At 67.8% G+C, this 113106-nt stretch carries 101 protein-coding genes, 1 tRNA gene, 3 rRNA genes and 3 riboswitches (2 of these 108 only partly in view); of the genes, 26 read left to right on the forward strand and 79 right to left on the reverse strand.

Annotated elements, in window-relative coordinates; all coding sequences use genetic code 11:
* The 7 genes from E7Y32_RS02180 to E7Y32_RS02205 all read right to left on the reverse strand — a co-directional run.
* Positions 1 to 738: the 5' portion of a molybdopterin molybdotransferase MoeA gene (locus E7Y32_RS02180; protein ID WP_146335641.1), read on the reverse strand. Its footprint begins 675 nt before the window's first position; only the first 738 of its 1413 coding nucleotides appear in the window; its start codon is at positions 736 to 738; its stop codon lies off the left edge, out of view.
* On the reverse strand, positions 735 to 1022 hold the full coding sequence (locus E7Y32_RS16320; RefSeq protein ID WP_222433453.1) for a DUF6457 domain-containing protein: 288 nt from the start codon (positions 1020 to 1022) through the stop codon (positions 735 to 737). The genes E7Y32_RS02180 and E7Y32_RS16320 overlap by 4 nt, the downstream gene beginning before the upstream one ends.
* Positions 1006 to 1707: a molybdenum cofactor guanylyltransferase gene (locus E7Y32_RS02185; protein WP_222433454.1), complete on the reverse strand. Its 702-nt coding sequence runs from the start codon at positions 1705 to 1707 to the stop codon at positions 1006 to 1008. Before E7Y32_RS02185 ends, E7Y32_RS16320 begins: the two co-directional genes overlap by 17 nt.
* Before the next feature lie 49 nt (positions 1708 to 1756).
* Complete coding sequence (locus tag E7Y32_RS02190; RefSeq protein ID WP_146335642.1) at positions 1757 to 2257, reverse strand: HNH endonuclease; 501 nt, start codon at positions 2255 to 2257, stop codon at positions 1757 to 1759.
* 302 nt (positions 2258 to 2559) lie between these two features.
* Positions 2560 to 3300, reverse strand: a complete 741-nt coding sequence (locus E7Y32_RS02195) for an NlpC/P60 family protein (protein ID WP_146335643.1) — start codon at positions 3298 to 3300, stop codon at positions 2560 to 2562.
* A gap of 264 nt (positions 3301 to 3564) precedes the next feature.
* Positions 3565 to 3758: riboswitch (cyclic di-AMP (ydaO/yuaA leader) on the reverse strand.
* A 112-nt stretch (positions 3759 to 3870) separates the two neighbouring features.
* Positions 3871 to 4689, reverse strand: coding sequence for a M23 family metallopeptidase (locus tag E7Y32_RS02200; protein ID WP_146335644.1), 819 nt, complete (start codon positions 4687 to 4689; stop codon positions 3871 to 3873).
* A 4-nt stretch (positions 4690 to 4693) separates the two neighbouring features.
* A riboswitch (cyclic di-AMP (ydaO/yuaA leader) is annotated at positions 4694 to 4936 on the reverse strand.
* Between the two features lie 119 nt (positions 4937 to 5055).
* Positions 5056 to 5751: a metal-dependent transcriptional regulator gene (locus E7Y32_RS02205; protein ID WP_146335646.1), complete on the reverse strand. Its 696-nt coding sequence runs from the start codon at positions 5749 to 5751 to the stop codon at positions 5056 to 5058.
* A 299-nt stretch (positions 5752 to 6050) separates the two neighbouring features.
* On the opposite strand from E7Y32_RS02205, the gene serC reads away from it, so the two are divergent.
* Positions 6051 to 7181: a phosphoserine transaminase gene (serC, locus tag E7Y32_RS02210; protein ID WP_146335647.1), complete on the forward strand. Its 1131-nt coding sequence runs from the start codon at positions 6051 to 6053 to the stop codon at positions 7179 to 7181.
* A gap of 30 nt (positions 7182 to 7211) precedes the next feature.
* On the opposite strand, the gene E7Y32_RS02215 is transcribed toward serC, so the two are convergent.
* From E7Y32_RS02215 to E7Y32_RS02225, 3 genes are read right to left on the reverse strand one after another with little or no spacing between them, the layout of a single operon-like run.
* Positions 7212 to 8504 carry an MFS transporter gene (locus tag E7Y32_RS02215; RefSeq protein WP_146335649.1) on the reverse strand — a complete coding sequence of 431 codons (1293 nt, stop codon included), beginning with the start codon at positions 8502 to 8504 and terminating at the stop codon, positions 7212 to 7214.
* A gap of 42 nt (positions 8505 to 8546) precedes the next feature.
* Entirely contained in the window at positions 8547 to 9152 is a 606-nt protein-coding gene (locus E7Y32_RS02220) for a DUF3027 domain-containing protein (protein WP_146335650.1), read from the reverse strand.
* Between the two features lie 9 nt (positions 9153 to 9161).
* The gene (locus E7Y32_RS02225) at positions 9162 to 9545 is read right to left on the reverse strand and encodes a cold-shock protein (RefSeq protein ID WP_138770163.1); all 384 of its coding nucleotides are present in this window, start codon (positions 9543 to 9545) and stop codon (positions 9162 to 9164) included.
* Between the two features lie 178 nt (positions 9546 to 9723).
* Between E7Y32_RS02225 and E7Y32_RS02230 the strand changes: the two genes are divergently transcribed.
* Genes E7Y32_RS02230 through E7Y32_RS02240 form a run of 3 tightly spaced genes read left to right on the forward strand, consistent with a single transcriptional unit; the run spans position 9724 to position 14106 of the window.
* Positions 9724 to 9957: a hypothetical protein gene (locus E7Y32_RS02230; RefSeq protein WP_146335654.1), complete on the forward strand. Its 234-nt coding sequence runs from the start codon at positions 9724 to 9726 to the stop codon at positions 9955 to 9957.
* Positions 9958 to 9967: 10 nt separating this feature from the next.
* Positions 9968 to 12457, forward strand: coding sequence for a helicase-associated domain-containing protein (locus E7Y32_RS02235; protein WP_146335656.1), 2490 nt, complete (start codon positions 9968 to 9970; stop codon positions 12455 to 12457).
* Positions 12454 to 14106, forward strand: a complete 1653-nt coding sequence (locus E7Y32_RS02240) for a DNA repair helicase XPB (RefSeq protein ID WP_146335658.1) — start codon at positions 12454 to 12456, stop codon at positions 14104 to 14106. Before E7Y32_RS02235 ends, E7Y32_RS02240 begins: the two co-directional genes overlap by 4 nt.
* Here the strand turns inward: E7Y32_RS02240 and E7Y32_RS02245 are convergent.
* The gene (locus tag E7Y32_RS02245; protein WP_146335660.1) at positions 14099 to 14971 is read right to left on the reverse strand and encodes an FHA domain-containing protein; all 873 of its coding nucleotides are present in this window, start codon (positions 14969 to 14971) and stop codon (positions 14099 to 14101) included. The genes E7Y32_RS02240 and E7Y32_RS02245 overlap by 8 nt on opposite strands.
* Before the next feature lies 1 nt (position 14972).
* Complete coding sequence (locus E7Y32_RS02250) at positions 14973 to 15239, reverse strand: hypothetical protein (RefSeq protein WP_146335661.1); 267 nt, start codon at positions 15237 to 15239, stop codon at positions 14973 to 14975.
* A 183-nt stretch (positions 15240 to 15422) separates the two neighbouring features.
* Here E7Y32_RS02250 and E7Y32_RS02255 point away from each other — a divergent pair, with 183 nt between their 5' ends.
* The 3 genes from E7Y32_RS02255 (at position 15423) to E7Y32_RS02265 (ending at position 18147) form a co-directional block, all read left to right on the forward strand.
* Positions 15423 to 16133 (forward strand): response regulator transcription factor, encoded by a 711-nt coding sequence (locus E7Y32_RS02255; RefSeq protein ID WP_138770167.1) that lies wholly within the window; start codon positions 15423 to 15425, stop codon positions 16131 to 16133.
* 2 nt (positions 16134 to 16135) lie between these two features.
* Positions 16136 to 17689: a HAMP domain-containing sensor histidine kinase gene (locus E7Y32_RS02260; protein ID WP_186467028.1), complete on the forward strand. Its 1554-nt coding sequence runs from the start codon at positions 16136 to 16138 to the stop codon at positions 17687 to 17689.
* Between the two features lie 170 nt (positions 17690 to 17859).
* Positions 17860 to 18147, forward strand: coding sequence for a WXG100 family type VII secretion target (locus tag E7Y32_RS02265; protein WP_146335663.1), 288 nt, complete (start codon positions 17860 to 17862; stop codon positions 18145 to 18147).
* 110 nt (positions 18148 to 18257) lie between these two features.
* Here the strand turns inward: E7Y32_RS02265 and E7Y32_RS02270 are convergent, their stop codons facing one another.
* From E7Y32_RS02270 to E7Y32_RS02295, 6 genes are all read right to left on the reverse strand, one after another.
* A complete protein-coding gene (locus E7Y32_RS02270; protein ID WP_146335665.1) occupies positions 18258 to 19307 on the reverse strand; it encodes a ribonuclease HI family protein in 1050 nt (349 codons plus the stop codon).
* A 369-nt stretch (positions 19308 to 19676) separates the two neighbouring features.
* Entirely contained in the window at positions 19677 to 21314 is a 1638-nt protein-coding gene (groL, locus tag E7Y32_RS02275; RefSeq protein ID WP_146335667.1) for a chaperonin GroEL, read from the reverse strand.
* Positions 21315 to 21610: 296 nt separating this feature from the next.
* Positions 21611 to 22939, reverse strand: coding sequence for an ABC transporter substrate-binding protein (locus E7Y32_RS02280; protein ID WP_395940434.1), 1329 nt, complete (start codon positions 22937 to 22939; stop codon positions 21611 to 21613).
* Positions 22939 to 23142, reverse strand: a complete 204-nt coding sequence (locus E7Y32_RS02285; RefSeq protein WP_146338142.1) for a cold-shock protein — start codon at positions 23140 to 23142, stop codon at positions 22939 to 22941. Before E7Y32_RS02285 ends, E7Y32_RS02280 begins: the two co-directional genes overlap by 1 nt.
* A gap of 164 nt (positions 23143 to 23306) precedes the next feature.
* A complete protein-coding gene (locus tag E7Y32_RS02290; protein WP_146335669.1) occupies positions 23307 to 23927 on the reverse strand; it encodes a LytR C-terminal domain-containing protein in 621 nt (206 codons plus the stop codon).
* Between the two features lie 91 nt (positions 23928 to 24018).
* The gene (locus E7Y32_RS02295; RefSeq protein WP_395940435.1) at positions 24019 to 24336 is read right to left on the reverse strand and encodes a DUF3263 domain-containing protein; all 318 of its coding nucleotides are present in this window, start codon (positions 24334 to 24336) and stop codon (positions 24019 to 24021) included.
* A 182-nt stretch (positions 24337 to 24518) separates the two neighbouring features.
* Here E7Y32_RS02295 and E7Y32_RS02300 point away from each other — a divergent pair, with 182 nt between their 5' ends.
* Both E7Y32_RS02300 and E7Y32_RS02305 read left to right on the forward strand, forming a co-directional pair.
* Positions 24519 to 25223 (forward strand): uracil-DNA glycosylase, encoded by a 705-nt coding sequence (locus tag E7Y32_RS02300; RefSeq protein ID WP_146338146.1) that lies wholly within the window; start codon positions 24519 to 24521, stop codon positions 25221 to 25223.
* 25 nt (positions 25224 to 25248) lie between these two features.
* Entirely contained in the window at positions 25249 to 26088 is an 840-nt protein-coding gene (locus tag E7Y32_RS02305) for a siderophore-interacting protein (RefSeq protein ID WP_146335671.1), read from the forward strand.
* Between the two features lie 10 nt (positions 26089 to 26098).
* Here the strand turns inward: E7Y32_RS02305 and E7Y32_RS02310 are convergent, their stop codons facing one another.
* Entirely contained in the window at positions 26099 to 27595 is a 1497-nt protein-coding gene (locus E7Y32_RS02310; protein ID WP_146335673.1) for a threonine/serine exporter ThrE family protein, read from the reverse strand.
* 30 nt (positions 27596 to 27625) lie between these two features.
* Positions 27626 to 28699 (reverse strand): peptidoglycan bridge formation glycyltransferase FemA/FemB family protein, encoded by a 1074-nt coding sequence (locus E7Y32_RS02315; protein ID WP_146335675.1) that lies wholly within the window; start codon positions 28697 to 28699, stop codon positions 27626 to 27628.
* 136 nt (positions 28700 to 28835) lie between these two features.
* Here E7Y32_RS02315 and E7Y32_RS02320 point away from each other — a divergent pair, with 136 nt between their 5' ends.
* On the forward strand, positions 28836 to 29348 hold the full coding sequence (locus E7Y32_RS02320; RefSeq protein ID WP_146335676.1) for a TspO/MBR family protein: 513 nt from the start codon (positions 28836 to 28838) through the stop codon (positions 29346 to 29348).
* Between the two features lie 4 nt (positions 29349 to 29352).
* Here the strand turns inward: E7Y32_RS02320 and E7Y32_RS02325 are convergent, their stop codons facing one another.
* The 5 genes from E7Y32_RS02325 to gcvP all read right to left on the reverse strand — a co-directional run bounded on the left by E7Y32_RS02325 (position 29353) and on the right by gcvP (position 37352).
* The gene (locus tag E7Y32_RS02325) at positions 29353 to 30765 is read right to left on the reverse strand and encodes an L-serine ammonia-lyase (protein WP_146335678.1); all 1413 of its coding nucleotides are present in this window, start codon (positions 30763 to 30765) and stop codon (positions 29353 to 29355) included.
* Positions 30766 to 31165: 400 nt separating this feature from the next.
* A complete protein-coding gene (gene glyA / locus E7Y32_RS02330) occupies positions 31166 to 32497 on the reverse strand; it encodes a serine hydroxymethyltransferase (RefSeq protein ID WP_315897980.1) in 1332 nt (443 codons plus the stop codon).
* Positions 32494 to 32877: a glycine cleavage system protein GcvH gene (gene gcvH / locus E7Y32_RS02335; RefSeq protein ID WP_146335680.1), complete on the reverse strand. Its 384-nt coding sequence runs from the start codon at positions 32875 to 32877 to the stop codon at positions 32494 to 32496. The genes glyA and gcvH overlap by 4 nt, the downstream gene beginning before the upstream one ends.
* A 470-nt stretch (positions 32878 to 33347) precedes the next feature.
* Positions 33348 to 34481 carry a glycine cleavage system aminomethyltransferase GcvT gene (gene gcvT, locus E7Y32_RS02340; protein WP_146335682.1) on the reverse strand — a complete coding sequence of 378 codons (1134 nt, stop codon included), beginning with the start codon at positions 34479 to 34481 and terminating at the stop codon, positions 33348 to 33350.
* 9 nt (positions 34482 to 34490) lie between these two features.
* Complete coding sequence (gcvP, locus tag E7Y32_RS02345) at positions 34491 to 37352, reverse strand: aminomethyl-transferring glycine dehydrogenase (protein WP_146335684.1); 2862 nt, start codon at positions 37350 to 37352, stop codon at positions 34491 to 34493.
* A 167-nt stretch (positions 37353 to 37519) separates the two neighbouring features.
* Positions 37520 to 37618, reverse strand: a riboswitch (glycine riboswitch).
* Positions 37619 to 37773: 155 nt separating this feature from the next.
* On the opposite strand from gcvP, the gene E7Y32_RS02350 reads away from it, so the two are divergent.
* Positions 37774 to 38652, forward strand: coding sequence for an aldo/keto reductase (locus E7Y32_RS02350; protein ID WP_146335685.1), 879 nt, complete (start codon positions 37774 to 37776; stop codon positions 38650 to 38652).
* 62 nt (positions 38653 to 38714) lie between these two features.
* On the opposite strand, the gene E7Y32_RS02355 is transcribed toward E7Y32_RS02350, so the two are convergent.
* On the reverse strand, positions 38715 to 39773 hold the full coding sequence (locus E7Y32_RS02355; RefSeq protein WP_146335687.1) for an RNase H family protein: 1059 nt from the start codon (positions 39771 to 39773) through the stop codon (positions 38715 to 38717).
* A gap of 86 nt (positions 39774 to 39859) precedes the next feature.
* On the reverse strand, positions 39860 to 40399 hold the full coding sequence (locus tag E7Y32_RS02360; RefSeq protein WP_146335688.1) for a helix-turn-helix domain-containing protein: 540 nt from the start codon (positions 40397 to 40399) through the stop codon (positions 39860 to 39862).
* Between the two features lie 68 nt (positions 40400 to 40467).
* On the opposite strand from E7Y32_RS02360, the gene E7Y32_RS02365 reads away from it, so the two are divergent.
* Positions 40468 to 42039 carry an MFS transporter gene (locus E7Y32_RS02365; RefSeq protein WP_146335691.1) on the forward strand — a complete coding sequence of 524 codons (1572 nt, stop codon included), beginning with the start codon at positions 40468 to 40470 and terminating at the stop codon, positions 42037 to 42039.
* An 89-nt stretch (positions 42040 to 42128) separates the two neighbouring features.
* On the opposite strand, the gene E7Y32_RS02370 is transcribed toward E7Y32_RS02365, so the two are convergent.
* Together E7Y32_RS02370 and E7Y32_RS02375 are read right to left on the reverse strand one after the other, a co-directional pair.
* Positions 42129 to 42611: a Dps family protein gene (locus tag E7Y32_RS02370; RefSeq protein WP_146335693.1), complete on the reverse strand. Its 483-nt coding sequence runs from the start codon at positions 42609 to 42611 to the stop codon at positions 42129 to 42131.
* A gap of 136 nt (positions 42612 to 42747) precedes the next feature.
* Positions 42748 to 43566, reverse strand: a complete 819-nt coding sequence (locus tag E7Y32_RS02375) for a sigma-70 family RNA polymerase sigma factor (RefSeq protein ID WP_146335695.1) — start codon at positions 43564 to 43566, stop codon at positions 42748 to 42750.
* A 225-nt stretch (positions 43567 to 43791) separates the two neighbouring features.
* Here E7Y32_RS02375 and flgN point away from each other — a divergent pair, with 225 nt between their 5' ends.
* Complete coding sequence (flgN, locus tag E7Y32_RS02380) at positions 43792 to 44307, forward strand: flagellar export chaperone FlgN (protein WP_146335697.1); 516 nt, start codon at positions 43792 to 43794, stop codon at positions 44305 to 44307.
* A gap of 6 nt (positions 44308 to 44313) precedes the next feature.
* On the opposite strand, the gene E7Y32_RS02385 is transcribed toward flgN, so the two are convergent.
* The 13 genes from E7Y32_RS02385 to E7Y32_RS02445 are packed head-to-tail and all read right to left on the reverse strand — an operon-like array spanning position 44314 to position 55008.
* Positions 44314 to 44574, reverse strand: a complete 261-nt coding sequence (locus tag E7Y32_RS02385) for a carbon storage regulator (protein ID WP_146335699.1) — start codon at positions 44572 to 44574, stop codon at positions 44314 to 44316.
* A gap of 9 nt (positions 44575 to 44583) precedes the next feature.
* Positions 44584 to 45744: a hypothetical protein gene (locus E7Y32_RS02390; RefSeq protein WP_146335701.1), complete on the reverse strand. Its 1161-nt coding sequence runs from the start codon at positions 45742 to 45744 to the stop codon at positions 44584 to 44586.
* Positions 45722 to 47770, reverse strand: a complete 2049-nt coding sequence (locus tag E7Y32_RS02395) for a flagellar biosynthesis protein FlhA (RefSeq protein WP_146335703.1) — start codon at positions 47768 to 47770, stop codon at positions 45722 to 45724. Before E7Y32_RS02395 ends, E7Y32_RS02390 begins: the two co-directional genes overlap by 23 nt.
* Before the next feature lie 49 nt (positions 47771 to 47819).
* Positions 47820 to 48902 (reverse strand): flagellar biosynthesis protein FlhB, encoded by a 1083-nt coding sequence (locus E7Y32_RS02400; protein ID WP_146335704.1) that lies wholly within the window; start codon positions 48900 to 48902, stop codon positions 47820 to 47822.
* On the reverse strand, positions 48902 to 49660 hold the full coding sequence (locus tag E7Y32_RS02405; RefSeq protein ID WP_146335706.1) for a flagellar biosynthetic protein FliR: 759 nt from the start codon (positions 49658 to 49660) through the stop codon (positions 48902 to 48904). Before E7Y32_RS02405 ends, E7Y32_RS02400 begins: the two co-directional genes overlap by 1 nt.
* A 1-nt stretch (position 49661) precedes the next feature.
* On the reverse strand, positions 49662 to 49937 hold the full coding sequence (gene fliQ, locus E7Y32_RS02410; RefSeq protein ID WP_138770193.1) for a flagellar biosynthesis protein FliQ: 276 nt from the start codon (positions 49935 to 49937) through the stop codon (positions 49662 to 49664).
* Positions 49934 to 50764, reverse strand: coding sequence for a flagellar type III secretion system pore protein FliP (gene fliP, locus E7Y32_RS02415; RefSeq protein ID WP_146335708.1), 831 nt, complete (start codon positions 50762 to 50764; stop codon positions 49934 to 49936). Before fliP ends, fliQ begins: the two co-directional genes overlap by 4 nt.
* On the reverse strand, positions 50761 to 51402 hold the full coding sequence (fliO, locus tag E7Y32_RS02420) for a flagellar biosynthetic protein FliO (protein WP_146335710.1): 642 nt from the start codon (positions 51400 to 51402) through the stop codon (positions 50761 to 50763). Before fliO ends, fliP begins: the two co-directional genes overlap by 4 nt.
* Positions 51403 to 52131 (reverse strand): flagellar motor switch protein FliN, encoded by a 729-nt coding sequence (gene fliN, locus E7Y32_RS02425; RefSeq protein WP_146335712.1) that lies wholly within the window; start codon positions 52129 to 52131, stop codon positions 51403 to 51405. It lies immediately after the preceding gene.
* Positions 52128 to 53024: a flagellar motor switch protein FliM gene (locus E7Y32_RS02430; RefSeq protein WP_261382516.1), complete on the reverse strand. Its 897-nt coding sequence runs from the start codon at positions 53022 to 53024 to the stop codon at positions 52128 to 52130. The genes fliN and E7Y32_RS02430 overlap by 4 nt, the downstream gene beginning before the upstream one ends.
* Before the next feature lie 47 nt (positions 53025 to 53071).
* Positions 53072 to 53899: a flagellar motor protein MotB gene (locus E7Y32_RS02435; RefSeq protein WP_146335714.1), complete on the reverse strand. Its 828-nt coding sequence runs from the start codon at positions 53897 to 53899 to the stop codon at positions 53072 to 53074.
* Complete coding sequence (locus E7Y32_RS02440; protein ID WP_146335716.1) at positions 53896 to 54717, reverse strand: motility protein A; 822 nt, start codon at positions 54715 to 54717, stop codon at positions 53896 to 53898. Before E7Y32_RS02440 ends, E7Y32_RS02435 begins: the two co-directional genes overlap by 4 nt.
* 3 nt (positions 54718 to 54720) lie before the next feature.
* Entirely contained in the window at positions 54721 to 55008 is a 288-nt protein-coding gene (locus tag E7Y32_RS02445) for a flagellar FlbD family protein (protein WP_146335718.1), read from the reverse strand.
* 334 nt (positions 55009 to 55342) lie between these two features.
* Between E7Y32_RS02445 and E7Y32_RS02450 the strand changes: the two genes are divergently transcribed.
* A complete protein-coding gene (locus E7Y32_RS02450) occupies positions 55343 to 56503 on the forward strand; it encodes a cytochrome P450 (protein ID WP_146335720.1) in 1161 nt (386 codons plus the stop codon).
* 51 nt (positions 56504 to 56554) lie between these two features.
* Here E7Y32_RS02450 and E7Y32_RS02455 read toward each other — a convergent pair whose 3' ends face one another.
* The 16 genes from E7Y32_RS02455 to E7Y32_RS02530 form a co-directional block, all read right to left on the reverse strand.
* Positions 56555 to 57727 carry a flagellar hook protein FlgE gene (locus tag E7Y32_RS02455; protein ID WP_146335722.1) on the reverse strand — a complete coding sequence of 391 codons (1173 nt, stop codon included), beginning with the start codon at positions 57725 to 57727 and terminating at the stop codon, positions 56555 to 56557.
* 30 nt (positions 57728 to 57757) lie between these two features.
* Positions 57758 to 58192 (reverse strand): flagellar hook assembly protein FlgD, encoded by a 435-nt coding sequence (locus E7Y32_RS02460; RefSeq protein WP_146335724.1) that lies wholly within the window; start codon positions 58190 to 58192, stop codon positions 57758 to 57760.
* A gap of 17 nt (positions 58193 to 58209) precedes the next feature.
* Positions 58210 to 59049: a flagellar hook-length control protein FliK gene (locus E7Y32_RS16235; protein WP_186467029.1), complete on the reverse strand. Its 840-nt coding sequence runs from the start codon at positions 59047 to 59049 to the stop codon at positions 58210 to 58212.
* Between the two features lie 680 nt (positions 59050 to 59729).
* On the reverse strand, positions 59730 to 60428 hold the full coding sequence (locus E7Y32_RS02470; protein WP_146335728.1) for a C40 family peptidase: 699 nt from the start codon (positions 60426 to 60428) through the stop codon (positions 59730 to 59732).
* Entirely contained in the window at positions 60425 to 60859 is a 435-nt protein-coding gene (locus E7Y32_RS02475) for a flagellar FliJ family protein (protein ID WP_146335730.1), read from the reverse strand. The genes E7Y32_RS02470 and E7Y32_RS02475 overlap by 4 nt, the downstream gene beginning before the upstream one ends.
* Positions 60856 to 62184 (reverse strand): FliI/YscN family ATPase, encoded by a 1329-nt coding sequence (locus E7Y32_RS02480; RefSeq protein ID WP_146335732.1) that lies wholly within the window; start codon positions 62182 to 62184, stop codon positions 60856 to 60858. The genes E7Y32_RS02475 and E7Y32_RS02480 overlap by 4 nt, the downstream gene beginning before the upstream one ends.
* Complete coding sequence (locus tag E7Y32_RS02485; protein WP_146335734.1) at positions 62181 to 62834, reverse strand: FliH/SctL family protein; 654 nt, start codon at positions 62832 to 62834, stop codon at positions 62181 to 62183. Before E7Y32_RS02485 ends, E7Y32_RS02480 begins: the two co-directional genes overlap by 4 nt.
* Entirely contained in the window at positions 62824 to 63840 is a 1017-nt protein-coding gene (fliG, locus tag E7Y32_RS02490; RefSeq protein ID WP_146335736.1) for a flagellar motor switch protein FliG, read from the reverse strand. The genes E7Y32_RS02485 and fliG overlap by 11 nt, the downstream gene beginning before the upstream one ends.
* Positions 63837 to 65447, reverse strand: a complete 1611-nt coding sequence (fliF, locus tag E7Y32_RS02495; RefSeq protein WP_146335737.1) for a flagellar basal-body MS-ring/collar protein FliF — start codon at positions 65445 to 65447, stop codon at positions 63837 to 63839. The genes fliG and fliF overlap by 4 nt, the downstream gene beginning before the upstream one ends.
* Entirely contained in the window at positions 65447 to 65752 is a 306-nt protein-coding gene (gene fliE, locus E7Y32_RS02500; protein ID WP_146335739.1) for a flagellar hook-basal body complex protein FliE, read from the reverse strand. Before fliE ends, fliF begins: the two co-directional genes overlap by 1 nt.
* Positions 65752 to 66144, reverse strand: a complete 393-nt coding sequence (locus E7Y32_RS02505) for a flagellar basal body rod protein FlgC (protein WP_146335740.1) — start codon at positions 66142 to 66144, stop codon at positions 65752 to 65754. The genes fliE and E7Y32_RS02505 overlap by 1 nt, the downstream gene beginning before the upstream one ends.
* Positions 66144 to 66485, reverse strand: coding sequence for a flagellar basal body protein (locus E7Y32_RS02510; RefSeq protein ID WP_146335741.1), 342 nt, complete (start codon positions 66483 to 66485; stop codon positions 66144 to 66146). The genes E7Y32_RS02505 and E7Y32_RS02510 overlap by 1 nt, the downstream gene beginning before the upstream one ends.
* A gap of 154 nt (positions 66486 to 66639) precedes the next feature.
* Positions 66640 to 67041 carry a hypothetical protein gene (locus E7Y32_RS02515; RefSeq protein WP_146335742.1) on the reverse strand — a complete coding sequence of 134 codons (402 nt, stop codon included), beginning with the start codon at positions 67039 to 67041 and terminating at the stop codon, positions 66640 to 66642.
* The gene (gene fliS, locus E7Y32_RS02520) at positions 67028 to 67561 is read right to left on the reverse strand and encodes a flagellar export chaperone FliS (protein WP_146335743.1); all 534 of its coding nucleotides are present in this window, start codon (positions 67559 to 67561) and stop codon (positions 67028 to 67030) included. Before fliS ends, E7Y32_RS02515 begins: the two co-directional genes overlap by 14 nt.
* Positions 67561 to 68889: a flagellar filament capping protein FliD gene (gene fliD / locus E7Y32_RS02525; protein WP_146335744.1), complete on the reverse strand. Its 1329-nt coding sequence runs from the start codon at positions 68887 to 68889 to the stop codon at positions 67561 to 67563. The genes fliS and fliD overlap by 1 nt, the downstream gene beginning before the upstream one ends.
* Positions 68890 to 69077: 188 nt before the next feature.
* Positions 69078 to 69914 (reverse strand): flagellin, encoded by an 837-nt coding sequence (locus E7Y32_RS02530; RefSeq protein ID WP_146335745.1) that lies wholly within the window; start codon positions 69912 to 69914, stop codon positions 69078 to 69080.
* A 295-nt stretch (positions 69915 to 70209) separates the two neighbouring features.
* On the opposite strand from E7Y32_RS02530, the gene E7Y32_RS02535 reads away from it, so the two are divergent.
* From E7Y32_RS02535 to fliW, 4 genes are read left to right on the forward strand one after another with little or no spacing between them, the layout of a single operon-like run.
* On the forward strand, positions 70210 to 70695 hold the full coding sequence (locus E7Y32_RS02535) for a flagellar protein FlgN (protein WP_146335746.1): 486 nt from the start codon (positions 70210 to 70212) through the stop codon (positions 70693 to 70695).
* A gap of 10 nt (positions 70696 to 70705) precedes the next feature.
* Positions 70706 to 72115: a flagellar hook-associated protein FlgK gene (gene flgK, locus E7Y32_RS02540; RefSeq protein WP_146335747.1), complete on the forward strand. Its 1410-nt coding sequence runs from the start codon at positions 70706 to 70708 to the stop codon at positions 72113 to 72115.
* Positions 72116 to 72117: 2 nt separating this feature from the next.
* Positions 72118 to 73041 carry a flagellar hook-associated protein FlgL gene (flgL, locus tag E7Y32_RS02545; RefSeq protein WP_146335748.1) on the forward strand — a complete coding sequence of 308 codons (924 nt, stop codon included), beginning with the start codon at positions 72118 to 72120 and terminating at the stop codon, positions 73039 to 73041.
* Positions 73038 to 73427, forward strand: a complete 390-nt coding sequence (fliW, locus tag E7Y32_RS02550) for a flagellar assembly protein FliW (protein WP_146335749.1) — start codon at positions 73038 to 73040, stop codon at positions 73425 to 73427. The genes flgL and fliW overlap by 4 nt, the downstream gene beginning before the upstream one ends.
* Positions 73428 to 73462: 35 nt before the next feature.
* Here the strand turns inward: fliW and E7Y32_RS02555 are convergent, their stop codons facing one another.
* From E7Y32_RS02555 to E7Y32_RS02565, 3 genes are all read right to left on the reverse strand, one after another.
* The gene (locus tag E7Y32_RS02555) at positions 73463 to 74020 is read right to left on the reverse strand and encodes a hypothetical protein (protein ID WP_146335750.1); all 558 of its coding nucleotides are present in this window, start codon (positions 74018 to 74020) and stop codon (positions 73463 to 73465) included.
* 251 nt (positions 74021 to 74271) lie between these two features.
* A complete protein-coding gene (locus E7Y32_RS02560; RefSeq protein ID WP_056424304.1) occupies positions 74272 to 74574 on the reverse strand; it encodes a DUF4193 domain-containing protein in 303 nt (100 codons plus the stop codon).
* 223 nt (positions 74575 to 74797) lie between these two features.
* Positions 74798 to 75286: a GyrI-like domain-containing protein gene (locus E7Y32_RS02565; RefSeq protein WP_146335751.1), complete on the reverse strand. Its 489-nt coding sequence runs from the start codon at positions 75284 to 75286 to the stop codon at positions 74798 to 74800.
* A 305-nt stretch (positions 75287 to 75591) separates the two neighbouring features.
* Here E7Y32_RS02565 and E7Y32_RS02570 point away from each other — a divergent pair, with 305 nt between their 5' ends.
* Positions 75592 to 76332 carry an SDR family NAD(P)-dependent oxidoreductase gene (locus E7Y32_RS02570; RefSeq protein ID WP_146335752.1) on the forward strand — a complete coding sequence of 247 codons (741 nt, stop codon included), beginning with the start codon at positions 75592 to 75594 and terminating at the stop codon, positions 76330 to 76332.
* Positions 76333 to 76416: 84 nt separating this feature from the next.
* Here E7Y32_RS02570 and E7Y32_RS02575 read toward each other — a convergent pair.
* Positions 76417 to 76493: transfer RNA gene (locus E7Y32_RS02575), tRNA-Thr, on the reverse strand.
* Between the two features lie 161 nt (positions 76494 to 76654).
* Positions 76655 to 77545: a DsbA family protein gene (locus E7Y32_RS02580; protein WP_146335753.1), complete on the reverse strand. Its 891-nt coding sequence runs from the start codon at positions 77543 to 77545 to the stop codon at positions 76655 to 76657.
* Between the two features lie 180 nt (positions 77546 to 77725).
* Here E7Y32_RS02580 and E7Y32_RS02585 point away from each other — a divergent pair, with 180 nt between their 5' ends.
* Complete coding sequence (locus E7Y32_RS02585; protein WP_146335754.1) at positions 77726 to 79255, forward strand: trehalose-6-phosphate synthase; 1530 nt, start codon at positions 77726 to 77728, stop codon at positions 79253 to 79255.
* A complete protein-coding gene (otsB, locus tag E7Y32_RS02590; RefSeq protein WP_146335755.1) occupies positions 79245 to 80057 on the forward strand; it encodes a trehalose-phosphatase in 813 nt (270 codons plus the stop codon). Before E7Y32_RS02585 ends, otsB begins: the two co-directional genes overlap by 11 nt.
* 71 nt (positions 80058 to 80128) lie before the next feature.
* On the opposite strand, the gene E7Y32_RS02595 is transcribed toward otsB, so the two are convergent.
* Entirely contained in the window at positions 80129 to 80530 is a 402-nt protein-coding gene (locus tag E7Y32_RS02595; protein WP_146335756.1) for a VOC family protein, read from the reverse strand.
* Positions 80531 to 80785: 255 nt separating this feature from the next.
* Here E7Y32_RS02595 and E7Y32_RS02600 point away from each other — a divergent pair, with 255 nt between their 5' ends.
* Both E7Y32_RS02600 and E7Y32_RS02605 read left to right on the forward strand, forming a co-directional pair.
* On the forward strand, positions 80786 to 81868 hold the full coding sequence (locus E7Y32_RS02600) for an ABC transporter ATP-binding protein (protein ID WP_146335757.1): 1083 nt from the start codon (positions 80786 to 80788) through the stop codon (positions 81866 to 81868).
* A gap of 119 nt (positions 81869 to 81987) precedes the next feature.
* Positions 81988 to 83400: a DUF4032 domain-containing protein gene (locus tag E7Y32_RS02605; protein ID WP_146338152.1), complete on the forward strand. Its 1413-nt coding sequence runs from the start codon at positions 81988 to 81990 to the stop codon at positions 83398 to 83400.
* A gap of 18 nt (positions 83401 to 83418) precedes the next feature.
* Here the strand turns inward: E7Y32_RS02605 and E7Y32_RS02610 are convergent, their stop codons facing one another.
* From E7Y32_RS02610 to E7Y32_RS02630, 5 genes are all read right to left on the reverse strand, one after another.
* The gene (locus tag E7Y32_RS02610) at positions 83419 to 84789 is read right to left on the reverse strand and encodes an FAD-binding oxidoreductase (RefSeq protein ID WP_146335758.1); all 1371 of its coding nucleotides are present in this window, start codon (positions 84787 to 84789) and stop codon (positions 83419 to 83421) included.
* Positions 84790 to 84850: 61 nt separating this feature from the next.
* Entirely contained in the window at positions 84851 to 86752 is a 1902-nt protein-coding gene (locus E7Y32_RS02615) for a glycoside hydrolase family 13 protein (protein WP_146335759.1), read from the reverse strand.
* Positions 86753 to 86754: 2 nt separating this feature from the next.
* The gene (locus E7Y32_RS02620; protein ID WP_146335760.1) at positions 86755 to 87720 is read right to left on the reverse strand and encodes a sugar ABC transporter permease; all 966 of its coding nucleotides are present in this window, start codon (positions 87718 to 87720) and stop codon (positions 86755 to 86757) included.
* Positions 87717 to 89369, reverse strand: coding sequence for an ABC transporter permease subunit (locus E7Y32_RS02625; protein WP_146335761.1), 1653 nt, complete (start codon positions 89367 to 89369; stop codon positions 87717 to 87719). Before E7Y32_RS02625 ends, E7Y32_RS02620 begins: the two co-directional genes overlap by 4 nt.
* A 132-nt stretch (positions 89370 to 89501) precedes the next feature.
* Positions 89502 to 90800, reverse strand: coding sequence for a maltose ABC transporter substrate-binding protein (locus tag E7Y32_RS02630; RefSeq protein ID WP_146335762.1), 1299 nt, complete (start codon positions 90798 to 90800; stop codon positions 89502 to 89504).
* A 325-nt stretch (positions 90801 to 91125) separates the two neighbouring features.
* Between E7Y32_RS02630 and E7Y32_RS02635 the strand changes: the two genes are divergently transcribed.
* Together E7Y32_RS02635 and E7Y32_RS02640 are read left to right on the forward strand one after the other, a co-directional pair.
* Entirely contained in the window at positions 91126 to 92862 is a 1737-nt protein-coding gene (locus E7Y32_RS02635; RefSeq protein ID WP_146335763.1) for a glycoside hydrolase family 13 protein, read from the forward strand.
* 2 nt (positions 92863 to 92864) lie between these two features.
* Complete coding sequence (locus tag E7Y32_RS02640) at positions 92865 to 93896, forward strand: LacI family DNA-binding transcriptional regulator (RefSeq protein ID WP_146335764.1); 1032 nt, start codon at positions 92865 to 92867, stop codon at positions 93894 to 93896.
* Between the two features lie 41 nt (positions 93897 to 93937).
* Here E7Y32_RS02640 and E7Y32_RS02645 read toward each other — a convergent pair whose 3' ends face one another.
* From E7Y32_RS02645 to E7Y32_RS02675, 7 genes are all read right to left on the reverse strand, one after another.
* A complete protein-coding gene (locus E7Y32_RS02645; protein ID WP_146335765.1) occupies positions 93938 to 94429 on the reverse strand; it encodes an SRPBCC domain-containing protein in 492 nt (163 codons plus the stop codon).
* Between the two features lie 379 nt (positions 94430 to 94808).
* Positions 94809 to 94925: ribosomal RNA gene (gene rrf / locus E7Y32_RS02650) — 5S ribosomal RNA — on the reverse strand.
* A gap of 214 nt (positions 94926 to 95139) precedes the next feature.
* Positions 95140 to 98273 (reverse strand): 23S ribosomal RNA (locus tag E7Y32_RS02655).
* A gap of 512 nt (positions 98274 to 98785) precedes the next feature.
* Positions 98786 to 100311: ribosomal RNA gene (locus E7Y32_RS02660) — 16S ribosomal RNA — on the reverse strand.
* The 16S, 23S and 5S rRNA genes sit together here, the layout of an rRNA operon.
* 486 nt (positions 100312 to 100797) lie before the next feature.
* Positions 100798 to 104478 carry a 1,4-alpha-glucan branching enzyme gene (locus tag E7Y32_RS02665; protein ID WP_146335766.1) on the reverse strand — a complete coding sequence of 1227 codons (3681 nt, stop codon included), beginning with the start codon at positions 104476 to 104478 and terminating at the stop codon, positions 100798 to 100800.
* A 1-nt stretch (position 104479) separates the two neighbouring features.
* Entirely contained in the window at positions 104480 to 106276 is a 1797-nt protein-coding gene (treS, locus tag E7Y32_RS02670) for a maltose alpha-D-glucosyltransferase (protein ID WP_146335767.1), read from the reverse strand.
* Between the two features lie 5 nt (positions 106277 to 106281).
* Positions 106282 to 108354, reverse strand: coding sequence for an alpha-1,4-glucan--maltose-1-phosphate maltosyltransferase (locus E7Y32_RS02675; protein WP_315897981.1), 2073 nt, complete (start codon positions 108352 to 108354; stop codon positions 106282 to 106284).
* 141 nt (positions 108355 to 108495) lie between these two features.
* Here E7Y32_RS02675 and glgP point away from each other — a divergent pair, with 141 nt between their 5' ends.
* Complete coding sequence (gene glgP, locus E7Y32_RS02680) at positions 108496 to 111114, forward strand: alpha-glucan family phosphorylase (RefSeq protein WP_186467030.1); 2619 nt, start codon at positions 108496 to 108498, stop codon at positions 111112 to 111114.
* On the opposite strand, the gene E7Y32_RS02685 is transcribed toward glgP, so the two are convergent.
* The 3 genes in view from E7Y32_RS02685 to glgX are tightly spaced (at most 49 nt apart) and all read right to left on the reverse strand, a layout consistent with a single transcriptional unit that may run on beyond the window.
* Positions 111111 to 111467, reverse strand: a complete 357-nt coding sequence (locus E7Y32_RS02685) for a barstar family protein (protein WP_146335769.1) — start codon at positions 111465 to 111467, stop codon at positions 111111 to 111113. The two genes, glgP and E7Y32_RS02685, sit on opposite strands and share 4 nt — an antisense overlap.
* Positions 111468 to 111473: 6 nt before the next feature.
* Positions 111474 to 111929, reverse strand: coding sequence for a ribonuclease domain-containing protein (locus E7Y32_RS02690; RefSeq protein WP_146338156.1), 456 nt, complete (start codon positions 111927 to 111929; stop codon positions 111474 to 111476).
* Positions 111930 to 111978: 49 nt separating this feature from the next.
* Positions 111979 to 113106: the 3' portion of a glycogen debranching protein GlgX gene (gene glgX, locus E7Y32_RS02695; RefSeq protein ID WP_146335770.1), read on the reverse strand. Its footprint extends 984 nt past the window's final position; 1128 of the gene's 2112 nt are visible here — the last part of the coding sequence; its start codon lies off the right edge, out of view — the gene reads right to left on this strand; it ends in the stop codon at positions 111979 to 111981.

Below are 113106 nucleotides of genomic sequence, written 5' to 3' on the forward strand. Positions count from 1 at the left end.
GTCGCCGATCTTGACCTCACCGGCGTAGATCCCGCCGAGCATTTCCACGACGGCGGCCAGTTGCGGCCCGAAGGTGTCCCGTACCTCGCCCGGTTGGGGGACGCCGCTGCTGACGACCTCGGAACCGGTAAAGACAAGCCGGACGACGGGCTTGCCGAGGACCGGCAGCGCGTCGTGTCCGGCGAGGGCCGCCAGGGCCAGGTGGGCGGGGTTGAGTACGGCGCCTGCCTTGATGAGCACCTCGCCGACGGCGGCCTCCTCCGCGGCTTTGCGAATGTGGTCGCCGTTGCGCGGTTCCCCGGGTTTGGCCCCGCCGCCGAGTTTGAGGACCGGCAGCCCGTCTTCGTCCGGGGCGATGACGCCGCTCTCGCTGCGGAGAACGGCCTTTGCGCCCGCCGGGATTAGCCCGCCGGTCGCGATGGGGCTTCCCTGGTGAGGGGCCAGCCGCTGGCCGGGCTCGGCGAGGATCCAGGGCCCGCTGCCGTTGACCGCCCAGCCGTCCATCGCGGAGGAGGCGTAGTGCGGCATGTCGTGCAGCGCCGTCAGATCCTCCGCCAGCGTCCGCCCGAGGGCGTGCCGGAGCGGCACCGGCGCGGCCGGGATGGGGGTGGCGCAGTCGAAGGCCAGCTGCCGTGCCTCCTGCCAGCCGTGCGCAAGGTGCCGGTGCGGAGCCTCGGCCGGGTCGCCGGAGGCGCCGTCCTCGGCGCCGGTACTGCTCGTGGGCGGCTCAGGCGTCATGCCCCGGGTGCCTCGGCGGCGGCGTAGTCCTTCGCGAGTTTCCGGGCCACGCCCATGGCGGCCTGCATGGACACACTGTCCGGCGCCTGCCCGGAGCCGGAAGCCAGTCCGGCAGCGAACCCGGCTATGAAGGTGGTCAGCGGAGCTGCGGGTCGGACGACGGAGTGCGCGGCCACGCCGGCCAGTCCCAGCACTTCGTTAATGTCGATTTCGACGTCTTCGAGTTCCAGGGCCTGGAGCAGTGCCCGGCACCAGTCCTCCAGCGTCTCATCCTGGCTTTTCACCGTTTGCCTCCAAAGTCGAATTCGGCCGCCCGTTGCCGGGCCGGCCTGGACCGGGGTCTGAAACCCCCAGGGCGGAAGCGTCATCCCAGGTGTCCACGTCGTCGGTGGACCCCGGCGGAACCGGAACCGTCCGCAGTTCAAGACTAGCAAGCAGGGCGAAGACGGAGCCCCCCTCGAGCGCGTTGCGCCGGGCCGCGTCGCCGACGGCGCGTTGTAGCGCGGCTGTGCGATAAAGACCGGCGAGGGGCTGGGAGCGTCCATCCCGCGCCACGGCCATGACCCCGTCGCGGCCGCCGCCCGGACCTTCGGCCGGGCCGTCCGCCGCCGCCAGCAGGGCGCCGACGGCGGCGGCCACCCGCGGCATGTCGCAGGCGAGCACCAAGGTGTGGGCCGCGGGTCGGCCGGCAGTACGTTCCCCGGCACCGGCGTCTGCCCCGGCCAGGGCGGCGAGGCCTGCGGCGATGGCGGCGGCGGGTCCGGCAAACGGGGGCTCTTCGCGGCAGCTGAGCACCTGGGGCGGGAGGCCGCCCGTGTCCGGCCCGACCACCACGATCCGGCGGGCTCCGCCGGCCGCCTTGAGGGCCAGCTCCAGCAAGGTGGCGCCGGCTACCGTCAGGCGGGCCTTGGGCACGCCGCCGAGCCGGGAGGACCTGCCCCCGGCGAGGATTACGGCGTCGAATTCCACCCGCCCAGCCTAGCCGCAGCGGCCCGCGCCGGGCGTCAGGACGGGAGGCTCAGTGTGCCTTTTCGGGAAGCAGGAACGGGTCCCAGGCCGGGGTGGGCTTCTCCAATTCCTTGATCTGCCAGATGGTGCCCCTGGGCGGACCGGGGACGAAGCCGAGTTTCCAGCCCATTTCCCCGGGGGTATGGTCCCCTTTGGCGTTGTTGCAGCGCAGGCAGGCGGCGACGAGATTTTCCCATGAATCCGCGCCGCCCCGGGACTTGGGCTGGACGTGGTCAATGGTATGGGCCGCCTTGCCGCAGTAAGCGCAACGGTGGTTGTCGCGGCGCAGCACCCCCCTGCGGCTGACCGCCGTCAGGGTGTTGTAACGGGGCCTGATGTACCGGTTCAGCAGGATCACGGTGGGCCGGCCGAGAATGTCCTGCGGGCCCACCACGGGATCGTCGCCTTCGGCCACCACACTGGCCTTACCTGTCAGCACAAGGACCAGCGCCCGGCGGAAAGTAACTACCGCCAGCGGTTCATATCCAGCATTCAGAACGAGAGTGCGCATCCGCATACCTCTTCACGGCCGCACCCGCCAGGGGCACGAGGGCCGGCTGCCCTGTGCATGGTCGGGCTATGGATCGACACCACAAGAGTAAACACCGCAGGCCCGGTTTACCGAATTTTATTTCGCCGCGCCCCGCGCCGCGCCCCGCGGCCGGGGCGGCCAGCAGGTCCGGCGGCGGAATCCGCCTGCAGGTCGGGGGCGGGGCGGGCGCGGGTGGGCAACCCGCCTGGTACAACGCAAAGGACCCCTGCCGCCTGGCAGGGGTCCTTCACAATGCTTCCGGCGGACACCGGGAGCCAGTCCTAGCCGCCGACGCGGATGAAGACCGGGCCGGAGCCGACGTTGACGCTGTACAGCGCGGTGGTTCCGCCGTTCCAACCGCCGTGGACGGCCATGCCGTTACCGACGTAAACAGCGATGTGGGCCATGCCCATGCCGCCGTTCTGGTAGTAGGCGAGGTCGCCCGGCTGAGCCTCGGCGGCGCTCACGGTGCGGCCCAGGGACAGGTAACCTGCGGGCCAGCCGTGGTAGTTGACGCCCACTGCGGCCAGCGCGTTGGTGGCCAGCATGGTGCAGTCCTGGGAGACACCGATCTGCGCGTAGGCAGCAGCGGCGATCGAAGCGCCCATGCCGCTGACAGCAGCCGGAGCCTTCGTGGCCAGCGAGGCGGTCACCGCGTTGCCGGTGGAAGCAGCAGCTTCCTTGACCTTCACGACGGGCTTGGAAGCCTCGACGGGGGCCGGTGCGGTGGTAACAGCAGGCTTCTCGTAGGAGATCGCGATGCTGGAGGCCGCGGAGATCGTGGCCGGTGCGGTGGACTGCACTTCCAGGGCGGAAGCGGAGGTGGACTCGCGCTGAACGTTGGTCTCGGCAGCGTTGGCTGCGATACCGCTGGTCAGTACCAGGCCGGAGGCTGCAGCGATAACCGCGGCCTGGCGACCCATACCACCGGCGTTGTCGCCGACGGCCTTAGCAATGACAGCCAGCGAGTTGGTCTTGGTGACCTCCGCGCGGTGGCGTGCAATGGTTGCACGAGTAGTCATTCAGTTCTCTCTTTCGTGATCCTTTTGTCCGCGCTCATTTCAGGCGGGACTGAGGACGCTCCGGCATCTTGGGGGTACGCCGGATCGCCCCGAAACGGGTTTCTTTAGCGAAGGGTGTACTGCGAAGACGCGCCAAAAGCGGGAACTGCGTTGTGAGATCCAGTCCGGGCGCCGACAAGGGCAGCGCGGAGCATGGAGTTCAGCGGGCTCAACTGAGCCTCGCCAGCGCGAGAACGCGCAGCATTGTGGCGTGAAGACACGAAAGTAGCCTCTCCCAATGCCTACGAGGTGAGCTGTCGGATTCGGATGGGAGTCACCCGGCCGCGCTGCTTCCTGGGAAGCTTTGCGACTTAACCCCAAGGCCTTCTTGCGAAGACCAAAATTGGTTCCCCCGCCCCTGCCAGACGATGTCATGCGAACGGACCTTGAGCGGTGGCAGAGTTAGGCAATCCACTCAAGAGCGCCAACTTCGGAGAAGTTGGCGTGCTTCATACGGTACAGCAGTTGGGACTCAATGTCACATTCAGATCACGGCGTGTCACAGAAATGCGAGTGATCCCTCGGCTCGGTTTAGAGCCAGCCCAGCGGGTCAACGACTTCCCCGTTGACCATCACCTCGAAGTGGAGGTGGCAGCCGGTGGAGGCGCCGGTGGTGCCGCTCATCGCCACCACATCGCCGCGGGAAACCTGCTGGCCCACGCGGACAGTTGAGGACGACAAGTGGTTGTACGTGGTCTCCAGGCCATTGCCATGGTCGATCACGACCCGGTTGCCGCCCCCGTAGGGGTGCCAGCCGGTAAAGGTTACGGTGCCGCTGGCCGCGGCATGCACGGGCGTGCCGCACTGGGCGGCGTAGTCCTGCCCGCGGTGGAATTCTCCGACGGCGCCCGTAATGGGACTGATCCGGTAGCCGAACGGCGAGGCGGAGACCATCGTGTCCAGCGGGTGCCCGAGGCTGCCGGCGGAGGCCGCACGGGTGATGGTGCTGGCGGACTGGGCGCTGAGCAGCTGCTTGAGCTTGCCGTCCGGGTCGCCCTTGGTGGTGACAGCCGTGCGGTTGAAGTCGATCTGGGCGGCCGAAGCCTTGACCTCGGGCTGTGCCGCGGCGGACACCGAGCCGGTCTTGGCGGCGTCGGTGGCCATCACCGGGCCGGTGGCCGGGACGGTGACGGTCAGGACCAGTCCGGTGGCCGCCAGAGCGATGCCGGCCTTCTGCCCGACGCCGCTGACGGCGGCGAAGTCTGTCATCTGGCGGAAGGCGCTCCGCCGGCCGCGGCGTTCGTCGCGGTGCGCGTCACGGGGGCGCTCGACGGTTACGACGGCGGCCGGGCGCGGCTCCGGAGCGGGACCGGTCGCACGACGGCGGCCCCTGACGGTCTGGGTGGTCAAGTACGGTTCCTCTCTGGATAGCCTGCGAAGTTAGCTGTCGGATTCGGGTCAGAGAGATCAAAGACCCGGTCCGCCGGTGCAAGCATCCAGACACAGGGTCATCCAAGGGCGCCCTCGTGGATTGTTGCTTGCCGCTAGCGGACTTCACCCCAAGGCTGTTGGATCAACAGCCGTTAGTGGTTCCCCCGCCTCTGCCAGAAGGTGACTCGCCGACTGATCCGCTGGCAGAGCTCGGCTTCGGATCAGATAACGCTTTAGTATCAGTGCCAGTTATCAACTATAGGCGATTAAGGCAGGCAGTAATAATTTCGTTATCTAGCCTGTGCACAACTTGGCCCCGGTCCTGAGGACGGCGGTCCGAACAAGTTACCCGAGCGTAACGAAGACGTGGGCCGCGACTTCGGGAGGCAGTTCGAGGGCCCCCTCGATGTCCGGGACCCGGACCGAGATGTACTCCCCCACGCGTTCGAGCGAGACCCGGGCGCCGGGGCGGATTCCGCCCTCGTCGAGCTGGACCAGCAGCTCCGGTTCCACCTGGATGGGCTCGGCCAGGCGGCTCACGGTGATCCGGGAGTCTGCGCCGTAGCCGGCCATGGCGTCGAGGAGGTTGACCACGCCGTCCGCGGCCTCCGCCTGCGGGAGTCCGCCCAGGTCGGCGAGCCCTGGGATCGGATTTCCGTAGGGGGACACGGTCGGGTGGTCCAGCATCTCGAAGATGCGCCGTTCCACCCGCTCACTCATCACGTGCTCCCAGCGGCACGCTTCCTCGTGGACGTAGGCCCAGTCGAGTCCGATCACGTCGGCGAGGAGCCGTTCGGCAAGCCGGTGTTTGCGCATCACCTCGATGGCGCGTTTGCGGCCCGCTTCGGTCAGTTCCAGGTGCCGGTCGCCGGAGACCACCACCAGCCCGTCGCGTTCCATCCGGCCGACGGTCTGGGACACGGTGGGGCCGGAGTGACGGAGCCGTTCGGCGATGCGGGCGCGGAGGGCGACGATGTTCTCTTCTTCAAGTTCCAGGATGGTCCGAAGATACATCTCGGTGGTATCGATCAGATCCGTCATTCAGCTCAGCTCCTCGAGCGCCGTCCTTGCGTCATTCCCACGGTACCGCGTGCGGGACGCGCCCCGGCGAGATCCGCCGTACATCACCGCACAGCCTAGCCTATTTTGAATTACTCCGGATAATCTGCGGACCTCACACCGGGACAGCCGCGCCCGGGCCGTCTCAATGACCGGACTGTGACGGACGATTTTCCTGCCTGCCCGGGACCGTCGGGCAGAATAAGGGCAGGTCCCCGGCCGCAGCCCACGCACGATCCGCCCGGGCCACGCCACGCACCCAGCCGACAATTGGAGCCACTGTGAGCGACACCAGCATCACCATTCCCGCGAACCTGCTGCCCAAGGACGGCCGCTTTGGTGCCGGCCCGTCGAAGGTCCGGCCGGAGCAGATCCAGGCCCTGTCCGCGGCGGCGGAGACGCTGCTGGGCACCTCGCACCGGCAAGCTCCGGTCAAGAACCTTGTGGGGTCGGTCCGGACCGGGCTCAGCGACTTCTTCCGCGCCCCCGAAGGCTATGAGGTCATCCTCGGCGTCGGCGGATCCACGGCGTTCTGGGACATCGCCAGCTTCGGCCTCGTGGAGAACAAGGCACAGCACCTGTCCTTCGGCGAGTTCGGCTCGAAGTTCGCCGCCGCCACCAATAAGGCGCCGTTCCTGGCGGAATCCTCGATCATCACCTCCGAGCCGGGCACGCGCCCCGAGGCCCGGGCCGAGGCCGGCGTCGATGTTTACGCCTGGCCGCAGAACGAGACGTCCACCGGTGTTGCTGCCCCGGTCCGGCGTGTGCCGGGCGCCGACGAAGGCTCCCTGGTCCTGGTCGACGCCACCTCCGCGGCCGGCGGCCTGGACGTGGAGGTGGCCGAGGCGGATGTGTACTACTTCGCCCCGCAGAAGAACTTCGCCTCCGACGGCGGCCTCTGGCTGGGCCTGTTTTCCCCGGCCGCCCTGGAACGGGCCGCCCGGGTCAAGGCCGGCGGCCGCTGGATTCCGGACTTCCTCGATCTCCAGACCGCCATCGACAATTCCCGGCTGAACCAGACCTACAACACCCCGGCCCTGGCCACCCTGGTGACCCTGGATGCGCAGGTGCAGTGGCTCAACGCCAACGGCGGCCTCGACTTCGCCGCCGCGCGGACCGCCGACTCGGCCGGCCGCATCTACCGCTGGGCCGAGGCCTCCCCCTACGCCACGCCGTTTGTGGCCCGGGCCGAGGACCGCTCCAACGTGATCGCCACGATCGACTTCGATGAATCGATTGACGCCTCGGCCGTCGCCAAGGTCCTGCGCGCCAACGGCATCGTGGACACCGAGCCGTACCGCAAGCTGGGGCGCAACCAGCTGCGTATCGCCACCTTCGTGGCGATCGAGCCCGACGACGTATCCGCGCTCTTGGAGTGCATCGACTTCGTCGTCGGCGAACTCAAGCAGTAGCGCCGCCGGCGTCCCCCGGCAAGGGACGCTTCAGCGCTCGACGGCGCCGTCGTCCCGGCTTGCGGCAGGGACGACCCGGAAGTAGCGCAGCCCGCGGGCACGGCGGTTGAAAGCGATCCGCAGCTGCTGCGCCCGGACGACCCAGGCCATGCCGATCACGGCTGCGGCCACCCCCGAGGCGGCCGCAACGCCCATGGACCAGCGTGCCCCGGCCACATTGGCCACCCATCCCACCAGTGGGGCGCCGATGGGGGTGCCGCCCATAAAGATCGCCATGTACAAGGCCATCACCCGCCCGCGCATCACCGGATCCGTGGTTGTCTGGACGTAGCCGTTGGCGCTGGTCATCATGGTGATCGCGAACAGGCCGACCGGCACCAGGGCCACACCGAACCAGAAGTAGTCGGGCGCCAGCGCGGCGAGGCCGGAGGCCAGGCCGAAGGCGCCGGCCGCCCCGAATATCACGCGCATCCGCGGACGGCCCCGCCCGGCCGAGAGTAGTGCGCCGGCGACCGAGCCGATCGCCATGATCGAATTCATCAGGCCGAAGGCCCCGGCATCCAGGCCAAATTCCGTGCCCACCATGGCCGCAATGAAGAGGACGAAGTTCAGTCCCAGGGTTCCCACGATGAACACCGCCACGAGCACCACCACAATGTCCGGCCGGAAGCGCACGTAGCGCAGGCCTTCGCGGATCCTGCCCTTGCCCGCCGGCGCCCGGGGCAGCTGCCGCAATGAGGCTCCGGGGATCTTGGCCAGGCTCAGGAGCAGCGCCAGGAAGGTAACGGTGTTGACCAGGAACACCCAGCCGGGGCCGATGGCCACGGTGAGCACCCCGGCGACGGCCGGCCCGATCATCCGCGCCACGTTGAACGAGGCGCTGTTGAGGGCGACGGCGTTGGGCAGGTAGTCGTCGCGGACCAGCTCCGAGACAAAGGTCTGGCGCACGGGGGCGTCGAGGGCGGAGACGACGCCCAGCAGCAGGGCAAAGATGTAGACGTGCCACAGCTGGGCGGCGCCGGACAGCACCAGGGCGCCGAGCGCCGCGCTCAGGAGGGCCATGGCGGACTGCGTCAGGACGAGCAGCTGCTTGCGGTTGAAGCGGTCGGCCACGAGCCCGGCCACCGGGGCCAGGAAGAGCTGCGGGCCCAGCTGCAGGGCCATGGTGATGCCCATGGCTCCGGCGTCCTGGTCGCTCAGGTGGTCAAAGACCAGCCAGTCCTGCGCGGTGCGCTGCATCCAGGTCCCGATGTTGGAGACCAGGGCGCCGATGAACCAGATCCGGTAGTTCAGGATGTGCAGTGATTTGAAGGTGGACCTCATGTCCAAACCCTCCGCCGCAGTCCCCCGAACGGTGCCAAACCGCTAGTCGGCCTCGACGGCGGAATCGTCCTCCGCCGCCCCGCTTCCGGCGCCGTCCTCGGGCACTGCCGGCGCCTCTGCGGCGTCGTCGTCGGCGGCCGGTTCCGTCGCGGCACCCGAGGCGGGTGCGGCGTCGTCGTCGGCGGCCGGTTCCGTCGCGGCACCCGAGGCGGGTGCGGCGTCGTCGTCCTGCTGCGCGTCCTCGGGGCGGACCCGTTCAGCCCACGGCACCCACTCCGGGGCCAGGATCGAATCCTCGGAGGGCAGCAGGCCCAGTTCGTCCACGGTGACAACCTTGGACCGGGAGTTGCGCGTGAGCACCGCGTACCACTGCCAGCCGCCGTAGCCGGGCAGCTTGGACTCGAAAAGGTGCGTCACCAGGCGGTCGCCCTCGCTCTTGGCGCCCAGGTGCCGGCCGATCTGCTCGGCCGGGGCGATGCTTTCCACGGCGGTCCGTGCGGCGTCCACCGCGGCGGCCAGGAAGGCATCGGGCTTGCCGGTGCGCCAGACGGGGACACCGTACCGCGGCTTGGATCCTGCTTTGGCGCCGGCGGCCTTGGCGGCCGCACCGGCCGTCGCGGCGGCGTTCTGTTCAGGTTCCGGAGTCATCGCGGGCCCTTACGCGTCCAGCTCGTCGGCGACCTTACGAAGCGCGGCGGCAATGGCCTTGGCCTTGTTGCCTTCCGGGTACTTCCCCGCGGACAGCGTTCCGGAGAGGTTGTCCAGCACGCTGACCAGGTCCTGCACCAGCGGCGCGAGGTCCTTGGCGCTGGGCCGCTTGGCTTTGGCAATGGACGGCGTCTTGTCCAGCACGCGCAGGCCCAGGGCCTGGGCGCCCTTGCGGCCGTCGGCCACACCGAACTCCACCCGGGTTCCGGCCTTGAGCTCCGTCACGCCTTCGGGGAGTGCGGACTTGGGCAGGAACACTTCCTGGCCGTCTTCGCCTGCGAGGAAGCCGAAGCCTTTTTCCTTGTCATACCACTTGACCTTGCCGGTGGGCACGTAATCAACCTTCTTCGTTCTACGGGGGACGCGGCCGGCGGTCAGCGCATCCGCATGGATATGCGGGTTCAGGGTGTGACTGCCAGGACCGTGTTGGTCTGTTCCTCCAAGGTTATCCTGCCTTGGCCACTTTGACGGTTTGAGGCGCGGGCGAAGCCGGGCTGTTAGCGTTGCCTCCATGACACCTCAGCGTTTCCGGCGGCCCCTGTTGATCCTGGCCGCCGCCGTTGCCGCGCTCTCGCTAGCCGCCGTCGGAGCGGTGATGGCCATGGCCTTCAACAACGCGGTGGCCCCGGTGTGGGTCACCTCAACCGCCTTGTACGGGCTGCCGCTGGCGTTCCTGCTGATGCTGGTCCTTGTGGTCGACGCCATTGCCGCCCGCCGCCGGACGCCAGGGCACGGCGGAAGGTAACGTTGGACTGATGTCCCTGATCCGCGCGCTCAGCAAGGAACTGCAGGCCCGCAGCGACGACTCGTTGCGGGCCCTGTTCTCCGCGCGGCCGGACCTGATGTCCCCCGCGGTGCCCGACTTTGCCGCCCTCGCCGCCCGGGCCAGCGGCAGGGTCAGTGTGCAGCGGGCGCTGGAACGGTTGAACCGGCCCCAGATGCAGGTGCTGGAGACACTCCACCTGTGCACCAATACGGACACCGGGCACAGCGCGTCTGCCGCGACACTCAAACGGCTGATCAACGGCTCCACCGTGACCGCCTTGGAGCCGCTGCTGCACTCCCTCCAGGAACTCGCCCTCGTGCACCGGGCCGAGCCGCCGCACGGGACAGCCCCGACGGCGGGCCGGCAACGCTACTACCTTCCGGTCGGCAGCCTCAAGGATGTGATCGGCATTTACCCCGCCGGGCTGGGCCGGAGCTACACCGAACTTGTCCGGCTGCAGCCGGCGTTCGCCCAGCGTGTGGTGCAGCTGGTGGACGAACTGCACCGGACCGGCGCGGACATTGCTCCGGCCGCCACCCCGATGGAGGCCGCGCTGTCGCTGCAGCACTGGACCGCCTCGCCCGAGGCCCTGCAAGCCCTGCTCGCCGGCGCCCCGGACCGCACGGCGGCTTTGCTCGCCCGGTTCGGCAACTGGGCCATGGGCGCTGTTCCTCAGGCGCAGAGGCGCGCTTCCGTCCTGAACGAGGGCTCCGACGTCGGGCCGGTCGACTGGCTGTTGGCCCGCGGGCTGCTGGTGCCGCTGGACGCAGCCCACGTGGAATTGCCGCACAGCGTCGGCATGGCGCTGCGCGGCGGCTTTGTGATCGAGCACTTCGCCCTCAGCCCGCCCGTGCCTCGGCTGGGGCAGACCAGTGCGGCGCTGCGCCGCAACGCCGCGCTCGGCGCCATCGCCGAGACGCTGAGGCTGGTCGGCGAACTCCTCCACAGCGTGCAGGAACAGCCGCTCGCCACCCTGCGCAGCGGCGGCGTGGGCGTGAGGGAAATGAAGCGCCTTGCCGACGCACTGCGGATCGGGCTGAACGAAGCCGGCGTGCTGGCGGAACTGTCCGCTCTCTCCGGGCTGCTCCGCCTGGACGTGGACAGCTCCGCCTGGATCCCGGCGCCGCAGCTGGAATGGCCGTCGCTTCCCCGGCAGGAGCAGTGGCTCTGGCTGGTCAACGCCTGGCTTGCCAGCGAACGCGTCCCCTCCCTGGTCGGGCAGCCGGTGAGCGGCGTCGCCACCGCCCAGCCGCACCGCGGCACGGCCGGGACCACCATCAACGCCCTCTCCGCGGAAGCGCAACGCCCGGATGCCCCGGTGGTCCGGAAACGGGTCCTGGAAATCCTGAACGAGCTCACCCTGGAGGCCGTCGCGGCCGACGGCGAGGCCCCGGTGCTCGACGCTGCCGCCGTGCTGGAACGCGCCGACTGGTCGCAGCCGCGGATGGCGCGCCGCTTCAGTTCGCTGATCCGCGGCGTCCTCGCCGAGGCCGAGATGCTGGGACTGATCGGGTCCGGAGCCCTGAGCCAGATCGGGGCGGCAATCGCCGTCGAGCAGCCCGACGCGGCCCTGGCCATCCTGGGCGAGCACCTGCCGGCAGCGCTGAACCACGTGCTGCTGCAGGCGGACCTGACCGCCGTTGCCCCCGGCTACCTGGATCCGGAACTGAGCGAGAAACTCCTGGCCATGGCCGACGCGGAGGGTCAGGGCCCGGCCACCATCTACCGTTTCTCCGTGGCCTCGATCCGGCGTGCCCTCGATGCCGGGCAGGACGCCGCTTCGCTGCTGGACTTCCTGCGCGAGCACTCCGCCACCGCGGTGCCGCAGCCGCTGCAGTACCTGATCGAGGACACCGCCGCGCGCCACGCCCGGCTCCGGGTGGGCCCGGCCGCGAGCTTCATCCAGAGCGAGGATGAGACTGCCCTCCTGGAACTGCTCAATTCCTCCGCTGCCGCCGGCCTGGCCTTGGTCCGGATTGCCCCGACCGTACTGGTCTCCCCGGCTGCGCCCCGGGAAGCCGCCCAGGTGCTGCGCGGCCTGGGCCTGTCCCCCGCACTGGAGGACACCGGTTCCGCCGTCGTCCGGCTGCGCCGCAGCACCGCGCCCACGGCCAGCGCCCGCCCGGTCTACACGGCCCCGCGCACCGCCCCCGCGGACGCCGACGTCGATGCCCAGCTCGCGGTGCTGCGCGAGGGCCGCACCCCGCACAGCGGGCCGGAGGGCAGGGGCTCCGCTGCGCCCGGGGGAGAGGCCGCGACGCAGCTGGGCCTGGAGACCCTGCAGAAGGCGATCCGGCTCAAGCAGCCGGTGGTGATGAACGTAGTGGACAGCCTGGGGAATTCCAGCCGCGAAACCGTTGTTCCGGTAGCAGTAAACGGCGGGCGGGTGCGGGTCTTTGATCCGGCCAAGGAAACGGAACGCGTCCTGTCCATCCACCGGATTATTGATGTTGAAGCCACAGAGGAACTGCTCCAGTGAATGACGGACCGCTGATCGTCCAGAGTGACAAGACCATCCTGCTGGAAGTGGACCACGAACAGGCTACCGAGGCGCGCCACGCGATCGCCGCCTTCGCCGAGCTGGAGCGCGCTCCGGAACATGTCCACAGCTACCGCCTGACGCCGCTGGGGCTCTGGAACGCCCGGGCGGCCGGGCTCGACGCCGAACAGGTGCTCGACACCCTGCTCAAGTACTCCCGCTTCCCGGTGCCGCATTCGCTGTTGATCGACATCGAGGAAACCATGTCCCGGTACGGCCGGCTGCGGCTGGAGAAGGACCCGCAGCACGGCCTCGTCATGCGCACCTCCGACTACCCGGTGCTCGAGGAGGTCAGCCGGGCCAAGAAGATCGCTCCGCTGCTGGGGCCGCGGATCGACGCCGAGACGGTGGTGGTGCATTCCTCCCAGCGCGGCCAGCTCAAGCAGCTACTGCTCAAGATCGGCTGGCCCGCGGAGGACTTCGCCGGCTACGTCGACGGCACGCCGCACCCCATCATGCTCAACGAATCCGGCTGGAAGCTCCGCCCCTACCAGCTGCTGGCGACGGAGAACTTCTGGGCCGGCGGCAGCGGCGTCGTCGTGCTGCCCTGCGGCGCCGGCAAGACCCTGGTGGGCGCTGCCGCGATGGCCACGAGCTCCACCACCACCCTGATCCTGGTGACCAACACGGTGTCCGCGCGGCAGTGGAAGGACGAGCTGCTCAAACGGACCTCCCTCACCGAGGAGGAGATCGGCGAATACTCCGGCTCCGTGAAGGAAGTCCGTCCCGTCACGATCGCCACCTACCAGGTGCTCACCACCAAGCGCGGCGGCCTGTACCCGCACCTCGAGCTGGTGGACGGCAACGACTGGGGCCTGATCATCTACGACGAGGTCCACCTGCTGCCCGCACCGATCTTCCGGATGACCGCTGACCTGCAGGCCCGCCGCCGCCTCGGCCTGACCGCCACCCTGGTCCGCGAGGACGGCCGCGAGGGCGAGGTCTTCAGCCTGATCGGACCCAAACGCTACGACGCCCCCTGGAAGGACATCGAGGCGCAGGGCTACATCGCGCCGGCGGACTGCGTGGAGGTCCGCGTGGATCTGCCCCGTGACGAACGGGTGGCCTACGCCATGGCCGAGGACGCGGACAAGTACCGGCTCTGCGCCACGTCCGAGACCAAGACCGGGATCGTGGAGCGGCTGGTGGCCGAGCACGCCGGCGAACAGCTCCTCGTGATCGGGCAGTACATCGACCAGCTGGACGAGATCGGCGAGCGCCTCAACGCCCCGGTGATCAAAGGCGACACCTCGGTCAAGGAACGCCAGCGGCTCTTCGACGCCTTCCGCGCCGGCGAGGTGCAGACCCTCGTGGTGTCCAAGGTCGCGAACTTCTCCATCGACCTGCCGGAGGCCTCGGTGGCGATCCAGGTCTCCGGGTCCTTCGGCTCCCGCCAGGAGGAGGCGCAGCGGCTGGGCCGGCTGCTGCGGCCCAAGCAGGACGGCCGGGCGGCTCGGTTTTATTCGCTCGTGGCGCGGGACACCCTGGACCAGGACTTCGCGGCCAAGCGCCAGCGTTTCCTCGCCGAGCAGGGCTACGCGTACCGCATTATGGACGCCAAAGACGTGGGCGCCGGCGGTACTAGCTGACGCCGGAGGAGCCGTCGCGCTCCAACAGGCCGGTTCGCGGATCCAGCTGCGGCTTCTGGTAGGCGAATTCGCCGCCGCTGCGGCCGCCAAAGGGCCGGCCGTGGTCGGCAAATTCTTCACGGAAATACGCCAGGCACCACTTCCCCATCTGGATCCGTGCCCCGGTGCGCAGGACCGAACTGTCCGCCGGCCCGAAGCTCCCGGTGACCTCCCCGTGCCGGACCACGACATATTCGTCCCGTTCGTTATGGACGATCTCCGCGTGGATCGGCTCCAGCCCGGCCAGCTGCAGGTCGGCGGAGGGGCCGCTGCCGATGCTCATCCGTTCACCGGTCAGGTTGAACTCGCGCGGCACTTGGCCGTCCCAGGTGGCCGAGTCCTGGACGAAGATCAGACGCGGCCGGCCGCTGCCACGGGTGTGGTGGGTAGTGGTGACGCGGCGCACGATCCGCCGCTTGACGGTGGGGAGCAACGGCAACGGGGTTTCCGGGGGAAGCAGGGTCATCCCGCCCTCCTTCGATCTTCCGCGCCGGGCCCACGGGGCTACGGTGCGGAGGTTGCCGAGCCGGATGTGCGGGGACCGGGTCATCAGCCGCTGCGCCCGGCCGGCGCGGACCGCGCCGAGGGAGGCGATGAGACCCTGCGGCCCCTCGACCAGCACCGTGAGGCCTTGTTCGGCGAGAGTTTTCGCCAGCGGGCGCAGTTGCTGCAGGGACGGCATCCGTTGACCCAGTGCCGGGTCCATGCTGTTCAGCGTCACCTTCACTTCAGTGCCGGCCGCCTGCATCGTCCCGGAAGTTTTCCCGCCGGATGGTTCCATCAGGGAGAACTCCAGGTCGGCGTCGACCCTGAACCGGGGAGCCATGTCAGCGTCTGTTCTCGTCGGACCCCGCAGCGTCGCGGTCACTGGTCGTCACCCGGAGGCTCCCGTTGAGCTTCCAGGTGGCCCGCGGGGCGTCGGGGCCAATGTCGCGGGGCACCTCCACGGTCATGTCGACGAATTCGTAGTTGATCGCCGCGCCCTTGCCCGTCAGGTAGGACCACATTTCTTCCGCAAGGTCTGCCCAGTCCCGGATCGACCGGTTCGCCGCTGAGTCCGCCGTGCCGGACGTTGGGATTGCCGCTTCAGACATCGTTATCTCCGCTGGTAGAGGTGACGCACCCGGCTCGAACCGGACCGTGAGCCAACTCTAATCCGGGAGCCGCCGCGCGGGAATGCTTCGGCCGGAATTGCCTCCCCGCAACCCCCTGAATGGTCACTCAACACACATCTGCCTCTCAGAAAACTCTCAGAGTCTGGGAGCATCATGGGAACCATGAAAAAGAACGGTCCCGAAGCCAAGCTGCTCGTCGTCGATGACGAACCCAACATCCGCGAGCTGCTCTCCACCTCGCTGCGCTTCGCCGGCTTCGAGGTCGTCTCCGCCGGCACCGGGCGCGACGCCCTCGCCGCCGCTGAGCTTCACGCCCCGGACCTCGCCGTCCTGGACGTGATGCTGCCGGACATGGACGGGTTCACCGTCACCCGCCGGCTGCGCGCCTCCGGCAAGCATTTCCCGGTGTTGTTCCTGACCGCCAAGGACGACACCGAGGACAAGGTCACCGGCCTCACCGTCGGCGGCGACGACTACGTCACCAAACCGTTCAGCCTTGACGAGGTGGTTGCACGGATCCGCGCGGTGCTGCGCCGCACGCAGCCTCTCCAGGACGACGACGCCGTCATCCGGGTCGATGACCTGGAGCTCGACGACGACGCCCACGAGGTCCGCCGCGGCGGCACCGTGATCGAGCTGTCCCCCACCGAGTTCAAGCTGCTGCGCTACCTGATGCTCAACCCGAACCGGGTGCTCTCCAAGGCCCAGATCCTGGACCACGTCTGGGAGTACGACTTCAACGGGGATGCCTCGATTGTGGAGTCCTACATCTCCTACCTCCGGCGCAAGGTGGACATCGATCCCGAGGCGCCGGCCCTGATCCAGACCAAACGGGGCGTCGGCTACGTGCTGCGGACGGCCGAGAAGCGCTGACCTTGCTGCACCGTTGGAAGGCAGCGTCGCTGCGGTCGCAGCTGGTCGCGATCATGATGGCCCTGATGCTGGTGGCACTCACGGCCACCGGGGCCGGCACGCTGGCGCTGCTGCACAGCTACCTGCAGGGCCAGGTCGATGACAAGCTCAAGGCCGCCGTCGAGACCGCCCGCCAGCAGCAGTCCTTCAGCCAACTGCAGGACCAGAACCCGAACGTCCCCACCGACTACTCGCTGATGCTCTTCAGCCCGGGCCAGCCCGCCTACGTCTTTGGCGGCAGCAAGGGCTCGCGCCCCTCCATCGGCAGCATCAGCCCCGAGGAGGCGCGCAGCCGCGGCGAGGCGCCGTTCCAGGTCCGCGGCACCGACGGGCGCAACTGGCGGGTCGTGGCGGTCAACGTGCTGGATGGGAACCAGCGTGCGGCCGTCGTGGTGATCGGCCTGCCGCTGTACCCGGTGGATTCGGTGATGGAACACGCCGCGCTGGTGGTGGTGGGCGTCGGGCTGCTGACCCTGGTCCTGGCCTTTTTCATCGCCACCTGGACCGTCACCCGGTCCTTCCGGCCGCTGGCGCGGGTGGAAAAGACCGCCGCGGCGATCGCGGCGGGCGATCTTTCCCGGCGCGTGGAGGTCGAAAATCCTGACACGGAGGTCGGCCGGCTGAGCCGGTCCCTCAACGCCATGCTGGCGCACATCGAGTCGGCCTTCGCCTCGCGGATGGCCTCCGAGGCGAGGATGCGCCGCTTCGCCGCGGACGCCTCCCACGAACTGCGCACCCCGCTGGTCACCATCCGCGGCTTCTCCGAGCTCTACCGGCATGGCGCCCTGGCCACGCCCGAGGATGTGGCCACCGCGATGGGCCGGATCGAGAGCGAAGCCAAGCGAATGGGCGCCATGGTGGAGGACCTGCTGCTGCTGGCCCGGATCGATGAACAGCGCCCGCTGCAGCAGAAGCCCGCCGACCTGCTGCTGCTGGCCCACGACGCCGTGGTTGACACCCAGGCCAGCGACCGCAGCCGGGTGATCTCGCTCCGGGGGCTCGACGGCGGCCCGGGCGCCCCGGCCCCGGTGCTGGGCGACGAAGCGAAACTGCGCCAGGTTATCGGCAACCTCGTGGGCAATGCCCTGCGCTACACGCCGGAAGGCACCCCGATCGAACTGGCGGTAGGGGTGCGGACCGAGGCCGACGGCGGCCGCCGTTCGGTGATTGAGGTCCGCGATCACGGGCCCGGCGTGCCCGACGACGAGGCCGCGAGGATCTTCGAGCGCTTCTACCGCGCGGACACCTCGCGGACGCGGGAGACCGGCGGCAGCGGCCTGGGGCTGGCCATCGTGGCGGCCATTGTGGGATCACACTCGGGCACGGTCCGTGTCCAGCCGACCGAGGGCGGCGGTGCCACCCTCGTGGTTAGCCTCCCGTACCTGGATGAAGCGGCGGGCGCGGCCGGGGCCGCGGAAGACTCGCAGGCGGAGGGCACGGGCGGCTCCCAAGCGGAGGCTGCCCCCGCGGACGCTGCCCCGGCGGGGCCGGATGCCGGCCGCACGGCCCGCGGCTAGCGCTTGTCCACATAGCAGTCTTTCCCGCTGGGGCACGGTCCCGGGGTTGCCTAGGCTCAAAGAGTCCGGAAGATCCGGATGCTTCCACCCCCAGGCAGCCGGGGATCCTGCTCCCCCGCGATCACGTCGGGATGCCCGGCTGCCTACCGGCACGCTCGAAAGGCAAACCCGTGAGCATTATTTCTGTCGACACCGAACTGCTCCAGCTCAAATCCGCCAACGTCCAGGCCACGGTCGAAAGGATCAGTGCCGATGTGCAGTCCATGAAGCATGGGCTGGACGAACTGCAGGCGAGCTGGCGCGGCGCGGCGGCTACCAATTTCCAGGCGCTGATCACCGAGTGGGCGCTGACCCAGGCCAAGGTGGAGGCTTCCCTCGCCTCAATCAACGCCGCGCTCAACTCAGCGGCGGCCAACTACGCGCAGGTCGAGCTCAGCAACGCCCAGCGGTTCGGTTAGCCGAACGTGCGCCGTGGGATCCCGGACGCGTCGGAACCCAACGTTCGAAGGAACGCCGAAGTGAGCGGACGGGCTTCCGGCGAATCCGCCGTCCAGGACCCCGGCTGCTGCTAGGCCTCGGGAGTGCCCTGGTGGAAACGGAGCCGCCACTGGGCGCCGTCGAGGACCCACAGGGAGCTGCGCAGCGCCGTTCCCGTCCGGGTGTGGCTGCGGTAGCTCAGGAGCACGGTGCCCTCGCCGATACGGTCGGCGGAGAGGAGTTCCAGCTCAGCCGGGACGCCGGGATCGTCTTCGAGGGCCATCATCATCTCGTCGCGAGTCCAGAGCCGGCCCGAGCTGCCGATCTCAATGAAGTCCGGGTGCAGCAGCACACCGGTGCGCCCCACATCGGAGCGTGTTTCGGGGAGCAGCAGCTCGCGCTCCAGCGCCTCGACGATCGCCTCCGGGGCCTGTTCCGGGCTGGCCGCGGCCGCGCGGGATTCCGCTTCCAGCTCGCTAAAGAGATCCGGCTCCGCGAACAGGCCGGATTCACCGAACAGGGTGGGTTCACCGAAGAACTCCCGCGCGCTGCCCCGGGCTGCCGTCGGGGCCGGGCGCGTCCCTGCAGCCGCCTTGGCCTGGCCCGCGGGGACAGGCTCCCCGGCACCCGGCGCGGCGGGGTTCTGCTGAGCGGTTTGGGCGGCATCGTCACCGGCCCGGACGAAGCCGGGGCCCCGGCGGGGTGCGATTCCCTGCTGGTAGGCCGTGGCCGCCGCCCGCGCGCGGTCGTCCGCGGCCTCGTTGAGGTCGTGGCCCGCATGGCCGCGGACCCACTCGAAGGTGTACTTGCGTCCGGCAAGCGCCTGGTCGATTTCCTTGAGCAGCTCGACGTTGAGCACGGGTTTGCCGTCGGACTTCCGCCAGCCCTTGCGCTTCCAGCCCGGCATCCACTTAGTCACCGAATTGATGACGTACTGGCTGTCGCACAGGATGTGCAGCTCCTCGCCGGCCAGATGCGCCGTGGCCCGGAAGAGGTCCAGGACAGCCATCAGTTCGCCCTGGTTGTTGGTGCCATGCGGCCAGCCGCCGGCGCGCCAGCAGTCATCGTTTACGTACCAGGCCCAGCCCGCCGGACCGGGATTTCCTAGGGCCGAACCGTCGGCCGCTGCAGTAATCGTCACTTCACTATCCTGCCAGACCCCGGCCCGCCCACGCTCCCTCACCACCGGCGCCACACCATCCAACGCTCCCTCACCACAGCCTTTTGGGGCGAGGGAGCGTCAGCCGGAAACCCGCCACAACCGCGGGAGCGTCAGCCGGAAACCCGCCACAACCGCGGGAGCGTCCGCCGCAAAACCGCCACAACCGGGGGAGCGTCCAGCAGGAAACCGCCACGCCTGCGGGAGCGTCCGCCGGAAACCCGCCACACCTGCGGGAGCGTCCAGTGGGAAGCCGCCACAAGTGCGGGAGGGTGCCTTAACGCCGACGGCGGCCCCACCCGAAGGTGGGACCGCCGTCGTCGTACAGCCGGTGGTGACTGGCGCAGGTGGTTAGAAACCGCCCATACCGCCCATGCCGCCCATGTCGTCGCCGCCGCCCATCGCGGCACCGGCCTTCTCGGGCTTGTCGGCCACAACGGCCTCGGTGGTGAGGAACAGGCCGGCGATGGACGCCGCGTTCTGCAGGGCAGAGCGGGTGACCTTGACCGGGTCGTTGATGCCGGCAGCCAGCAGGTCGACGTACTCGCCGGTCGCGGCGTTCAGGCCGTGGCCTGCGGGCAGGCCGCGGACCTTGTCCACCACGACGCCGGGCTCGAGGCCGGCGTTGAAGGCGATCTGCTTCAGCGGGGCGTCGATGGCAACGCGGACGATGTTCGCGCCCGTTGCCTCGTCGCCGGAGAGCTGCAGGTTCGCAAACGCCTTGGCGCCGGCCTGGATCAGGGCCACGCCACCGCCGGCAACGATGCCCTCTTCGACAGCAGCCTTTGCGTTGCGGACGGCGTCCTCAATGCGGTGCTTGCGTTCCTTGAGCTCAACCTCGGTTGCGGCACCGGCCTTGATGACTGCAACGCCGCCGGCCAGCTTGGCCAGGCGCTCCTGCAGCTTCTCGCGGTCGTAGTCGGAGTCGGAGTTCTCGATCTCGGCGCGGATCTGGGACACACGGCCGGCGATCTGGTCGGCGTCGCCGGCACCTTCGACGATGGTGGTCTCGTCCTTGGTGACAACAACCTTGCGGGCCTTGCCGAGGAGTTCGAGGCCGGCGGTCTCAAGCTTGAGGCCGACTTCCTCGGAGATGACCTGGCCACCGGTGAGGATGGCGATGTCGGCCAGCTGGGCCTTGCGGCGGTCACCGAAGCCCGGAGCCTTGACGGCAACGGACTTGAAGGTGCCGCGGATCTTGTTGACGATCAGGGTGGCCAGGGCCTCGCCCTCGATGTCTTCGGCAATGATCAGCAGCGGCTTGTTGGACTGCATGACCTTTTCGAGGACAGCAACCAGTTCCTTGACGTTGGAGATCTTGGAGTTGACGATCAGGATGTACGGGTCCTCGAGGACCGTTTCCTGGCGCTCGGCGTCGGTGACGAAGTAGGCGGAGATGTAGCCCTTGTCGAAGCGCATGCCCTCGGTGAGCTCCAGCTCGAGGCCGAAGGTGTTCGACTCCTCGACGGTGATGACGCCTTCCTTGCCGACCTTGTCCAGGGCCTCGGCAATCAGGGCGCCAATTTCGTTGTCGCCAGCGGAGATGGACGCGGTGGCGGCGATCTCTTCCTTGGTTTCGATTTCCTTGGCGGAGGCCAGGAGTTCGCGGGTGACCGCCTCGACAGCCTTCTCGATGCCGCGCTTGAGGGACAGCGGGTCAGCGCCGGCCGCGACGTTGCGCAGGCCTTCCTTGACGAGGGCCTGGGCCAGCACGGTGGCGGTGGTGGTACCGTCGCCGGCGACGTCGTCCGTCTTCTTGGCAACTTCCTTGACCAGCTCGGCGCCGATCTTCTCGTACGGGTCGTCCAGTTCGATCTCCTTGGCGATGGAAACTCCATCGTTGGTGATCGTGGGGGCGCCCCACTTCTTTTCGAGGACGACGTTGCGTCCACGCGGGCCGAGGGTGACCTTGACGGCGTCGGCGAGGATGTTCAGGCCCCGCTCAAGACCGCGGCGTGCCTCTTCATCAAATGCAATGATCTTGGCCATAACGGCAGTAGTCCTTTCGGGACAGTCGTTAAGAATGAACCTGGGCCGTGGTGCCCGCGACGGACGATTCCTGCCCGGCAGCCTCTGTATGCCGCCGGACGGGGAATCTCACCCCAGCCAGGTGTTTCTCTCGCCCCCGGTGATCCTGCCGCCTCGTCGCAGCCGGCCGAACCGGGCGTCGTGTTAGCAGTCAATACGCGGGAGTGCTAACTCAATAATTAGCACTCCCCCGGGGAGAGTGCAAGCAGTGCCGGCGTGGAGGACCGCCACCGAGGCAGGCTCTTCGCTGTGAGCGATCAGGAGCCGGTGCTGTGGGCGGTTTCGCTGCCGGTCATCTTGGCGTTGTTGTCCGCTCCGTAGGTGTAGACCATGTAGGCGGCGGCGGTGACGTCGCCGTTGGAGTCGAAGTTGACCGGCCCGGACTGGCCGTTGTAATCGGGGCGCTTGCCGGCGCGGAGTGCGGCCACGCATTCCTGGTAGGACCCGCAGGCCTCGGCCTCCCCGGACTCCCCTCCGGCAGCACCGGCGCTCCCGCCGGAGACGGCGATGAGCCTGGCGGCAATCGAGGTCCCGGCGTCGTCCTCCGCTGCTGCGGCGGCGATGGCGGCGAGGTTGACGGCGTCGTAGGTCTCGGCGGCGAAAGCCATGTCTTTCAGGCCCGGATCGACGGCCACGAGTTCGGCCTGGAAGTGTGCGGAGGGGAACGTGCCGGGGAGGACCCCGCGGGCGCCGTCGAGGGCCTTGGAGCCAAGGCCCGGGCCGTACTGGTTGACGGCACCGTCGCTGAGGACGAGCTTCTTGCCGGCCAGGTCGGCGTTGTTGAGTTCGGCGATGGCGCCCTGGGCGCCGTCCCGGGCCACCAGGACGACGGCGTCCGGGGAGGCAGCCTTGGCGGCCGCGGCCGCCTGCTGAGCGTGGCCGGCCGTGAACTCGGCGTCGACCGCGGTGCCGAGGCCGGCGGCTTTCGCGGCGGCGGAGACGGCGACGGAGACTTCCTTGCCGTAGTTGCCCTCCTCGTGCAGCACGGCGATGGCCTTGGCGCCGCCGTCGCGGGCGAGCTTGACCAGCACGGACGCCTGCGCGATGTCCGCGGCGGCGGTCCGGAAGTAGTAGCCGCCGCTCTTGTATTTGCTGAGCCCCTGTGCGGTGTTCGCCGGGGAAATCAAGGCCACCTTGGCGCGCGAGAGCACGTCGATGGCGTCGGCGGCCCTGCTGGAGTCCGTGGGTCCGATCACGACGTCGGCTTTGGCCGCCACCAGCTTCTTGGCCTGGGCCGCGGTATCCGTGCCGATCGCTTCCGGCAGCAGTTCCACCGGCCGCCCCTTGTGCCCGCCGGCCGCGTTGATTTCCTTGACCGCGAGCTTTGCCGCCGCCAGCTGGGGGGCGTTGAGGAAGCTTTGCTTGCCGGTGTTGTCCAGGATCAGGCCGATCCGCAGGGTGCCGTCCCCGGAGGCGTCCACGGTGTCCGTCCGGGCGTTACCGGTGGGCCCGGCACAGGCGCTGAGCGCCACGGCCGCCGAGAGTCCGGCCGCCGCCAGGCCGGCAGCAGACGCGCGGCGGAACCGCCGGAGGTGCGGCCGGCGGTCGGGACTCTTCGGGGCGGGTGCCGCTGCGGGGAATGCCACTAGGCGGGCCGGACGCTTTCGGCCTGCGGGCCCTTGTCGCCTTCGCCGACTTCCAGCTCCACCCGCTGGCCCTCCGCGAGGGCGCGGTAGCCTTCGCCGTTGATCGCGGACCAGTGCACAAAGACGTCGGTCCCGGAGCTGTCGACGGTGATGAAGCCGTAGCCCTTTTCGGCGTTGAACCACTTGACGGTCCCCAGTGCCATCTTCTCCACACTTTCAGTTAGCTGGCTGACGGCCCACCTCGTTGTGCGCCGCGGTATGCGAAACCAAATCCGCAGATACTCTACCCACAGCCTCCCACCGGCCTGCTGACCGGGGCCGGGGGCCGCGCGGATAGTTATTCAGGCGTAACCGACGCGGGCCGGACTTACTTGAAGCCGGGGCCCAGGACGACGACGAGGGGCATCTTGAATTCGGCCGAATCGACGAGCGTTGCGATCCCCAGGAGCGAGCCCAGTGCTTCGGCGTTGGCTTTCTGGGCCGGGCCGTTGTAGAAGACCACCGAGGTCTGCTGCCGGGCGCCGCCCCAGTTGCCGAGCGGGCCGAGGACCCACCCCGCCGAGGTGACAGTGGTGCCGACGCGGCCGGCCAGGCCCGCCGTCGCAGTTCCGTTGTAGATGGCCACCGGCTGCGTTTTGTCCACGGCCGCGCTCGGTGTGGCTGAGGCGGACGGCGTCGAGCCTGCGGGGGCGAGGCTGCCGGTCGGCTCGGAACTGGCGGAGGGGGTGGCGGCGGCCGTGGTGGGGGCCGGCGACGCAGCGGCGTTGTTGCTGGCCTGGTCCGCGGTCATGGCTGACCCGCCAGCGGGACCGAAGCCCAGCTTGGGCAGCAGGAGGAAGGCGACGAGGCCGATTGCGAGGGCCGCGGCGCCAAAGGAGAGGATGGGACCCAATCGGCGGGAGCGGGGTGCGGAAACTGTCCGGTGGACGCCTTGGCGTGTGGAGGTCTCCGGGACCCGATCAAATTCATCCCGAGCGTACTTGGTCATGGTAAAACGACGTCCTTGCTGATTTCTGGCTGATGGCCCGCCGTCGGAATCCTCGCGGATTTGCGCGCCTCCGGCTGGATTTCCCGCGGTTTTACGCGTCTGAGCCGAGGCGGCGGGCGGTGCGGGCACGTTGTCGTGACGTACGTAGTCTACGCAATCTCTTGACCAGCATGGGATCGTGGGCCAGCGCCGCCTCGGTATCGATCAGGGCGTTGAGGATCTGGTAGTAGTGCGTGGCCGAGAGGTCAAAAAGCTCCCGGATGGCCTGTTCCTTGGCGCCGGCGTACTTCCACCACTGCCGCTCCAGGGCGAGCATCTGCTGGTCCCGGCTGCTCAGCGGCGAGTCGGCGGCGGCCGGCGATGGCTGGATGTCCTCCGCCGGCAGGTACTCGGGTGCTGCTTGGGCCACGACGCGCTCCCTGGCTGGTTCCGATAGTTGTCCCCCACATGCTACGGCCGAATAACAGCCTTGTCATTTATCGGGCGGGTCGCGGAAGGTCCTGCGAGAATGTGACCGTGCCCAACTCGCCGCATCCTGATGCCCTCTTCGACCTCGAGCCAGAGACTGCCGGGACGGCGGCCTTCGCAGACATGGCGCGGCAGCCGCTGGACGAGCTGATGGCGCCGGATTGGGCGGCCGCGCTGGCCCCGGTCGAGGGGCAGCTGCGGGAGGTCCTGGAGTTCCTCGCCGCCGAGGTGGCCGGCGGCCACGAGGTGCTCCCGGCGCCGTCGAACCTGCTGCGCGCCTTCCGCCAGCCGCTCGCCGGCGTCCGGGTGCTGATCGTGGGCCAGGACCCGTACCCCACGCCGGGCCACGCCGTCGGGCTGTCTTTCGCCGTGGACGGCGCCACGCGTCCGGTCCCGCGCAGCCTGGCCAACATCTACAAGGAGCTCGACGCCGACCTTGGGCTGCCGCCGCGGGTCCACGGAGACCTGGGCCGCTGGTCGGAGCAGGGTGTGCTGCTGCTCAACAGGGTCCTCAGCGTCCGGGCCGGCGCCGCCGGGTCGCACCGCGGCAAGGGCTGGGAAGCCGTCACGGCCGCGGCCATCACGGCCCTCACACTGCGCCGCGGCGACGACGGCGCCCCGTTTCCGCTGGTCGCGGTCCTCTGGGGCAAGGATGCTGCGGGCGTGCGGCCGTTACTCGGCTCCGCCGCCGTGATCGCCAGCGCACATCCCAGTCCCCTCTCGGCCTCCCGCGGGTTCTTCGGCTCCCGGCCCTTCAGCCGGGTAAATGAGCTGCTCACCGCCCAAGGGGACGGCACGGTGGACTGGGAACTGCCGCCGCTGCCGTGAGCAGATCTTGGCTAGGCTTAGCCGCATGACTTCGCTCCCCGCCGCCACCAGCGCCAACCGGAACTCCCGGCCCCAGACCAGCCTCGCGGTCCTGCGGCGCGAGCAACTCTCGCCGCATATGGTCCGGATTGTTGCCGGAGGCCCCGGCTTCGCCGACTACGTCAACAACAGCTACGTGGACCGGTACGTCAAGATTGCGTTCCCGCAGCCCGGGATTGACTATCCGCAGCCGCTGGACCTCTGGGCCATCCGGGAATCCCATCCGCGCGAACAGTGGCCGCACACCCGGACCTACACGGTCCGCTGGGTTGACGCGGCCGCGGCCGAGCTCGCGATCGACTTCGTGATCCACGGCGACGAAGGCCTCGCCGGGCCGTGGGCCGCGGCCGCCCAGGCCGGCGACACGCTCGTCTTTACCGGGCCGGGTGGCGGCTACAACCCGGATCCGGCGGCCGATTGGTACCTCTTTGCGGGCGACGAATCCGCCCTGCCGGCGATCAGCGCCGCGATTGAGTCCCTCCCCCGCGACGCCCGGGGCCTGGCGTTCCTGGAGGTGGACGGCGACGCCGACGTGCTGGCCCTCGACGCCCCAGCCGGCGTCGAGCTGCGCTGGCTCCTGCGACGCGGCGCGCCGGCCGGCAGCACCCCGCTGCTGGTGGACGCCGTGCGCGACGCCGTGTGGCCGGACGGCCGGGTCCAGGTCTTCGCCCATGGTGAGCGCGGCGCCATGAAAGGCCTGCGCGAGGTGTTCTTCGCCCAGCGCGGCCTTGAACGGGCCCAGGTCTCGCTGTCCGGTTACTGGGCCCAGGGCCGGGTGGAAGACGATTTCCAGGCCGAGAAGAAGCTGCCGATCGGCAAAATCTAGCCGCGGCGGGTCAGCGGCGCCGGGCCCGGCGCCGTTCGTTGCTGGCCAGGCTACGGGTCAGGGGCCGGGCGAGCGTGTCACCGAGCACGATGCCCGCGGCGACGCCGAGCACGATCGCCCCGGCGTTGAGCATCCCGCCGGCTCCCATCAGGATCTCGGACTCCTCGATCGTCAATACATACATGGACCGGAATATAGTCAGGCCGGGCAGCAGGATGAGCGCTGCAGGCACGGCGACAACCAGCTGCGGCGCCCCCATCCGCAGCGCCACCACCCGGGCCAGCAGGCCGATCACAACGGCGGCGAGGGCCGGAGCGAACCGGGGGCCGATGCCCGCGGCGGTTCCACCAATGAGCACCAGGTGCCCGACGACGCCGACGGCCGCCGTCGGCAGCAGCAGCTTCAGCGAGGTCTGCTCCGTCACGCCGATCGCGACCACGGCGATGGCGACCAGGGGAACCAGCGCCCACAACGGATACATCGGCGGGAATGTTTCGGTGACATCGATGGCTTCCATGCCGGTCATCGCCCCCACTACGAAGCCGACGGCGATCCCGGCGACAAGGGCTCCGAAGGTCAGCATGGTGGAGAGGAACCGGCCGGCCGCCGTGACGGGGAAGCCGTTGATCGCGTCCTGCACCGAGGAGACGAGCCGGCCGGTGGGGAGCAGCAGGAGAATCCCGCCCACCACCACGATCGCGGGGGCGATCTGCAGCCCGATCCGGTCACCGAAGCGCCACAGCAGCAAGGCGATAAGTGTGACCACAAAGGAACAGGCCGCCGTGATGAAGAAGTCCGGTGTGCGCCAGCGCCCCAGTTGCCGCGCCAGCAGGCTGATCAGCAGGTTGGAGAGGAAGGCGACCCCGGAGGCGGCCAGGTCCCCGCCGAGCACACCGACGAAGACCGCCGAGAAGACGCCGAAGGCAACGGTGACCATCCAGCGCGGGAAGGGTTTCGGGCTGTGGGTGATCTCGTCGAGCCGGCGCACCGCTTCCTCGCGCCCCACACCGCCGGCCACAATCTCGGTGACCAGCTGGTGAACCTCGGCCAGGCCGGCGTAGTTGTTGGTCCAGGACCGCACAACGCGCAGCAGCGAGATGGGCGTCTGGTCCTTGGGCGCGTAGTTGATCGCCACCGACTGGTTGGTGATGTCCACCTCGATGTTCTTCAGCCCCAGCGCGGCGGTGATCGCAATGATGCTGGTTTCCACTTCGAGGGCGCCGGCGCCATACCGGAACATCGATTCGGCCAGCTTGAGCGCGAAATCGATCGTCTTGCGGGCGGACGTGTCCACACCGCCCACCTGGATCATCGGGTTGGCGTACGGGCTGCCCGCCAGCCGGTCAACGATGCTCAGCGGGGCCGTCGGAGGATTTTCACCCTGGACCAGCCGGCGCAGCATCCGTTTGGCGGCAGCGTTCTGGCGCACCTGCAGCGGCGACATCGGCTGGGTCTTGGGCAAGCCGTCGGTGGGCGGCCTGCGCTGTCCGTCGGTTTCCTTGGTCATTCCGGCGTCCTCAACTGTCCGTACGTCGGTCTAGTAGAACTGCTGGCCCGTGCGCCGCGTGTACAGCTGGCGGGCGACGCGCTCCCCGGCGGCCATCCAGGCCTTGTACTTCAGCGGACTCAGGACCTGGTCGTAGCAGCCGACGAAGTCCGTGACGGTCTTGCTGAAGCTGGTCTTGAACAGGCCCAGTCCGTGGAAGGGGTTGGACGTGTCCTTGAGCTGATCGCTGGGCGGGGTGCCGCAGAAATCGTACTCGGTGCAGCCGAGCTCCCTCACCTGGTTGATGGCCGTCCACTGCACCAGGTGGGAGTCGCCGTACTGGCTGCGCTTCTGCAGGGATCCGCCGTCCTTGTACGTTCCCTTGCGGCCATAATTGATGATGAATGCGCCCACCGAGGGCACCCCGTTTTCGTAGACAAACAGCAGCCGGCCCTGGCCGCGTTTGATGAAGTTGGTCCAGAACTGGCGGTAGTATTCGTACTCGCGCACCCGGACCTGGGACTTGGCTTCCACCGTGGTGGTCATCAGCGCGTACATGGCCCGGAAGTTCTCCTCGCCGGGGTCCACGTTGTGGACCTCGACGCCTTCCCGGATGGCGCGGCGGACGGCGTTGCGCCCGCGCGAGTGCAGGTTGCGCAGCAGCTGGTTCTCCTCCGGGGAGATGTCCAGCAGCGCCGTCGAGTCGTTGGGCTGCAGGTTGTGGGTCTTGACCAGGCCGGCGCCTTCGATCACGCGCCGGGCGTCGTCGGACCGGATGATGTCCGGCTCGATCTTGATGGCGAAGACCCCCAGCCGGGCGCGCTTGACGAACTCGGCGTTCGCCGCGGCAATCCCGGGGATGTCCTCAACGGATGCCACATCCGGGCCCTTGATCAGGTACCAGAGCTTGCCGAGCAGCGGAAAGGACTTCTCCAGGACGAGGTTGTAGCTCGTGTAGTCGGTGGTCTCGTAGACCAGGTGCAGCGGTTTCCAGCCGAAGTGCTGCTTGACCTCGGCGAAGGCCTCCGATTGCAGCAGGTTGCCGCCGTTGGGGTTCGCCGTGACGTGGGCATCCCAGTTGGCGATCTCTTCGGTTGAGGCAAAACGTGCAGTGAATTCACGCAAGGGGGCGGCATCCAATCATTGCGGTACGAGCTTCGGCGGCATGGCTGGCATGCCGTCCCAAGTCTATCGGGCGGCCGGGGCGGTCCGGGGCGCCCGGCCCTGTCCCGGCCACCGGCCCCGGGACTAGGCTGGGGGCATGCAAGCGCAGCCGGAACCCCGGGGCCCCGCCGCCCAGGCACTCGCCCTGCTCGTGTTGCTCGGCGCTTCGGCACTCGTCGCGGCCCTCGGCGGGCTGGCCTCCGCGGTCAACGTCGACGGCTGGTACGCCGCCGCGGACAAGGCGCCCTGGTCCCCGCCGAACTGGCTGTTCGGGCCGGTCTGGACGCTGCTCTACATCGCAATGGCCGGGGCCGCCTGGCTGGTATGGCGCAGCCGGTCCCCCGCGAGGAGGCCGGCCCTCACTGCCTACGGCGTCCAGTTGGTGTTGAACCTGCTGTGGACGCCGGCATTCTTCGGCCTGTATCCGGCCTTCGGAACACCGGCGCTGTGGATCGGCTTTGTGATCATCGTGGCGCTGGCCGTCGCCGTGGCCGTCACGGTGTTGCGGTTCGGCCCGATCAGCCGCGCCGCGGGGCTGCTGATGCTCCCCTACCTGACCTGGATCGTGTTCGCTTCATCCCTGAACCTCTGGGCGGCGCTGAACAACTGAGTCCTCAGCATTCGACGACGTTGACGGCGAGGCCGCCCATGGCGGTTTCTTTGTATTTGGAGCTCATGTCCTTGCCGGTTTCGCGCATGGTCACGATGACTTCATCGAGGGAAACCCGGTGCGACCCGTCGCCCCAGAGGGCCATTTTGGCGGCGTTGATGGCTTTGGCCGCGGCGATCGCGTTGCGTTCGATGCAGGGGATCTGCACGAGCCCGCCGATCGGGTCGCAGGTCAGGCCGAGGTTGTGTTCCATCGCGATTTCCGCGGCGTTCTCGACCTGGGCCGGGGTGCCGCCCATGACTTCGGCCAGGCCCGCGGCGGCCATCGACGACGCCGAGCCCACCTCGCCCTGGCAGCCGACCTCGGCGCCGGAGATAGAGGCCTGTTCCTTGTAGAGCACCCCGACCGCGCCGGCGGTCAGCAGGAACTTCACCACCGTGTCGTCGCGGTCGGCCTGGCTGGCTTTGTCCATGCCGGGGGCGAAGTGCAGGGCGTAGTAGAGCACCGCGGGGATGATCCCGGCCGCGCCGTTGGTGGGGGCGGTGACGACGCGGCCGCCGGAGGCGTTCTCCTCGTTCACGGCGAGGGCGATCAGGTTCACCCATTCCTGCCAGTACTTCGGGTCCCGGTAGCCGGGGTCCTGGTCCGCGTTTTCCTTCAGCAGGCGTTCGTGCCAGTCCGGGGCGCGGCGGCGGACCTTGAGCCCGCCGGGCAGCAGCCCGGTCCGCTTCAGGGAGGTGTCCACGCACTCGGCCATCACGGAGTAGATGTGCAGGAGGCCTTCGCGGATCTCCTCCTCGGCGCGGGAGGCGCGTTCGTTGACTAACATGACCTCCCCGATCGAGAGCCCGCGGGCCTGGCAGTGTTCGAGCAGTTCCGCGGCGGTGCGGAACGGCAGCGGCAGGTCCTTGATGGAGGCGTCGAGTTCCTTCAGCGCGGCATCTTCTTCGCCCTCGCGGACGATGAAGCCGCCGCCGACGGAGAAGAACGTGGCGCTGTGCAGGGTCCCGCCGTCGGCGTCGGCCACGGTGAAGGTCATGCCGTTCGTGTGCCGGGGCAGGATGGTGAGCGGGCGCAGCACCATGTCCTTCACCCCGTAGGGCAGGGGCACGGCGCCGGCGAGCTGCAGGGTGCCGGTGTCGGCGATGGCGGCCAGCCGCTCCTCGACCTCCGCGGGGAGGATCTTCTCCGGGTGGTAGCCCTCCAGGCCCAGCAGGATGGCCGTCATGGTCCCGTGCCCGTGCCCGGTCGCGGCCAATGACCCGTACAGGTCCACCCGGAGCGACGCCACCCGGTCCAGGGCACCGGAGGCCTTGAGTTCCTCGGCGAACACCGCCGCGGCCCGCATCGGGCCAACGGTGTGCGAGCTTGACGGCCCCAATCCGATGGAAAAGAGATCAAAAACGCCAACAGCCATTACTGAATCCTAACTAGGCACTGCGGTCGGTGGGAGGGCTGGGTTGGTGGTTGGGCGGGCTTGCGTGGCGGTCGGGTTTGGGTGGCGGTCGGGTGGGATCCTCCGCGTGCTCGGTCGGCGCCGCCCGCTGAGCGGACGTCGCACTCCCTTAGACGCACGCTTCCGGAACCCGCCCAACCGCCGTACCCACGTCGCCTACCCCTGTGGCCCAGTTGAGCCGCCTCGGTGAGACGATTCCCGAGGGGGCGGATCGCCGTAGTTTTCGAAAGCGTGCGTCTAAGCGTGGGCCCACACCGTCAGGCTTCCCTGGCCGAGCTTGCGAGGCTAGGGAGACGGTGGGGAGGACGAGCGGGCACGCGTGAAAAGTCCGGTCCGCCGGACCCGGAGCAAGCCGGAACTCTTATCCGAGGTTGCTGACCGCCGGGTAGAGCGGGTGGGCGGCGGCGAGGGTCTGGACCCGGGTGCGGAGCCCGGAGAGGTCCGTGCCGGCGTCGGCGGTCAGCGCCTCGGCGATGATGTCCGCGACCTCGGCGAACGCGGCCTCGCCGAAGCCGCGGGTCGCCAGCGCAGGGGTGCCGATCCGCAGGCCGGAGGTGACCATCGGCGGGCGCGGGTCGAACGGGACGGCGTTGCGGTTGACGGTGATGTCGATCGCCGCGAGCCGGTCCTCGGCTTCCTGGCCGTTGAGCTCGCACTCGCGCAGGTCCACCAGGACCAGGTGCACGTCGGTGCCGCCGGAGATCACGTTGATCCCCTTCGCGGTCACGTCCGGCTGAACCAGGCGCTCGGCGAGGATCCGGGCGCCGGCGAGGACACGTTCCTGGCGTTCCTTGAACTCCGGGGACGCGGCGATCTTGAAGGCGACGGCCTTGCCGGCGATGACGTGCTCGAGCGGGCCGCCCTGCTGGCCCGGGAACACGGCCGAGTTGATCTTCTTGGCGATGTCGGCATCGTTGGACAGGATGATGCCGCCGCGCGGACCGGCGAGGGTCTTGTGCGTGGTGGACGTCGTGACGTGGGCGTGCGGGACCGGGGAGGGGTGCAGCCCGGCCGCGACGAGCCCGGCGAAGTGCGCCATGTCCACCATCAGGTAGGCCCCCACCGAGTCGGCGATCCGGCGGAACTCGGCGAAGTCCAGCTGCCGGGCGTACGCGGACCAGCCGGCCACAATGAGCTGCGGCTTGTGCTCGTGGGCCAGGCGATCCACCTCGGCCATGTCGATCCGGTGGTCATCCTCCCGGACCTGGTACGGGATGACGTTGTAGAGCCGGCCGGAGAAGTTGATCTTCATACCGTGTGTCAGGTGCCCGCCGTGGGCCAGGTTCAGGCCCATGATCGTGTCGCCCGGACGGATCAGGGCGTGCATCACCGAGGCGTTCGCCTGCGCACCCGAGTGCGGCTGCACGTTGGCGTAGTCGGCACCGAACAGGGCCTTGACCCGGTCGATGGCGAGCTGTTCGATCACGTCGACGTGCTCGCAGCCGCCGTAGTAGCGCTTGCCCGGGTAGCCCTCGGCGTACTTGTTCGTCAACACCGAGCCCTGCGCCTGCATCACGGCACGGGCCGTGTGGTTCTCCGAGGCGATCATCTCCAGGCCGTCACGCTGGCGGCCCAGCTCCGCGTCGATCCGCGCTGCGATCTCCGGATCCAGCACGGACAGCTCCGCGTCCAGGGACGGGGACACGACCTGCTCGAAGCTCGTCAGGGTGCCTGCCGCCGCAGCCCCGCTCACAGTTCGCCGCCGTTGGCTGCAGCGTACTCTTCGGCCGACATCAGCGGGCCTTCTTCGGCCACGGCGACCTTGAACAGCCAGCCGGCGCCGTACGGGTCGCTGTTGATCAGCGCCGGATCGGACACAACAGCGTCGTTGACCTCGGTGACCTCACCGGTGACCGGGGCGTACAGGTCCGAGACCGACTTGGTCGACTCGACCTCGCCGCAGGTCTCGCCCGCAGTGACCGTGGCGCCGACCTCGGGCAGGTCCACGTAGACGATGTCGCCGAGGGCATCCGTGGCGACGGCGGAGATGCCGATGGACACAACGTTCCCGCCCTCCCGGGCAACCCACTCGTGCTCGTCGGAGTACTGCAATTCAGGGGCAACTTTTGCCATGTGTTTTTCCTTTACGTTTGAAAAGTCGTGGGGCCGCTTAAGTGTGGCTGGGTTGGGTGGCGGATGAGGCGATTCCTCCGCGTGCTCGCTCGTTCCTCGCTTAGACGCACGCTTCCGGAATCCCCTCACCCGCCGCTATTCAGTTCAGTTTTCGGGGCCAACAGTTCCCCGGAAAGAAACAGTGGCCGTCGATATCTTCGAGAGCCTGGCCACGGTAGGCGGTAATCGCCCAGCACCCTTGCGTTTCGAAAGCGTCGCCCGAGGTGATTGGAGCGGAAAGTGAGCCTGCCTTGAGGGGGCGGCCGGGCTGGGTTTTCGAAAGCGTGCGTCTAAGCGAGTGACCGCCGTCCGGGTTCCCTGACCGAGCTTGCGAGGTTAGGGAGACGGCGGGAAAACGAGCGAGCACGCGTGAAAACCCAGTCGGCCGGTCCCGGGCCCGGGTACCGCTGAGGCACCCGGGACCCGACGGGCTACTTTTGGCGCTTGTAGAAAGGCAGTGCGACAACTTCGAAGGGCTCGCTCTTGCCCCGCAAATCAATGTCCAGGGCGGTGCCGGGCTCGGTGAACTCGACGTCGACGTAGGCCATCGCGACCGGGTAGCCCAGGCTGGGGCTCGGCTGGCCGGAGGTGACTTCGCCGACGACGTTGCCGTCCTTCAGGACCGGGTAGTGGCCGCGGCCGGCCCGGCGGCCGAGGCCCTTGAGCCCGACGAGCTTGCGGCCAGCGGTGGACCCGGCGCCCGCTTCCTTCTTGGCGGCCAGGGCTGCCTTGCCAACGAAGTCGCCTTCCTTGGACAGCGCGACGACGGGGCCCAGGCCGGCGGCGAACGGGTCGCCTTCCAGGGAGAGCTCGTTGCCGTAGAGCGGCATGCCGGCCTCGAGCCGGAGCGAGTCTCGGGAGGCGAGGCCCGCGGGGGTCAGTTCGCCGTCTTCGGCGATGGCGACCAGCGCCTGCCAAAGGGTGGCGGCGTCGTCGTTGGAGACGAAGATTTCGAAACCGTCCTCGCCGGTGTAGCCGGTGCGGGCCAGCAGGAGGTCCTGGCTGGCCCCGCCGAACATAAACGGGACGTCGACGGCGGCGTAGTACTTCAGGCCAGTGACGAGCTCGTGCTGGGCCGCGGGGACCAGGCGGAGCAGGATGGCCTCCGCTTTGGGGCCCTGGACCGCGATCAGCGAGGTGGAGGCGGAGGCATCTTCGACGGTGACATCAAAGCCTTCAGCCCGCTCGGCGAGGGCCGCGGCCACGACTTTGGCGTTGCCGGCGTTGGGGACCACAAGGAACTTCTGGTCGCCGCGCCGGTAGGTGATGAGGTCGTCGATGATGCCGCCGTCCGCGTTGCAGATCAGCGAGTACTTGGCCTTGCCGACCGCCATGGCGGAGATCTTGCCCACGAGGGCGTAGTCCAGGAAGGCTGCGGCGTCGGGGCCGGTGACCCAGACTTCGCCCATGTGGGAGAGATCGAAAAGGCCCGCGGCGTTGCGGACGGCGTGGTGTTCAGCCAGCTCGGAGCTGTACTTGAGCGGCATCTGCCAGCCGCCGAAGTCCGTGAAGGAGGCGCCGAGCTTCTTGTGCTCTTCGTAAAGGGCCGTGTAGTTCTCAGTCATCAACAATCCTTAGTTTTCGAATTCGGACAGCGGCGGGCAGGAGCAGATCAGGTTGCGGTCGCCGGCGGCGCCGTCGATCCGGCCGACCGGGGGGAAGTACTTGTCCTGCCGGAGCGTGTGGACCGGGAAGACTGCCTGCTCACGCGGGTAATCGCGGGTCCACTCGGTGCTGATGACAGCGGCGGCGGTGTGCGGGGCGTTGCGCAGCGGGCTGTGCTCCACGCTGAACTCGCCGTGCGCCACCTGGTCGATCTCGGCGCGGATCGCGATCATTGCCGTGATGAACCGGTCGATCTCGCCGAGGTCCTCGGACTCGGTGGGTTCGACCATCAGCGTGCCCGCCACGGGGAACGCAAGGGTGGGGGCGTGGAAGCCGTAGTCGATCAGGCGCTTGGCGACGTCCTCGGCGGTGACGCCGGTCTTGGCCGTGAGCTCCCGCAGATCCAGGATGCATTCGTGGGCCACCAGGCCGCCTTCGCCGGTGTAGAGCACCGGGAAGTAGTCGTTAAGGCGGGCTGCGATGTAGTTGGCCGCGAGCAGCGCCGACTTGGTGGCCTCGGTCAGGCCCTGGCCGCCCATGAGCTTCACGTATGCCCAGGAGATCGGCAGCACGCCCGCGGAGCCGTAGCGGGACGCCGAGATCGGGGTGCCCTCGGCACCGTTGGCGGGATCCGCTGCGTTGCCGGGCATAAACGGGGCCAGGTGGGCCTTGGCCGCGACCGGGCCGACGCCGGGTCCGCCGCCGCCGTGCGGGATGCAGAAGGTCTTGTGCAGGTTCAGGTGCGAGACGTCCCCGCCAAACTGGCCCGGCTGGGCCAGGCCCACGAGGGCGTTGAGGTTGGCGCCGTCGATGTAGACCTGGCCGCCGGCGGCGTGGACGGCGTCGCAGACCTCGCGGACGTCGGCGTCGTACACCCCGTGCGTGGACGGGTAGGTGATCATGATCGCGGACAGTGCGTCCTTGTGCAGCTCGATCTTGGCCTGCAGGTCCGCGTGGTCGATCGTGCCGTCGGTGGCGGTGGCCACGACGACGACCTTCATGCCGGCGAGCACCGCGGAGGCCGCGTTCGTGCCGTGCGCCGAGGCCGGGATCAGGCAGACGTTCCGCTGGGCCTCGCCGCGGGAGCGGTGGTAGCCCCGGATCGCGAGCAGGCCGGCGAGCTCGCCCTGGGAACCGGCGTTGGGCTGGATGGAGACCTGGTCGTAGCCGGTGATCTCGGTCAGCTGGGCTTCGAGGTCCTCGATCAGTTCGCGCCAGCCGGCGGTCTGGGAGTCCGGGGCGAAGGGGTGGATGGAGGCGAACTCCGGCCACGAGATGGCCTCCATCTCTGCCGTAGCGTTCAGCTTCATGGTGCAGGAACCCAGCGGGATCATGGTGCGGTCCAGCGCGAGGTCCCGGTCCGAAAGGCGGCGGATGTAGCGCAGCAGCTGGGTCTCGGAACGGTGCGTGTTGAAGACCGGGTGCTGCAGGTAGTCGGAGGTCCGCTCGACGTCGCTATCCAGGGCGAAACCTCCGCCACTGCTTGCGGCGGATTCAACGACCGTGGCGCCGAAGGCGGCGACGACGTCGGCGACGTTTGCCGCCGTCGTCGCCTCATCGGCGGAGATGCCGACCGTGTCGGCGTCGATGGAACGAAGGTTGATGCCCCGGGCGTCGGCGGCGGCGATGAATTCCGCGGCCTTGCCCGGCACCGAGACGGTGACGGTGTCGAAGAACGAGGTGTGCAGCACGTCCAGGCCGGCGGCCTTCAGCGAGGCGGCGATGGTGCGGGCGTGGCCGTGGACGGTCTCGGCGATTGCCTTGAGCCCGTCCGGGCCGTGGTAGATAGCGTAGAACGAGGCCACAATGGCCAGCAGCGCCTGCGCGGTGCAGATGTTGGAGGTGGCCTTCTCGCGCCGGATGTGCTGCTCGCGGGTCTGCAGCGCCAGGCGGTAGGCGGGCATGCCTGCGTTGTCCTTGGAGACACCGACGAGGCGGCCGGGCATGGAGCGCTCAAGACCCTTGGCGACGGCCATGTAGGCGGCGTGCGGGCCGCCGAAGAACAGCGGCACACCAAAGCGCTGGGCGGAGCCGACGGCGATATCAGCACCCTGCTCGCCCGGGGAGGTGATCAGGGTCAGGGACAGCAGGTCCGCGGCCACGGTGACGAGCGCGCCGCGTTCCTTGGCCTCGGCGATCACGGCGGTGTGGTCAACCACGCGGCCGGAGACACCCGGCTGCTGCAGCACAACGCCGTTGATGACGCCCTCGGGCAGGCCCTTGGTCAGGTCGGCGACCTCGACCTCGAAGCCGAGGGCCTCGGCGCGGCCCTTCACGATCGCGATGGTCTGCGGCAGGCAGTCGGCGTCGAGGACGGTCTTGCCGTCGTGTGCGGTCTTGTTCTTGTTGGCCCGGCGCATCATCAACACGGCCTCGGCCACGGCGGTGGCTTCGTCCAGCAACGAGGCGTTGGCGATCGGCAGGCCCACGAGGTCCTGGACCATGGTCTGGAAGTTCAGCAGCGCCTCGAGCCGGCCCTGCGAGATCTCGGGCTGGTACGGCGTGTAGGCGGTGTACCAGGCCGGGGCTTCGAGAATGTTGCGTCGGATCACGGCGGGCGTGACGGTGTCGTAGTAGCCCTGGCCGATCATCTGCACGGCGGTCTTGTTCTTGGCGGCCAGTCTGCGCAGCTCGGCGAGGACTTCGACTTCGCTCAGTGCCGCGGTGAGCGCCAAGTCGGAGTCCTGCCGGATGTCCTTCGGAACGGCCGTATCCACCAGCGCGTCGACGGTGTCGTGGCCGACAGCCTTCAGCATGGTGTCGACGTCGGCCTGGCGGCGGGCGCCGATGTGCCGGTCAACGAAGGACGTGGAGGCTGAGGTAACAGTCACAAGGAACTCCATAACTAAGGCGGCGCAGGGTACGCCACATTGATTCGGGTTCCTCCCCGCTCTGTATTGGACCTGAGAGTTTCCGCGCAGCCGCTTTGGCGAGGCTCCGCTTGCACCGTCGGTGAGCACAGCGCGCCCGGGGCGCGCCTGCTGCTTTCCAGAGTTGCCTTGCCGCGGCGGTACATGGGCCTGAGAGATTCCTGGGGAGGATTTGCTCCTACGGCGCCTGCTTGTACCTACTTGCAGAACTCTCCCGCCGCAGATCAAAGGCATATTCAATTGCTCGTGACCGCAGTCACAAGTCCCATTGTCCTACGCCGGGGGCACGTCCGCAAACTCCGCTCACGGGCCGCTGCAGCGTTACGGTGGAACGGTCGCCGGGACGCGGCGGCGCAGCGGTTGGACGGCGAGGAGAAGAAGCATGCTGGAGCAAAGGCCATTCGGTATCACTGGGTTGGACGTCTCGATCGTGGGGCTCGGCGCCGGCCAGATCGGCGAGAGTGATGTCACCGAAGCCGAAGCCGCCGAGGTGCTCAACGGGGCCTTGGATCTCGGTGTCACGCTGATCGATACCGCCGCCAGTTACGGGCTGAGCGAGGAGCGGATCGGCCGGCACCTTGCCGGACGCCGGGATGAGTTTGTCCTCTCCACCAAAGGTGGGCCCAAGATCAACGGGCAGCGGGACTGGTCTCCGGGCAGCGTGCTGGAGAGCATCGAACAGTCACTGCGCAAGACCGGCTCGGAACGGATCGACATTTTCTACCTGCACTCGTGCCCGCTGGATGTCCTGCAACGCGGCGACCTTCAGGACACGCTGGACCAGGCCGTCGCCGCCGGCAAGATCGGAGTGGCGGGCTACAGCGGAGACAATGAGCCGCTGGCCTTCGCGGTGGAGTCCGGACGGTTCGGTGCCATCGAGACCAGCGTCAACGTCGCCGACCAGTGGAATCTCCGGAATGTCCTGCGCCGGCGGCCTGAGTTGGGCGTGATCGCCAAGCGCCCGATCGCGAACGCGCCGTGGCGGTTCGCTGCGCGTCCTCTCGGCAACTACGCAGAGCTCTATTGGGAGCGGCTGCATGCACTGGGCCTGGACCCGGGCGACCTGGAATGGGCCGAGTTCGCCCTGCGCTTCACGGTGTACGCGCCCGGCGTGGACACGGCTATTGCCGGGACGGCCAAGCTGGAGCACCTGCGGCGGAACGTCATGGCCGCCAGCCGGGGCCCGCTTCCGGCCTCGGCCCTGGACGGCATCGACCGCGCTTGGAGCGCTGTTGGTTCTGACTGGCCGGCTTCGACCTAACAGCAGCTAACGGCCACCCGGCCCGGCAGCGTTGCGGGCCGTGGACGCCCCGCCGGCGCCCCTCACGCGGCCAGGCGGAAGTGGCAACGGCTGTGCTCCTGCACGGCGGCAGGGGCGTCGCGTTCGATGGATGAGCGCAGGGCTGCCGCCTGCGCGGCGTCCAACCCGGCTTCGTGGGAGCGCCGGGCCACAACGGCAAGCCGGTCAGCCACCTCGTTCAACGGATCTCCGGCATGCCCTTTGACCCAGCACAATTCTGCCGAGACTCCCGAGAGAAGCGCGCAGATCCGGGCGACTTCGCCGTGGATGGCTCCGGAGCCGCCGGCAGGATCGGCCCCGGCCAGGCCCCTGCGTACAAGCGCCAGGCTGTCCCGGCTGTCGCTGAAGAGCCGGAGGATTCCGGTTCCGAGGCGCAGCGCGGGGTGCAGCGACAGCGCCAGCTGGATGCCCTTGCGCATGGCCTTGAGCTCAGCGTGCAGGACGCTTGAGCACACGGCGGTCCCTGCCCCCGTACGGTAGCTGCCGCCTCCGCCGGTTGCTACGACCCAGCCCAGCCCAACGGTCGCTGCTCTGCCCTTGGAGGCGTCGGTCACAACATCCACCACTGCCCCGCCGGCGGACAGTCCGGCCAGGACTGCCGTTTCAAGCCTTCCGTCGCTACTGCAGGGCACTTCGCCGATGAAGATGGCCTCCTCCAGTGCGAGTTCCGACACCTGCCTGCGGAGTTCGAGCAGGAGCCGGCGGCATGCCACCACCCGCACTACCGCGTGCAGCTCAGCCCCGGCACCGTCCGGAGCTGCACCAGGCCGCTGTTCCAGCACGGCGAGCAGCACCTCCATGGCGATTCGCCGGTAGCAGTGGTCCGCGCCGGGGCCGAGGGCGGCGGTTCCGGTCACGAGCGGACGGTCGTCCGGCTCGGCGATCCCGGCGGAGGCTGCGGCTCCGCGGACCGGGGCCAGCGCCCAGGAACCCAGGCCGAACTGGACCGTGGCGGCGACTTCAACGATGCTCGCCAAGTGGTGTTTGCGGACCTCCGTCAGCAGTACCCCGCGCCGCGCCGGTGCCGACGGCTTCGGCGTCGGACGGTTCTCCGCCTGCTGTGAACTGACCTGCGCACCCATGGTTTCCCCCTGTTGTCACCGGCCCGGAAGGATTCCGGGTCCGCTTGACGAAGGCTAAACGGCACCTGCGACAAAATAAGCCACACTCAGCCGCGCAGCCGTTCGACGGCGGCGAGCAGGCCCTCGACGTCGCCGGCCACCTCCGGCGGCGCCCCGCCGGGAGCCCGCGCGAGCATCGCGTTGAAGTACAGCCCGTCCCCCATGTACAGCACAGCCTTGGCCATCGCAGGTCCGACGTCGGCAGCGAGCAGCGCCAGCCAGCTGGCTTGAACCCCGGCCATCCGCTGCAGGGTTTCAGCGTGCGCCACTTCGGCCAGCCGGGTGGCGGCCACAAACACCCGGTCCAGCGGGGTGTCGGCCCACACGGAGGATTTGATGAAGTACGCCGCCGCCCCCTCCGGCGCGGCCGCCATGGCATCAAGGTCCTCGGCGAGGAGCAGGTCCAGGCGCTCGAGCAGCACCGCGATCATGGCCTCCTTGTTCGGGAAGTGGTACAGCAGGCCACCCTTGGAGACACCAGCCAGCCGGGCCACCGCATCCAGCGTCGCGGCGCGTTCCCCCTCGGCGATGAGCAGGGATTCGAAGGCGTCGAGGACGGCTTCTCGGGCGACGGGTTTTCTGGCCATGGGTTACATCATGCCTGCCGGGAACCTCATTTCTTAACTATACCGTCCAGACGGTACAGTTAAGTTTCATGAGCACCACATTTCTGCACCCCACCGCCCGCACAGCCACGGCCCCGGAGCCCCGCGCGCCCTGGCGGGACTGGCTGGCGCTGACCCTGCTGATGTTCCCGGTGCTGCTGGTGGCCGTGGACAACACGGCCCTGACGTTCGCGCTGCCCGCGATTGCCCGCAGCCTGAATGCCACCGGGGTGGAACTGCTCTGGATTGTTGACGCGTACCCGCTGGTCCTGGCCGGCCTGCTCGTGGCGATGGGCAGCCTGGGCGACAAAATCGGCCGACGGCGGCTGCTGCTGGTCGGCAGTACCGGCTTTGCGGCAGTCTCCGCGGTAACGGCGTTTGCGCCCGGCCCGGAGTGGCTGATCGCCGGCCGGGCCGGACTCGGCTTCTTCGGCGCCATGCTGATGCCGTCCACGCTGTCGCTGATCCGGAACATCTTTCCGGAGCCCAACCGGCGGCGGCTCGCTGTGGCGATCTGGGCCGCCGGGTTCTCCGGCGGCGCGGCACTGGGCCCGATCCTGGGCGGCTGGCTGGTGGAGCACCTCTGGTGGGGTGCGGTCCTCCTCGTCGCGGTGCCCATCATCCTGCCGCTGCTGGCACTCGGTCCGGCGCTGATCCCGGAATCCCGCGACCCGAAACCGGGCCCCGTGGACGTGCCCAGCATTGTCCTGTCCCTGCTGGCCATGGTCCCGGCGGTCTACGGCATTAAAATGCTCGCGACCCACGGCCCGGCGCCGGAGCCCCTGGCCGCCCTCGGCATCGGCCTCCTGATGGGGTACGCCTTCGTCCGCCGCCAGCGCCGGCTGGCAGCCGCTGAGTCAACGGCTCCCCTGCTGGACCTCGGCCTCTTTGGGAACCCGGTCTTCAGCACCGCCATCACGGCGAACGTGCTGGCACTGTTTTCCTACAACGGCTTTATCCTTTTCCTCGCCCAGCACCTGCAGCTGCTCGAGGGCCAGTCGCCGTCGGAGTCCGGCCTGGCGATGGTCCCGGCCCTGGCCGCCACCGTCGTCGCCGGCCTGCTCGCGGTGCCGCTGGTGCGGAGGGTCCGCCCGGGCTTTGTGGTCGCCGGCGGCCTGCTGTTGAGCGCCGGGGGCTATGCCCTGGTCGCCGTGGGCGACCACGACGCCGGTCCCGGGATGTTGCTGGCGGCGCTGCTGGTGCTCTGCCTAGGCGTCGGCGCGGCCGAGACGATCTCCAACGACCTGATCCTGGGGGCGGTCCCGGCCGCCAAGTCCGGCGCGGCGGCCGCCATCTCGGAAACAGGTTACGAGATCGGCTCTCTGCTCGGCACCGCCATCCTCGGCTCGATCCTTACCGCCTCCTACCAGCGGAACTTGCAGCTGCCCGCCGACGTCGCCAGCGCCGGTACCGGGGCGGCCCACCAGGCCGGCGAGACCCTGGCCGGGGCCACCGAGCTGGCCCAGAGCCTCCCGGCCCCACTGGCCGAGGCCGTGACGGCCGCCGCCCGGACCGCCTTCGACTCCGGCGTCCACATCACATCCACGATCGCCCTGGTACTGATGGCGGGCGCAGCCGTGCTCGCCGCCGTCGTGCTGCGGAAGGTGCCGACGGCGGCCTGAACCGGCTTACCGCGGGTTAAACGCCGAACGTCCGACGCCGGGCGGGAACCCGGCGCCGGACGCTTGGATAGGCGCGTGGAAGGCTGCGTCTATTTCTTGGTGTCAGGGGTGGTGACGCTGGCGGAGGCCCGCATGGTCTCAGCGTTCACCATCCAGGCGAACTGTTCGAACTTGGCAATAAATTCGTGCAGCAGGTCCGCGGTGGTGGGGTCTTCCTCGTCCACCTCGTCGTGCACCTTGCGCATGGTGCCGACGGCGGCCTCGAGCGCGGCGACGATTTTGTCGATCGCGTCCTTGGTGTTGATGAGCCCGGCCGGGAATTCCGCGAGTGCGGTCGAGTTGGAGACGGTCGAGCTGCGGCCGTCCGGCAGGGCATGCAGGGCGCGCATCCGCTCGGCCAGGTCGTCGGCGAAGCCGCGGGCGGCCTCGATGATCTCGTCGAGCTGGAGGTGGAGGTCGCGGAAGTTGGTGCCCACGATGTTCCAGTGGGCCTGTTTGCCCTGGACGTGGAGTTCAATCAGGTCCACGAGAACGGCCTGCAGGTTGCTTGTCAGGGTGGGTGTTGCTTTCATGCATCCTCCTTGATCGGAACGGCTGGTACGGCGTTATGCCTCAGACGCTACCCCAGGGAGGACGCGGCCCGCGATGGCCGCGGGGGAATTTCACGGTCAGCTTACTAAGTGAGCTTAGTAAGTGTTCCGGGCGGCCTTAGACGGCCTGGTTGAGCATCGGCCCCTGCGGGAAGATGGTCCGGGTGATCCCGCCGGCTGTCGCTTCGGAGAGCTGGGCCAGGTAATCGTTCCGGCGGCGCGGCGTGATCCGCGACTGCGGCTCGAAACCCTGGTCCGGGTCGTCGGCGTAGTGGGCGGTGAGGCCGTCGCGCATGAGCCGGATCGCTTCGGCGCGCTGTTGCGACACGGCCGCGTGGGTGGACCCCAGCTCGGCCGCGAGGTCCTTGACGGTGCGGTCGCCGAAGTAGATCTCCTCGACCACGTAGCGCATCCGCTCCGGGAGGGACTTCACGGCGGCCCGGAGGTACTGGAGCCGTTCGTCCGCGAGCACCGAATGCTCCGGGGAGAGGGTTTCCGCCGCGAGGGTGTCCACAACGGCGTCGTCGAGCGGTGTGAGCGTGCGCGACGCATCTGCGAGCGCTGCTTCCACGATGCTTTGCTGGACGCCGAGTGCGGAGGCGATCTCGTCAACCGAGGGCGTGCGGCCGAGGGCTGCTGCGAGGGTTTCCTGGACGGACATGGTCTCTTTGATTCGGCGCCGCGCCGAGCGGGTGGCCCAGTCGCTGGCCCGCATCTCGTCCGCGAAGGCGCCCAGGATACGGCGCCGGGCGAAGGCCCCGAAGGGCACGCCAAGGTCGGGGTCGAAGGAGTCTGCCGAGGTAATCAGGGCAACGGCACCGGCCGACGCCAGGTCATCGCGCGAGAGGTGGGACGCCTTCGAGCACAAATCAGAGACGAGGTAACCCACCAGCGGAAGGTGCTGCGTGACCATCTCGTTGCGTTCCACGCGATTCAAAAGTGTGTCCCCCCATGAGACCGGATCAGGAGCTTTAAAACCCTGAGCGCCGCACCCGCAAACGGTCCCGCACTCCCCCCATGGGAGGCGGTGTTCGAAGCTGGGGCGCAGCACCCAGAACGAAACCTATCACCTGATCGGGAATCTGCGTGTACCCTCAGGGAAAAGCTTGGCGGAAAATGCGGAAAGCCGTAATTTGGCCGGGATGGCAAGGGAATGGGGCCCATGAGTGCAGGGGATCTTTCGGCGGCGCTGTGGCAAGAGCGGCGGCAGTTGGAACTGCTCCTGTTCAGGCTGGAAACCCAGCGCCTGCACGTGGCCGCCGGCAACACCCAATGGCTGACCTTTACCGCGTCCGAGGTGGAGTCGGTACTGGACCGGCTGCGGTTCGAGGCCCTGGCGCGGAACGTCGAATCGGCGGGCGTAGCGGCCGAATGGGGTCTGCCGGCGCAGGCGACCCTGGTCGAACTCATTGCCGCCGCCCCGCCGGGTTCCTGGCCGACGGTCCTGCAGGAGCACCTGGACGGCCTGCGTGAACTCCTGTCCCGGCTCGGCGACACGGCCCGCGCCAGCGAGGAGATGCTTCAGAGCCTGCAACTGCCCGCCGGCGCCGGCGATCCGGCCGGGATGCTGGAGCAGCTCACGATGGCGGGAAACGTGGAGCGGGCCCTGGCGATCACGCGCCGCGCCACCGCGCCGCTGATGGCCCAGTACCTCGGCGACGACGCGAATTCCCACTAACCGCCGTTAGTCGACGGGGCGGGCGGCCGCCGGGGGCAGCAACCCGCGCAGGGCGTCCTCGGTTCCGGAACCGGCTTCCGCGCCCGCTTCGGCCGCCGCCAGGTTCGCCGCGGCGATGGCCTCGATGACTTCCCTGCGCTGGATCGGGACGCCGCGGGGCGCCTCGATGCCGATCCGGACGCCGTCGCCGCGGCCTTCCAGAACAGTGATGACGATGCCGTCGCCGATCATGATCTGTTCGCCCGGCTTGCGTGTGAGTACCAGCATTCTCTCAATCTACCCTTCGTGGCCGGGCGCTGCGTCCCACGGCAGCGGCCGGGTCGCCGGGCGCCCGTCGATCCAGCCGACAGGCAGGCCGAGGTCGTCAACGCTTTCGGGCGTGGCGGTGTCCGCCGCGCCCACGACGGCCACCGCGGCAACGTCAAGCCGCGCCCGCAGCAGGCCGACCCAGCGGGCAGTGTCCTCATGTTTGCGTCCGGCGTCCACGACCACCCAGAGCTGGTCCGGAGAGAGCGCTGCGATCGCCTGGAGCCGGGCCAGGGTGTGGCGCCCCTTGCCCAGTCCGAAGGCGGCCAGCACGGTCTGCTCCGTTTCGACGGCATGGGCGCGGGCCGCCGTCGCGCTCTGGCGTCCGTCCAGGTGCAGGTGTCCGTAGGCGCTGAGCTCCCCAGCGGTGCGGACGTCCGCGCCGCCGGCGGCGATGGACATGGCCAGGGCGGTGTCCAGCGCGTCGTCGTCGAGTCCCACCAGGACCACCAGGTCACCGGTGCCGCCGAGCGGGACCGGGGGCATCTCGCGAACGGGCGCGGCGGCCCGCGCCGTGGGCGACGGCGACGGCGGCACCGGCGGGCCGGGTGCCGGCGCGGGGGGCTCCGCTCCCCCGCTCCCCGGGTGGGCCGGAACCCGGGCGCCGGAGCGCGCCGGTTCGGGCGCCGGCGGACGGAGGCCGGAACCGAGCTGGTCCAGCAGTTCAGCGAAGCCCGGCGATTCGGTGGACACTCCCGGGCCGGCCGTGCGGTGCAGGGTCAGTTCGGCGGCGTCGGCCTCGGCCAGCAGGGCTGCGATCGCGTCGCCCTGCAGCTCGTGGCCGGGCGCGGAGGCGGACCGCAGTCCGCCCGGTACCCCCGGCCGCGGCGTGTCGCGGGGGGCGTCCCGTGGCGTATCCCGTTGCGTGTCGCGGACGGCGTCGCGCGGCGCGTCCACGATCTCGCCCTCGGCGAGGATGTCGGCGTCCGGGACCACCTCGCCGGTCACGACGTCGTGCTTGGGCTGGACCTCGATGATGGCCTCGTAGCGGTTGGCGGCGAAGAGCCCTGCGATGCCGGGGCTGATCACGCGCTCCGCGGACACGATGCGCGCGGCGGGGCCGTACTGGGCTTCCGCCTTGCTGCGGATTTCCTCCAGCGTGGCTCCTTTAAGCCGATAGCGGTTCGGCATGGCGCACGACTCCTACGGTTTCGATCCGGACGTTGGCGGAAGTGACTTCGCGGTAGGAGAGCACCGGAAGCGAGCCCGGCTGCGCTCCGACGAGCCGGTGGATGGCCGGGCGCAGCGCCGGGGCGCAGACGAGGACTGCCTGCCGGTTGGCGGCGGCCGCGGAATCCACCGCGTTGCGCACCGAGCGGAGCACGGCATCGAGCCGGTCCTGACCCATCACAATCTGGCTGCCGCCCTCGGCCGGGCGCATGTCCTCGAGCATGGACTGCTCCAGCAGCGGATCGATCATGATCACGTTGAGCACGGGGCCGTCCATGAACTTGGCGGTCAGCGCCGGTCCCAGGGCCTGGCGGGCCGCCTCCACGAGCGACTCCGGGTCGGTGGAAATCTTGGCCCGGAGGGTGAGCGCCTCGTAGATGCGGGCCAGGTCGTTGATCGGGACCTGTTCGTCGAGCAGGCCCTGGAGCACCCGCTGCAGCTCCGCGAGGGAGAGCAGGGCCGGGGTGAGCTCGTCGACGGCGGAGGGGCTTTGTTTCCGGACGCCCTCGGTCAGCACCCGGACATCCTCGCGGGAGAGCAGCCGGGCGGCGTTGGCCGTGACGATCGAGGACAGGTGGGTGACCAGCACCGAGACCCGGTCGATCACGGTGGCACCGGTCATTTCGGCGTTGTGCCGCATCTCGGCCGGAATCCACTTCCCGGCGAGGCCGAAGACCGGTTCGATCATCGCGGCGCCCGGTAGCGAGTCCAGCGAGTCGCCGAGGGCCAGCATCTGGCCGGCCGGGGCGGTGCCGCGGCCGGCCTCCACGCCCGCGATCCGGATGGCGTAGGTGGCCGGCGGCAGGTCCACGCTATCCCTGGTGCGGACCGGGGGGATGACCAGGCCCAGTTCCATGGCGATCTTATGCCGGAGCGACCGGACCCGGGCCAGCAGGTCGTCGGAGGCGCCGGAGACCATGTCCACCAGGTCCGGGGCCAGCAGGATCTCCACGGGGTGGATGCGCATGTCCTCGAGCAGCTTCTCGTTCGGGTCCAGTTCCGGGGAGTTCAGCGCGGCGGCTTCGGCGTCGCGGGTCCGCGCCGCCTCCTGCTGACTGGCGGCGGTGCGGCGCGAGGCCAGGATCAGCCCGGCGCCGACCAGGACGAACGGGATGGGCGGCATGCCCGGGATCAGGGCCATGGCGAGGGCGGCCACCCCGGCGATCAACAGGGCGTTGGGCGACTGCAGCAGCTGGGTGGAGGCCGTCCGGCCCATGTCCGCTTCGGCGTTGGACCGGGTGACGATCATGCCGGTGGAGACGGCCATCAGCAGGGCCGGGATCTGGGTGACGAGGCCATCGCCCATGGTCAGCAGGCCGTAGGTGCCCAGGGCGTCGCCGATCTCCATGCCGCGCTGCAGCATGCCGATGGCGATGCCGCCGATGAAGTTGATGATGATGATGATGATGCCGGCGATGGCGTCGCCCTTGACGAACTTTGAGGCACCGTCCATGGCACCGTAGAAGTCGGCCTCGGCCGAGACCTCCGCGCGCCGCTCCCGGGCCTGGGTGTCCGTGATCAGGCCGCCGTTGAGGTCGGCGTCGATCGCCATCTGCTTGCCCGGCATGGCGTCCAGGGTGAAGCGCGCGCCCACTTCTGCGACGCGCTCGGCGCCCTTGGTGACCACCACGAACTGGATCACCACCAGGATCAGGAAGACGACGGCGCCGATGATCATGGAGCCGCCGACGGTCACCTTGCCGAAGGCCTCAATGACCTGCCCGGCGTAGCCGTTGCCCAGCACCAGTCGGGTGGAGGCGACGTTCAGCCCCAGCCGGAACAGGGTGGCCACCAGCAGCAGCGAGGGGAACACGGAGAAGTCCAGCGGCTTCTTCACGAACATGCTGGTCAGCAGCACCAGCAACGCGAGCAGGATGTTGCACACGATCAGGAAGTCCAGCAGCGGCGCGGGCACGGGAACCACCAGCAGCAGCACGATGCCGACGATGCCGATGGGCACCGCCAGCCGGGCGAGCCTGTTGTTCATGATGCGGTCCTTTCACAGACGCTGGTTCGGAAAGTGCAGCCTAAAGTGTTCACAGCGCGGCCCCGGCCATACGGTGCAGCCCCGCCCCGGCGCCCCGGGCCTTGAGGGACATCACGAAGGCCAGCACCCCGGCCACAGCGTGGTAGAAATCCACCGGGATCTCCTGCCCCAGCTCGCAGGCGGCGTGCAGTGCCCGGGCGAGCGGGATGTCCTGGACCATCGGCACCTTGTGTTCCTCGGCTTCCTGCCGGATGCGTGCCGCGACGTGGCCTGCGCCCTTGGCCACCACCCGCGGTGCGGACTTTCCGGGTTCGTATTTCAGCGCGACGGCCACGTGCGTGGGGTTGACGAGGACGACGTCGGCGTCGCCGATCGCCGCGATCATGCGGTTCCGGCTCATGGCCAGCTGCCGGGCCCGGCGCTGGGACCGGATCAGCGGGTCGCCTTCGCTGCTCTTGTTCTCGTCCTGGACTTCCTTCTTGGACATCCGGGTTTTCTTCCGGTTCCGGCGCATCACGACGAAGAAGTCCACGGCCGCCAGCGCGATGCCGGCGAAGACGGCGAACTGGACCAGCTGGGAGATGCCGCCGCCGGCCGCCGCAACGACGCCGGACACCGGGAGCCCGCCCGCCGTGAGCAGCACGGGGATCAAGCCCTGCACCACGGAGTAGAGCACCAGGCCCACGACGCTGGCCTTCAGCAGGGCCTTTACGCCGCCCCAGAGCGCCTGGGTCCCGAAGATGCGCTTGAGCCCGCTGAGCAGTTTGAAGTTCTCGAAGTCCAGGCGGAATTTCTTCAAGTGGATGCCGCCCTGCAGCGCCGAGCCGACCAGCACGACGACGAGGACCACGATCAGCATGGGGCCGAGGATTCCGGCCAGCGAGCCGAGGCCGGCCTCCAGGGCTTTCAGTGCTTTCGCCGGGTCCGGCTGTGCCATCACGCCCTTGACGCTGAAGACCTGGTCCGTGGCCGCGCTGGCCCCGCGCTCCACGGTGGCCGGAATCATGACGGCGGCGGCGCCGACCGCCAGCCACGCGGTGAGGTCCTGGGAGCGGGAGAGCTGGCCCTTGGAGCGGACCTCCCGCATGCGTTTGTCGGTGGCTTGTTCGGTTTTTTCCTGTGAATCCGACATCAGCCCACCCCCAGCACGGTCTTGGCGGCCTGCCCGGCGAGGGTGGAGACGATCCTGGGCAGCGCAAGGAAGAGGAATCCGGCCAGCGCGAGGGTCAGCATGATCTTCAACGGGAAGCCGAGTGAGAAGGCGTTCAGCGCCGGGGCCACCCGGGTCAGCAGGCCGAGGCCGACGTCGGCGAGGAAGAGCACCACCAGCAGCGGGCCGGCGATCTGGACGGCGGCGAGGAACATTCCGGTCACCGCAGATGTCATGGCCTGGACCGGCTGGGCAAGGTCAAGGCCGCCGGCCAGCGGCAGGGCGGTGAAGCTGCCGGTCAGGCCGCCGATCACCAGCTGGTAGCCGTCCGAGGAGAACAACAGGGCCAGGGCGGCCATCTGCAGCAGCCGGGTGAACTGGGCGCCGTTGACCATCATTTGCGGGTCGAAGGCCTGGGCCATCTGGAAGCCGCTGAAGAGGTCCACCAGCGAGCCTGCGGACTGGACCGCGGCGAAGACCAGCATGACCAGGAAGCCCAGGACGAGGCCGGTAACGAGTTCCAGGACCACGCCGGTGAGGAACCCCGCGGTATCGCGGGCGACGTAGCCGGCGGATAGGCGCTGCGAGACGGCCAGGCCCAGGCCGACGCCCAGCATGGCCTTGATCCGGCCGGGAAACGCCTGGTGTGCGAAGGGCGGCGCCACGATCAGGAAAGCCGTCATCCGGACGGTGGCCAGCAGGAGGACTTCCAGCCACGTCTGGTCGATCGGGATGCCCACCTCACAGGCCCCCGAGCAGGGACGGAATCTTGGCGAACAGGTCGTTGGTGAAGGCGACCATCTCCGTGATCATCCAGTGCCCGCAGATCACCAGGGCCACCGCTACGGCGGCGAGTTTGGGCACGAAGGAGAGGGTGGCTTCCTGGAGCTGGGTGATGGACTGCAGGAGGGAGATTGCCAGGCCCACCACCAGCGCCGTCACCAGCACCGGGGCCGAGAGCTTGGCGGCCACGATCATGGCCTGGAGGCAGATGTCCAGGACGGCGTTGGCGTTCATCCCGTGCCTGCGTAACTCTGGATCAGCGAGGTGATGATCAGGCCCCAGCCGTCCACCAGGATAAAGAGCAGGATCTTGAACGGCAGCGAAATCATGACCGGCGGGAGCATCATCATGCCCATGGACATCAGGGCCGCGGAGACGACGAGGTCGATCACGAGGAACGGGATGAAGATGACGAAACCGATGATGAACGCCGCGCGGAGTTCGGAGATCATAAACGCCGGGATCAGGGTCTGCAGCGGCACCGACTCCGGGGTCTCCGGGTTCTCCATGCCGGCGGCGCGGGTCATCAGGGCGATGTCTTCCTCGCGGGTGTGCGCCAGCATAAAGTGCTGCAGCGGCCCCGAGCCGGCGCTGAGCGCCGCGTTGAAGTTGAGGGTTCCGTTCAGGTAGGGCTGCACGCCGATGGTGTTCATCTCGTTGATGACCGGCCACATCACAAAGATGGACAGGAACAGGGCCAGGCCCGCCAGCACCTGGTTGGGCGGGATGGAAGGCAGCGAGAGCGCGTTGCGGGTCATGGCGAGCACCACAAAGATTTTGGTGAACGAGGTCATCATCAGCAGCAGTGCGGGCGCCACGGACAGCAGGGTGATCCCGATCAGGGTCAGGACCGCGGTGGAGGGCTTCCCGTCCATGCCGTTGATCTCAATGTTGACGCTGCCGGTGTCCGGGCTGGCCGGCGGGGTGGGCGGAACGGGCGGGATAGGCGCGGCGTGCCCGGCCGAGGCGGTCACCCACAGCAGCAGGACGGCGAGCAGCGCGGCGGCCAGGCCGAGAGCCAGGACCAGGGCGGGTCGGCGGGCGGTGAGGGGGCGGATCAATTGCGGCGTCCGCTCCTGAGAGCGGCAGCGGCCTGCTTCCAGGTGGAACCGGCCAGGATTGACCCGTGCAGCGGCGGGTGCGCCGGGGCACCGGACCCGGTATCCCGTCCCGGGGTGGTCCGCCCCGGGGAGGTCCGGGCGTGGGAGTCGCGGTGGATGGAACTGCGGCGGGACAGCGGCAGCTCCTGAGCCGCACCGGTCCCGGGCTGGACGCCGGTGGCGTCGGCGGCCCGCCGGGCGGCGGCGGCGTCGGCGTCGGCGTCGTTCGCGGAAACGGCGTCGTTCGCGGAAGCGGAAGCGGAAGTGGAGGCGCCGGCGAGGATCTGGGCGAACGCGCCGGCGGCCCCGCCGCGGCGGGGCTCGGGGGCCAGATCTTCAAGGGCTTCTTCGGGGATATCGCCGGTGTGGAGGACGTTGACGGCGTGGTCGGTGACGCCGAGCAGGAAGCGGTGGCCGCCGGCGTCGACGACGACGACGGAGGCGCGCTGGCCGAGGCTTTGGCGGCTGACGACGCTCAGCGCGGCGTCAGCGCGGCGGCGTCCCGGGCCCTTGCCGAGACGGCGTTGGAGCAACCAGATCAGGCCAAGCACCGCGCCCAGGGCTACGGCTACCCGCAGCCCAAGGATCAGCGAGTCCATTCAGCTGAGCCCCTCGGCCACGTCGAGGATCCGGGTGATCCGCACGGCGTAGTCCTGGTCCAGGACCACAACCTCGCCGTGGGCGATCAGCCGGCCGTTGAGCAGCACGTCAGCCGGCGCGCCGGCGGAGCGGTCGAGTTCGATGATTTTGCCGGGTTCGAGCGAGAGCACGTCGCGGACCGACATGCGGGTGCGGCCGATCTCGACGGTCAGCGCCATCTCGATGTTGTTGATGCGGCCCAGCCGGCCGGCCACCGTGTCGCCGCCGCCGAAGAGGTCGCCCGCGCGGTCCTGGCTGGTGCCGTGTTCGCGCAGCCGGACGGCAAACCAGGCCGCCGGGGCCGTGCCATCGGAGAGTTCGAAGACGGCGGTGTCCGGGTCCGAGAGCAGCCCGGAGGCATCGGATTCGCGCAGGTCGGAGAGCACGCCGGCGCCGAAGACGGAGCTGGCGCTTTCCATCGCCGGGCGGAGCACGTCGGTGACGGAGACGACGCCGAGCTGGCCGCCGGCCATGCCGCCGGCCGCTTCGTCCAGGAAGGTTCGGTCGCTGAGCATCAGGGCCAGGTCCGCGGTCACGGACCCGACGAAGGTCGCGGTGACGGCCTGCCGGGCGTAGGGGGCCGCGGCGCGGGCTGGGACCAGGGCAACAACCTTCAGGGCCACCGGGCTCGGCAGCTCCTCAACAAGCCGTTCCGCCGACGATTCGTGCTTGGTCAGGGTGATGCTCATTGGTTGTTCTCCTCGATTGTGACAATGACGGCAGCGGCCCGGGACCCGTTGCGGGCCGGGGCGGCGGTGGCCAGCCTCGTGCCGTCCAAGGTGAGGTCGAAGGGCCGGTTTTCCAGGTGCGGGAGGGTCAGGACGTCCCCGACCGCGAGGCCCAGGACCTGGCTGGGCGTGACGTACGACGTCGAGAGCCGGACCGAGAGTTCCACCGGAACGCGCTCCAGCTGGGAACTGACGCGGGCGGCGGCGTCGCCGCGGTTGTCCGTCGGGTTGACCTTCTTCAGCCGTCCCAGCAGGATGCCCGCGGGGACCGCCAGGGTGGCGGGGGCGCTGATGTTGCCGACGTTGATGGTGAACGCGGCGACGATCATCAGTTCGCTGGGCGCTGCGGCCTGCGCGAACTGGGAGTTGTACTGGACAGTGTCCACGCGGATGGTTTCGCTCAGCAGCGGCCCGAGCGAGTAGCCGAGGTCTTCGAGGGCCTCGTCCATGAGCCCCTTGACCAGGGCCTGTTCGATCTGGGTGAACTTCCGGTCCGGCATCACCGTGTCCGTCGAGGCGCCGAGCATCCGGTTGATCCAGCCCAGGGCCGAGGGGGCGGGGAACTGCACTACGAGCTTGGCGTCGTGGGCCTCGACGGTGCACAGGACCATCGCGGTCACGGCCGGCAGGGAGGCTGCGTACTCGTCGTAGCTCTGCATGCCGACGTCGTCGAGCCGGACCACGGATTTCACCCGGACCTTGGCGGTCAGCTGGGTTCCCCACTGGCGGGCGAAGGTTTCGAAGGCGAGTTCCAGGACGCGGCTGTGCTCTCGCGCCAGCGTCGCGGGACGCCGGAAGTCATAGACGCTGACGGTCCGCTCCCGTACCACTTCCCGCTCATCCAGAACACTCACGGTTGCCACTATCGGCAAGGGATCCGCGGCCGTAAGGCGTCCGCCAGCTATTTCTGGCTGAGCTTCAGCGCCTCGGGAATGAGGGCCCGGACGACGTCGGGCTTGTCCGAAATCACCACAATGTCCACCCGCCGGTTCCGTTCCATCAGTTCCGGGGTGGAATCGTCGTTGACTTGCCGCGCGGAACCGAACGCCACAGCGCCGATCTGCCCCGGCGGGATCCCGCCGCGGTCCACCATGTAGCGCAGCACGTTGACCGCGCGGGCCGAGGACAGCTCCCAGGTGGACGGGTAGGCGGTGATGCCGTTGGCGGCGTGGCCTTCCACCATGATTTCCAGGGCTGCCGGGCCGAGGATGGGCGAGATGATTTGCAGCACGTGGGAGGCCCGGTCGGTGAGTTCGGGCCGGTCCGCGGCGAAGAACGCCTGGGAGCCGACCAGTTTGACAGTCAGGCCGCGCTGGTCGATCTGGAATTCGACGTTGTCGCTGAGCCCGGCTTCGGCCAGGCCGGCCTTCATTTTCGCTTCCAGTTCCCGGAGCCGGTCGACCTCCTTTTTGGCTTCCTCGAGGGCTGCCTGCGTGGCCGGGTTTCCCGGAGCCGGGACGGCGGCGAAGGCTTCGAGGTTCTTGTCCACGAGTTCGGGCGGGACCACGGTGCCCGATGCCGTGTCCACGGTCTCCGAGGCGACGGCACCGAATCCGGTGGCAAGGGAGTTGCGGAGTTTCTCGAACTTGTTCGCGTCGACCGTGGACATGGCGTACAGGACGATGAACAGGCACATCAGCACGGTGACCATGTCCATATAGGACGCCATCCAGCGCTCGTCGACGTGGTGCGCTTCGGGTTTCTTGCGCGGACGACGTCGGCCGCTCACGCGGCCGCGTCCATCGGCTCCGCAGAGTCGTCCCCGCTGGGCGCCTTCCGGCCCTTCTCGGCGCTCTTGAGCTGGTGTTCGGGGACCATGGAGCGGAGCCGTTCGGCCAGCAGCAGCGGCTGGGCGCCGGACTGCACGGCGAGCATGCCCTCCATCACGAGCGTCATGCGTTCGATGTCCAGCTCGGAGAGCCTGGCCAGGCGCGAACTGAACGGCAGCCAGATGAAGTTGGCAGAGAGCAGGCCCCACAGGGTTGCGACGAACGCGGCGGCGATCATGTGCCCCAGTTCGTCCGGCTTGGAAAGGTTTTCCAGGACGTGGGTCAGCGAGACGACGGTTCCAACAATGCCGACGGTGGGCGCGTAGCCGCCGAGGCTGGCGAAGAACTTTGAGGAGGCATGGTCGCTGCGGGACTTGGTGTCAATCTCGTCCTCCATCTGCATCCGGAGGTCCTCGGCGTCGGTGCCGTCGGCGATGTTTTGCAGGGCGCGGGCAAGGAAGGGGTCTTTGACACTGGTCGCTTCCTCCTCGAGGGAGAGCAGACCCTCGGCGCGTGCCTTCTCAGCAAAGCGGACCATCTGGTCGATGCTTTCCTGCGGCTTCGATGTTTTGCCCATGAACATTGCCGGCACAGACTTGAACGCCTGGATGACGTCCTTGAGGGTGTTGCCGGCCAGCCCGATGGCCAGGGTTGCCCCGAAGACCAGGACCAGGGGCCCGGGCAGCAGCAGGGAGGTGATGCTGCCGCCTTCAATGAGCACCATGGTGATGACAGACCCGAAGGCCAGGAGCAGTCCAATGATTGTTGCGGGATCCATGGCTTACTTCCTCGGTGATTCAGGTGCAGGGGCGCCGGACTCGTCATCCGGTCCGGCCGGCGGGACCAAGCTCAACGGGTACCCGGTGACCGCGGGAAAGTTCCGCGCCTTGCTCAGCACATAGGCGCGGTACTCGGCGATCATCTCGACCACCTCGGCGAGGCTTTCAAGCACCACGTAGGCGGCGCCGTCGAGCGTGACCAGGTGGGTGTCCGGGCTCTCGTGGATCCGTTCGATCAGGTCCGGATTGACCGCGAAGCGCGTTCCGTTGAGGCGTGTGACAACGATCATGGGCCGATTCTGCTCTGGGGACTGCCCGGCTGTGGGCCGGGCGGCGGGATGGGTGTTCTCCCCTTACTGTCGGCTGCGGGCACGCTTTCGTTAGGCACCCCGCCGGCCGCCGTCCGCGGCCGTGAGCCTGAGTCCGTGGGCCAGCGGCCGGAACCGGCCGGATCTACCTGCGGCCGCCTAGTGCGGGGCCCGTTGCACAGGACTAGGGTGGAAGCCAGCGGGGCCGCGCGGCCCGCCCCGTTTTACCTGGCCCGACGCGGTTGGCTGGCCGCCGGTCCACGGTCACCACCCCTTGCCCCGACCACGGCCGCCTGCCCCAGGAGGAGGGCGCGCCATGCCGACCTTTCCAGCTCTCGAACAGCCGCTGAACCCGTTTCCGCACTATGAAGCGATGCGCCGCAGCGATCCGGTTTTTCAGGATCAGGACACCGGAGCTTGGCACGTCTTCGGCTATCAGGACGTGCAGCGTGTCCTGTCCGACCACGCCACGTATTCTTCCCGGTTCGGCGGGGACAATCCCTCCGAGACCGGCCAGCTCTTCGCGGCCAGCCTGATTAACACTGATCCGCCGCGGCACCGCCAACTGCGTTCGCTGGTGACCCAGGCGTTCACGCCGCGGGCCGTCGACGCGCTCGCCCCGCGCATCTCGGCGCTCACGGCGGAGCTGCTGGACCCCGTGGTGCCCGCTGGCAGCACCGACCTGATCAAACAGCTTGCCTACCCGCTCCCGGTGATCGTGATCGCCGAACTGATGGGCATCCCGGCCGAGGACCGGGACCGGTTCAAGCAGTGGTCTGACGTGATCGTGAGCCAAAGTCCGGGTGCCGGGGAGGACCATTCCTCCGGCAACCGGGAGATGGCCGAGTATTTCCTGGCCATGATCGAAGAGCGGCGGCAGCGGCCCGGCGATGACCTGATCAGCAGCCTCCTTAGGGCGGAGATCGATGGGCAGAGGCTCAGCATCATGGAGCTGCTGGGGTTCTGCACCCTCCTGCTGGTCGCGGGCAACGAAACCACCACCAACCTGATCGGCAACGCCGTGCTGTGCTTCACCGAGGTGCCGGGCACAGCGGAGCGGCTGGCAGCCGAGCCGGAGCTGCTTCCCCCGGCAATCGAGGAGGTGCTCCGCTACCGCTCCCCCGTCCAGTCGATGTACCGGGTGGCCGCCGTGGACGCAGAGCTGCACGGCCGGCCGATCCCTGCGGGATCCCCGATCGTGGCCTGGATCGGCTCGGCAAACCGCGATGGGCACCAGTTTCCGCACCCTGACCAGTTCGACGTCGGCCGCTCGCCGAACCGCCACCTCGCCTTCGGGCAGGGCATCCACTTTTGCCTCGGGGCACCGTTGGCCCGTCTCGAAGCGAAAATCGCCCTGCGGGCCGTGCTCTCCCGGCTGCCAGGACTTGCCATGGAACCGGGGGCGCAGCTGGAGCGGATGGACAGCACAATCGTCCTCGGAGTGAAAGAGCTTCCCGTGTGCTGGCAGGCCGCCTGAGCGCCGCAACCCGGCCCCGGGCCGCCCGACAGGGCAACCCCGGTGGTGGTACTAGCGCTTGAGGTTGCCGAGTTCCTGCAGGACCTCGTCGGAGGTGGTGATGATGCGGGCGTTGGCCTGGAAGCCGCGCTGGGCGACGATCAGGTTGGTGAACTCCTGGGAGAGGTCCACGTTGGACATTTCCAGCGAGCCGCCGGCCAGGGTGCCGATGCCGGGGTCGCCGGCTGCACCCAGCTGGACGTTGCCGGAGTTGGCAGTGGCGACGTAGGAGGAGCCGCCGGCTTTCTCCAGGCCGGCCGGGTTGGTGAACTTGGCCAGCGCAATCTTTGCCAGGACCTGCTTGGTGCCGTTGCTGAAGGAGCCGATCAGGGAGCCGTCGTTACCGAGGGTGAAGGACTCCAGCTTGCCGGCCGCCGAACCGTTCTGGCCTGCAACAGTCAGGGAGCTCATGCCGGCGTAGCCGGAAACCTGGGACAGGTCCACATCGATACCGCTCACGCTGAGGGGTCCGCTAGCCACCAGTTTCCCCCCGATACCGGGAGTGAGCGTGCCGACTGTCGACGTGGTTCCCCCGTCCGTTGCCGTAACGTCCCAGTCCGTACCGTTACGCACGAAACTCAGGGTTATATCGCGGGCAGTACCCACGGCGTCATAAACCTTAACTACACGATCCAAAGTGCCAGTGGCGCCGTCGGCGGGCAGGTTGCCGTCCAGCGTGACCTTGGTGGTGGGGGTCGCGATCATCGTGTTGGGGTTGAGCGTGATGTCGCCGATGGCACCGGCCTGGTTGACCTTGCCGTTGTTGTCGGCGGTCCAGCCCTGCAGGATGCCGCCGTCGGGGCTGACCAGCTGGCTGGCGGCGTCGAACGTCATGGAACCGGCGCGGGTGAAGAGCTGCTGGCCGCCCTTGCTTGTGACGAAAAAGCCGTCGCCGGAGATCATCATGTCCGTGGCTCGGCCGGTGCTCTGCGAGGAGCCCTGGGCGAAGTTGGTGCTGACGCCGGCGACGCGGACGCCGAGGCCGATCTGCGCCGGGTTGCTGCCGCCGGACTCGCCCTGCGGCGCGGAGGCGCCCTGGGTCATCTGCGAGAGTGTGTCCTGGAACTGGGTGGAGGAGGCCTTGAAGCCGGCCGTGTTGACGTTGGCGATGTTGTTGCCGGTGACGTCCAGCATGGTCTGGTGGGCACGGAGGCCGGAGATTCCGGAGTACAGCGAGCGGAGCATGGGAACTGCCTTTCTTCGGGAGGAAACTGGTTAGGAAGCGGCCGGCGCGGTCAGGCCGGTAATGGAGTCGAGGGGGACGGACAGGTCGCCGACCCTGACGGTCGGTACTGCGCCGGCGAAGGACACCGAGCTGGCGATGCCGGTGCCGGTGGTGCCGTCGGCCAGCGTGTATCCCACGGAGTGGCCAATCAGCTGTGAGGCGGCGGAGCGCATCTGGAGGGAGAATCCTTCCTTGCTGTTGCTGGTCAGCTCGGTCATTTTTTCCATCATGGAGAGCTGGATGGTCTGGGCCATCATCTGGTTCGTGTCCATCGGGGCGCTCGGGTTCTGGTTCTTGAGCTGCGCCACGAGGAGCGACATGAACACGTTGGCATCGATCGTCTGCACGGGGGCCCGGACGGCAGCAGCCTGCGGGGTCGTCCCCGTGGCCGTGACCGGCTGGGGGGCGATGGGCTGGATAGTCATAGCTGGGTTCCTTCGTGTCAGACGAGAATGTCGAGGGTGGTTTGGGGGCCGTTCTGGATCCGGGCGGTACGCAGCGAGGCTTCGTCCGCCAGGGCGTCCCAGCGGTGGCCGGGCCGTGGTTCGCCGGGCCCGTTGCGGCCGCCGGGGCCGGAACCGGCGCCGAAGCCGCCCCGTCCGGCGTCCTGCCCGCCGTCCTGCCCCGCGTCCTGGCCCCGGCCCGGCGGCGGTCCGCTGTGGTCGGAGAGGTCGAGGCTGGCGCCGAAGCCGGCGTCCGCCAGTTCCTTGCGGAGTTCAGGCAGGATCCCCCGCAACGCCTCCCGGCCGGTGTCCCCGGGTGCGAAGAGCTCGATCCGCACGCCGGCGGCATCGATATGCGCGCGCACGGTTAGCGGCCCGAGATGCTCCGGGGTGACCTTGAGGGTCATGATGTGCTGGCCGTGCGGTGCCCCCGCGAGGGTGAAGAGTGGCTTGGCCAGCTGCGGCTGGAGGGCAGGCTGCGGGGCGGGACTCGGAGCGGGAGCCGGAGGCGCCGTTGCAGACCCGGGCGCCACAGGCCCGGAGACCGGGCCGGGTGCGGCCAAGGCCGCCGCACCGGCCGCGGCCAATCCGTCGGCCGGAATGGCCGCCACTGGCACGGCATCCGGGGTTCGCCCCGTGAGCCCGGCAGGTTTGTCCACGCCGACGACGCCGGCCGGCATTGCGGTCGTCGCGCTGGAGCCGTTGATAGGTGCGGACGTGGCGGGCAGGGGGACGGCGGGCGCGGGCACCCCGGCGGTTGCAGCCAGGCCAGCCTTTTCGCCGGCGGGCGTCGTTGCCGCGCCGGGGGCGGACGGAGCTGCCTGAACTCCAGCCGGCACCGCAGCGAAAACCGCCGACGCCGCAGTCGGAATCGACGCAACGGCCGCCGAAACCTCCGTCGTGGGCGCAGTTTGCACGGCAAGGGCGCTGGAGGAACCAGCAGGGCCGGACGGCGGAAGGCTCGAACCCATGGAGATCCCCGTGAGAGGGGTTGCCGGGCCGGTCACCGCCTCCGCTGTCACCGCACCTGCGGGAGTAGCGGCGGCGTCGCGGTTCCCGGCCGCACTGCCCACTGCACTGGAATTGATCCAGCCCAACGCGGCAAACGCGTTAAGTGTGGAATCGGAAGCCGAAGCCAGATCCGCAATCGACGCGTCGGCCGGTGCGGCTGCGCTACCCAATCCCTGGTTCGCGTCCGTCGTCTCAGCACCGGGTACGAGCACGGAAAGTACCAAAGCTGACGGAGCGTTTGGGGTGAAAGGCACCAAAGCTGAGGGAGCGTTCGGGGTGAAAGGCACCAAAGCTGAGGGAGCGTTCGGGGTGGAAGGCACCAAAGCTGAGGGAGCGTCGGGGGTGGGGGCTGCGGCGGCTGGGCGGGCGGCGGCCTCCTGGGTCACGGCGTCCTCCAACACGGTCCCAAAGCCGCCGGCTGCGCCGGGGTCGGAGCGGGCGCGGTTCCCCTGCTGGGCGGCGCGCGCCGGGGCGAGCGCCGAGGCCAGCTCCGCCGAAGCCATGCCCTTCATGAGGTGCCTCCCGCGGGGACGATCCGGCGGATGGAGGTCAGGTTGGACTGCTGCTCCCAGGCGTCGCGGATCTGGATGGTCTTGCCTGGAACGGGCGCGTCGATGGCTTTGCCGTTGCCGAGGTAGATGGAGATGTGGTTCCCGCCGAAACTGATCAGCAGGTCGCCGGGCTTGGCCTGCGCGAGGGATGCCACGGGGGTGCCCTGCTTCATCTGGTCGCTGACCACGCGGGGAAGCTCGACGCCGAGGTCCTTGAAGACCCGCTGGGTAAACCCGGAGCAGTCCATCCCGGTGGCCGGGTTGGTGCCGCCCCACACGTAGGGCACCCCGATGTACTTCTTGGCCATGGCAACCACGTCCGTGCCGGTCGCGGTGCCGGCTGGCACGGAGACCGGGGTGGCGGTGGCCGGCGGGGTGAGCCCCTTCAACGCCCCAAGCCCGGTGCTGCCGCCCGGGCCCAACCCGTTGGCCAGCGAGGACAGGTCCGTTCCCGATGCCAGGCCGGTCCCGCCGAGCGCCGCGGTGAGCGCGTCGGTGAAGGAGGCGGCGTCGCCGGTTCCCGTGCCGGTGGCGAGCGAGGTCGCCGCAGCGGACTTCAGGGCCGTGGCGGTGCTTTCGGTCTGTGCCGGGCGGCTCAGTTCCGCGATCATCGACTGGATGCCCTGCATACGGCCCAGCGCCTCGGTCATGCTCATGAGCGCACCTGCTGCTCGTCCCGGTGCCAGATCGCGGAGGAGATCTCATCCAGCGCGGACTGTTCGGCGCGCAGCTCGGCGGTGTTGACCTCGGCGTGGTGCCTGGCCTGCAGCTTCTCCAGGCCCACGGAGCGGGTGCGGGCGGCGATGAACTCCTCGCGGGCCGCGGCCTCGTCGGTCTCGGCGATGCGGGCGAGGCTCTGCAGGTCCGCGAGCATACTGTGCGAGGCGGACCGGGCGGCGGCCACGGCGCGCAGCGACGCCGAGCTGCTGATCTCGTCGTCGGTGGCGGTCAGTTGCCGGCGTGCCGAGGCTTCCCGGGCACGGACGGAGTTGGACCGGGACCGGGCGCGGGCCAGCCCGGAGGCGGCCTGGTCCTGCTGGATCTGGCGGAGGCGCAACAGCCCCGCCAGTGAAAATTGCCGGCTCATGCCGCGGCTCCCAGGATCGAAGTGAGGGTCTCCAGCTGTCGCCAGGACTCGGGGTGGGGGGTGGACTCGTCCATCGGCTGCTGCAGGAAACCGCTGACGGTTTCCTCGTGCGCCAGGGCGGCGTCCACCAGCGGGTTGGTTCCCGCCTGGTAGGCGCCGACGTCGATCAGGTCCTGCGCGGATTTGCGGGCCGCGAGGACCCGGCGCAGGGCGGAGGCCGCCTCCAGGTGGGGGCGGGCGTTGACCTTGGACGCGACGCGGGAGACCGAACCCAGCACGTCCACCGATGGGAAGTGTCCGGTTACGGCGAGTTTCCGGTCCAGCACCACGTGGCCGTCGAGGATCGAGCGGGCGGCGTCGGCGATGGGTTCGTTGTGGTCGTCGCCGTCCACCAGCACGGTGTAGATGCCGGTGACCGAGCCGGTTTCGGCGGTGCCGGCGCGTTCCAGCAGCCGGGCGAGGATGGAGAAGGTCGACGGCGGGTAGCCGCGGGTGGCGGGCGGCTCGCCGGCGGAGAGGCCGATCTCGCGCTGGGCCATGGCCACGCGGGTGAGCGAGTCCATCATCAGGACCACGTCCTGGCCGTTGTCGCGGAAGGACTCGGCGATCCGGGTGGCCGTGAACGCGGCGCGCATGCGCATCAGTGCGGGCTCGTCGGACGTGGCGACGACGACGACGGAGCGGGCCAGTCCGGCCGGGCCGAGGTCGTCTTCGAGGAACTCGCGGACTTCGCGGCCGCGCTCCCCCACGAGGGCGATCACGGAGACTTCGGCGTCGGTGCCGCGGGCGATCATGGACAGCAGCGAGGACTTGCCGACGCCGGATCCGGCGAAGAGGCCCATGCGCTGGCCCTTGCCCAGGGTGGTCATGGTGTCCAGCACACGGACGCCGGTCTGCAGGGCGGTGTCGATCCGGGCGCGCTTCATGGCGTTCGGCGCCTCGTTGTCGATCGGGACCCGGGGTCCGCTCAGCAGCGGGCCCTTGCCGTCGATCGGCCGGCCGAGGCCGTCGAGGACGCGGCCGAAGAGCCCCGCGCCGGTGGGGACCAGCACGGTGCCGCCCTTGGCGCGGACCGGGTCGCCGGCGGCGACGCCCGCGAGGCGGCCCAGCGGCATGCAGCGCACGGATCCGTCGAGGGCCGCCACCACTTCGGCGTCGAGTCCGGGGTTCTCCCCCACGGTGAGCAGGTCACCGAGCGCGCAGTCCAGGCCGGATACCTCCAGGCCCAGGCCCATTACGGAGGTGACGGTCCCGACCCGCTGCGGCGCGGCCGCAGCGAGGGCTGCGGCGAAGTCGTCGCCCTTGGGGCGCCACTGGGCGATCACGGCTGGCCGCCCAGGGAATCGTCGGAGGCGTTCGGCGACCACTGCTGGTCCCCCAGCAGGGCCGCCTTGGCGCGGGCGAGGGCGCTGCCGAGGCTGGCGTCGAGCCAGCCCTGCTGGTATTCCACCTTGGCGTCGCCGCGCTGCAGGGACGCGTCCGCGAGCAGCGGCAGGCCGGCGGGAAGGTCCTGGCCTTCCTTGGCGAGCACCTCGATGTCCGCCGGGTGCAGGCGGATAGCCAGCACGGTGGCGGCGTCGTTGCCGGAGAGGGCGCGGTCCAAGGCGGCGCGGGCGGTCCGGGTCCCCTCGGCCAGTTCGTAGCCCAGGATGGCCTCGGCGAGTTCCAGCGCAGTGCGGGCCAGGACCTCCTCGGCGTCGTGCAGGGCCTGGACGTTGCGGTGCGCGAAGTCGGTGCGGGCCACCGCGAGGGCGCGGACGGCACGGTCCAGATCCTTCTGCCCGGCGGCGAGCGAGGCGGCCTGCTCGGCCGCCATCCGGTCGCGCCAGCGGCGCTGTTCCTTCGCGGCGGCGCGTACCCCCGCTGCGTAGCCGGCGGCGTGGCCCTCGGTGTAGCCGGCCTGCTCGCTGGCCGGGCCGGACGAACGCAGTGAGGGGAAGACGATGCGGGCCGGCGCGGCCCCCTCAGTAGACATAGTCTTCTTCGTCCCCGCGCTGGATCGTGATCTGGCCTTCGGCCTCGAGCTCGCGGATGGAGCGGACGACGGCGGCGCGCGCTTCCTCGATCTGCGAGGCGCGCAGCGGTCCCAGCGCGGCCATTTCGGATTCGAGGATTTCGAGGTTGCGCCCCGAAACGTTGGTGGTGATGGTCTCCAGCACCGGTTCCGTGGCGCCCTTCATGGCCACGGCGAGGACGGAGGCGTCCAGGCCGCGGAGCACCAGCTGCACGTCGCGGCGTTCCAGCTTCACGATGTCGTCGAACGTCACCATCTGGGCGCGGATTTCCACGGCGAGGTCAGGATCGAGCAGGTCCAGGCCGTCCAGGACGGACCGTTCGGTGCCGGCGTCGGTGCGGTTGATGATTTCCAGCAGCGGCTGGATGCCGCCCACCACCTTGGAGGCCTGCTGCGACACGGCGGCGCCGCCGCGCAGCTTCAGCGTGTCCGCCACGATGCCAATGGCTTCCGGCGCGCCGGAGCCCATCGTGGCGATGCTCAGGGCTACGTCGGCCCTAAGGGAGCCTGGCAGCCCGGACATCACGGCCGAGGCCTTGCGCGGGCTCAGGTGGGCCAGGACCAGGGCGATGGTCTGCGGCAGTTCGCCGTCGATCAGGGCCAGGATCTGCACCGGTTCGATGTCTTCGAGGAACTCAAAGGACTTGCCGGCCATGTTCACCGTCAGCCGGTTGATCAGGCCGGCGGCCTTCTCCGAGCCGAAGGACGCCTCAAGCAGGCCCTCGGCGAGCTCCCGGCCGCCGCGGGCCTGCCGCGGGCTGCTGAGGGCAGCTTCGTGGAAGTCCTTCATGATCTGTTCGGCGACGTCGGGATCCACTTTGCGGAGCCGGACAATCTCGGCGGCGATTTCCTCCGCCTCGGCGTCGGTGAACTGGGCCATCACCCGCGCCGCGTTGGCGGGGCTCATCTGCATCAGGACGACGGCGGCACGCTGGGTGCCGGTGAGGGTGGCGTCGGCGACTTTCATGCGGGCTGCCTGTCATCCATCAGGCCGCGGAGGTAGTCGGCGGCCTTCTCCGGGTTGGCGGCGACCATGTTGTCGATTTCCTGCATGCGGCGTTCGGCTTCGAGCACTTCCATCGGCGGGGCCGGCAGCGGCTGCAGCGGCAGCGCGGTCAGCGGGATGGCCGAGGTCGCGGGGGCCGGGTCGAAGGCCGTGACGGCCGGCAGCGGGGGCAGCAGGTCCAGGCGTTCGCCGAGGTCCACGGGTTCGCGCTTCTGCCGGCGGCGCAGAATGATGGTGATGATCAGGGCCAGGATCAGCAGGCCGAGCAGGATGCTGCCGGCGGTGACGAGGGTCCCGAAGAATGCCGCCTGTTTCTGCGCTTCGATCTCGGCTTTGGCCGCGTCGAGGGAGGCGTTGGCCTGGTCCGCTGCGGCCGTGCTGAACGGGATCACCTCGACGGTGACTACGTCCCCCCGGGCGCGGTCGACGCCGGCCGCGGAGGTGACGAGCGCGGTCAGCGAGCCGATGTTCAGCCCGCCGGCGGCGGACTGGCTGACGGCCACCGAGATGGTCTGGCGCTTGACGGCGCCCGGCGGGATGGTCCGGTCCTCGGTGACCTTGTTGACGGCGTTGTTCTTGGTGGCCGTGGAGGAGTCGAAGTTGCCGTTGCCGCTGGAACCGCCGGGGACGGCGATATTGTCCGGGCCGAGGACGCCGGCGCCCCCTCCCCCGGTTCCGGTGTACTTCTCGGTCTTGGAGGATTCGCTCAGCGGCAGCGCACCGGGGGTGTTGGAGAATGTTTCGCTCTTCTGCTGGGCGGATTCGCCAGTGACGTCCGCGGCGACCGCCACGGTGGAGTTGCCGGGGCCCACCACACGGTCCAGGACGGCGCGGACGGCGTCGCCGGTGCGCTGCTGGTAGTCGGCGGCCTGCTTGGAGGAGGACCCGGCGGCCCCGCCGCCCACGGTGGAGAGGACGTTGCCCTGCGAGTCGACCACCGAGACGTTGGCGGGTTTGAGGTTCTCGATCGCGGCCGAGGTCAGGTGCACAATGGCCTGGACTTTATCGCCGGAGAGTGTCACGCCGGGGGCGGTCTCCACGAAGACGGAGGCCGTGGTGTCCGGGGTTTTGGAGACGAAGACGGTCTTTTCCGGGATCGCGAGCCGGACGGCGGCGGTCTTCACGCCTTCCATGGCGGAAATGGTGCTGGCCAGTTCACCTTCGAGCGCGCGCTTGTAGGTGACCGACTGCTGGAATTCCGAGGACGTGACGCCCATCTTGTCCAGCAGCGAGTACCCGGTGGCGGCGGCGGTGGGGAGGCCGGCGGCCGCGGCCTTGAGGCGCTCGTCGTAGACCTTGTCCTGCGGCACGAGGATGGTGGCGCCGCCGTCGCTGAGTTCGTAGGGCACATTGTCCTTGCGCAGCTGCTCCACGATGCCGTTCGCGTCCGTGTTCTTGAGCCCGGAGAACAGCGGCGTCATGGTGGGCTTGGACAGCCAGGCGGACAGCGCGATGATGCCCACCACGAGCAGCGCAGTGCCGATCACGGCGAGCGTGCGCTGTCCGGTGGTGAAGTTCTTGAGGCCGGCGCCGAAGCGCTGGAAGAAGACGGTAATCTGCGGAGGCATCAGGCCTGCATCCTCATGATCTCGTTGAACGCGTCAACGCCCTTGTTGCGGACGGTAGCCACGAGTTCGAGCGTGATCTGTGCCCGGCTGGCCGCGATGGTGGCGTTGTGGATGTCATCCAGGTTGCCGGTCACGGCGGAGACGGCCAGCTGCTTCGACGTCGACTGCAGCTGCTGGAGGTTGTCCACGGCGCCGGTGAGCGATGATGCAAAGCCGGAACCGTCGGTGCCGGGAACCGACGAGGCGCCGGAGAGGTAGTCGGTGGGAACGACGCCCTGCACCGGTGCGATGGGGGAAACGGGCATCAGGATCTTCCAATCTCAAGGGCGGCGAGGTAGGTCTCGCGGGCGCGGTCCACAACCTGGGCGTTGGCCTGGTAGCCGCGCTGGGCAATGATCAGGGCACCCATCTGCTCCGCCATGTCGATGTCCGGGTACTTCACGTTGCCGTCGGCGTCGGCGAGGGGGTGGTCCGGCTGGTAGACGATGCGGCCCGCGCCGTCGCCCAGCTGCGTGCTCTTGACGTAGACGCCGGTGCCCTCGGCACCTTCGGCGGCCTCGACGTACTTGGCCCGGAACGCGGGCCCCGAGGTCGCCGAGGCGTTGTTCATGTTCGCCAGGTTGTCCGAGACGGCGTCGAGCCACTTGCGGTGCACGGTGAGGGCGGAGCCGGCGATGCCGATTGCGTCAAAAGTCATTAGTTGGTCCTCATCGCGGCGCGCACGGCAGTGAATTCCCCGCCGATGGCCCGGGCGGCGAACTGGAAGCGCAGCACAGTATCGATGTTCGACAGCGTTTCCGTGTCCAGGTTGACGTTGTTGCCGTTGAGTTGGGTGGGCTCGAGCGACGTCCCGGTGGTGGCCTCGGCGTGGCCGTCGCCGGACTTCACCGACGCGGCCAGGGCAGCTTCAAAGCTGACGCGCTTGGCGTGGTAGTTCGGGGTGTTGACGTTCGCGATGTTGTTCGCGATGGCGCGTTGGCGCAGTGCCAGCCCGTCCATGGCGCTGGCCAGGGCTGCGGAAGTCACGGATTCGAGCACAGAGTCCTGCCTGGGAAATGGTGGGGGCCGATCCGTGGCCGGTAAACGAGCGATCCGTGCTCTTACTGTGGTTATCGGCACTGTTCAGCGCCGCGTTAGCGAAAAGTGTGAAACGTTTATTCGGGTTCTTTTTAGTCACCGGCCGGCGCCGGTTTTACCCGTTGACGTCGAGGTAAATCGCACCGGACGGATCGCCGACGCCGGGCACCGAGCTGACTGCCTGGAGTTGCCGCGCCACGTCATGCTTGGCCGCTTCCAGCCGCCGTGCCACACGCTCCTGGGCCTCGGACAGCGCCACGGCCCGCCGCCGCGCCTCGGGGGGCAACGGCCCGCTCAGCGACGGCGGGGACCAACGCTGCACGGGAAGGGCCGCCACCGGTTGCTCCGGGGCGGACAACGGTCCCAGCGGGTCTTTCAGCGTCTTCTCGGCAGCCACGACTGCCATCTCCAGCACGTCCAGCACCAGCAGCCACGCGGCGAGGGCCGGGTCCGCCTCGGATGGTTCGGACGGTTCGGCCTTTTGGTCCCCCCAATGGGCCTGCTCAGCCAAAGCCAAGGCTCCCGCCGGAAGCGCCCGGCTGCGTGTTCCATGTCCCGGCGGCAGCGAAAGTCGACGACGCCGACGCCGGCGCGGCTGCGGCCTGCGCGGGCTGGGCAACCGGGATAGTCGCCGCGGCCTCGTGCCACGCTTGGCGCAGGGGTTCCAGGAGATCGATGGCTTCGCGCGTCAGGGCGGCGTCGCGCTGGATGTTGGCATTGACCAGGGCGGTGAAGGCGTAGTTGTAGAGGCCCAGCAGCCCGTCCGCGCCGTCCCACGCGTCCGTCTTGAGCGAGGAGATGAGCTCTGCGATGATCGCCTGGCCGTGCAGGAGGTTCTCCGAGGCGACCGGCCAGTTGGCGGCTTGCTGCGCTGTCTCGGCGCGGCCCAGGTCCAGCAGGAGCCGGTCGTAGAGCATGGTCAGGAGGCGTGCCGGCGGCGCCGAGAGCACGGAGTCCGCGAGGTACTGGTTGCGCTGGGCAGTGTTTCCGGAGCCGCCGCCATAACCGAACCCGTTGCCGAAGGGGGTGCTGGTCATTACTTAGCGCCTCCGCCGGAGAGGCCTGCCAGCTGCGCGGTGAGCCAGGACTGTTGGGCCTTCATACCGCTGAGCGCGGTTTCCAGCCCGGCGTAGGTGCGCTGGAGCGTGGCCTTACGGGAGGCGAGCCGAAGGTCCCAGTCGCTGATCCGGTCGGCAAGGTCACGGACCTCGGACTGCTGCCCGGTGATCTTGGTGGTGAGCGTGCCGGTGTACTTGTCCGAGGCGGCAGTTGCCGCCGTGGCGATCCGCCCGGCGAGTTCCTGCACCTTGGCTGCGGTTCCCGTCGGGTCCGCGGCGAGGGCAGCGCCGAACTTGGTCGCGTCGAACTCCATGGTGCCGTTCCGGGTAATGCTGATCCCGATTTCCGAGGGCGAGCGCGGCGGTGCGCCTACCGGCAAGGAGGCTGCGGAGAGGATGTTTTGGTTGACCGAACGCACCGTGCTGTCACCGGCGAAGACTCCGGCGGAAGTGGTGGTGCCGCTGGTGTTGGTATTAGTGCTGACCGCGGTCTTACTGGCCACCAGCGAGAAGATGCCGTTCACGCCGTCCACGAGATCCGAGGCCAGCTTGGTAATGCCGGCGTCGTCGCGAGACACAGTCAGCGTCACCGGCGCCGCGGTGACGTCCTTGGCGGTGACGGACACACCGGGCAGCACGTTGGTAAAGGTGTTGCTGGAAGACGTAACTGTCTGGGCTGCAGTGGTACCCGGCCAGAGCGAGAGCTCAGCGTCCTGGGCAGTCTTGACGTTGGTAAACGTGGTCCCGCCGTCTGTGATGGTGAAGGCGCCGGCGGCGCCGGACTTTGTGGCCGTGAACTGGATCCTGAAGTCGCCACCCCCGACGTCCACCTTGCTGGCGGTGACACCGGCACCAGCGGCATTGACCGCACTGACGACGTCGTCCAGGCTGTTGGACGCGGGGGTGATTGTGTAGTCCTTGCCGCCGCTGTTGATGGTCAGGGTGGTGTACGGCCACCCGGTCACGCCGTTGACCTTGGGCGTCACGGTGACCTGGGTCTGCGCCAGCTTGGTGACCTGGAAGTCGAGGGATCCGGCCTTAGCGGAAGCGGTGGAGGTGGCGACGACCTTGTCGCTGCTCGTGGTGGCCGTGTAGAGGTCCAAAGCGCCAGGTTTGGCGGCCGCCGTGGCCTGTGTTGCCAGGGCAGCCACCTTGCCGTTGAGCCCTTGGAGGGCGGAGACCATGGACTGGATGTCATAGGACTTGTTCTTGAGCAGGGTTTGCGGGAGGGCTTCGGACTGCATGATGGAGCCAATGAGCGCGGTGGTGTCGAGCCCGCTGGCCAGTCCGTCGAGTGAGATTCCCATCGCTGCCTCTCCTTAGCAATAGCTGTCAAAAATGTTCGGTGGTGATGCTTGTGCTGATGTATCGGTGTTGCACGTAAGGGCCGGACGATGGTTTTGCCATCGTCCGGCCCTTCCGCAGCTTGATGATCGGGGGTGTCTCTTCGTCCGATCGCCGGGTGGCAGCCCTACTGCTAGACCGCCGAGTTTGCCTAGCGCAGGAGCGAGAGAACGCCCTGGCTGGACTGGTTGGCCTGGGCCAGCATTGCGGTGCCGGCCTGGGACAGGATGTTTGCCTTGGTGAACTTGACCATTTCCGAAGCCATGTCGACGTCGGCGATGCGGGACTGAGCGGCCTGCAGGTTTTCACCGGCGATGTTGAGCGACTTGATGGTGTGCTCGAGGCGGTTCTGGGTGGCACCGAGGTCTGCGCGCTGAGCCGAGATCTTACCGATGGCGTCGTCGATCTTGCCGATCGTTGTAGCAGCCGCGCCGGCCGTCGAGACGTCAAAATCGGTTCCCGCACCACCCAGCAGGCCGACGGCGGTGGGCACGTCTCCGAGCTTGATGTCGATCTGCTCTGTCGTCGCATCCTTTCCGGTACCTACCTGGACCTTGAGGGTCGTGCCGGCGTCGAGCAGCTTGATGCCATTGAAGTTGGTGGAAGCACCGATGCGGTCCAACTCCTTGCCAAGAGCCGTGGCTTCCTTCGCGATCGCCTGGCGTGATTCCAGGTTGTTGGTGTCGTTACCACCCTGGACAGCGAGGTCACGCATGCGCTGCAGGATGGAGTGAACTTCGGTCAGGGCGCCTTCAGTGGTCTGGATGACAGAGATGCCGTCCTGGGCGTTGCGAGCCGCCACAGCCGAGCCGGTGACCTGGGACTTCAGACCCTCGGAGATGGACAGACCTGCTGCGTCATCGCCGGCGCGGTTGATGCGCAGGCCGGTGGACAGCTTCTCCAAGGACTTGGAGAGGTCGGTCTGGGTGGAGTTGAGGTTGCGGTACGAGTTGTTCGCCGCGAGGTTGTTGTTGATAACGAAGCCCATGGTATTTCCTCCGTGAGTTGGGACTGTAAGCGATGGCCCATCCGTGGGCCTTCAGGAGTAGTTATCGCCATCTCGGTTGAACAGGTAAGGAGAAATCCAAAATTCTTTTTCGATTTCGTGCGCACTGTTCCTTTCCTGCGAATTTCCGCTGTTATCGGCCTTATTCCTGCTAACGGTTCCACTCGCCCGGCCGATAGTTTGTACGAACCCTGCTGCAGGCCGCATCGTCCGCACGATGATTTTCCGGCTTGGGCAGCACCGCATCATTCACACACCTAAGGGAGCCGTCCGGACCATGGCCATCCACGAACTTTCTGCCCTGCTGTGGCGGGAGCGTGAACTTCTGGACGTACTGACTTTCAAACTGGAGGAAGAGCAGCTGCTGCTCACCGCCGGTAAGTCCCGCTGGCTGCCGCACGGGACCAAGGAAGTGGAGCAGGTGCTGGGGCACCTGTCCCAGGCGAGCCTGGCGCGCACCATCGAGGCCGCCGTCGTCGCCGAGATGTGGGGCCTCCCCACCGACGCCACCCTGGGTGAACTTGCCGAGGCCGCGCCGGAGGGCGCCTGGGCCGAAGTCCTGAGCGCGCACCTCGCCGCCCTCACCCGCCAGACCGCCCTGATCAAGGAACTGCGCGACTCGAACGAACAGTATTTGCGCACCGCCGTCCGGTCCACCCAGGAGTCGCTCGCCGATCTGCGTCCGGCCACCCCGGGTACCTACGACGCGCACGGCAAGACCGGGGATTCCGCCGGCTCCCGCATCTTCGACCAGCAATTCTAAGGAAGCGACCATGAGCACCTTCGGCGCCCTGAATACCGCCTACCGCGGGCTGACCGCCGCCCAGCAGGGCATGAACGTGGCTGGCCAGAACATCGCCAACGCAGCCACCGAGGGGTACACCCGCCAGCGTGTCCAGCAGTCAGCCATCGCGGCGCCGGCGCAGGGGCTGAACGGTTCCGGCCGTCCGGAGGCTGGCCAGGGCGTCTCGGTGGATGCCATCACCCGGCTCGGCAGCAGTGTCCTCGACGCCAGCGTCCGCTCGGCGAGCGCGCAGGCAGGCTACGCCGGAGTCCGGTCCTCAGCACTGCAGGGCATCGAAGGCATTTTGCAGGAGCCCGGCGACAACGGCATCTCCGCCTCGCTCCAGGGATTCTGGTCCGCCTGGCAGGGTGCAGCGAGGCAACCGGCCGAGGACGGACCCAAAGGGTTGCTGCTGAATGCGGCCAACTCCCTGACGGACAAGATCTCCTCCGCGTACCAAACCCTCCAGGGGCAGTGGAGCAGCGTCCGGGCCCAGGCCGCCGACGCCGTCACCGCCGTGAACGCCGCCGCCAGCCAGGTGGCCGCCTACAACGCCACCATCCGCTCCACTCTGGCCGCCGGCGGTTCAGCGAACGAGCTGATCGACGCCCGCGCCAAGCTCACGGATACCATCTCGCGCCTGGCCGGCGGCACGGTGCGCGAACAGCCAGACGGTACCGTGGATGTCCACATTGGCGGCAACGCCCTGGTGATGGGCACCTCGGTGCGGGGCCTGCAGCTCTCCGGCAGCCAGACCGCGGACACGCTGGGATCCACGGTGCAGCTGCTTTGGACGGACCCGGCCGGGGTGGCCTCCTCCGACGGCGGCGAAATCGCCGGCGCCCTTTCCGTGCTGGCCCCTGCCGCCGGCGGCAACGGCGGCGCCATCGCCGAGGCAGCCGAGAAGTACAACGGCTTCGCGAGCAAACTCGCTGAAATCGTCAACACCGTCCACCGGGGCGGCGAGCTCCCCAACGGGACATCGGGCCAGAACTTCTTCACCATTGGCGCCGGACCTGCCGCGCTCGGCATCAAAGCTCCCGTTGGGACCGCCGGCATCGCTCTCAAGGCCCCGAACCAGGGTGCCCTCGACACCAGCATCGCGGACCAGATTACGCAGCTCGGCACGGGCGCGGATTCGCCGGACAGGCTCTGGTCCGGCATTGTCACCGGGATCGGAGTGGAGTCCCGCGGCGCCCAGCAGCGCGAGGCACTCACCTCCGCGGCGCAGGCATCGGCGGTGACCGGCCGCGCGTCACAGGTTTCGGTGAGCCTGGATGAAGAAAACGTCAACCTGCTCACCAACCAGCACGCCTACCAGGCCGCCGCCCGCGTGATGACCGCCGTCGACGAGGCCCTTGACGTCCTGATCAACCGCACCGGACTGGTAGGAAGGTAGCCATGCTGAACCGGGTAACAAACCTCACCATGAACGCGGCCGCACAGCGGAGCCTGCAGACCCAGCAGGCCAAGCTGGCCGATCTGCAGGACAAGGCCACCTCGCTCAACAAGATTTCCCGCCCCTCGGACGATCCGGCCGCCACCGCCCAGGCCCTCGCCACCCGCTCCCTGCTCGCGGCCAACGCCCAGTACGGCCGGAACATCGACGACGGCAACACCTGGCTCACCGCCGCCGACTCCGCGCTGGAACAGGCCAGCAACGTGATGCGCCGGGTCAAGGACCTCACCGTGATGGCTGGCAACGGCTCACTGAACCAGTCCGGTAAGGACGCGATTGCCGCCGAACTGGAATCCCTGAACAAGGACCTGGTGTCCATCGCCAACGCCCAGCACCTGGGACGGAACGTCTTCGCCGGAAGCTCGGATGCGCCCGGCGCCTTCACGCCCGGTATGGCACGCAACCCGGCCGTTCCCGGCGACACCGGGACCCCGCCCACTTTCAACGGGACCGGCTTGAGCTCGGTGGAGCGGCGGATCAGCGCCACCCAAACCGTGCGCGTCGACGCCGACGGCGCCGAGATCTTCGGTAACGGCGCCGGCTCCGTTTTTGACACCGTAAGCAAACTGGCCGCGGACCTGCGGACCGGCACCGACGTCGCCCCGCGGGTGGCCGACGTCGACACCGCCTTTAAGAAGATCGTCAACGGCCGTGCTGAAATTGGAACACGGCAGGCACAGCTGGAACGTGCCGGCAACGTCAACACCGAATTGGAGGCTTCCTTGGACGCCCAGCGGACCGGCATTGAAAAAGCTGACCTTGGCAGCGTGATCATGGACCTGAAGCTTCAGGAAACCAATTACCAGGTGGCCTTGGCCGCCACCGCGCGGGTCCTGCAGCCCACCCTGATGGACTTCCTGCGATGAACTCGGTCCTCAGCAGCACTCCGGTGACCTTCACTGCTCCGATGCCGGGGCTGGAAACCGTCCATGACTTCGCGCTGCGGAACATTGACAGTGCCCCGGGCCTGTTCGCCCTCGAGTCAGGCTCCGCGCGGGTGCGGCTGTTCCTCGCGGACGCGGCCGTGTTCGTTCCGGGTTACAACCCGCCGCTGCCTCCCGCTGCGCTGGAAGCCCTGGAACTCGGCCACGGCGATGCACCCCAGGTGCTGGTGGTGGTCAACCACTCCCCCACAGCCACCTCAGTCAACCTGATGGCACCGATCGTGCTCAACCCGGCCACCCGGCGCTGCACCCAGCTCGTGTTGGACGGCAAGGAGTACCCGCTGCGGGCGGACCTCGGCTCGCTCTAGCGGGACCCGCCGTCGGGTGCCATCACCGGGGCCGGTCACCAGAAGTGCGCCACGTCAATCACCAGGCGCGAGCCGGTGCCGGGCCCCGCCAGCGTGAAGACCCGGAACGGCAGCCGCGCCCGGACGCCAAGCCCCAGGCTGGTATAGCCCTCGAAGCTCCCGGCCCACGCGACCTGCCGGAACGTCTGGTACCCGCCCACGTTGCTCACCTCGTCCTTCGCGCCCGGCGTGTAAGTGGGCTGGCCGGCGTCGTCGTAGGCGGGCGCGTTGACGGTGAGCTGGAGGAAGGCCTGGCCGCGCAGCGGGATCGGCAACCCGGAGCCGTCCTGGGCGACCTGGGGCACGTACCGCACCGTGTAGCCCGCCACCGGGCCGTTGAGGTCAATGACGATCCGGTCGAAGCAGTAGTGCTGGCCGGTACGGACGTCGACCACCTTCGCCCGGCTCATCGCGGCATCGGTCTTGGCCAGCGACCCCCACACGAGTCCGCAGTACGGATCAGCAACGGCGGGCCCGGGGGCCAGCAGCCCCAGCCCGGCGGCCATCAGCACCGCCACCAACCAGACAGTAAGCTTCTCCCCCTGCAATCGCATCACCCGGGCCGCCCCCTCAAGTCATTCAGACACCTCAAGCGTAGGATCGCGCGGCCGCCTTGGCGAGGGCCCGTGCCGCATCGGCGCCCAACCGTTAGCCGGCAGCGGCGCCGGTCACGAATTCAGCACCAATGCCGGTCCGGGCGCCGGATACAGCAAAGCGCCGGGCCCTTGGGGGGTAGGCCGGCGCTTTGCGTTTCATTCGAAATTCTTGGCACGTGCCCGCGGGGCGGGCTCGTACTGGAGGGTAATTAGCCTTCGCAGTCGCGGCAGTACTTCATGCCGTTCTTTTCCTTGGCAACCTGGGACCGGTGGCGGACCAGGAAGCAGGAGGAACAGGTGAATTCATCGGACTGCTCGGGAACAACAATGACCGTCAGTTCTTCGCCGGAGAGGTCGGCGCCGGGAAGGTCGATGCCCTCGGCGGTGTCGTTCTCGTCGACGTCGATAACAGCAGTCTGGGCGCCGCCGCCACGGGACGCCTGAAGGGCCTCCAGCGACTCAGCGGGAGACTCTTCTTCTGTCTTGCGTGGGGCGTCGTAATCGGTAGCCATAGCGGGATTCACTTTCGTTGCTGCGCAGCGCCATTTCAGGCACCTCAGTGAAGCAGTTTAGGCCATCCTGCCCGGAGTTGAAGAATACTGTGTTCAAAGCGACATTTCGCGTCGCCGGACCGGGCGTGCCGCACTTTCCGGGAAGGCGAATTCGACGCCGAAACATGCCTCAGTTTTGCCCTTGCGAGCGTCTTGGCGGACCGCCTCAATCAGAGCCGGGCTATCAGCCCACCGGCCAGACGATGAGGGTCTTCCACGCCGCAGGATCCGGCTCGGTGCCCGGATCGCTGAGGTAGTACTCCCACATGGTGTCCCCCGGCGTCAGGCCCTCCGCCTGCATCCGCGCCATCACCTTGCCGTAGGTCTCCGGCAGCGTCTCGTACGGTCCCACATGCATCGCTTCGAGGGCACGCCCGGCAGGGAGCGCACCGGCCACCACACCGCCCTCGCCCCCGCCCGGGAAAGGCGCGGCGAGCGGGAACCCGGCTTCGACGTCGACGACGTCAGTGGGCATGCCCCGGTACAGCGCGAACGGCGGTCCAGCCAGCTGGACGTGCTGCTGCTGGACGGCGGCCATCACGGAGGGATAGGCGCGGCCGAAGAACTCCCGCAGGTCCTTCATCGGGACGGTTTCACGCAGCACCGCTGTCGGCTGTTCCTGGCGATCCGTCGACTTGATGTCGGGCGTGGGTTCCGGATTCGTTTCGCTCATCTGAACAGCCTCCGCCGCTGCCCGGGCACGGTCAAGGGCCGAACGTCACAGCAGCCTTTGCGTTTGTGCGGCATGACCGCCGCACGCATGCGCAGCGTGCTTCTGGCCGTGGTGACGCTACGCATTCCGGACAGTCTGTCGCGCCGAACTCTGAGCCGCCTGTGTCCCTCCCGGGCGCCATTGGATCCGGTTCCGGCCCCGGCAAAACGCAAGGCCCTTACGCGCCGTCGCTGACTGGGCTATGCTCTGGCGCCTGCGGTGCTCGACCCATCGCCCGCGGGGTGGCATACGAGGGAGGCTTCGGGATGACGAACGAACGCGGCGTTTTGGTTACCGGCGGCGCCCGTGGAATCGGGCGATCCATCGCGGAGCATCTTTCAGAGACCGGGTGGATGGTAATCGCGACGTACAACACCGGGCTCGATGAAGCGATGGAGCTCAGGCGCACACACGGCGTGGAGATACGTCATCTGGATATGACCGACAGGCAGAGCTCGCTGGATTTCGCCAGCCGCATCCGGAGCGAGTTTGCCCTCGATGGGTTGGTCAACAATGCCGGTCTTCTCGAAAAGGAAGGCTTCGACGAATTCACGCTGGGTGCTTGGGATCGGTCCCTCGAGGTGAATGTCACGGCACCCCTGATCCTCGCCCAGGAAATCGGCCGGCATATGCGCCCCGGGGGCAGCATCGTGAATATCGCCAGTACCGACGCCTACGTCGGATCCTTTCGCAGCATCGCCTACTCGGCTAGCAAGGCGGCTCTTCTGTCCGTCACCCGGAGCCTCGCCAACATCCTTGGACCACGGGGAATCAGAGTCAACGCCGTGACCCCGGGTTGGGTCGACAACGGCATCACCGCGGAATCCTACGAAGCCGCCAACCTCACCCCACTGGGACGCAACGGTTCTCCTGATGACATCGCCAAAGTGGTCGCATTCCTACTCGGTCCGGAAGCAGCCTTCATCACGGGCGCGTCCATCGTTACTGATGGCGGCTACAGCGGCGTGGACTTTTACATGAAGAAGGAAAACGACCTTCTTGGCTAGCCGCGGACCAAAGCCCCCACGCGCCGCCAGCAATCAAAGAAAACCCCTCCATCCCGGGCAAAATCGCCGGAACGGAGGGGTTCGTGGAGCCCCCTGTCGGATTCGAACCGACGACCCCCGCTTTACAAGAGCGGTGCTCTGGCCAACTGAGCTAAGGAGGCAATTTCGCCGTCGTCGTCGTGCCTCGAAATGGGCCGGACGCTAAGCGCTAGATAAGGGTAGCCCACGGAGGGCCGCCGGTAAAAAATGCCGGCACGCTGCAGGAAAAGCGACAGCCCGGCGCCGGAGGGTCCGGGGCCGGGCTGTCTCCGCGAGCGCGGGCTTACTTCTTGGCGTCGACCGCGGCCTGGAGGTACTGGTCGAACGGGGTCTGGGCGCTGTCGCCCTTGCCCCACTGCTTGCCCTCGACGAAGACGGTGGGCGTACCCGTGACCCCGATGGCTGCAGCCTGCTGGGTTGTGTACTTCACGTACGGGCGGTAGGTCTTGTCATCCACGCACTTGTCGATGCTCTTGGCGCCAGTGTCAGTGGCCAACTTCTTCAGGTCCGCGTCGGAGAGGCCGGCGGTGCCCTCGGCCGGCTGCTTGGCAAACAGTGCGTCCACGAAGTCCGAATACTTCTCCGGGGACTCATTCACCACGCAGGCCGCGGCGTTGGCTGCCCGCGAGGAGTAGTTGGTGGTGGAACGGCTGTCCAGGAAGCCCAGGGGACGGTACTCGACGGTGATCTTGCCGTCGTTGCGCAGCTTGGTGAGGGTTTCGTTGTACCGGGCTTCGAAGTCCTTGCAGACCGGGCAGATGAAGTCGATGTAGAGGACCACCTTGACCGGCTTGCCGGCCTCGGCGTCGGCGCCGGGCGCCTTGATTTCTGCCGGCGGGGTGGCGGCTGGGGACGGCAGGTCGGCGAGCTTAACGGTGGCCGGGTCCGACTTCGCCACCTCGGTGTTGGCCAGCAGGGTCACGCCGCCGTTGACGTTGCCGTTTGCGGGCGTCGGGCCGGAATCGGCGATCGGTGCGTTCTTTTGGATGTTCGAGGTGACCACCAGGGCGACAATCACGATGATTGCGACGACCGCGGCCACGATGCCCCAGCCGATCAGCAGCTTGTTCCGCTTTTCCTTCTTCAGCTGCGCCTCGCGGATCTCACGGGCTTTCTCGCGCGCCGCGGCGGTGCGCTCCGCTTTGGACTGACGGGGTTCGTTTGCGGGGCTCATTAGTTCCTCGTGTCGATCGGCCTGGGATGGTCCACTAGGTGGCAACTCCACCATTTTAGGGGAGAAACCTGAGGAGCTTGCGCTTTCAAGTTTCTCTCCGTGTGCCTAACGGGCGAATAGCACAGAAGATTCCGCCCGGCTAGGGTGGATCAGAGCCACAAGCGACCCCAGGGGGCACCAATGCAAGCAAGCCAGAGCGCCGAGCACACCACTGCACAAACAGCCGAAGGGGACCGGGACACCCCGCCGACGACGGAGCCCACCCAAGGGGCGACGGATGCCGTCGATACCTTTGAATTCATGGTCGTGTCCAACCGCATGCCCGTGGACCGTTGTTCCCCGGACGAACCCGGCTGCGAGGACGGCTGGCGCCGCTCCCCCGGCGGCCTGGTGACGGCGCTTGCCCCCATGATGACCAAGACCGACGGCGCCTGGGTGGGCTGGCACGGCGCCCCGGACGAGCACCTCGAGCCCTTCAGTCACGGCGGCATCGACCTCATCCCCGTCCAGCTCAGCACACGGGACATCGAGCTGTTTTACGAGGGCTTCTCCAACGCCACGCTCTGGCCGCTCTACCACGACGTGATTGCGCCGCCTGAGTTCCACCGCGCTTGGTGGGACTCCTACCGCAAGGTCAACAAGCGGTTCGCCGACGCCGTCGTCCGCCACGCGGCGCAGGGCGCCACGGTCTGGGTGCAGGACTACCAGCTCCAGCTGGTGCCCAAGATGCTCCGCGAGGCCCGCCCGGACCTCAAGATCGGCTTCTTCAACCACATTCCCTTCCCGCCGCCGGAGATCTTCGCGCAGCTGCCCTGGCGCCGTGCGATCATCGACGGCCTGCTGGGGGCGGATCTGGTGGGCTTCCAGCGCAGCAGCGACGCCGGGAACTTCATGCGCTCGGCCCGGCGTTTCCTCGGCGCCAGCGTCAAGCAGCAGCAGGTCCACGTCAAGGGCGCCGACGGCGAAACCACCCACATCGCCCGCGCCCAGGCCTTCCCGATTTCGATCGACGTCAAGCAGATCACCGAACTGGCGCAGAAGCCGGAGATCATCGAGCGCGCCAAACAGATCCGCCGCGACCTCGGCAACCCCAAGACCATCCTGCTCGGCGTCGACCGGCTGGACTACACCAAGGGCATCCGCCACCGGCTCAAGGCTTACGAGGAACTCCTGGCGGACGGCAAGGTCACGGTGGAGGAAGCCTCCCTGATCCAGGTCGCCAGCCCCAGCCGCGAGCGCGTCGAACAGTACCGGCTGCTCCGCGAGGAAGTCGAGGGCACCGTCGGCCACATCAACGGCACCTACGACACCATGCAGAACACCGCCGTCCGGTACCTGCACCACAGCTACCCGATCGAAGAAATGGTCGCGCTGTACCTCGCCGCCGACGTTATGCTCGTCACCGCCCTGCGCGACGGCATGAACCTGGTCGCCAAGGAGTACGTCACGGCCCGGACGAACAACGACGGCGCGCTGGTGCTCAGTGAATTCGCCGGCGCCGCGGACCAGCTCAAGCAGGCGCTGCTGATGAACCCGCACGACATCGACGGGCTCAAGGACACCATCATGCGGGCGGTCAACATGCAGCCCGCCGAGGCCGCCCGCCGGATGCGCGCCATGCGCAAGCAAATCCTGACCAACGACGTCGACCTCTGGTCCGCGGACTTCCTCCGTGCACTGCAGGAGAAGGTGGTCCGCGATGACTCCTGACGCCAACCCCGCCAACACGCGGCTCTCGCTCTCCCCCGAGCTGCTGGCGGCCGTGCGCCGGGTGGCAGGCACCGAGGAACTGCTGGTCGCGATGGATTTCGACGGCACCATGGCCCCGCTGGTGGACCACGCCGAAGATTCCCGGGCCCTCCCCCGGTCCGCCGCCGCCTTCGCCGCCCTCGCCGAGCTTCCGCGGACGACGACAGCGCTCATCTCCGGCCGCGCCCTCGACAGCCTCCGCGCCGTCGCTTCGCCCCCGGAGCAGACGCTGCTGATCGGCAGCCACGGCGCCGAGGTCTGGATGGGCCCCGGTTCAACCGAGCTCGTGCTTGAAGACGCCCAGCGCGAGCTGCTGGCCGACGTGCGCCGGATCCTGGCGGAGATCGTGGAACAGGCACCCGGAACCCAGCTCGAGGACAAGCCGGCCGGCGTCGTGCTGCACACCCGGCTGGCGGCGAACGACGTCGCCGAGGACGCGGTGGCGGCTGCGAAGGCCGCCCTGCAGGACCGGCCCGGGGTCTTCCTCAAGACTGGAAACCGGGTGCTGGAGACCTCCGTCGTCCACGCCTCCAAGGGCGAAGGTATCTCCTTCCTCCGTCAGGCCACCGGGGCCACCGCCGTCGTCTTCGCCGGCGATGACACCACGGACGAGGACGCCCTGGGCAGCCTCATCCGCGGGGACCTGGGCGTCAAGGTAGGCCTGGACTTCACCCAGGCCGAGTTCCGGGTGGAGGCTCCGGTGCACGTGTCGGAGCTGCTGGAGGCACTGCTGCGCGAGCGCCGGAAGGCCGTCGCCGGCTAAGCGCACCCAACTGACTCGCAGTAGTTGTCGTTTTCAGCCCTCAAAACGGCAACTAATGCCACCTAGTTGGCTCAGGACTCGGGTTCGTAGCCAATCAGCCAGTGAAGTCCGTGCCGGTCAACCACCTGGCCGTCCGACGCTCCCCAGGGCTTCGGGGCGAGGGGGTCGATCACGGTGCCATCGACGGCGAGCTTGTCGAACCACTCGTGGAGGATGGCCGGTTCGGCGGTCCCCAGCAGCGAAAGCATCAGGCCTTCGAACCGGACACTTTTCTCGCCCGGCGCCGCGTCCGAGCCAGCCAGGGCGACGGCGCCGCTCAGCTGGCCGTGGGCAATGGCGTCCGGCGGGCCATCGGTGCGGTTGAACTGCTCATACGTGAACATGGCCAGCTCGCCGCCGAAAACGTCCGCATAGAAGCCAAGGGCTTCCCGCGCCGTGCCGGGGAAACTGACATAGATCTGGAGGGCCGTCATGCGCACAGCATACACAGGCGTTTCCGGCGTATCGTGACGGACCCCACCTGTGAGATCCGTAACCTTTTTACCCTAAAACCAAAAATCTGACATACTCTGTATGTGATGTGGCGCACAACTACCGTGCGGCGTCATTGGATGCTCCTCGGCTTCGGCCGAGGAGCATGCGCATCCACCGGATGCCACAACTGAATAAAAAGAACCATTCACTACGGATCGTCCGGCACGTACCTGCCGGTGAAGGGATTGATAACTGTGGCTACAGTTACTTTTGATAACGCTACGCGTCTGTACCCGGGCACAGAGAAGCCCGCTGTTGACAAGCTCAACATTGAAATCGCCGACGGCGAGTTCCTGGTCCTCGTTGGACCCTCCGGCTGCGGAAAGTCCACCTCCCTGCGTATGCTCGCAGGCCTTGAGGACGTCAACTCCGGCCGGATCCTGATCGGCGACCGCGATGTCACCGACGTCCCGCCGAAGGACCGCGACATCGCCATGGTCTTCCAGAACTACGCCCTGTACCCGCACATGACGGTCGCGGACAACATGGGCTTCGCGCTGAAGATCGCCGGCGTCAGCAAGGAAGAGCGCGCCGAGCGTGTCCGCGAAGCTGCCAAGCTCCTGGACCTCGAGCCCTACCTGGACCGCAAGCCGAAGGCCCTCTCCGGCGGCCAGCGCCAGCGCGTCGCCATGGGCCGCGCCATCGTGCGTAACCCGCAGGTCTTCCTCATGGACGAGCCGCTGTCCAACCTGGATGCCAAGCTCCGCGTCCAGACCCGCACGCAGATCGCGTCGCTGACCCGCCGCCTCGGCGTCACCACCGTCTACGTCACCCACGACCAGGTCGAGGCCATGACCATGGGCGACCGCGTCGCCGTGCTCAAGGACGGCCTGCTGATGCAGGTCGACACCCCGCGCAACCTCTACGACACGCCGAAGAACGTCTTCGTCGCCGGCTTCATCGGCTCCCCCGCCATGAACCTGCTGGAGCTCCCCGTCGTCGACGGCGGCGTGCAGTTCGGCGGCACCGTCTACCCGGTACCGCGCGACGTCCTCGATGAGGCCCACGGCCAGACCGTGACGCTCGGTTCCCGTCCGGAAGACCTCGAGACCGCCCCTGAGGGCGAAGGCCTCCAGGTGGAGGTCGACGTCGTGGAGGAACTCGGCGCCGACGCCTACGTCTACGGGCACACCACGCTGGACGGCAAGAGCCACGACATCGTGGCCCGCGTCGACGGCCGCCGTCCCCCGATGAAGGGCGAGTCCATCTGGGTCCGCCCGCAGTCGGGCCACGTGCACCTGTTCGACACCAAGACCGGCCTGCGCCTGGGCGACTAGCCAAGACTGGGAACGACGGCGGTCCTCCTTCGGGAGGGCCGCCGTCGGCCGCTAACCGGCCGGCTTTAGGCGCCGCCCGCCCTGTGCGGGAGAATTGCCTCATGACCGAGGAGAACCGCATGAGCGAGGACAACGGTGCCCAGTGGCACGACGAACCCACTGACTACGGCCAGATCGGCAAACTGCCCCGGTATCAGGCGGCCAGCGCCAATGACGACAAGGCCGTCTCCAGTTCGCTGAGCATCACGGCCGCCGCCACGGAGCCGGAGCTGCTGGACCTGCCCTGGCACATCGCCCTGGAGGACTGGCCGGCGGAATACCTCGCAGCGCTCCCCCGCGGCATCTCCCGGCACATCGTGCGGTTCGCACACCTGGGCGGCTCCGTGATCGCCATCAAGGAGACCTCGGAGCACATCGCCCGGCACGAGTACCACATGCTCCGCAAGCTCGCCCGGCTGGATGTCCCCTGCGTGGAGCCGGTGGCGGTCATCACCGGCCGCACCACGCCCGAGGGCCGGCCGCTGAACCCCGTGCTGGTCACCCGGCATCTGAAGTTCTCCATGCCGTACCGCGCGTTGTTCTCCCAGATGCTGCGCAAAGACACCCTCACGCGCCTGATCGACGCCCAGGCCCTGCTGCTGGTGCGGCTGCACCTGATCGGCTTCTACTGGGGCGATGTGTCCCTCTCCAACACCCTGTTCCGCCGCGACGCCGGCGCTTTCGCCGCCTACCTCGTCGACGCCGAGACCGGTGAGCTGTACCCGGATCTGTCCACGGGCCAGCGCGAGTACGACCTGGAGATTGCCCGGGTCAACATCGCCGGTGAACTGATGGACCTGCTCGACGGCGGGCTCATCGAGGAGAAGGTGGATCCCGTGGCCACCAGCGAGCTGATCATGGAGAGTTACCGGCGGCTCTGGACCGAGCTGACCGAGAAGGAGTCCTTCGAGATCGGCGAGCGCTGGCGCGTGGCCGCCCGCATCCGCCGGCTCAACGAACTTGGCTTCGACGTCGAGGAATACGCCATCAAGACCACCCAGAACGGCTCGACGATCCAGCTGCAGCCCAAGGTCGTCGACGCCGGGCACCACCAGCGCCGGCTGCTGCGCCTGACCGGACTGGACGCCCAGGAGAACCAGGCCAGGCGGCTGCTGAACGACATGGACTCGTTCCGGGCGGACAACAACCCGGGCATGGACGAGGAATACAGCGCCCACCTCTGGGTAAGCCAGATCTTCGAACCGATCGTCCGCTCGATCCCCCGGGACCTGTCCGGGAAGCTGGAGCCAGCGGAAGCCGTGCACGAGATCCTGGAACACCGCTGGTACATGTCCGAGAAGGAGAACCGGCACATCCCGCTGGCCGAGGCCGTGCAGTCGTACATCGACTCCGAGCTGCGGCACCGCCGGGACGAGGCCGCGATCATGCTGAACCCCGACACCGAGCTGCTGAAGATCCTCGAAGTCGAGACCGAGGAATCCCGCTACGGCGACGACGAGACCATCGACGAGTACCCGGACGCTGACGACTAGGGTTCCAGCACGCCCGGGCTAAATCGCCTTGCCTGGGTTCAGGATGCCGGCCGGGTCGAAGAGCTCCTTGACCCGGCGCTGCAGTTCGCGCACCGGTTCCTTCTGCTCCAGGCCCAGCCAGCGCAGCTTGTACTGGCCCACGCCGTGCTCTCCCGTGATGGTGCCGCCCATCGCGAGAGCCACCGTGACGGAGTCGTCCAAGGCGGCGCCGAGCCGCTCCATGGCCGCGGCGTCCACCCCGTCCCCGGTCCGGTCCACCCAGAAGGTGGGGTGCAGGTTGCCGTCGCCGGCGTGCGCCACCACCTTGAGCTTGACCTTATGCCGCGCGGCCATGGCCTCGAGCTCCTCGACGTAGTCCACCAGCCGGGAGCGCGGCACGGCGACGTCCTCGCCCACCCGGAATTCGTCGTCGACCTCCACGCCGCGGCTGTTGCGGCGCAGTTCCACCAGCTGTTCTGCTTCCGCGTTCGCCTCCATGGTCACCACGGCCCCGCCGGCGGTGAGCAGCGGCCGGATCGCTGCGGCCTCGGCGGCGGCGCCGAAGCCGTCCGTCTGGATCAGCAGCAACGAGGCTCCGCGCGAGGCCAGGTCCGATCCATGGATCGCATCGAGCTGGGCCAGCGTTCCGCCGTCGAGCAGTTCCATGATGGCCGGCTGCACGCGGGCCCGGCCCACGGCGAGGACGCCTGCGGCGGCGCTGCGGAAGTCCGGGTAGAACGCGGCGATCGTGTGCACCTCCCGCGGCAGGTACTTGAGCCGCACCGTGACCCCGACGACGATCCCCAGGGTTCCCTCCGATCCCACGAAAAGCCCCGTGAGGTCGTAGCCGGCCACGCCCTTGAAGGTCTGGTGGCCGGTGTGGATGAGTGAACCGTCCGCGAGCACGACGTCGAGCGCCAGGACCGAGTCCCGTGTCACCCCGTATTTCGCGCAGCGCAGCCCGCCGGCGTTGGTGGCGACGTTGCCGCCGATGGTGGAAATCCTGTAGCTCGCCGGATCCGGGGCGTACATCAGCCCGTGCACGGCGGCGGCTGCGTTGAGGTCCGCGTTGATGACCCCGGGTTCGACGACGGCGGTCTCGTCGTCCGGGTTGAGGTCCAGGATGCGGTTCATCTTCTCCAGGCTGAGCACCACACACCCCTCGCTGGCGTGGGCGCCGCCGGACACTCCCGTGCCGGCCCCGCGGGCCACCAGCGGCACCCGGCGGGCGGCGCACGCCCGGACGGCGGCCTGGACGTCGTCTACGGATTCGGCGAGGACCACGGCCTGCGGGAGCTGGTAGTCCAGCACGGGGGCTTGGTCGACGGCGTAGCCGGCGAGGGAGGCCTCGTCCACCACGACCTTGTCCGCTCCGAGGGCGGATGTCAGCTCCTCAACAATGCCGCGCATGGCTCTCCAGTTCTCCGTCGAATCCGGCCTTCAGTCCTGGGTTTCCGTCCTGGCCTTCAGTCTAGGGTGCCGGCAGGGTGACCCCGGGGAGCACCCAGGCGGCGGCCGCCGGGCCGCCGGTGCGGAAGCTCGCGCCGGCGCCGGAGTGCTCCGCAGCGGAGTGTCCGGCCTCGATGTCCCCTGCGGCGAAGGCCGGCGGCAGGGTGAGGGCAGCCAGCTGGCGGTCGGAGAGCAGGCCCGCGGCGAGGTGCACGTCCACGGCGGCGCGGGCCACCATCACCAGCACGGCGCTGTCCGAGGTTTCCCGGATGAAGGCCAGCACGTCCCCCTGCGCGTACAGCCAGCGGATGCCGCCGCCGGTGAGCGCCGGCTGGTCCCGGCGCAGCGCGGCGAGTGCGGTGTAGGGGCCGCGGAGATCGGCCAGGACCCGGGCGGGGTCGTTCCAGGGCATGGGGGTCCGGGAGAACTCCCCGTTGTCGCCCTTGAGCCCGAACTCGTCGCCGGCGAACACCACCGGCACCCCGGGCAGCGTGAACATCAGCACCGCACCGAGCTGCTGGCCGCCGTCGATCATCACGGTGGCGGCCCGGGCGGTGTCGTGGCTGTTTAGGGCGTTCATGTTCTGCTGCCGGACGTCCCAGCTGAAGGCGGCGGCCAGGTCCTGGTGGGTGGCGAGGAAATCCTCCGCGTCAATCCGGTTCGGACCGGCCAGGGGTGTGCCGAAAAAGTTGACGTGCCCGGCGTCGCCGGAGAGCCAGGCCCACAGCGGGCGGGTGAAGTTGGAGTAGGTCATGGCGCCGTGCCAGTGCTCGCCGCTGAAGTCCGGTGCGGCGTCGTTGGTGGCCTCCGCCAGCAGCGCCGCGTCCGGGTTGATCGCGCGGACCCGCTCCGCGATCAGCCGGGCCACCTCGTGGTTGAGGTCGGTCGCTCCCAGCCGCCCGGTCATGTTGCCGACGTCGATCCGCCAGCCGTCCAGGTTGAACGGCGGGCGGAGCCAGCGCGCCACAGGGGAATCGTCGTCGAGCACGAACTTCTCCCGCAGGCCGGCCGAGGCCCAGTTGAACTTGGGCAGGGAGGGTACTCCGTACCAGGCCTCGTAGCTGCTGTGGTCCGCGCTGAAGTAGTAGTAGCCCGCCTCCTCGGAGCCGGGGTCGGCGAGGGCCCGCTGGAACCACTCATGGGCGTCACCGGAGTGGTTGGCGGTCAGGTCCCCCATCACCTTCAGGCCGCGGGTGTGGGCTGCTTCGACGAGCTCCACCAGGGCTTCGTCGCCGCCGAGCAGCGGGTCCACCGTGGTGAACGTGGCGGCGTCGTATCGGTGGTTGGAGCGCGCCGGGAAGAAGGGCGTGAGGTAGATGATGTCCGCCCCGAGCCCCTGGATATGGTCCAGGTGTTCGGTGATGCCGTGCAGGTCGCCGCCGTAGAACTGCAAGGGCGTCTGCGCGGAGGCGCCCTGCACGGCGGTGGTGTCCCAGTCGCAGGGCACGGCCCAGTCCGGGGCCGGGTGTGCCGCGGCCGAGTTTTGTCCGGCGGACGAGCGGGCGAAGCGGTCCGGGAAGACCTGGTACATCGTGCCCCGGCGCAGCCACTGCGGGGCGGCCGGGTAGGTTGTCAGCCGGAAGTCGGCGTAGTCGGAGACGTCCCGGCTGTAAAGGCCCTGGGCGTTGAGGCTCCAGTACTGCTGGCCGGCCTCGATCAGGAAGCGGTAGCGGGCCACCGGGTTGGTGACGGCCAGCTCGGCCTCCCACCAGGCCCAGCCGTCTGCCGCGCCGAGGGCCGCCGCGGCGGTGTAGCGGGGTTCGCCGTCGTGCACGGAGCGGAGCCAGACCCGGCTCGCGCGCCCCCACGCCTCGGGGATACGGAGCCGGAGCCGGGCCGCTTCCCCGAGTTCCACGCTCTGCGGGGCGTGCAGCCCCGAGCCGTCGTGGTGCGGAAGCGGCCCCGCCGGGTGCGCCGCGGGCATGCCTAGCCCTTCACCGAGCCCGCCGTCAGGCCGCTGACGATGTAGCGCTGCAGGAAGAGAAACAGGGCCATCACCGGCAGGGCGGAGATCACCGCACCGGCCGCGAAGACACCCCAGTTTTCAGAACGCTGCTGCGCGACGAACGAGTAGAGCCCGACGGCCAGGGTCTGGCTGTCCGGGTCGGTGAGCACCACGGACGCGATGACGAATTCGCCGGAGATGGAGATGTAGGTCAGCAGCCCCACGACCGCCAGGATGGGGGTGACCAGGCGCATGATGATGCCGAAGAAGATCTGGGTGTGGCTGGCGCCGTCGATCTTGGCGGCCTCGTCCAGGGACTGCGGCACGGTGTTGAAGAAGCCGTACATCAGGTAGGTGTTCACGCCCAGGGCGCCGCCCAGGTAGACCATGATCAGGCCCAGCTGGCTGCCCAGGCCCAGCGCCGGGATGACCTCGGAGATACCGCTGAGCAGCAGGAAGATGGCCACGACGGCCAGCAGCTGCGGGAACATCTGGAGCAGCAGCAGGCTCAGCAGGCCCACGCGGCGGCCGGTGAAGCGCATCCGGGAGAAGGCGTATGCCGCCATGGCGCCGAGGAACACCGTGGCCACGGAGGTCACGCCGCCCACCACCAGGGTGTTGAGGAACCAGCGGGCAAACGGCCGCGACGGGATGTCGAACAGCGCCGCGAAGTTGCCGAAGTCGATCTTGCTGAACAGGGCGTTGGAGCCCACCAGGGTGCCGGTGGAGTTCAGGGCCGCCGAGAGCACGTACAGCAGCGGGAAGATGGCGAAGATGGTGACGATGATGCCGACCACGTGGCGCCAGCCTTTGTCCTTGAACCAGGCCCCGAACGGGCGGCGGCGGTGCAGGGACTTGAGGTAGTCGACGTCGGTGGTGCCGCCGGCCGCGGTCGGGTGGTCCGTGGTGGGTGCCGCCGGAGCGGTGCGCGGTGCTGACCCGTTCATGAGTTCACGTCCTCGAGTGCCTTGGTCTGCTTGAAGCTGATGGCCGATACGGTGGCCACGATGATGAAGATGATGATGGCCAGGGCGCTGGCCAGGCCGTAGTCACGGCCGGTCCCCTGTCCGAATGCCACCTTGTACACGAGGGTGATCAGGATGTCGGTGGCTCCGATGTCCCGGTTGGTGTCCGCGAAGCGCGGGCCGCCGCCGGTGAGCATAAAGATCACGTTGAAGTTGTTGAAGTTGAAGGCGAAGGACGAGATCAGCAGCGGCGCGATTGAGACCAGCAGCAGCGGCAGCTTGATGGAGCGGAACACCCGCCACGGGCCGGCGCCGTCCATCCGGGCAGCCTCGTCCAGTTCGCTGGGCAGGGACTGCAGGGCGCCGGTGCAGACGAGGAACATGTAGGGGTAGCCGAGCCAGAGGTTGACCACCAGCACGCTGATCTTGGCCAGCACCGGGTGGGTCAGCCAGCCGATGGAGGCGCCCCCGAGCAGGGTCTGGTTGAGCCAGCCGAACTCCGGGTTCAGGATGCCGGACCAGACGAGCCCGGTGAGGAATGCGGGGAAGGCGTAGGGCAGGATCATCAGGATCCGGTAGACCTTTTTGCCTTTGAGGTCCTCGCGGTTGAACGCGATGGCTAGGAAGAGGCCCAGGGCGAAGGTTAGGGCAACCGAGGCGAGCGCGAAGGTGAAGGTCCAGAGGATCACGCCCAGCAGCGGCCCGCGCAGGCTCGGATCGGTGAAGGCGCGGGCGAAGTTCTCCATGCCGACGTCGATCTTCCAGCCGGTGGACAGCGTCTCGCCGCTCTCCGCGGCGAAGGCGCCCTTGCCGTTGTCGCGGTAGACGGCGCCGGTGTCGGTATCGGTGAAGGTGTCCGCGGCGGCGTCGTACTTCAGGGCCGGCTTGAACTGGTAGGCGTTGCTGCCGTCCGCGGTGCGGAGGGTGCCGTCGGCCGGGTCGGAGGAGACCGGGACGGTGATGCCCAGGATCCGCTGCTGGTTGGCCACGATCTCCTGGAAGTTCAGGGTGCGGTAGCCGTCCAGGGCGTTGGCCTTGCCGGTGGAGTCCTTGCTGGCGCCGTTGACGCTTTTCAGCGGGGCGTCGGTGCTGCCGAGCGAGACCTTGCCGTCCGGGGCGGTGAAGAGCAGGTAGAAGGAGTTGTCCTTGGCCAGCACGGCCGCCTTGTAGGCCGGGGAGTCCGGGACGCGTTTCTGGGCGGTGAGCTGGATGGCCGCGATCGCGTCATTCTTGGTGCTGTTGTGGCCGTCGCCGTAGTTGGTGAAGGCGATGTAACCGCTGAACAGGACGACAAAAACTTGGAAGACCAGCAGGAACAGCACGCCGGGCGCGAGGTACTTCGCCGGCAGGCCGCCCTTGCGCAGGTAGATCCAGTTGATCGCCAGCACCACGACGGCGGAGACGGCCAGGACCGTCCAGGACTGGCTGAGGAACAGCATCATCAGGACGTAGACGGCCACGGCATCCACGAGGCCCAGCAGGACGATCTTGGCGATGGTCCCCTTGGTGCCGTCCGGGCCGAAACGGCGGCGGGAGGTGCCGCGCTGCCTTCCGGGGGCGGTGGGGCCGGCGCCCTGGATGGCCGGCGCGGCGTCGGGGCCTGAGCCCTCGCGGAGTTCAGTTTCTGGCATAGCTGTCTTCAGTCCTTGGGGGAAGCTGGGGTGATGCAGGAACGGGCCGGGCGGTTTGGTGCCGCCCGGCCCGGTGCTGGCCGGTTCCTGACGCCCCCGAAAGTGTTGAGGGGTCAGGAACCGGCTCGGGGGCTAGCCCCCGATTTTGGTCTTGATGCTGGCTGCCATCTTGGCCCAGTCAGCGGCGGGGTCGCCCTGGCCCTTGATGAGGGCGAGCTCGGTGGCTCCCCAGTCAGCCCAAACCGCGCTCATTTCCGGGATGGCCGGCATCGGGACGCCGGTGGCGCCGATCTTGCCGAATGCTGCCACAACCGGGTCGCTTGCAGCCTTCTCGAAGGAAGCCTTCAGCGCCGGCGGGCGGCCGCCTGCCTTGTACATGGAGTCCTGGGCTGCCTCGGAGGTGAGGTAGTTGGTCACGAACTCGTTGGTGGCCAGGGCGTTGGCGCTCTTGGCGCTGATGAAGAAGCCGTTAACACCGATGAACGGCTGGGCAGGCTGGCCGCCCGTGGTCGGCAGTGCGTCCACGGCGAACTTGATGCCCTTCTTCTGCACGTCCGGGACATTCCACGGGCCGGTCAGGAAGTACGGGGATTCGCCGGCCAGGAACTTCTCCTTGGCGATGTCACCGGTGATGTTGGAGTTGATGATCTTCTCACCGGCGTCGCCCCAGGCGGCCAGCTTCTTGGCGAACTCGACGCCGGCGGCGTCGCCGATCAGGAGTTGCTTCGGGTCGTAGCCGCCGTCGGAGGCCTTGCCGAAGACCTGCGAGCCCATGGAGGACTGCAGCGGGTACAGGTGGTACGGGTCGCCCTGCTTCGGGTCCATTCCGACGAGGAACGGGAACTTGGCCTTGCCGTCGGCGACGGCCTTCTTGCCGTTGGCGATGACCTCGTCCATGGTCTTGGCCGTGTCGGAGACAATCGCGGTGTTGCGCAGCAGCGCGATGTTCTCGATCGCGTAGGGAACGCCGTAGACCGAGCCGTTGTAGGTCATGGCCTTGATGGAGGAATCCTGGAAGGAGGCCTTCTTGTCGCCGAGCTCGACGGGTGCGATCACGCCGTTCTGGACGAACTTGCCTACCCAGTCGTGCGGGCCGACGATCAGGTCCGGGCCCTTGCCGGTGGGGACCTGGGTGATGAAGTCGTCGCGGACTGCCGCGAAGTCCTTGACCACGAGCTTTACTTCGATTCCGGTGTCAGCCTGGAACTTCGCGGTGATGTCCTTCAGTGCGGGCGAGCGCTCGGCGTCGACCCACATGGTGATCGTGGCTGCGCCGGCGGACTTGAGGTCCGGCTTCGCGGTGGCCGTGGCCGGGGCGGTGGTTGCCGCTCCGCCGCAGGCGCTCAGTGCCAGCGCCGCGGCCACGGAGAGCGCGCCCGCCGTGAAGACCCGGCGGCTGGTCCCGGTTGTGAGGGTGTTCTGCACCTTCATTGGTGTCCCTTTCATAAAATCCTGCATCCACGCGTTGGGCCCTGATCGGTAGGATCCGGGCCCGGTGGCATCGTCGGTGATGTGGCTCACAGCTGCAAGCGCTTCCAAGCTACACGGTGATGCACGCTTTGGAAAGTCATTCTAGCGGGGCGTGTCGCAGGCTGCTTACCACGCCCGTGTTTCCAGGGATTCCGAGAACCCGCGCGGACAGGGGGAAGAGGCCGCCATTGCAAGGGGAGCAGGCCTGCGGCCTCAATCCGGCGCGCCGACACCCCGCGACTGGAAGCGTTTTCAATTTCGGCCGGCGGGCCTTACGATTACCGGCATGTCCGTTGATTCAGTCCTCTCCGCCCTGGCCAGCCCCTTGACCCTGGTGCATGCCGCAGACCAGACCCCCGGCTGGTGGCGCTCCGCCGTCATCTACCAGGTGTACCCGCGTTCTTTCCGGGACCTGAACGGCGACGGCGTCGGCGATCTGGCGGGCATTACCGCCGAACTGCACCAGCTCGCGGAGCTGGACATCGACGCCGTCTGGCTCTCCCCGTTCTACCGTTCGCCGCAGCGCGACGCCGGCTACGACGTCAGCGACTACTGCGACGTCGATCCCCTGTTCGGCAGCCTGGCCGACTTCGACGCCATGATGGCCGAGGCCACCCGGCTCGGCCTGCGGCTGATCGTCGACCTGGTGCCGAACCACTGCTCGGACCAGCACACCGCTTTCCAGGCCGCGCTGGCCGCCCCCGCGGACAGCCCGGAACGGGACATGTTCATCTTCCGCGACGGCCTTGGCGACGCCGGCGAGCTGCCGCCCAACAACTGGCAGTCGCACTTCGGCGGTCCGGCCTGGACCCGCATCACCGAGCCGGACGGCACCCCCGGCCAGTGGTACCTGCACCTTTTCGACACCTCCCAGCCCGATTTCAACTGGGACAACGACGCCGTCCACGCCGAGTTCGAGCGCGTCCTGCGCTTCTGGCTGGATCGTGGGGTCTCCGGCTTCCGCGTCGACGTGGCGCACGCCCTCGTCAAGGCCCCGGGCCTGCCCGAGTGGGGCGGCCGCGCGGACGGCAACAGCTCGCACGGCTTCCCCGGGCACGAGGCCCCGATGTTCGGCCAGCCCGCGCTGCACGACATCTACCGGACCTGGCGCCGGATCCTGGCCGAATACGGACCCGACCGCATCCTCTGCGCCGAGGCCAACGTGGACCCGCTCCCCCGGCTCGCCGACTGGGTCCGCCCGGACGAGATGCACCAGGCCTTCAACTTCCCGTACCTGCACGCAGGCCTGGACGTGCACCGCATGCGCGGCGTCATCACCGACTCGCTCACCGCCCTGGACGCCGTCGGCGCGCCCAGCACCTGGGTGCTGTCCAACCACGACGTCGTCCGGCACGCCACCCGCTTCGGCTACAACGGTCCGGCGCCCCGCGACGGCGACGGCATCGGCCCCGCCGACATGCAGCCGGACGAGGAGCTCGGACGCTCCCGCGCGGCCGCGGCCTCGATGTTCATGCTGGGCCTGCCCGGCGGCGCCTACCTGTACCAGGGCGAGGAACTCGGGCTGCCGGACGGCATCGACATCCCCGACCACCAGCGCCAGGATCCCACCTTCGGGCGGACCGGCGGCGAGCGGCTGGGCCGGGACGGCTGCCGGGTTCCGCTGCCGTGGCGCTCCGGCGAGGCCCACGCGGGCTTCGGCGCCGGAGCCGACCCGTGGCTGCCGCAGCCGGAGAGCTTCGCCGGGCTGGCCCGCGACGCGCAGGCCGGGTCGCCGTCGTCGCACCTGAGCCTGTACCGGCGCATGCTGGGGCTGCGGCGCGAGCTCGGCCTCGGCGGGGGCTCCCTCGCCTGGCTTGAGGACTGGTGCACGGACACGTCGCTGGCCTTCCTCAACGGCACCACCGCGGTCCTGATGAACGTCGGCCCGGATTCCCTCGAACTGCCCGCCGGCGAGGTGCTGCTTCGCAGCTCCGCGTCATCCGAATCGGAGGGCACTGCCCATCGGTTAAGCTCAGGTGAAACGGTTTGGCTGGATATCTACATCGAGGACACGGAGCGCTGAAAATGCCCGGCATCAAGGACGTCGCGGAACGGGCGGGCCTCTCCATCGCCACCGTTTCGCGCGCCTTGAGCGGCAAGGGCAACGTCTCCACCCAGAGCCGTGAGCGTGCCCAGGCTGCGGCGGCCGAACTCGGCTTTGTCCTCTCCTACCACGCCTCCAGCCTCGCGTCCGGGCGGAACCACAACGTCGGCGTTGTGGTTCCCTCCGTGCACCGCTGGTTCTTCTCCTCGGTGGTGGAGGGCGTCTCCGCGACCCTGCTCGACGCCGGCTATGACCTCACGCTGTACAACGTCAGCGAGGGCGAGGAACGCCGGCACAGCGTGCTGAACGACTTCCTGCTGCGCAAGCGCGTGGATGCGGTGATTGCGGTGTCCCTGGAGCTCAGCGAGGCCGAGATCCAGCAACTGCTCGCGATCCACCGGCCCATTGTCGGCATTGGCGGCCCGCTGCCGGGCGCCTCGACCATCCGGATCAACGATTCGGGCATTGCCGAGGCCGCGGCCCGGCACCTGATCCAGCTTGGCCACAGCCGGATCGCGCATATGACCGGCGACGCCGCCTACGAGAAGGACTTCCGGCTGCCGGGCACCCGCCAGGGCGGCTTCACCAAGGCCATGCGGGACGCGGGCCTGCCCATCCGGCCCGAGTGGCTGGTCTCGGCCGACTTCACCATCCAGGGCGCGTACGCCAGCGCACGGCAGCTACTGGGCAGCTCCCCGGAACGCCCCACCGCGGTCTTCGCCGCCTCCGATGAGATGGCGATCGGCACGATTCTCGCCGCCCGGGACTTCGGGCTGCGCGTTCCGCACGATTTGTCCGTGATCGGCATCGACGGCCACGAACTGGGCGAACTGTTCGGCCTGACCACCATCGACCAGGACCCCCGCGGCCAAGGGGCCATGGCCGTCCGGCGGCTGCTGGCAGGTCTTGAAGGCGGCACGGACACCGTGGCGGCAGACACCGAGTACCCGACCAGGTTTGTAATCCGGTCCAGCACTGCGGTTCCGCCGGTCGACGCTGCACCCCTTCGCTAGACCGACGGCGGCGGCGCCGTTGGTTACTCGGCCGTCTGCGGTTACTCGGCCGTCTGGCCGCCCATGAAGCGCACGAACTTCGCCAGGACCCCTGGCCAGCCGGCCTGGTACTCCGCACGCGTCGCAGCCGGGTCCTGGGCGCCCTCCCAGCCACTCTGCACCAGCCGCACCTCCGTGCCACCCTCCACGGCCCGGAAGGCGACGCGCAGCTCGGTGGACCACAACGCCTGCGTGCCGGGGTGCCAGCTGGCGTGGAAGGACAGCGGGGGCTGCCAGTCGTCGATGGTGCCCCAGCTGGCGGTCCGGCCGTCGTCAGCAGTTTCGAGGATCAGGTTCTCCTCGAACTCCACGTAGGAGCCCGCGCCATACACACTGTGGTCTTCCAGCGGCCACCAGAGGTGCGTGTGCTCGGTGAATCCGACAAAGGCCCTCGCGACCGCGCCCGGGACGACGACGGTGAACACCACCGGCTCGAGGCCGCCCTCAGGTTCCGGGTCCGGGGCTGCCGCGGCATGGCTGAAGAGGTTATCCATGGGCACCAACTCTACAAGCTACCGCTGCCCGGCCAGGCGCCCGGCCCACTCCCGACGCTCCCTCACCTCTGGCGGCTTCCCTCACGACGCTCCCTCACGTTTGGCATATTTCGCCCCAACGCTCCCTCACCTCTGGCACCCTTCTCCCCGACGCTCCCTCACATGTGGCACGTTTCTGCCCAACGCTCCCTCACCTCTGGAGTGCCGCGACCGACGCCGGGGCACAGGCTGCTGCAGGAGGGTTCCGACGTTAGGCCACGGAAGTGCGGGAGGGTCTCTGTCGTGGCGGCAAGACCTGAGGGAGCGTCGGGTTGGTGTTTTGGGGTTAAAGGGGGAGAGCCTCCAACCTGGTGGTTGGAGGCTCTCGACCTCAATGATGTTCCGGCGGTGACCTACTCTCCCACACCCTCCCGGGTGCAGTACCATCGGCGCTGTGGGTCTTAGCTTCCGGGTTCGGAATGGGACCGGGCGTTTCCCCCACGCTATGACCGCCGTAACCCTTGCTCCGCGCCCCTGGCCGGGGGCCTGGGGTGGGAAATCTGTGGTTACAACTTGTGGTGTTGTATTCAGTTGTTTTGGTTCCTGTGCAACGTTTCGTCTGGCGACGGGTTTGTTGTTTGGGAACCACATAGTGGACGCAAGCAGTCTTGTTTCTTTGTACCCTTCCCGTGGTGCGAACCCCTTTTGATGTTGGTTCGCGGGAGGGGTGTGTGGTGTAAGTTATCGGCCTATTAGTACCGGTCAGCTTCACGAGTCGTTAGTCCTCGCTTCCACATCCGGCCTATCAACCCAGTGGTCTGGCTGGGGGCCTCTCACACGCAAGGTGTATGGAAATCTCATCTCGAAGCGAGCTTCCCGCTTAGATGCTTTCAGCGGTTATCCCATCCGAACGTAGCTAATCAGCGGTGCACTTGGCAGTACAACTGACACACCAGAGGTTCGTCCGTCCCGGTCCTCTCGTACTAAGGACAGCCCTTCTCAAATTTCCTGCGCGCGCAGCGGATAGGGACCGAACTGTCTCACGACGTTCTAAACCCAGCTCGCGTACCGCTTTAATGGGCGAACAGCCCAACCCTTGGGACCTACTCCAGCCCCAGGATGCGACGAGCCGACATCGAGGTGCCAAACCATGCCGTCGATATGGACTCTTGGGCAAGATCAGCCTGTTATCCCCGAGGTACCTTTTATCCGTTGAGCGACGGCCATTCCACAATGTACCGCCGGATCACTAGTCCCGACTTTCGTCCCTGCTCGAGATGTCTCTCTCACAGTCAAGCTCCCTTGTGCACTTACACTCGACACCTGATTGCCAACCAGGCTGAGGGAACCTTTGGGCGCCTCCGTTACTTTTTAGGAGGCAACCGCCCCAGTTAAACTACCCATCAGGCACTGTCCCTGACCCGGATTACGGGCCGAAGTTAGATGTCCAAAGTGACCAGAGTGGTATTTCAACGATGACTCCACCCGAACTGGCGTCCGGGCTTCAACGTCTCCCACCTATCCTACACAAGCCACTCCGAACACCAATACCAAACTATAGTAAAGGTCTCGGGGTCTTTCCGTCCTGCTGCGCGTAACGAGCATCTTTACTCGTACTGCAATTTCGCCGAGTTTATGGTTGAGACAGCGGGGAAGTCGTTACTCCATTCGTGCAGGTCGGAACTTACCCGACAAGGAATTTCGCTACCTTAGGATGGTTATAGTTACCACCGCCGTTTACTGGGGCTTAAATTCTCAGCTTCGCCTTGCGGCTAACCGGTCCTCTTAACCTTCCAGCACCGGGCAGGAGTCAGTCCGTATACATCGTCTTGCGACTTCGCACGGACCTGTGTTTTTAGTAAACAGTCGCTTCCCCCTGGTCTCTGCGGCCCCTGCACGCTCCGGACAGCAAGTGTCCATCACGATAGGGGCCCCCCTTCTCCCGAAGTTACGGGGGCATTTTGCCGAGTTCCTTAACCATAATTCTCTCGATCGCCTTAGTATTCTCTACCTGATCACCTGTGTCGGTTTGGGGTACGGGCGGCTAAAACCTCGCGTCGATGCTTTTCTAGGCAGCATAGGATCACCGAATCCCCCCATACGGGGGTCCCGTCGGGTCTCAGGCATCATGAACGGCGGATTTGCCTACCGTTCGCCCTACATCCTTAGACCGGGACAACCATCGCCCGGCTCGGCTACCTTCCTGCGTCACACCTGTTAATACGCTTGCCTCCCAGGTTTCGGTCCCGCGCTCCACCAAAACCCTTCACCCACAAGGGGTGTCGGGCAGGTCTCGGGCGGTTAGTATCCCCTGTTCAGCATGGGCGGTTTTTCGCCGGTACGGGAATATCAACCCGTTGTCCATCGACTACGCCTGTCGGCCTCGCCTTAGGTCCCGACTTACCCAGGGCAGATTAGCTTGACCCTGGAACCCTTGATCATTCGGCGGACGGGTTTCTCACCCGTCTTTCGCTACTCATGCCTGCATTCTCACTCGTGTAGGCTCCACCGCTGGTTTCCACCGCGACTTCACTGCCCACACGACGCTCCCCTACCCATCCAGACGCCTGAACCACAAGGGCTTAGCTACTATCTGAATGCCACAACTTCGGCGGTGTACTTGAGCCCCGCTACATTGTCGGCGCGGAATCACTTGACCAGTGAGCTATTACGCACTCTTTTAAGGATGGCTGCTTCTAAGCCAACCTCCTGGTTGTCTTCGCAACTCCACATCCTTTCCCACTTAGCACACGCTTAGGGGCCTTAGTTGGTGGTCTGGGCTGTTTCCCTCTCGACTATGAAGCTTATCCCCCACAGTCTCACTGCTGCGCTCTCACTTACCGGCATTCGGAGTTTGGCTGACGTCAGTAACCTTGTAGGGCCCATTAGCCATCCAGTAGCTCTACCTCCGGTAAGAAACACGCAACGCTGCACCTAAATGCATTTCGGGGAGAACCAGCTATCACGAAGTTTGATTGGCCTTTCACCCCTACCCACAGCTCATCCCCTCCATTTTCAACTGAAGTGGGTTCGGTCCTCCACGACGTCTTACCGTCGCTTCAACCTGGCCATGGGTAGATCACTTCGCTTCGGGTCTAGATCACGCCACTGCAACGCCCTGTTCAGACTCGCTTTCGCTACGGCTTCCCCACACGGGTTAACCTCGCGACGTAACACTAACTCGCAGGCTCATTCTTCAAAAGGCACGCCGTCACCCCAACACAGCAAGCTGCGGAGGCTCCGACGGATTGTAAGCACACGGTTTCAGGTACTGTTTCACTCCCCTCCCGGGGTACTTTTCACCTTTCCCTCACGGTACTGGTCCGCTATCGGTCATTAGGGAGTATTTAGGCTTATCAGGTGGTCCTGACAGATTCGCACGGGATTTCTCGGGCCCCGTGCTACTTGGGATACTTCCCAGGCGGCACACTACATTTCGGTTACGGGGCTCACACCCTCTCTGGCCGGCCTTCCAAGACCGTTCACCTATGCACATGCTCTCACCCCACTGTCCCGGCAGAGACAGAACGGAAAGTCCCACAACCCCGACCATGCAACGCCCGCCGGCTATCACACATGGAACGGTTTAGCCTGATCCGCGTTCGCTCGCCACTACTAACGGAATCACTATTGTTTTCTCTTCCTGCGGGTACTGAGATGTTTCACTTCCCCGCGTTCCCTCCACGCACCCTATGTGTTCAGATGCGGGTCACCAGATCACTCGCGCGTCTGGCGGGGTTTCCCCATTCGGACACCCTGGGATCACAGTCCGGTTATCGACTCCCCCAGGCTTATCGCAGATTCCTACGTCCTTCTTCGGCTCCTAATGCCAAGGCATCCACCGTGTGCTCTTAAAAACTTGACCACAAAAGATCAAGGAGTAATTTCGAGAGAACCACGAAAACCACCCCCACACCCCGAAGGATGCAAGGACAGATCCAGGTTCATATTCTTGGAAATTGCTTCTTATAAAAGATGCTCGCGTCCACTATGTAGTTCTCAAACAACAACCCCGTACCACACACCCCACACACCCGGACCCCAAAGGACCCACACGGTGCATGAAACGCCGCAGCCGGGAAACCAGAAACACAAGTCCCGGACACCACCACCCGAAGGCCGTAGCAACCGGTCCTGTTGTCTCAGGACCCAACAGTGTGCCAAACACTAAACCGCCCGAACCCTCACACACCGTTCCAGGACCCACACAAGGGTGGTTCCGTACTGGGTGCCGGAGGAAACGCAGCGGCCGCTATTTGTTGATATTCCACCCGTGAGCACCCGCCGCAGAACTTGCGTCTGCGCAACGGGCGTTACTCCTGACAACACCACCACACCCACGAAACGCGGGGCGGGGTTGTTGTAGGTGCTCCTTAGAAAGGAGGTGATCCAGCCGCACCTTCCGGTACGGCTACCTTGTTACGACTTAGTCCCAATCGCCAGTCCCACCTTCGACAGCTCCCTCCCACAAGGGGTTAGGCCACCGGCTTCGGGTGTTACCAACTTTCGTGACTTGACGGGCGGTGTGTACAAGGCCCGGGAACGTATTCACCGCAGCGTTGCTGATCTGCGATTACTAGCGACTCCGACTTCATGGGGTCGAGTTGCAGACCCCAATCCGAACTGAGACCGGCTTTTTGGGATTAGCTCCACCTCACAGTATCGCAACCCTTTGTACCGGCCATTGTAGCATGCGTGAAGCCCAAGACATAAGGGGCATGATGATTTGACGTCGTCCCCACCTTCCTCCGAGTTGACCCCGGCAGTCTCCCATGAGTCCCCGCCATTACGCGCTGGCAACATGGAACGAGGGTTGCGCTCGTTGCGGGACTTAACCCAACATCTCACGACACGAGCTGACGACAACCATGCACCACCTGTGAACCGACCGCAAGCGGGGCACCTGTTTCCAGGTATTACCGGTTCATGTCAAGCCTTGGTAAGGTTCTTCGCGTTGCATCGAATTAATCCGCATGCTCCGCCGCTTGTGCGGGCCCCCGTCAATTCCTTTGAGTTTTAGCCTTGCGGCCGTACTCCCCAGGCGGGGCACTTAATGCGTTAGCTACGGCGCGGAAAACGTGGAATGTCCCCCACACCTAGTGCCCAACGTTTACGGCATGGACTACCAGGGTATCTAATCCTGTTCGCTCCCCATGCTTTCGCTCCTCAGCGTCAGTTAATGCCCAGAGACCTGCCTTCGCCATCGGTGTTCCTCCTGATATCTGCGCATTTCACCGCTACACCAGGAATTCCAGTCTCCCCTACATCACTCTAGTCTGCCCGTACCCACCGCAGATCCGGAGTTGAGCCCCGGACTTTCACGGCAGACGCGACAAACCGCCTACGAGCTCTTTACGCCCAATAATTCCGGATAACGCTTGCGCCCTACGTATTACCGCGGCTGCTGGCACGTAGTTAGCCGGCGCTTCTTCTGCAGGTACCGTCACTTTCGCTTCTTCCCTACTGAAAGAGGTTTACAACCCGAAGGCCGTCATCCCTCACGCGGCGTCGCTGCATCAGGCTTGCGCCCATTGTGCAATATTCCCCACTGCTGCCTCCCGTAGGAGTCTGGGCCGTGTCTCAGTCCCAGTGTGGCCGGTCACCCTCTCAGGCCGGCTACCCGTCGTCGCCTTGGTGAGCCATTACCTCACCAACAAGCTGATAGGCCGCGAGTCCATCCAAAACCACAATAAAGCTTTCCACCCCCCACCATGCGATGAGGAGTCATATCCGGTATTAGACCCAGTTTCCCAGGCTTATCCCAGAGTTAAGGGCAGGTTACTCACGTGTTACTCACCCGTTCGCCACTAATCCCCGGTGCAAGCACCGGATCATCGTTCGACTTGCATGTGTTAAGCACGCCGCCAGCGTTCATCCTGAGCCAGGATCAAACTCTCCGTTGAAGAAAAACAGACACAGCATCCGCCCCCGGGAAAACGGGAACACACACTGCACAAAATTTGAAACCAGCTAAAAACACCAGACCATCCACGGGGTGGACAATCCGGCACAATCAACCAATTCAATACAAAAAATTGGTATCAACAAACTTGGCACACTATTGAGTTCTCAAACAACAGACACACCCGGCACCACCACAACCCCTCAACAGGGCCGCGGATCGCTCCGGAGCAACTTTTCAAACTTACCGGGCCGCTTCACCCTAGTCAAATCAGCGTTTCCGACTCAGTCTTGCCATAGGCTTCTTGGTCTTCTTAGCGGATCAACTCCGGGGAGCAGCGCGGAAATAAACTCTACCACCAGTTGGCCCGGGTGACAAAGCGGCCCCGGCGGGCACCCCTGGCCGCCCCCTGGACGGGCCGGCGCGGGGAACGGAAAGGCCCGGAACCGCAAGGATCCCGGGCTTGTCCGTGCCAGCGGTGGGCTTGCTAGCCGATCGCCCTGAAGTACGCGGCACCCAGCGGCGGCAGCGTCACGGTGAGCGTGGCCGGCTGGCCGTCAACGCCGTCGGCGGATGCCGTCAGGGCACCGTCGTTCAAAACGCCCGACCCGCCGTAAGCAGCGGCGTCGGTGTTCAAGACTTCCTGCCACTGCCCCGCCGCGGGGACGCCCAGGCGGAAGTCATGGTGCGGGGCGCCGGAGAAGTTCAGGGCGCAGACCAGCTCTTTGCCGGCGGCGTCCCGGCGGATGAAGGTCAGCACGTTCCGGTCGGCGTCGCCGCCGTTGATCCACTGGAAGCCGTCGGGATCGTTGTCCCGTTGGTACAGGGCGGGCGTGGCGCTGTAGAGCTCGTTGAGGTCCTTGGTCAGGAGCTGCACGCCGCGGTGCGCCGGGATGTCCGCCAGCCACCAGTCCAGACCGTGCTGTTCGGACCATTCCGCTTCCTGGCCAAACTCGGTGCCCATGAAGATCAGCTGCTTGCCGGGGTGGGCCCACTGGTAGGCCAGGAAGGCGCGCAGGTTGGCGAGCTGCTGCCAGCGGTCGCCGGGCATCTTGCGCAGCATCGAACCCTTGCCGTGCACCACCTCGTCATGGCTGATCGGGAGCAGGAAGTTCTCCGTGTAGGCGTAGACCATCGAGAAGGTGATGGTGCCGTGGTGCCACTTGCGGTTATACGGGTCCTCGGCCATGTACTTGAGCGAGTCGTGCATCCAGCCCATGTTCCATTTGATCCCGAAGCCCAGCCCACCCTGGCTCGTGGGGGCGGTGACGCCGGGGAACGCGGTGGATTCCTCGGCGATCATGACCGCGCCCGGGTGCGTTTTGTAGACCGTGGCGTTGACCTCCTGCAGGAAGGAGATCGCCTCGAGGTTTTCGCGCCCGCCGAAGCGGTTCGGCTGCCACTGGCCTTCCTCGCGGGAGTAATCCAGGTAGAGCATCGAGGCCACGGCATCGACGCGGAGGCCGTCGATGTGGAATTCGTCCAGCCAGTAGAGCGCGTTGGCGACGAGGAAGTTGCGGACCTCGCGGCGGCCGAAGTCGAAGATCAGGGTGCCCCAGTCGGGGTGCTCGCCCAGGTTCGGGTCGGAGTGCTCGTACAGGGGTTCTCCGTCGAAGCGGGCCAGCGCCCACTCGTCCTTGGGGAAGTGTGCCGGCACCCAGTCCAGCAGCACGCCGATGCCCGCCTGGTGCAGTGCGTCCACGAGGTGCCGGAATTCGTCCGGGTGCCCGAAGCGCGAGGTCGGCGCGAAGTAGGACGTGACCTGGTAGCCCCAGGATCCGCCGAAGGGGTGCTCGGCGACCGGCATGAACTCCACATGGGTGAAGCCGAGCCACTGCACGTACTCCACGAGTTCCTTGGCGAGCTGGCGGTAATCCAGCCCTACCCGCCAGGAGCCCAGGTGTACTTCGTACACGCTCATCGGGGCGTTGTGCGGATCCCGGGCCGCGCGTGCCTTCATCCACTCGTCGTCCTTGAAGGCGTAGGAGGGCTCCACCACGCGGGACGCTGTCAGCGGCGGAACCTCGGTGCCGAAGGCCAGCGGGTCGGCCTTCTCGACCCAGTGGCCGTGCCGGGTTTTGATCTCAAATTTGTAGCACGCCCCTGCCACAACGCCGGGAATGAACAGCTCCCAGACGCCGGAGGACCCGAGCGAGCGCATCGAGAATTCACGGCCGTCCCAGCCGTTGAAGTCACCCTTCACGCGCACGGCCTGGGCGTTCGGGGCCCACACCGCGAAGGATACGCCGTCGACGTCGCCGAGGGCCGACTTGTAGTGCCGCACGTGGGCGCCCAGCACATCCCAGAGGCGCTCGTGGCGTCCCTCGCCGATCAGGTGCAGGTCAATCTCCCCCACCGAGGGCAGGTAGCGGTAGGGCTCGTCAGCCTGCTGCGGTTCCCGGCCCTCGTAGCTGACCTCAAGCCGGTAGTCGGGCACGTGGCCCTCATCGACGGGCTCCAGCACGGCCACCCACACGCCGCCGGATTCATGCGTCATCGGGAAGCTGCCGGCCGAGGTCACCACGGAGACGGCTTCCGCAAGGTGCTTCACGGTGCGGATGGTGACGTGGCCGTAGTCATCGAGGTGCGCGCCGAGGACTGAGTGCGGGGCGTGGTGCTCGCCGGCCGCGACCCGCGCAAGGGTCTCCGCGTCCACGGGAAGCGGGACGCCGGGTCGATCGGTTCGTGCTGGACCTGTCATTTTGATACCTTCCACTGCGGCTTCGGCGGGAACGCCGGAGCCTGTACTGCCGAGGAGACGACGGGATGCGTTCACCGGGATGGCGAGCCAGTCGGGCCTGTTCCGGAGTTCGTAAACAACTTCGTAGAGGGCTTTGTCGAGCCACAACGCCACAAAAAGGGGCGAGTCGCGGTCAATGGTGCCGGGCGTGACCTCCGCGTAGCCGGCCAGGAAGGCCTCGGCGCAGTCGTCCACCCAGTCCGCGGGCACCACGGCATCGTCGTATTCGCGGACGGCCGCCCCGGCGGCGTAGTCAAAGGAGCGCAGCATGCCGACGACGTCGCGCAGCGGAACGTCCGGGAAGTTGCGTTCGGAGATCGGCCGCAGCGGTTCGCCCTCGAAGTCGAGGATGGCCCAGCGCGCGGGCATCCCCGGGCCGCCGGGGACCTGGAGGATCTGGCCGAGGTGCAGGTCGCCGTGGATCCGCTGCAGGCGGCCCGCGCTGCTGCCTTCGAGGCGCGCCAGCAGGGCCTCCAGTTCATCGTCGAAGGGTCCGACGGCGGCGCCAGCTTCCGCCCATGACTGCCGTACGCGCTGGGCGACGCCGGGCGCGATGTCCCCGCCCGGCACCGTCTCGGCGGCGGTGCCCAGCGCCTCGGCCAGGCGGCGGTGCACGGTGGCCGTGGCGACGCCGAGGGCGCGGGCCTCTGCCGTGAAGCCGGTTCCGGTGCTGGCCGCATCCACGGCGAGGCGCCAGGCGTCCAGGCCGCCGGCCAGGAATTCGTGCGCGACGGCAAGCTCGCCGCGGGCCGTCGAGGCGCCTCCGGGGCCGGTCCATTCGCCGGTTACCCAGCCGAGGGTGGCCGGCACTTCCGCGGTGCGGCCCCCGGTCAGCGCAGCGCCGATCTCAACCTCGGGGTTCTGGCCCTCGGACAGCACCCGGAAGAATTTGAGGATCGCCGCGGAGCCGCCGTCGTCGACGATCACCGAACTGTTGGACTGCTCGCCGGAGAGCACCCGCACCTTGCCGGTGGCAAAGGGCAGCCGGTGGCCCGATTCCACCAGGTGGCCGGCGGCGGTGCCGTCAGCGGTGGCGCCGCCTGCCCGCATGAGTTCCAGCCAAGCCGCGATGAATGCGGGGTCGTGGACGCCGTCGTAGATCCAGCCGCGGGCCGGGTCCGCGCCGTCTGCGGGGATTTCCCCCAGCAGGGCGGCTCCGGCGCCGGCCAGCGGCAGCGAACGGAAGCTGAGCGGCACCTGCACGACGTCGGTGCGGTTGCCGTCCGCCGTCGGATACGTCACGGCGAGGAGCAGGACCTCCAGCCCGACGCCGGCCTCCGGCGCGGCGGAGTCCGCGGCGGGTTCGAGGCGCACACGGCCGGCCGGTTCGAAGCTGAAGTGCGCGCTCTTGACGGGGAACCAGCGCTGGCGCGGGAGCCAGCTGCGCAGCAGGGCGTCAAGCGCGGGGGGCAGGGTGGGTGGGGTCATTTCAGCCTTCGATGGACAGGATAGGCATCGCCTGGGTGTGGGGCGAGGCCGGGTTGGATGCGGACGATCGGATCCGCAGCCAGAAGAAATCGTGGCTGCCCAGGGTGAGGGTCAGGGTTCCGTCGTCGGAGATCGCGGGGAACGCCTGGCCGCCGAAAACGTCGCGGAGGCCGCGGCCGGCGTACTGCGGCACCTTCAGGGTGGTCGCCACGGGATGCTGGGACAGGTTGAAGGCGCACAGGATGGTCTCCGGGTCCTCGCCCGCGGCGTTGCCCGCCGGCAGCTCGCGCAGGTAGGACAGGACGACGTCGTGGTCCGCTTCGACGTGCTGGAACGAGCCAAGCCCGAACGCGGGGTGGTTCTTGCGAACGCTCAGGATCTGCCGGGTCCAGCGCAGCAGCGAGCCGGAATGGGCGGCCTCCGCTTCGACATTGGCCATGCTGTAGTTGTAGACCAGCGACTGGATCACCGGGAGGTAGAGCTTGCCCGGGTCCGCATGGGAGAACCCGGCGTTGCGGTCCGGGTTCCACTGCATCGGGGTGCGGACCGCGTCGCGGTCCTCGAGCCAGATGTTGTCGCCCATGCCGATCTCGTCGCCGTAGTACAGGAATGGGCTTCCCGGCAGCGAGAGCAGCAGGGCGTTGATGAGTTCGATTTCGGAGCGGGAGTTGTCCAGCAGCGGGGCCAGCCGGCGGCGGATACCGATGTTGGCCCGCATCCGCGGGTCCGGCGCGTACCAGCCGAGCATCGCGGCGCGCTCGTCGGCGGTGACCATTTCCAGGGTCAGCTCGTCGTGGTTGCGCAGAAACGTGCCCCACTGGGCGCCCTCGGGAATGTCCGGGGTGTCCTTCATGGTCTCGATGATGGGCGCGGCCTTCTGGTCACGCAGCGCGTAATAGAGCCGCGGCATGATCGGGAAGTGGAAGGCCATGTGGCATTCGGGTTCCTCTTCAGTGCCGAAGTACTCCACCACTTCGGCCGGCGGCTGGTTGGCTTCGGCGATGATGATCCGGCCGGGGTAGCTCTCGTCGACCATCCGGCGCAGCTGCCGGAGGAATTCGTGGGTGGCCGGCAGGTTCTCGCAGTTGGTGCCTTCCTCCTCGAAGAGGTATGGGATGGCGTCGGCGCGGAAGCCGTCAATGCCTTGATCCAGCCAGAACCGCACGACGTCGAAGAGGGCGTCGATCACCTTGGGGTTCTCGAAGTTCAGGTCCGGCTGGTGGCTGAAGAACCGGTGCCAGAAGAACTGGCGGCGGATCGGATCGAAGGTCCAGTTGGATTCCTCGGTGTCCACGAAGATGATGCGGGCGTCCTGGTACTTCTCGTCAGTGTCGCTCCACACGTAGAAGTCGCCGAACGGGCCGTCCGGATCCTTGCGCGACTCCTGGAACCAGGGGTGCTGGTCCGAGGTATGGTTCAACGGCAGGTCGATGATGACCCGGACGCCGCGGGCGTGGGCCTCGGCGACGAGCCGCTTGAAGTCGCTGATGGTGCCGAACTCGTCCAACACGGAGTTGTAGTCGGAGATGTCGTAGCCGCCGTCCCGCAGCGGGGACTGGAAGAACGGCGGGAGCCAGAGGCAGTCGACGCCGAGCCACTGCAGGTAGTCCAGCTTTTCGATCAAACCGTGGAAGTCGCCGGAGCCGTCGCCGTTCCCGTCCGCGAAACCTCGGACCAGGACCTCGTAGAAGACCGCCTTCCGGTACCAGTGCGGATCGTGCTGGAGACCGGGCGCGTTAAGTTCGAACGTCTGCTTCGGAGTGAAATGCTGGCTGGGGTTGCTCGGGCTGAAACTCACTGGCGCTACCTCCGGATGCTCAGGATGTGGGCGGGTTCGACATGTGCGTCCAGGCGGACGTAGTTGTACTCGCCCCATTCCCAGCTGTCGCCGGTCAGCAGGTCATCGACGATGAAACGGCCGTTGTGCGTCAGGTTCTCCGGGTCCAGCTCGAGGGCTGCCAGGTCCAGCGTCACGGTGCTTTCCCGGATGCCATGCGGATCCACGTTGACCACGATGATCAGGGTGTCCTTGGTGCCGTCGGGGAGGGTCTTGTGTTTCGAGTAGACCACGGTGGCGTTGTCCGTGCTCTGGTGCAACGTCAGGTTCTGTAGGTCGCCGAGGGCGGGGTGGGAGTGCCGGATCTCGTTGAGCCGGGTCAGGTACGGGGCCAGGGTGCGGCCGGATTCTGTGGCCGCGTCCCAGTCGCGGGCCTTGTACTCGAACTTCTCGTTGTCGATGTATTCCTCCGCGCCGGGCCGGGCGACGTGCTCGTAGAGCTCGTAGCCGGCATAGACACCCCAGATCGGGCTGGCGGTGGCGGCGAGCGCGGCGCGGATCTTGAACGCCGCCGGGCCGCCGAACTGCAGGTACTCGGTGAGGATGTCCGGGGTGTTGACGAAGAAATTCGGCCGGAAGAACGCCGGGGATTCGTGGCTGACTTCCTGGAAGTAGGTCTCCAGCTCCGCCTTGGTGTTGCGCCAGGTGAAGTAGGTGTAGGACTGCTGGAACCCGGCGCGGCCCAGCGCGTGCATCATGGCGGGCCGGGTGAAGGCCTCGGCGAGGAAGACGACGTCGGGGTGCTTTTTGTTAACCTTGGCGATCAGCCATTCCCAGAACCACACCGGTTTGGTGTGCGGGTTGTCCACGCGGAAGATCTTCACGCCGTGGCTGATCCAGAGCAGGACGATCCGCAGGATCTCGTTGGAGAGGCCGGCGGGGTCGTTGTCGAAGTTGAGCGGGAAGATGTCCTGGTACTTCTTCGGCGGGTTCTCGGCGTACGCGATGCTGCCGTCCACCCGGGTGGTGAACCACTCGGGATGGCTCTGCACCCAGGGGTGGTCCGGGGCGGCCTGCAGCGCGAGGTCCAGGGCCACCTCCAGGCCTAGCTCGCCGGCGCGGGCCACAAAAGCGTCAAAGTCCTCGAAGGTGCCCAGGTCCGGGTGGATGGCGTCGTGGCCGCCCTCCTTAGCCCCGATGGCCCAGGGTGAGCCCGGGTCGTGCGGGCCGGCCAGCAGGGTGTTGTTCGGGCCCTTGCGATGGGCGGTGCCGATCGGGTGGATCGGCGGCATGTAGATGATGTCGAAGCCCATGGCCGCGACGGCGTCGAGGCGCTGCGCGGCGGTGCGGAACGTCCCGGAGGTCCATTCGCCGGTGTCGTGGTTGCGGACGGCGCCCTCGGAACGGGGGAAGAACTCGTACCAGGCGCCGCGGCCGGCCAGTTCACGCTCCACCAGCAGGGGGTAGGGCTCGGAAACAGTGACGAGTTCGCGGATCGGCTGGCGTGCGATGACGGCGGCCACGTCGGTGCTGAAGCCGGCGGCCAGGCGCTCCTCCGGGGTCTTGGAGCCGTCGGAGAGGCCGACGACGGCGATCCGGAGGGTCCGCCGGTCGGCGGAGGGGCGGGTGGCGTCCTCTGACGCCTCGGTCAGCAGGGCGGCGCCTTCGGCAAGCATCAGGTCGACGTCGATGCCCGCCTCAATCTTGACCTCGGCGTTGTGGTGCCAGGTGCCGTAGCGGTCGTGCCAGGCTTCGATCACGAACGACCACCTGCCGGTGGACGACGGGGTGAGCAGACCTTCCCAGCGGTCGGTGCCCTTGCCCCGGTCGCCCCGGGGCGGGGCCAGCCGGACGCGCTGCCGCTCTTTCCCGCGCGGGTCAAGGAGCACGGCGCTGACGCCGAGCATGTCGTGGCCCTCCCGGAATGCGGTGGCTCCGACGACGATGCTCTCCCCTACGACGGCCTTGGCGGGGAACTTCCCGTCCTCGACCGCGGGCTGTACGGCAGTGATGGGAAACCTGCCGAATTTCAGGCCATCCGTGATCAGGGCCTTCGGCTTTTGCTTGGACACGGCACTGGTTCGCGAGTTAGTCGTCACAGCCTCGACGTTATCTACAAATCGCGCAGAATGCTAAGGCCGCTCAGTTTTTTCGGGCGAATCCTGAAGGCAATCCGACATTTACCGGAAAGAAACCCAAACCTGTTCCGGGGCCCTAAGTTGTCCGTTAGTGTTTCGCTGGTGAAGGCTATCCGCAGATTTACCGTCCGAACCGTTCTTCCCGAATCGATCCGGCCTTTGGCGCGGCTCGCCACCAACCTTCGCTGGTCGTGGCACCTGCCCACCAGGGATCTCTTCGAGCAGCTGAACCCGGCAATTTGGGCCGAGAGCGCGCACGATCCGGTGACCTTCCTGGGCCTGGTCAGCCGGGAGGAACTGCAGCGCCTCGCCGCGGACCAGGAGGTGGTCCGCCGCGTCCATGCGGCCGCCGCGGACCTGGACCATTACCTGGAACAGCCCCGCTGGTACCAGAGCCTGGGCGAGGACGCGCCCCGCTGCATTGCGTACTTCTCACCCGAGTTCGGAATCACCGAGGTCCTGCCGCAGTACTCCGGCGGCCTCGGCATTCTGGCCGGGGACCATCTGAAGGCGGCCTCGGACCTCGGCGTGCCGCTGATCGGCGTCGGTCTGCTCTACCAGGCTGGCTACTTCAAGCAGTCGCTCTCCCGCGACGCCTGGCAGCAGGAGACTTACCCCGTTCTGGACCCCGACGGCCTGCCGCTGACGCTGCTCCGTGAGGCCTCCCCGGACGGCAACGGCCGGCCCGTCCAGATTTCGCTCCCTCTCCCCCACGGCCGCAGGCTGCTGGCGCACGTGTGGCGGGCCGACGTCGGGCGTGTCCCGCTGCTGCTGCTCGACTCCAATGTGGCCGGCAACGACGACGCGGCGCGCGGCATCACCGACCGCCTCTACGGCGGCGGCGGCGACCACCGGCTGCAGCAGGAGCTCCTGCTGGGCATGGGCGGCGTCAAGGCGCTGCGCGCCTACCAGAGGCTGACGGGCGCCCCCGCGCCGGAGGTGTTCCACACCAACGAGGGCCATGCCGGTTTCCTCGGCGTCGAACGCATCCAGGAACTGATGTCCGGGGAGAACCCGCTGAGCTGGGACGAAGCCCTGACCGCGGGCCGCGCCTCCACCGTGTTCACCACGCACACGCCGGTCCCGGCCGGCATCGACCGCTTCGAGACCTCGCAGATCGAGCATTTCTTCACCGCCGGGCTGGCCCCGGATGTCCCGCTCGGCAAGATCCTGGACCTGGGCCGGGAGGACTTCGCCGACGGCAACCCGTTTGTCTTCAACATGGCCGTGATGGGGCTGCGGCTGGCCCAGCGCGCCAACGGCGTTGCGAAACTGCACGGCGTTGTCTCCCGCGGCATGTTCTCCGCGCTCTGGCCGGGCTTCGACCATGCGGAGGTCCCTATCACCTCGGTCACCAACGGTGTCCACGTGCCCACCTGGGTTGACCCCCGGGTGTCTCAGCTGGCCCGCGAGCAGTTCGGCTCGGATGCCGAGACGGAGGGCCGCTGGGACCTGGCCTACAACGTCAGCGACGAGGCGCTGTGGGCGCTCCGCCGCGAAATGCGGGTGTCTCTGGTCGAGGACGTCCGCCGCCGGCTCCGGGCCGCCTGGAAGAAGCGCGGCGCGGCGGACGCCGAGCTGTCCTGGACCGATTCGGTGCTGGATCCCGACATCCTGACCATCGGCTTCGCCCGCCGCGTGCCCACCTACAAGCGCCTGACACTGATGCTGCGCGACCCGGAGCGGCTCAAGGCCCTGCTGCTGCACAAGACCCACCCGATCCAGCTGGTGATCGCGGGCAAGTCGCACCCGGCGGACGACGCCGGCAAGAAGATGATCCAGGACCTGGTCCGTTTCACCGACGACCCCGAGGTCCGGCACCGGATTGCCTTCCTGCCCAACTACGACATTGCGATGGCCCGGACCCTGTTCCCGGGCTGCGACGTCTGGCTCAACAACCCGCTCCGCCCGCTCGAGGCGTGCGGGACCTCCGGCATGAAAGCCGCCATCAACGGCTCGCTCAACCTCTCCGTGATGGACGGCTGGTGGGACGAGATGTACGACGGCGAGAACGGCTGGGCGATCCCTACGGCGAACAACGACGCGTCCCCGGAGGAACGCGACGACATCGAGGCGGCGGCGCTGTACGAGCTGCTCGAAACGCAGGTAGCGCCGAAGTTCTACGGCCTCACGGTTTCCGACGGCGCCGGTGCCGCCGGCCCCTCGCAGTCCGGGCCGCAGAAGGTCCCGACGCACTGGGTCTCGATGATCAAGCACACCATGACGCACCTGGGACCGGCGGTGTCTGCGGACCGGATGCTGCAGGACTACGTCAACATCCTCTACCGGCCCGCCGCGATCGCCGGACGGAACGCCTCGGCAGACAACTTTGCCGAGGCGAAGGCCCTGGCGGCCTGGTCCTCGCGGATCCGGGCCGCGTGGCCCCAGATCCAGGTGGAGCACGTGGATTCGGTGGGTGTTTCCGAGGACCCGCAGATCGGCGACGACCTGCAGGTGAACGCCTACGTGGCGCTTCATTCCGTGCCGCCGCAGGACGTGTCGGTGGAGGTGGCCTACGGCCGCGCCGAGGACAGCGACGAACTCGCCGACGTCACTGTGGCGGAACTGCAAGCAGTCGAGGACCTTGGCAAGGGCCGGTACCTGTTCAGCGGCACCCTCGTGATCGACCGGTCCGGATCCTTCGGCTACACCGTCCGGGTGCTGCCGAAGCACGAGGGGCTCGCGTCCAAGGCCGAGCTGGGGCTGATCGTCAACGCCTAGAGGCAGACGGTGATGACGGCTAGGTCTTTACCGGCGTAGCGTTCGGCGTCCTGCAGGATTTCGCAGATGATGCCGAAGGACCGGTCGGCGCGGAAGGCTGCGGGGACCTGCCAGATGAAGGTGAGCGGCGGCTGGCCGTCCTCGCTGACGGCGTCGGCGAAGTCGTGGAGCGAATCGTTGAGGGCGTCGAGGTTCACGCCGTAGTGCTCAGGGAAGTCCAGGGCCTCGCCGAAGGTCTCCAGCACCGCCTTCTTGGAATCCGCGGCAGGGATTACCAGGGCGCGGCGGCCGGCGTCGTGCACGTGGGCCCGCAATTCGTCGAGGGTCCAGGTGTCGGCGGAGAAAATCTTCATGGGCCCCTACTTGCCTTCGGCGATGAATTTGAATGATTCGTAATGATCGGCGGTGTAATATTTTTCGCCAGCTTCCCCGACCACGATCCGGCGGGCACCCCGGTCCGACTCCCCAGGAGTCCGTACGGTGTATTCGCGGTAATACCCGGAGGCTTTTCGCGGGAGAATGCGTTCGAAATTCCCGAAGGTGACATTGTCCCGGGAATACGGGTACGGGCCGCCCCTGGCGATCAGGTCCAAGGTCTGCCGTGCCTCAGGCGGGAGTTCCGAGGCCTTAATTTCCGGCAGTCCGGAGGGATTGGCGACGCCGGCGGCCGGCCGAGATGCGGTGGCACCCGGGGAGGATGCGCTCGGGCCGGCCGCCGGCCGAGATGCGGTGGCACCCGGGGAGGATGCGCTTGGGGGCGCGGCGGTCGGTGCGGTCCCGGCCTGCGGCGGGCCTCCCAGCACAAAGGCCAGCATCACCAGTCCCAGCAGCACGGCGAGCAGGGCGGCCAGCCGCCGGACGTTGCTAGACACGGTAGATGCTGATGCTGTTGGCCTGGACAATGTCCCGCTCGCCGGAGGAGATGCGGACGCCTTGGCGGCGGTCGTGCAGCTCGGAGGTGGTCAGGCGCAGCTCGTAGAGGCGGTTGCCGCCGCCGTCGTCGTTGGGGATGACCGGCAGGGTGACCTTGACGTCGTCGGCGCCGCCGTTGACCACCACCAGTCCGTCCACGCGGCCGTCGTCGGAGCCCAGCAGGAGCTGGACCACCCGGTGTCCCGGGTCCTGCCAACGGTCCCCGGACATCGGCTCGCCGTGGACGTCGAACCAGTGGAAGTAGGACTGCTGGTCGCGGGCCGGGTAGTCATGCGGCTGGCCGGCGAGGAACTCCTTGCGCAGCCGGATGATGCGTTTGGTGCTGCGCAGCATGGAGTGCGATTCCGGGGTGCTGGTCCAGTCGATCCAGGTCATCGGGTTGTCCTGGCAGTAGGCGTTGTTGTTCCCCTGCTGGCTGCGGCCGATTTCGTCGCCGGCGGTGATCATGGGCACGCCCTGGGAGATCATCAGCGAGGCCATCAGGTTCCGGCTGGTCTGCGCGCGCCGGGCGAGGATTTCCTCGTCTTCGGTGCGGCCCTCGAAGCCGTGGTTGTAGCTGCGGTTGTCGCCGTGGCCGTCGCGGTTTTGCTCCCCGTTCGCCTCGTTGTGCTTGCGGTCGTAGGAGACCAGGTCGGCCAGGGTGAACCCGTCGTGAGCGGTGATGAGGTTGACCGAGGCCAGCCGGCTCCGCCCCGAGGCAGCAAACAGGCCTGCGGACCCGGACAACGCGTCCGCAAGCCGCGCCACGGAACCGCCTTGCCCGCCGGCATCGATCGCGGCCCGGTCGGCGAGCCAGAATGTGCGGACGGCGTCGCGGAAATGGTCGTTCCAGTCCACCCAGCCCGGAGGGAACCGGCCTGTCTGCCAGCCGCCGTAGCCGACGTCCCAGGGTTCGGCGATGAGCTTGGTCTCGGACAGCACCGGGTCCGCGGCGATGGCGACGAGGAAGGGGTGCCGCGGGTCGAACTCGTTGGCTGCATTGCGGCATAGCGTGACGGCCAGGTCGAAACGGAACCCGTCGATGTGAAACTCGTTCACCCAGTACCGCAGCGAATCCAG

It is taken from the genome of Arthrobacter sp. UKPF54-2 (assembly GCF_007858535.1).
In the GTDB taxonomy this organism is placed as follows: domain Bacteria; phylum Actinomycetota; class Actinomycetes; order Actinomycetales; family Micrococcaceae; genus Arthrobacter.

What these genes read in the sequence shown, in the direction of transcription:
- E7Y32_RS02190 (WP_146335642.1), bottom strand. Translation starts at nt 2,257, where the DNA reads ATGCGCACTCTCGTTCTGAATGCTGGATATGAACCGCTGGCGGTAGTT.
- E7Y32_RS02195 (WP_146335643.1), bottom strand. Translation starts at nt 3,300, where the DNA reads ATGACTACTCGTGCAACCATTGCACGCCACCGCGCGGAGGTCACCAAG.
- E7Y32_RS02205 (WP_146335646.1), bottom strand. Translation starts at nt 5,751, where the DNA reads ATGACGGATCTGATCGATACCACCGAGATGTATCTTCGGACCATCCTG.
- E7Y32_RS02215 (WP_146335649.1), bottom strand. Translation starts at nt 8,504, where the DNA reads ATGAGGTCCACCTTCAAATCACTGCACATCCTGAACTACCGGATCTGG.
- E7Y32_RS02220 (WP_146335650.1), bottom strand. Translation starts at nt 9,152, where the DNA reads ATGACTCCGGAACCTGAACAGAACGCCGCCGCGACGGCCGGTGCGGCC.
- E7Y32_RS02230 (WP_146335654.1), top strand. Translation starts at nt 9,724, where the DNA reads ATGACACCTCAGCGTTTCCGGCGGCCCCTGTTGATCCTGGCCGCCGCC.
- E7Y32_RS02235 (WP_146335656.1), top strand. Translation starts at nt 9,968, where the DNA reads ATGTCCCTGATCCGCGCGCTCAGCAAGGAACTGCAGGCCCGCAGCGAC.
- E7Y32_RS02245 (WP_146335660.1), bottom strand. Translation starts at nt 14,971, where the DNA reads ATGGCTCCCCGGTTCAGGGTCGACGCCGACCTGGAGTTCTCCCTGATG.
- E7Y32_RS02250 (WP_146335661.1), bottom strand. Translation starts at nt 15,239, where the DNA reads ATGTCTGAAGCGGCAATCCCAACGTCCGGCACGGCGGACTCAGCGGCG.
- E7Y32_RS02255 (WP_138770167.1), top strand. Translation starts at nt 15,423, where the DNA reads ATGAAAAAGAACGGTCCCGAAGCCAAGCTGCTCGTCGTCGATGACGAA.
- groL (WP_146335667.1), bottom strand. Translation starts at nt 21,314, where the DNA reads ATGGCCAAGATCATTGCATTTGATGAAGAGGCACGCCGCGGTCTTGAG.
- E7Y32_RS02285 (WP_146338142.1), bottom strand. Translation starts at nt 23,142, where the DNA reads ATGGCACTGGGGACCGTCAAGTGGTTCAACGCCGAAAAGGGCTACGGC.
- E7Y32_RS02290 (WP_146335669.1), bottom strand. Translation starts at nt 23,927, where the DNA reads ATGACCAAGTACGCTCGGGATGAATTTGATCGGGTCCCGGAGACCTCC.
- E7Y32_RS02300 (WP_146338146.1), top strand. Translation starts at nt 24,519, where the DNA reads ATGGCGCGGCAGCCGCTGGACGAGCTGATGGCGCCGGATTGGGCGGCC.
- E7Y32_RS02305 (WP_146335671.1), top strand. Translation starts at nt 25,249, where the DNA reads ATGACTTCGCTCCCCGCCGCCACCAGCGCCAACCGGAACTCCCGGCCC.
- E7Y32_RS02310 (WP_146335673.1), bottom strand. Translation starts at nt 27,595, where the DNA reads ATGACCAAGGAAACCGACGGACAGCGCAGGCCGCCCACCGACGGCTTG.
- E7Y32_RS02320 (WP_146335676.1), top strand. Translation starts at nt 28,836, where the DNA reads ATGCAAGCGCAGCCGGAACCCCGGGGCCCCGCCGCCCAGGCACTCGCC.
- E7Y32_RS02325 (WP_146335678.1), bottom strand. Translation starts at nt 30,765, where the DNA reads ATGGCTGTTGGCGTTTTTGATCTCTTTTCCATCGGATTGGGGCCGTCA.
- gcvH (WP_146335680.1), bottom strand. Translation starts at nt 32,877, where the DNA reads ATGGCAAAAGTTGCCCCTGAATTGCAGTACTCCGACGAGCACGAGTGG.
- gcvT (WP_146335682.1), bottom strand. Translation starts at nt 34,481, where the DNA reads ATGACTGAGAACTACACGGCCCTTTACGAAGAGCACAAGAAGCTCGGC.
- E7Y32_RS02350 (WP_146335685.1), top strand. Translation starts at nt 37,774, where the DNA reads ATGCTGGAGCAAAGGCCATTCGGTATCACTGGGTTGGACGTCTCGATC.
- E7Y32_RS02355 (WP_146335687.1), bottom strand. Translation starts at nt 39,773, where the DNA reads ATGGGTGCGCAGGTCAGTTCACAGCAGGCGGAGAACCGTCCGACGCCG.
- E7Y32_RS02360 (WP_146335688.1), bottom strand. Translation starts at nt 40,399, where the DNA reads ATGGCCAGAAAACCCGTCGCCCGAGAAGCCGTCCTCGACGCCTTCGAA.
- E7Y32_RS02365 (WP_146335691.1), top strand. Translation starts at nt 40,468, where the DNA reads ATGAGCACCACATTTCTGCACCCCACCGCCCGCACAGCCACGGCCCCG.
- E7Y32_RS02370 (WP_146335693.1), bottom strand. Translation starts at nt 42,611, where the DNA reads ATGAAAGCAACACCCACCCTGACAAGCAACCTGCAGGCCGTTCTCGTG.
- flgN (WP_146335697.1), top strand. Translation starts at nt 43,792, where the DNA reads ATGAGTGCAGGGGATCTTTCGGCGGCGCTGTGGCAAGAGCGGCGGCAG.
- E7Y32_RS02385 (WP_146335699.1), bottom strand. Translation starts at nt 44,574, where the DNA reads ATGCTGGTACTCACACGCAAGCCGGGCGAACAGATCATGATCGGCGAC.
- E7Y32_RS02390 (WP_146335701.1), bottom strand. Translation starts at nt 45,744, where the DNA reads ATGCCGAACCGCTATCGGCTTAAAGGAGCCACGCTGGAGGAAATCCGC.
- E7Y32_RS02395 (WP_146335703.1), bottom strand. Translation starts at nt 47,770, where the DNA reads ATGAACAACAGGCTCGCCCGGCTGGCGGTGCCCATCGGCATCGTCGGC.
- E7Y32_RS02400 (WP_146335704.1), bottom strand. Translation starts at nt 48,902, where the DNA reads ATGTCGGATTCACAGGAAAAAACCGAACAAGCCACCGACAAACGCATG.
- fliQ (WP_138770193.1), bottom strand. Translation starts at nt 49,937, where the DNA reads ATGAACGCCAACGCCGTCCTGGACATCTGCCTCCAGGCCATGATCGTG.
- fliO (WP_146335710.1), bottom strand. Translation starts at nt 51,402, where the DNA reads ATGGACTCGCTGATCCTTGGGCTGCGGGTAGCCGTAGCCCTGGGCGCG.
- fliN (WP_146335712.1), bottom strand. Translation starts at nt 52,131, where the DNA reads ATGAGCATCACCCTGACCAAGCACGAATCGTCGGCGGAACGGCTTGTT.
- E7Y32_RS02440 (WP_146335716.1), bottom strand. Translation starts at nt 54,717, where the DNA reads ATGGATCCCGCAACAATCATTGGACTGCTCCTGGCCTTCGGGTCTGTC.
- E7Y32_RS02445 (WP_146335718.1), bottom strand. Translation starts at nt 55,008, where the DNA reads ATGATCGTTGTCACACGCCTCAACGGAACGCGCTTCGCGGTCAATCCG.
- E7Y32_RS02450 (WP_146335720.1), top strand. Translation starts at nt 55,343, where the DNA reads ATGCCGACCTTTCCAGCTCTCGAACAGCCGCTGAACCCGTTTCCGCAC.
- E7Y32_RS02455 (WP_146335722.1), bottom strand. Translation starts at nt 57,727, where the DNA reads ATGCTCCGCTCGCTGTACTCCGGAATCTCCGGCCTCCGTGCCCACCAG.
- E7Y32_RS02460 (WP_146335724.1), bottom strand. Translation starts at nt 58,192, where the DNA reads ATGACTATCCAGCCCATCGCCCCCCAGCCGGTCACGGCCACGGGGACG.
- E7Y32_RS02470 (WP_146335728.1), bottom strand. Translation starts at nt 60,428, where the DNA reads ATGAGCATGACCGAGGCGCTGGGCCGTATGCAGGGCATCCAGTCGATG.
- E7Y32_RS02475 (WP_146335730.1), bottom strand. Translation starts at nt 60,859, where the DNA reads ATGAGCCGGCAATTTTCACTGGCGGGGCTGTTGCGCCTCCGCCAGATC.
- E7Y32_RS02485 (WP_146335734.1), bottom strand. Translation starts at nt 62,834, where the DNA reads ATGTCTACTGAGGGGGCCGCGCCGGCCCGCATCGTCTTCCCCTCACTG.
- fliG (WP_146335736.1), bottom strand. Translation starts at nt 63,840, where the DNA reads ATGAAAGTCGCCGACGCCACCCTCACCGGCACCCAGCGTGCCGCCGTC.
- fliF (WP_146335737.1), bottom strand. Translation starts at nt 65,447, where the DNA reads ATGCCTCCGCAGATTACCGTCTTCTTCCAGCGCTTCGGCGCCGGCCTC.
- fliE (WP_146335739.1), bottom strand. Translation starts at nt 65,752, where the DNA reads ATGCCCGTTTCCCCCATCGCACCGGTGCAGGGCGTCGTTCCCACCGAC.
- E7Y32_RS02505 (WP_146335740.1), bottom strand. Translation starts at nt 66,144, where the DNA reads ATGACTTTTGACGCAATCGGCATCGCCGGCTCCGCCCTCACCGTGCAC.
- fliS (WP_146335743.1), bottom strand. Translation starts at nt 67,561, where the DNA reads ATGACCAGCACCCCCTTCGGCAACGGGTTCGGTTATGGCGGCGGCTCC.
- fliD (WP_146335744.1), bottom strand. Translation starts at nt 68,889, where the DNA reads ATGGGAATCTCACTCGACGGACTGGCCAGCGGGCTCGACACCACCGCG.
- E7Y32_RS02530 (WP_146335745.1), bottom strand. Translation starts at nt 69,914, where the DNA reads ATGGGCTTCGTTATCAACAACAACCTCGCGGCGAACAACTCGTACCGC.
- E7Y32_RS02535 (WP_146335746.1), top strand. Translation starts at nt 70,210, where the DNA reads ATGGCCATCCACGAACTTTCTGCCCTGCTGTGGCGGGAGCGTGAACTT.
- flgK (WP_146335747.1), top strand. Translation starts at nt 70,706, where the DNA reads ATGAGCACCTTCGGCGCCCTGAATACCGCCTACCGCGGGCTGACCGCC.
- flgL (WP_146335748.1), top strand. Translation starts at nt 72,118, where the DNA reads ATGCTGAACCGGGTAACAAACCTCACCATGAACGCGGCCGCACAGCGG.
- fliW (WP_146335749.1), top strand. Translation starts at nt 73,038, where the DNA reads ATGAACTCGGTCCTCAGCAGCACTCCGGTGACCTTCACTGCTCCGATG.
- E7Y32_RS02555 (WP_146335750.1), bottom strand. Translation starts at nt 74,020, where the DNA reads ATGCGATTGCAGGGGGAGAAGCTTACTGTCTGGTTGGTGGCGGTGCTG.
- E7Y32_RS02560 (WP_056424304.1), bottom strand. Translation starts at nt 74,574, where the DNA reads ATGGCTACCGATTACGACGCCCCACGCAAGACAGAAGAAGAGTCTCCC.
- E7Y32_RS02565 (WP_146335751.1), bottom strand. Translation starts at nt 75,286, where the DNA reads ATGAGCGAAACGAATCCGGAACCCACGCCCGACATCAAGTCGACGGAT.
- E7Y32_RS02570 (WP_146335752.1), top strand. Translation starts at nt 75,592, where the DNA reads ATGACGAACGAACGCGGCGTTTTGGTTACCGGCGGCGCCCGTGGAATC.
- E7Y32_RS02580 (WP_146335753.1), bottom strand. Translation starts at nt 77,545, where the DNA reads ATGAGCCCCGCAAACGAACCCCGTCAGTCCAAAGCGGAGCGCACCGCC.
- E7Y32_RS02585 (WP_146335754.1), top strand. Translation starts at nt 77,726, where the DNA reads ATGCAAGCAAGCCAGAGCGCCGAGCACACCACTGCACAAACAGCCGAA.
- otsB (WP_146335755.1), top strand. Translation starts at nt 79,245, where the DNA reads ATGACTCCTGACGCCAACCCCGCCAACACGCGGCTCTCGCTCTCCCCC.
- E7Y32_RS02595 (WP_146335756.1), bottom strand. Translation starts at nt 80,530, where the DNA reads ATGACGGCCCTCCAGATCTATGTCAGTTTCCCCGGCACGGCGCGGGAA.
- E7Y32_RS02605 (WP_146338152.1), top strand. Translation starts at nt 81,988, where the DNA reads ATGAGCGAGGACAACGGTGCCCAGTGGCACGACGAACCCACTGACTAC.
- E7Y32_RS02610 (WP_146335758.1), bottom strand. Translation starts at nt 84,789, where the DNA reads ATGCGCGGCATTGTTGAGGAGCTGACATCCGCCCTCGGAGCGGACAAG.
- E7Y32_RS02615 (WP_146335759.1), bottom strand. Translation starts at nt 86,752, where the DNA reads ATGCCCGCGGCGCACCCGGCGGGGCCGCTTCCGCACCACGACGGCTCG.
- E7Y32_RS02620 (WP_146335760.1), bottom strand. Translation starts at nt 87,720, where the DNA reads ATGAACGGGTCAGCACCGCGCACCGCTCCGGCGGCACCCACCACGGAC.
- E7Y32_RS02625 (WP_146335761.1), bottom strand. Translation starts at nt 89,369, where the DNA reads ATGCCAGAAACTGAACTCCGCGAGGGCTCAGGCCCCGACGCCGCGCCG.
- E7Y32_RS02630 (WP_146335762.1), bottom strand. Translation starts at nt 90,800, where the DNA reads ATGAAGGTGCAGAACACCCTCACAACCGGGACCAGCCGCCGGGTCTTC.
- E7Y32_RS02635 (WP_146335763.1), top strand. Translation starts at nt 91,126, where the DNA reads ATGTCCGTTGATTCAGTCCTCTCCGCCCTGGCCAGCCCCTTGACCCTG.
- E7Y32_RS02640 (WP_146335764.1), top strand. Translation starts at nt 92,865, where the DNA reads ATGCCCGGCATCAAGGACGTCGCGGAACGGGCGGGCCTCTCCATCGCC.
- E7Y32_RS02645 (WP_146335765.1), bottom strand. Translation starts at nt 94,429, where the DNA reads ATGGATAACCTCTTCAGCCATGCCGCGGCAGCCCCGGACCCGGAACCT.
- E7Y32_RS02665 (WP_146335766.1), bottom strand. Translation starts at nt 104,478, where the DNA reads ATGACCCCACCCACCCTGCCCCCCGCGCTTGACGCCCTGCTGCGCAGC.
- E7Y32_RS02685 (WP_146335769.1), bottom strand. Translation starts at nt 111,467, where the DNA reads ATGAAGATTTTCTCCGCCGACACCTGGACCCTCGACGAATTGCGGGCC.
- E7Y32_RS02690 (WP_146338156.1), bottom strand. Translation starts at nt 111,929, where the DNA reads ATGCTGGCCTTTGTGCTGGGAGGCCCGCCGCAGGCCGGGACCGCACCG.